This is a genomic window from Nocardia sp. Root136 (assembly GCF_001427185.1).
Lineage (GTDB): Bacteria > Actinomycetota > Actinomycetes > Mycobacteriales > Mycobacteriaceae > Nocardia > Nocardia salmonicida.
Genome location: NZ_LMFE01000001.1, coordinates 2,063,607 through 2,177,051, shown reverse-complemented (window position 1 = coordinate 2,177,051; position 113,445 = coordinate 2,063,607). Strand labels below are relative to the sequence as shown.

Annotated in this window: 108 protein-coding genes (2 of these 108 running past the window's edge); 48 read left to right on the top strand and 60 right to left on the bottom strand. The window is 67.8% G+C overall.

Features of this window, described 5'->3' with window-relative positions; all coding sequences use genetic code 11:
* Positions 1-1,929, top strand: the 3' portion of a protein-coding gene (locus tag ASD42_RS10095) for an ABC transporter permease (protein WP_056815946.1). 591 nt of this gene lie to the left of the window's left edge; the window shows 1,929 of its 2,520 coding nt (coding positions 592-2,520); the start codon falls outside the window, past its left edge; its stop codon occupies positions 1,927-1,929.
* A gap of 138 nt (positions 1,930-2,067) precedes the next feature.
* On the opposite strand, the gene ASD42_RS35610 is transcribed toward ASD42_RS10095, so the two are convergent.
* The 5 genes from ASD42_RS35610 to ASD42_RS10070 form a co-directional block, all read right to left on the bottom strand.
* The gene (locus ASD42_RS35610; RefSeq protein ID WP_056813165.1) at positions 2,068-4,362 is read right to left on the bottom strand and encodes an ADP-ribosylglycohydrolase family protein; all 2,295 of its coding nucleotides are present in this window, start codon (positions 4,360-4,362) and stop codon (positions 2,068-2,070) included.
* Between the two features lie 76 nt (positions 4,363-4,438).
* Positions 4,439-5,602, bottom strand: coding sequence for a VWA domain-containing protein (locus tag ASD42_RS10085; protein WP_056813162.1), 1,164 nt, complete (start codon positions 5,600-5,602; stop codon positions 4,439-4,441).
* A gap of 88 nt (positions 5,603-5,690) precedes the next feature.
* Positions 5,691-8,216, bottom strand: coding sequence for a DUF5682 family protein (locus ASD42_RS10080; RefSeq protein ID WP_235569359.1), 2,526 nt, complete (start codon positions 8,214-8,216; stop codon positions 5,691-5,693).
* A gap of 48 nt (positions 8,217-8,264) precedes the next feature.
* Positions 8,265-9,365, bottom strand: coding sequence for an ATP-binding protein (locus ASD42_RS10075; RefSeq protein ID WP_056813159.1), 1,101 nt, complete (start codon positions 9,363-9,365; stop codon positions 8,265-8,267).
* Positions 9,362-12,280, bottom strand: a complete 2,919-nt coding sequence (locus tag ASD42_RS10070; protein ID WP_056813158.1) for a DUF5691 domain-containing protein — start codon at positions 12,278-12,280, stop codon at positions 9,362-9,364. Before ASD42_RS10070 ends, ASD42_RS10075 begins: the two co-directional genes overlap by 4 nt.
* 392 nt (positions 12,281-12,672) lie before the next feature.
* On the opposite strand from ASD42_RS10070, the gene ASD42_RS10065 reads away from it, so the two are divergent.
* From ASD42_RS10065 to ASD42_RS10050, 4 genes are read left to right on the top strand one after another with little or no spacing between them, the layout of a single operon-like run.
* Positions 12,673-15,192, top strand: a complete 2,520-nt coding sequence (locus tag ASD42_RS10065) for an AAA family ATPase (RefSeq protein WP_056813155.1) — start codon at positions 12,673-12,675, stop codon at positions 15,190-15,192.
* A gap of 49 nt (positions 15,193-15,241) precedes the next feature.
* Positions 15,242-15,667 (top strand): hypothetical protein, encoded by a 426-nt coding sequence (locus ASD42_RS10060; RefSeq protein WP_056813152.1) that lies wholly within the window; start codon positions 15,242-15,244, stop codon positions 15,665-15,667.
* A gap of 60 nt (positions 15,668-15,727) precedes the next feature.
* Positions 15,728-16,123 carry a YchJ family protein gene (locus tag ASD42_RS10055; RefSeq protein ID WP_084787127.1) on the top strand — a complete coding sequence of 132 codons (396 nt, stop codon included), beginning with the start codon at positions 15,728-15,730 and terminating at the stop codon, positions 16,121-16,123.
* An 18-nt stretch (positions 16,124-16,141) separates the two neighbouring features.
* Positions 16,142-16,417, top strand: a complete 276-nt coding sequence (locus ASD42_RS10050) for a SelT/SelW/SelH family protein (RefSeq protein WP_056813149.1) — start codon at positions 16,142-16,144, stop codon at positions 16,415-16,417.
* 37 nt (positions 16,418-16,454) lie between these two features.
* On the opposite strand, the gene ASD42_RS10045 is transcribed toward ASD42_RS10050, so the two are convergent.
* Positions 16,455-16,676, bottom strand: coding sequence for an FmdB family zinc ribbon protein (locus ASD42_RS10045; protein WP_056813146.1), 222 nt, complete (start codon positions 16,674-16,676; stop codon positions 16,455-16,457).
* 105 nt (positions 16,677-16,781) lie between these two features.
* Between ASD42_RS10045 and ASD42_RS10040 the strand changes: the two genes are divergently transcribed.
* From ASD42_RS10040 to ASD42_RS10010, 7 genes are all read left to right on the top strand, one after another.
* On the top strand, positions 16,782-17,909 hold the full coding sequence (locus ASD42_RS10040; protein WP_056813143.1) for an ROK family transcriptional regulator: 1,128 nt from the start codon (positions 16,782-16,784) through the stop codon (positions 17,907-17,909).
* Positions 17,910-18,081: 172 nt separating this feature from the next.
* Positions 18,082-19,125 carry an ABC transporter substrate-binding protein gene (locus tag ASD42_RS10035; protein WP_235569358.1) on the top strand — a complete coding sequence of 348 codons (1,044 nt, stop codon included), beginning with the start codon at positions 18,082-18,084 and terminating at the stop codon, positions 19,123-19,125.
* Positions 19,122-19,973 (top strand): ABC transporter permease, encoded by an 852-nt coding sequence (locus tag ASD42_RS10030; RefSeq protein WP_056813137.1) that lies wholly within the window; start codon positions 19,122-19,124, stop codon positions 19,971-19,973. Before ASD42_RS10035 ends, ASD42_RS10030 begins: the two co-directional genes overlap by 4 nt.
* A complete protein-coding gene (locus ASD42_RS10025) occupies positions 19,949-20,689 on the top strand; it encodes an ABC transporter ATP-binding protein (protein ID WP_056813135.1) in 741 nt (246 codons plus the stop codon). The genes ASD42_RS10030 and ASD42_RS10025 overlap by 25 nt, the downstream gene beginning before the upstream one ends.
* Before the next feature lie 12 nt (positions 20,690-20,701).
* Entirely contained in the window at positions 20,702-22,045 is a 1,344-nt protein-coding gene (locus ASD42_RS10020; RefSeq protein ID WP_056813132.1) for an LLM class flavin-dependent oxidoreductase, read from the top strand.
* On the top strand, positions 22,042-25,797 hold the full coding sequence (locus ASD42_RS10015) for an ABC transporter ATP-binding protein (protein ID WP_056813129.1): 3,756 nt from the start codon (positions 22,042-22,044) through the stop codon (positions 25,795-25,797). Before ASD42_RS10020 ends, ASD42_RS10015 begins: the two co-directional genes overlap by 4 nt.
* 297 nt (positions 25,798-26,094) lie before the next feature.
* Positions 26,095-27,672 (top strand): carboxylesterase/lipase family protein, encoded by a 1,578-nt coding sequence (locus ASD42_RS10010; protein WP_056813126.1) that lies wholly within the window; start codon positions 26,095-26,097, stop codon positions 27,670-27,672.
* Here ASD42_RS10010 and ASD42_RS10005 read toward each other — a convergent pair.
* On the bottom strand, positions 27,665-28,039 hold the full coding sequence (locus tag ASD42_RS10005) for a winged helix-turn-helix transcriptional regulator (RefSeq protein WP_056815937.1): 375 nt from the start codon (positions 28,037-28,039) through the stop codon (positions 27,665-27,667). The genes ASD42_RS10010 and ASD42_RS10005 overlap by 8 nt on opposite strands.
* 68 nt (positions 28,040-28,107) lie before the next feature.
* On the opposite strand from ASD42_RS10005, the gene ASD42_RS10000 reads away from it, so the two are divergent.
* Positions 28,108-28,758: a nitroreductase family protein gene (locus ASD42_RS10000; RefSeq protein ID WP_056813124.1), complete on the top strand. Its 651-nt coding sequence runs from the start codon at positions 28,108-28,110 to the stop codon at positions 28,756-28,758.
* 58 nt (positions 28,759-28,816) lie between these two features.
* Here the strand turns inward: ASD42_RS10000 and ASD42_RS09995 are convergent, their stop codons facing one another.
* Genes ASD42_RS09995 through rfbD form a run of 3 tightly spaced genes read right to left on the bottom strand, consistent with a single transcriptional unit; the run spans position 28,817 to position 31,700 of the window.
* Positions 28,817-29,896, bottom strand: coding sequence for a sugar phosphate nucleotidyltransferase (locus ASD42_RS09995; RefSeq protein ID WP_056813121.1), 1,080 nt, complete (start codon positions 29,894-29,896; stop codon positions 28,817-28,819).
* 35 nt (positions 29,897-29,931) lie between these two features.
* Positions 29,932-30,795, bottom strand: coding sequence for a glycosyltransferase family 2 protein (locus ASD42_RS09990; RefSeq protein WP_174552025.1), 864 nt, complete (start codon positions 30,793-30,795; stop codon positions 29,932-29,934).
* Positions 30,796-30,848: 53 nt separating this feature from the next.
* The gene (rfbD, locus tag ASD42_RS09985) at positions 30,849-31,700 is read right to left on the bottom strand and encodes a dTDP-4-dehydrorhamnose reductase (RefSeq protein WP_084787055.1); all 852 of its coding nucleotides are present in this window, start codon (positions 31,698-31,700) and stop codon (positions 30,849-30,851) included.
* Positions 31,701-31,925: 225 nt separating this feature from the next.
* On the opposite strand from rfbD, the gene ASD42_RS09980 reads away from it, so the two are divergent.
* From ASD42_RS09980 to ASD42_RS09970, 3 genes are all read left to right on the top strand, one after another.
* Positions 31,926-33,341 (top strand): LCP family protein, encoded by a 1,416-nt coding sequence (locus tag ASD42_RS09980; protein ID WP_200950440.1) that lies wholly within the window; start codon positions 31,926-31,928, stop codon positions 33,339-33,341.
* Between the two features lie 3 nt (positions 33,342-33,344).
* Entirely contained in the window at positions 33,345-34,058 is a 714-nt protein-coding gene (locus ASD42_RS09975; RefSeq protein WP_056813115.1) for a TIGR03089 family protein, read from the top strand.
* A gap of 103 nt (positions 34,059-34,161) precedes the next feature.
* A complete protein-coding gene (locus ASD42_RS09970; protein ID WP_056815927.1) occupies positions 34,162-35,490 on the top strand; it encodes a cytochrome P450 in 1,329 nt (442 codons plus the stop codon).
* Positions 35,491-35,511: 21 nt separating this feature from the next.
* Here the strand turns inward: ASD42_RS09970 and ASD42_RS09965 are convergent, their stop codons facing one another.
* Together ASD42_RS09965 and ASD42_RS09960 are read right to left on the bottom strand one after the other, a co-directional pair.
* Complete coding sequence (locus tag ASD42_RS09965; RefSeq protein ID WP_056813112.1) at positions 35,512-36,210, bottom strand: response regulator; 699 nt, start codon at positions 36,208-36,210, stop codon at positions 35,512-35,514.
* On the bottom strand, positions 36,207-37,760 hold the full coding sequence (locus ASD42_RS09960; protein WP_235569356.1) for an ATP-binding protein: 1,554 nt from the start codon (positions 37,758-37,760) through the stop codon (positions 36,207-36,209). Before ASD42_RS09960 ends, ASD42_RS09965 begins: the two co-directional genes overlap by 4 nt.
* Before the next feature lie 98 nt (positions 37,761-37,858).
* On the opposite strand from ASD42_RS09960, the gene ASD42_RS09955 reads away from it, so the two are divergent.
* Complete coding sequence (locus ASD42_RS09955) at positions 37,859-39,223, top strand: cation:dicarboxylate symporter family transporter (RefSeq protein ID WP_056815922.1); 1,365 nt, start codon at positions 37,859-37,861, stop codon at positions 39,221-39,223.
* Positions 39,224-39,277: 54 nt separating this feature from the next.
* On the opposite strand, the gene ASD42_RS09950 is transcribed toward ASD42_RS09955, so the two are convergent.
* Both ASD42_RS09950 and ASD42_RS09945 read right to left on the bottom strand, forming a co-directional pair.
* The gene (locus ASD42_RS09950; protein ID WP_056813109.1) at positions 39,278-39,496 is read right to left on the bottom strand and encodes a DUF4287 domain-containing protein; all 219 of its coding nucleotides are present in this window, start codon (positions 39,494-39,496) and stop codon (positions 39,278-39,280) included.
* A 73-nt stretch (positions 39,497-39,569) separates the two neighbouring features.
* Complete coding sequence (locus tag ASD42_RS09945) at positions 39,570-39,986, bottom strand: DUF4267 domain-containing protein (RefSeq protein WP_056813105.1); 417 nt, start codon at positions 39,984-39,986, stop codon at positions 39,570-39,572.
* Positions 39,987-40,095: 109 nt separating this feature from the next.
* On the opposite strand from ASD42_RS09945, the gene ASD42_RS09940 reads away from it, so the two are divergent.
* Both ASD42_RS09940 and ASD42_RS09935 read left to right on the top strand, forming a co-directional pair.
* Positions 40,096-40,683: a TetR/AcrR family transcriptional regulator gene (locus ASD42_RS09940; protein ID WP_056813102.1), complete on the top strand. Its 588-nt coding sequence runs from the start codon at positions 40,096-40,098 to the stop codon at positions 40,681-40,683.
* A gap of 185 nt (positions 40,684-40,868) precedes the next feature.
* Entirely contained in the window at positions 40,869-42,338 is a 1,470-nt protein-coding gene (locus ASD42_RS09935) for a phytoene desaturase family protein (RefSeq protein WP_056813099.1), read from the top strand.
* Between the two features lie 4 nt (positions 42,339-42,342).
* Here ASD42_RS09935 and ASD42_RS09930 read toward each other — a convergent pair whose 3' ends face one another.
* The 8 genes from ASD42_RS09930 to ASD42_RS09895 all read right to left on the bottom strand — a co-directional run bounded on the left by ASD42_RS09930 (position 42,343) and on the right by ASD42_RS09895 (position 49,739).
* Entirely contained in the window at positions 42,343-43,293 is a 951-nt protein-coding gene (locus ASD42_RS09930) for a cation diffusion facilitator family transporter (RefSeq protein ID WP_056813096.1), read from the bottom strand.
* A 79-nt stretch (positions 43,294-43,372) separates the two neighbouring features.
* Entirely contained in the window at positions 43,373-44,287 is a 915-nt protein-coding gene (locus ASD42_RS09925) for a cation diffusion facilitator family transporter (RefSeq protein WP_056813093.1), read from the bottom strand.
* 116 nt (positions 44,288-44,403) lie between these two features.
* Positions 44,404-45,624: a mannose-6-phosphate isomerase, class I gene (manA, locus tag ASD42_RS09920; protein ID WP_056813089.1), complete on the bottom strand. Its 1,221-nt coding sequence runs from the start codon at positions 45,622-45,624 to the stop codon at positions 44,404-44,406.
* Positions 45,624-46,844 carry a hypothetical protein gene (locus ASD42_RS09915; RefSeq protein ID WP_056815919.1) on the bottom strand — a complete coding sequence of 407 codons (1,221 nt, stop codon included), beginning with the start codon at positions 46,842-46,844 and terminating at the stop codon, positions 45,624-45,626. The genes manA and ASD42_RS09915 overlap by 1 nt, the downstream gene beginning before the upstream one ends.
* Positions 46,845-46,980: 136 nt before the next feature.
* Positions 46,981-48,360 (bottom strand): phosphomannomutase/phosphoglucomutase, encoded by a 1,380-nt coding sequence (locus ASD42_RS09910; RefSeq protein WP_056813086.1) that lies wholly within the window; start codon positions 48,358-48,360, stop codon positions 46,981-46,983.
* A 52-nt stretch (positions 48,361-48,412) separates the two neighbouring features.
* The gene (locus ASD42_RS09905) at positions 48,413-48,790 is read right to left on the bottom strand and encodes a DUF3499 domain-containing protein (protein WP_056813084.1); all 378 of its coding nucleotides are present in this window, start codon (positions 48,788-48,790) and stop codon (positions 48,413-48,415) included.
* A 108-nt stretch (positions 48,791-48,898) separates the two neighbouring features.
* Positions 48,899-49,381 carry a metallopeptidase family protein gene (locus ASD42_RS09900; RefSeq protein WP_194826429.1) on the bottom strand — a complete coding sequence of 161 codons (483 nt, stop codon included), beginning with the start codon at positions 49,379-49,381 and terminating at the stop codon, positions 48,899-48,901.
* Positions 49,382-49,505: 124 nt separating this feature from the next.
* On the bottom strand, positions 49,506-49,739 hold the full coding sequence (locus ASD42_RS09895; protein ID WP_133733920.1) for a WhiB family transcriptional regulator: 234 nt from the start codon (positions 49,737-49,739) through the stop codon (positions 49,506-49,508).
* Between the two features lie 562 nt (positions 49,740-50,301).
* On the opposite strand from ASD42_RS09895, the gene cofD reads away from it, so the two are divergent.
* The 9 genes from cofD to ahcY all read left to right on the top strand — a co-directional run bounded on the left by cofD (position 50,302) and on the right by ahcY (position 58,510).
* A complete protein-coding gene (cofD, locus tag ASD42_RS09890; RefSeq protein ID WP_235569355.1) occupies positions 50,302-51,288 on the top strand; it encodes a 2-phospho-L-lactate transferase in 987 nt (328 codons plus the stop codon).
* Entirely contained in the window at positions 51,285-52,679 is a 1,395-nt protein-coding gene (locus tag ASD42_RS09885) for a coenzyme F420-0:L-glutamate ligase (protein ID WP_056813075.1), read from the top strand. The genes cofD and ASD42_RS09885 overlap by 4 nt, the downstream gene beginning before the upstream one ends.
* A 28-nt stretch (positions 52,680-52,707) precedes the next feature.
* Positions 52,708-53,235, top strand: coding sequence for an NUDIX hydrolase (locus ASD42_RS09880; RefSeq protein WP_056813072.1), 528 nt, complete (start codon positions 52,708-52,710; stop codon positions 53,233-53,235).
* 204 nt (positions 53,236-53,439) lie between these two features.
* Entirely contained in the window at positions 53,440-54,675 is a 1,236-nt protein-coding gene (locus ASD42_RS09875) for an alkane 1-monooxygenase (protein ID WP_435831624.1), read from the top strand.
* Positions 54,672-54,845 carry a rubredoxin gene (locus ASD42_RS33730; RefSeq protein WP_082844102.1) on the top strand — a complete coding sequence of 58 codons (174 nt, stop codon included), beginning with the start codon at positions 54,672-54,674 and terminating at the stop codon, positions 54,843-54,845. Before ASD42_RS09875 ends, ASD42_RS33730 begins: the two co-directional genes overlap by 4 nt.
* On the top strand, positions 54,842-55,024 hold the full coding sequence (locus ASD42_RS09870) for a rubredoxin (RefSeq protein WP_056813067.1): 183 nt from the start codon (positions 54,842-54,844) through the stop codon (positions 55,022-55,024). The genes ASD42_RS33730 and ASD42_RS09870 overlap by 4 nt, the downstream gene beginning before the upstream one ends.
* Entirely contained in the window at positions 55,021-55,680 is a 660-nt protein-coding gene (locus ASD42_RS09865) for a TetR/AcrR family transcriptional regulator (protein ID WP_056813065.1), read from the top strand. Before ASD42_RS09870 ends, ASD42_RS09865 begins: the two co-directional genes overlap by 4 nt.
* A gap of 130 nt (positions 55,681-55,810) precedes the next feature.
* Positions 55,811-56,968 carry an alkane 1-monooxygenase gene (locus tag ASD42_RS09860; protein ID WP_056813062.1) on the top strand — a complete coding sequence of 386 codons (1,158 nt, stop codon included), beginning with the start codon at positions 55,811-55,813 and terminating at the stop codon, positions 56,966-56,968.
* A gap of 57 nt (positions 56,969-57,025) precedes the next feature.
* On the top strand, positions 57,026-58,510 hold the full coding sequence (gene ahcY, locus ASD42_RS09855) for an adenosylhomocysteinase (RefSeq protein ID WP_056813059.1): 1,485 nt from the start codon (positions 57,026-57,028) through the stop codon (positions 58,508-58,510).
* 56 nt (positions 58,511-58,566) lie between these two features.
* Here ahcY and ASD42_RS09850 read toward each other — a convergent pair whose 3' ends face one another.
* Entirely contained in the window at positions 58,567-58,986 is a 420-nt protein-coding gene (locus tag ASD42_RS09850; RefSeq protein ID WP_056813054.1) for a hypothetical protein, read from the bottom strand.
* A gap of 116 nt (positions 58,987-59,102) precedes the next feature.
* On the opposite strand from ASD42_RS09850, the gene ASD42_RS09845 reads away from it, so the two are divergent.
* The 6 genes from ASD42_RS09845 to hpf all read left to right on the top strand — a co-directional run bounded on the left by ASD42_RS09845 (position 59,103) and on the right by hpf (position 65,833).
* Positions 59,103-59,750 (top strand): dTMP kinase, encoded by a 648-nt coding sequence (locus ASD42_RS09845; protein ID WP_056813052.1) that lies wholly within the window; start codon positions 59,103-59,105, stop codon positions 59,748-59,750.
* 77 nt (positions 59,751-59,827) lie between these two features.
* Positions 59,828-60,505 carry an MtrAB system response regulator MtrA gene (gene mtrA / locus ASD42_RS09840; RefSeq protein ID WP_056813049.1) on the top strand — a complete coding sequence of 226 codons (678 nt, stop codon included), beginning with the start codon at positions 59,828-59,830 and terminating at the stop codon, positions 60,503-60,505.
* 70 nt (positions 60,506-60,575) lie between these two features.
* The gene (gene mtrB / locus ASD42_RS09835) at positions 60,576-62,459 is read left to right on the top strand and encodes an MtrAB system histidine kinase MtrB (RefSeq protein ID WP_056815913.1); all 1,884 of its coding nucleotides are present in this window, start codon (positions 60,576-60,578) and stop codon (positions 62,457-62,459) included.
* Positions 62,456-64,270, top strand: coding sequence for an MtrAB system accessory lipoprotein LpqB (lpqB, locus tag ASD42_RS09830; RefSeq protein ID WP_056813046.1), 1,815 nt, complete (start codon positions 62,456-62,458; stop codon positions 64,268-64,270). Before mtrB ends, lpqB begins: the two co-directional genes overlap by 4 nt.
* 33 nt (positions 64,271-64,303) lie before the next feature.
* On the top strand, positions 64,304-64,948 hold the full coding sequence (locus ASD42_RS09825; protein WP_056813043.1) for a ComF family protein: 645 nt from the start codon (positions 64,304-64,306) through the stop codon (positions 64,946-64,948).
* 255 nt (positions 64,949-65,203) lie between these two features.
* The gene (hpf, locus tag ASD42_RS09820; protein WP_131816861.1) at positions 65,204-65,833 is read left to right on the top strand and encodes a ribosome hibernation-promoting factor, HPF/YfiA family; all 630 of its coding nucleotides are present in this window, start codon (positions 65,204-65,206) and stop codon (positions 65,831-65,833) included.
* A 49-nt stretch (positions 65,834-65,882) separates the two neighbouring features.
* Here the strand turns inward: hpf and bluB are convergent, their stop codons facing one another.
* From bluB to ASD42_RS09790, 6 genes are all read right to left on the bottom strand, one after another.
* On the bottom strand, positions 65,883-66,527 hold the full coding sequence (bluB, locus tag ASD42_RS09815; RefSeq protein ID WP_156677414.1) for a 5,6-dimethylbenzimidazole synthase: 645 nt from the start codon (positions 66,525-66,527) through the stop codon (positions 65,883-65,885).
* A gap of 14 nt (positions 66,528-66,541) precedes the next feature.
* Positions 66,542-67,786: a fatty acid desaturase family protein gene (locus ASD42_RS09810; protein ID WP_056813037.1), complete on the bottom strand. Its 1,245-nt coding sequence runs from the start codon at positions 67,784-67,786 to the stop codon at positions 66,542-66,544.
* A 97-nt stretch (positions 67,787-67,883) separates the two neighbouring features.
* Positions 67,884-69,284, bottom strand: coding sequence for a fatty acid desaturase family protein (locus tag ASD42_RS09805; protein ID WP_056813034.1), 1,401 nt, complete (start codon positions 69,282-69,284; stop codon positions 67,884-67,886).
* 300 nt (positions 69,285-69,584) lie between these two features.
* Complete coding sequence (locus ASD42_RS09800; protein WP_056813031.1) at positions 69,585-70,715, bottom strand: ferredoxin reductase; 1,131 nt, start codon at positions 70,713-70,715, stop codon at positions 69,585-69,587.
* Between the two features lie 126 nt (positions 70,716-70,841).
* A complete protein-coding gene (locus ASD42_RS09795) occupies positions 70,842-71,393 on the bottom strand; it encodes a DUF6912 family protein (RefSeq protein WP_056815908.1) in 552 nt (183 codons plus the stop codon).
* A 10-nt stretch (positions 71,394-71,403) separates the two neighbouring features.
* Positions 71,404-72,816, bottom strand: coding sequence for a WS/DGAT/MGAT family O-acyltransferase (locus tag ASD42_RS09790; protein WP_056813027.1), 1,413 nt, complete (start codon positions 72,814-72,816; stop codon positions 71,404-71,406).
* Between the two features lie 227 nt (positions 72,817-73,043).
* Between ASD42_RS09790 and secA the strand changes: the two genes are divergently transcribed.
* Positions 73,044-75,842 (top strand): preprotein translocase subunit SecA, encoded by a 2,799-nt coding sequence (gene secA, locus ASD42_RS09785; RefSeq protein ID WP_082843906.1) that lies wholly within the window; start codon positions 73,044-73,046, stop codon positions 75,840-75,842.
* 87 nt (positions 75,843-75,929) lie between these two features.
* Here the strand turns inward: secA and ASD42_RS09780 are convergent, their stop codons facing one another.
* Both ASD42_RS09780 and ASD42_RS09775 read right to left on the bottom strand, forming a co-directional pair.
* Positions 75,930-76,253: a hypothetical protein gene (locus tag ASD42_RS09780; protein WP_056813020.1), complete on the bottom strand. Its 324-nt coding sequence runs from the start codon at positions 76,251-76,253 to the stop codon at positions 75,930-75,932.
* The gene (locus ASD42_RS09775; protein ID WP_056813016.1) at positions 76,250-76,528 is read right to left on the bottom strand and encodes a hypothetical protein; all 279 of its coding nucleotides are present in this window, start codon (positions 76,526-76,528) and stop codon (positions 76,250-76,252) included. The genes ASD42_RS09780 and ASD42_RS09775 overlap by 4 nt, the downstream gene beginning before the upstream one ends.
* A gap of 110 nt (positions 76,529-76,638) precedes the next feature.
* Here ASD42_RS09775 and ASD42_RS09770 point away from each other — a divergent pair, with 110 nt between their 5' ends.
* Positions 76,639-77,922 (top strand): phthiocerol/phthiodiolone dimycocerosyl transferase family protein, encoded by a 1,284-nt coding sequence (locus ASD42_RS09770; protein WP_156677413.1) that lies wholly within the window; start codon positions 76,639-76,641, stop codon positions 77,920-77,922.
* Here ASD42_RS09770 and ASD42_RS09765 read toward each other — a convergent pair.
* The 6 genes from ASD42_RS09765 to ASD42_RS09740 form a co-directional block, all read right to left on the bottom strand.
* Positions 77,912-79,429: a class I adenylate-forming enzyme family protein gene (locus tag ASD42_RS09765; protein ID WP_056813011.1), complete on the bottom strand. Its 1,518-nt coding sequence runs from the start codon at positions 79,427-79,429 to the stop codon at positions 77,912-77,914. The genes ASD42_RS09770 and ASD42_RS09765 overlap by 11 nt on opposite strands.
* A 54-nt stretch (positions 79,430-79,483) precedes the next feature.
* Positions 79,484-80,251, bottom strand: a complete 768-nt coding sequence (locus ASD42_RS09760; RefSeq protein ID WP_056813008.1) for a glycosyltransferase — start codon at positions 80,249-80,251, stop codon at positions 79,484-79,486.
* On the bottom strand, positions 80,248-81,267 hold the full coding sequence (locus ASD42_RS09755; protein WP_056813005.1) for an NAD-dependent epimerase/dehydratase family protein: 1,020 nt from the start codon (positions 81,265-81,267) through the stop codon (positions 80,248-80,250). The genes ASD42_RS09760 and ASD42_RS09755 overlap by 4 nt, the downstream gene beginning before the upstream one ends.
* Positions 81,268-81,361: 94 nt before the next feature.
* Positions 81,362-81,682 (bottom strand): hypothetical protein, encoded by a 321-nt coding sequence (locus tag ASD42_RS09750; RefSeq protein ID WP_235569354.1) that lies wholly within the window; start codon positions 81,680-81,682, stop codon positions 81,362-81,364.
* A 35-nt stretch (positions 81,683-81,717) separates the two neighbouring features.
* Complete coding sequence (locus tag ASD42_RS09745; protein WP_063005901.1) at positions 81,718-82,584, bottom strand: hypothetical protein; 867 nt, start codon at positions 82,582-82,584, stop codon at positions 81,718-81,720.
* A gap of 6 nt (positions 82,585-82,590) precedes the next feature.
* Complete coding sequence (locus ASD42_RS09740; protein WP_056812994.1) at positions 82,591-83,619, bottom strand: 3-oxoacyl-ACP synthase III family protein; 1,029 nt, start codon at positions 83,617-83,619, stop codon at positions 82,591-82,593.
* A gap of 167 nt (positions 83,620-83,786) precedes the next feature.
* On the opposite strand from ASD42_RS09740, the gene ASD42_RS09735 reads away from it, so the two are divergent.
* Positions 83,787-84,941, top strand: coding sequence for a cytochrome P450 (locus ASD42_RS09735; RefSeq protein ID WP_082843905.1), 1,155 nt, complete (start codon positions 83,787-83,789; stop codon positions 84,939-84,941).
* A gap of 46 nt (positions 84,942-84,987) precedes the next feature.
* Here the strand turns inward: ASD42_RS09735 and ASD42_RS09730 are convergent, their stop codons facing one another.
* The 7 genes from ASD42_RS09730 to ASD42_RS09700 form a co-directional block, all read right to left on the bottom strand.
* The gene (locus tag ASD42_RS09730; RefSeq protein WP_056812989.1) at positions 84,988-85,701 is read right to left on the bottom strand and encodes a hypothetical protein; all 714 of its coding nucleotides are present in this window, start codon (positions 85,699-85,701) and stop codon (positions 84,988-84,990) included.
* A 188-nt stretch (positions 85,702-85,889) separates the two neighbouring features.
* Positions 85,890-87,311: an FAD-binding oxidoreductase gene (locus ASD42_RS09725; protein WP_056812986.1), complete on the bottom strand. Its 1,422-nt coding sequence runs from the start codon at positions 87,309-87,311 to the stop codon at positions 85,890-85,892.
* Between the two features lie 52 nt (positions 87,312-87,363).
* Positions 87,364-88,005, bottom strand: a complete 642-nt coding sequence (locus tag ASD42_RS09720; protein WP_056812984.1) for an ABC transporter ATP-binding protein — start codon at positions 88,003-88,005, stop codon at positions 87,364-87,366.
* Positions 87,999-88,973 carry an ATP-binding cassette domain-containing protein gene (locus ASD42_RS09715; RefSeq protein ID WP_084787054.1) on the bottom strand — a complete coding sequence of 325 codons (975 nt, stop codon included), beginning with the start codon at positions 88,971-88,973 and terminating at the stop codon, positions 87,999-88,001. The genes ASD42_RS09720 and ASD42_RS09715 overlap by 7 nt, the downstream gene beginning before the upstream one ends.
* Positions 88,970-89,824, bottom strand: coding sequence for an ABC transporter permease (locus tag ASD42_RS09710; RefSeq protein WP_056812981.1), 855 nt, complete (start codon positions 89,822-89,824; stop codon positions 88,970-88,972). Before ASD42_RS09710 ends, ASD42_RS09715 begins: the two co-directional genes overlap by 4 nt.
* Positions 89,817-90,809 (bottom strand): ABC transporter permease, encoded by a 993-nt coding sequence (locus ASD42_RS09705; protein WP_156677459.1) that lies wholly within the window; start codon positions 90,807-90,809, stop codon positions 89,817-89,819. Before ASD42_RS09705 ends, ASD42_RS09710 begins: the two co-directional genes overlap by 8 nt.
* Complete coding sequence (locus tag ASD42_RS09700; protein WP_056812976.1) at positions 90,809-92,392, bottom strand: ABC transporter substrate-binding protein; 1,584 nt, start codon at positions 92,390-92,392, stop codon at positions 90,809-90,811. Before ASD42_RS09700 ends, ASD42_RS09705 begins: the two co-directional genes overlap by 1 nt.
* 100 nt (positions 92,393-92,492) lie before the next feature.
* On the opposite strand from ASD42_RS09700, the gene ASD42_RS09695 reads away from it, so the two are divergent.
* Complete coding sequence (locus tag ASD42_RS09695; protein WP_056812972.1) at positions 92,493-92,825, top strand: ArsR/SmtB family transcription factor; 333 nt, start codon at positions 92,493-92,495, stop codon at positions 92,823-92,825.
* A 29-nt stretch (positions 92,826-92,854) separates the two neighbouring features.
* Positions 92,855-93,544, top strand: coding sequence for a type 1 glutamine amidotransferase domain-containing protein (locus tag ASD42_RS09690; RefSeq protein ID WP_056815903.1), 690 nt, complete (start codon positions 92,855-92,857; stop codon positions 93,542-93,544).
* 61 nt (positions 93,545-93,605) lie between these two features.
* On the opposite strand, the gene ASD42_RS09685 is transcribed toward ASD42_RS09690, so the two are convergent.
* The 3 genes from ASD42_RS09685 to ASD42_RS09675 all read right to left on the bottom strand — a co-directional run bounded on the left by ASD42_RS09685 (position 93,606) and on the right by ASD42_RS09675 (position 95,011).
* On the bottom strand, positions 93,606-94,052 hold the full coding sequence (locus ASD42_RS09685; RefSeq protein WP_056812970.1) for a hypothetical protein: 447 nt from the start codon (positions 94,050-94,052) through the stop codon (positions 93,606-93,608).
* A 73-nt stretch (positions 94,053-94,125) separates the two neighbouring features.
* Positions 94,126-94,584, bottom strand: a complete 459-nt coding sequence (locus ASD42_RS09680) for a MarR family winged helix-turn-helix transcriptional regulator (RefSeq protein WP_056815901.1) — start codon at positions 94,582-94,584, stop codon at positions 94,126-94,128.
* 109 nt (positions 94,585-94,693) lie between these two features.
* Positions 94,694-95,011, bottom strand: a complete 318-nt coding sequence (locus ASD42_RS09675) for a hypothetical protein (RefSeq protein ID WP_056812967.1) — start codon at positions 95,009-95,011, stop codon at positions 94,694-94,696.
* A gap of 214 nt (positions 95,012-95,225) precedes the next feature.
* Between ASD42_RS09675 and ASD42_RS09670 the strand changes: the two genes are divergently transcribed.
* A complete protein-coding gene (locus ASD42_RS09670; RefSeq protein ID WP_235569353.1) occupies positions 95,226-96,059 on the top strand; it encodes an Ig-like domain-containing protein in 834 nt (277 codons plus the stop codon).
* Between the two features lie 27 nt (positions 96,060-96,086).
* Here ASD42_RS09670 and rsgA read toward each other — a convergent pair whose 3' ends face one another.
* On the bottom strand, positions 96,087-97,091 hold the full coding sequence (gene rsgA / locus ASD42_RS09665; RefSeq protein WP_056815898.1) for a ribosome small subunit-dependent GTPase A: 1,005 nt from the start codon (positions 97,089-97,091) through the stop codon (positions 96,087-96,089).
* Complete coding sequence (gene aroA / locus ASD42_RS09660) at positions 97,088-98,380, bottom strand: 3-phosphoshikimate 1-carboxyvinyltransferase (protein ID WP_156677412.1); 1,293 nt, start codon at positions 98,378-98,380, stop codon at positions 97,088-97,090. Before aroA ends, rsgA begins: the two co-directional genes overlap by 4 nt.
* Positions 98,381-98,491: 111 nt before the next feature.
* Here aroA and ASD42_RS09655 point away from each other — a divergent pair, with 111 nt between their 5' ends.
* Positions 98,492-99,259: an SOS response-associated peptidase gene (locus tag ASD42_RS09655; protein ID WP_056815892.1), complete on the top strand. Its 768-nt coding sequence runs from the start codon at positions 98,492-98,494 to the stop codon at positions 99,257-99,259.
* A gap of 76 nt (positions 99,260-99,335) precedes the next feature.
* Here the strand turns inward: ASD42_RS09655 and ASD42_RS09650 are convergent, their stop codons facing one another.
* Positions 99,336-99,647, bottom strand: a complete 312-nt coding sequence (locus ASD42_RS09650; protein ID WP_056812962.1) for a hypothetical protein — start codon at positions 99,645-99,647, stop codon at positions 99,336-99,338.
* A gap of 88 nt (positions 99,648-99,735) precedes the next feature.
* A complete protein-coding gene (gene ybaK, locus ASD42_RS09645; protein ID WP_056812959.1) occupies positions 99,736-100,212 on the bottom strand; it encodes a Cys-tRNA(Pro) deacylase in 477 nt (158 codons plus the stop codon).
* Positions 100,213-100,452: 240 nt separating this feature from the next.
* On the opposite strand from ybaK, the gene ASD42_RS09640 reads away from it, so the two are divergent.
* Entirely contained in the window at positions 100,453-101,088 is a 636-nt protein-coding gene (locus ASD42_RS09640; RefSeq protein WP_174552018.1) for a sigma-70 family RNA polymerase sigma factor, read from the top strand.
* Positions 101,089-101,108: 20 nt separating this feature from the next.
* Positions 101,109-101,366, top strand: coding sequence for a mycothiol system anti-sigma-R factor (gene rsrA, locus ASD42_RS09635; RefSeq protein ID WP_082843924.1), 258 nt, complete (start codon positions 101,109-101,111; stop codon positions 101,364-101,366).
* 72 nt (positions 101,367-101,438) lie between these two features.
* On the opposite strand, the gene ASD42_RS35830 is transcribed toward rsrA, so the two are convergent.
* Entirely contained in the window at positions 101,439-101,513 is a 75-nt protein-coding gene (locus ASD42_RS35830) for a 50S ribosomal protein bL37 (RefSeq protein WP_022597109.1), read from the bottom strand.
* Positions 101,514-101,631: 118 nt separating this feature from the next.
* On the opposite strand from ASD42_RS35830, the gene ASD42_RS09630 reads away from it, so the two are divergent.
* The gene (locus ASD42_RS09630; RefSeq protein ID WP_056812952.1) at positions 101,632-101,847 is read left to right on the top strand and encodes a biotin/lipoyl-binding carrier protein; all 216 of its coding nucleotides are present in this window, start codon (positions 101,632-101,634) and stop codon (positions 101,845-101,847) included.
* 30 nt (positions 101,848-101,877) lie between these two features.
* Positions 101,878-103,392: a sensor histidine kinase gene (locus ASD42_RS09625; RefSeq protein WP_056812950.1), complete on the top strand. Its 1,515-nt coding sequence runs from the start codon at positions 101,878-101,880 to the stop codon at positions 103,390-103,392.
* A gap of 116 nt (positions 103,393-103,508) precedes the next feature.
* Here the strand turns inward: ASD42_RS09625 and ASD42_RS09620 are convergent, their stop codons facing one another.
* On the bottom strand, positions 103,509-103,763 hold the full coding sequence (locus ASD42_RS09620; RefSeq protein ID WP_022567051.1) for a WhiB family transcriptional regulator: 255 nt from the start codon (positions 103,761-103,763) through the stop codon (positions 103,509-103,511).
* Positions 103,764-104,014: 251 nt separating this feature from the next.
* Positions 104,015-104,959 carry a diacylglycerol/lipid kinase family protein gene (locus tag ASD42_RS09615; RefSeq protein ID WP_056812947.1) on the bottom strand — a complete coding sequence of 315 codons (945 nt, stop codon included), beginning with the start codon at positions 104,957-104,959 and terminating at the stop codon, positions 104,015-104,017.
* 146 nt (positions 104,960-105,105) lie between these two features.
* Between ASD42_RS09615 and ASD42_RS09610 the strand changes: the two genes are divergently transcribed.
* Positions 105,106-105,498, top strand: coding sequence for a hypothetical protein (locus ASD42_RS09610; RefSeq protein WP_056815885.1), 393 nt, complete (start codon positions 105,106-105,108; stop codon positions 105,496-105,498).
* A gap of 55 nt (positions 105,499-105,553) precedes the next feature.
* Here ASD42_RS09610 and ASD42_RS09605 read toward each other — a convergent pair whose 3' ends face one another.
* From ASD42_RS09605 to ASD42_RS09585, 5 genes are read right to left on the bottom strand one after another with little or no spacing between them, the layout of a single operon-like run.
* Entirely contained in the window at positions 105,554-106,231 is a 678-nt protein-coding gene (locus ASD42_RS09605) for an endonuclease V (protein ID WP_056812945.1), read from the bottom strand.
* A 5-nt stretch (positions 106,232-106,236) separates the two neighbouring features.
* A complete protein-coding gene (locus ASD42_RS09600; RefSeq protein ID WP_056812942.1) occupies positions 106,237-106,722 on the bottom strand; it encodes a GNAT family N-acetyltransferase in 486 nt (161 codons plus the stop codon).
* Positions 106,719-107,336 carry an acid phosphatase gene (locus ASD42_RS09595; RefSeq protein WP_056812939.1) on the bottom strand — a complete coding sequence of 206 codons (618 nt, stop codon included), beginning with the start codon at positions 107,334-107,336 and terminating at the stop codon, positions 106,719-106,721. The genes ASD42_RS09600 and ASD42_RS09595 overlap by 4 nt, the downstream gene beginning before the upstream one ends.
* Before the next feature lie 23 nt (positions 107,337-107,359).
* On the bottom strand, positions 107,360-108,595 hold the full coding sequence (locus tag ASD42_RS09590) for an Rv3212 family protein (RefSeq protein WP_056812936.1): 1,236 nt from the start codon (positions 108,593-108,595) through the stop codon (positions 107,360-107,362).
* 23 nt (positions 108,596-108,618) lie between these two features.
* Positions 108,619-110,316, bottom strand: a complete 1,698-nt coding sequence (locus ASD42_RS09585) for a DEAD/DEAH box helicase (RefSeq protein WP_056812932.1) — start codon at positions 110,314-110,316, stop codon at positions 108,619-108,621.
* Between the two features lie 482 nt (positions 110,317-110,798).
* Between ASD42_RS09585 and ASD42_RS09580 the strand changes: the two genes are divergently transcribed.
* Positions 110,799-111,851, top strand: a complete 1,053-nt coding sequence (locus ASD42_RS09580) for an alpha/beta fold hydrolase (protein ID WP_056812929.1) — start codon at positions 110,799-110,801, stop codon at positions 111,849-111,851.
* A gap of 630 nt (positions 111,852-112,481) precedes the next feature.
* On the top strand, positions 112,482-113,171 hold the full coding sequence (locus tag ASD42_RS09575; protein ID WP_056812926.1) for a ferritin-like fold-containing protein: 690 nt from the start codon (positions 112,482-112,484) through the stop codon (positions 113,169-113,171).
* 1 nt (position 113,172) lies between these two features.
* On the opposite strand, the gene ASD42_RS09570 is transcribed toward ASD42_RS09575, so the two are convergent.
* On the bottom strand, positions 113,173-113,445 hold the 3' portion of the coding sequence (locus tag ASD42_RS09570; RefSeq protein WP_056812923.1) for a helix-turn-helix transcriptional regulator. The gene runs 600 nt beyond the window's last position; only the last 273 of its 873 coding nucleotides appear in the window; the start codon falls outside the window, past its right edge — the gene reads right to left on this strand; the stop codon is at positions 113,173-113,175.

Below are 113,445 nucleotides of genomic sequence, written 5' to 3'. Positions count from 1 at the left end.
CAGGGCCGCAAACTGTTCACCGACGGCTCACACGTCGCCTACGCCGATATCGCCGCGGCTCCCGGCGTTTCGGCCGACGATCTGCGTGACCAGCTCGCCGCCGGTCTGCCCAACTACAAGGTGCAGAACTCCGACGAGGTCCGCGAGGACATGAAGAAGGAGATCTCCGAGGCGCTCACCTTCATCAACTACTTCCTGCTCGCCTTCGGCGCGATCGCGCTGATCGTCGGCACGTTCATCATCTACAACACCTTCTCGATGATCGTGGCCCAGCGTCTGCGTGAACTCGCGTTGCTGCGCGCGATCGGGGCGAGCCGTCAGCAGGTCGGGCGGTCGGTGGTCGGTGAGGCCATCGTGATCGGGTTGATCGGTAGCGCGCTCGGGCTGGCCGCCGGTATCGGGTTGGCGTACGGGTTGTCGGCGTTGCTCAACGCCTTCGATCTCGGACTGCCCACCGGTTCGCTGACGGTGCTGCCGCGTACCGCGATCGTCGCGCTGCTCGTCGGCCTGCTCGTCACCGTGGCCAGCGCCTACGCCCCCGCTCGACGGGCCGCGAAGGTGCCGCCGGTGGAGGCGATGCGTTCTGAATTCGCCAGTGCCGGTGACTCTTTGCGGCTGCGGACGATTATCGGCGCGGTCATGGCCGTTGTCGGTGGGGTGCTCGTCTATGTCGGTGCGCAGGGCACCGGCAAGGGCTCGGCGGTGACCGTCGGCGTCGGCGCGCTCGGGTTGATTCTGGCGGTGCTGTTGGCGGCGCCGGCGTTGTCGCGGCCGATGGTGCTCGTGCTCGGGGTGCTCACCAGGCCGTTCGGCGCGATCGGGCAGATGGCGCGCAACAACGCCACGCGCAACCCGCGTCGCACGGCGGCCACCGCGTTCGCGCTCACACTCGGCCTGATGCTGGTATCGGCGATCGGCATTCTCGGCGCTTCGGCGAAGACCAGTGTCGGCGTGCTCATCGACAAGGGCGTGGAGGCCGAATACGTGCTCGCCGGTCCGCAGATGATCGGTGTGCCGATCGGTGCGGTCGACGCCGTGCGCACCCAGGTGCCCGGGGTCAGCGATGTCACCGGGATCCGGATCGTCGCGTTCGAGATCGGCGGCGATCAGATCGGCGCCACCTCACCGGACGGTCCGATCGATCCGGTGATGGACATCGACGTGACCAGCGGCACGAGCACGATCCCCGCCGGTGGCGCGCTCATCGATGAGACCGAGGCGGGCGAACGCGGGTGGAAGGTCGGCGACAAGGTCGCCATCACCAGCCTCGACAAGAAGCAGATAGAGCTCACGATCGCGGGCGTCTACGCCGACTCACCGCTGCTCGGCCCCATGGTGGTCGATCCTGGCATCTACGAGCAGTTGATGCCGCAGAGCCTGCGCACCAATGTCTTCGTTCTGGTCAAGGCAGCGCCGGGCACCGACCTGACCGCGATGCGGACGAATCTGGAGAAGGCCACCGAACCGTTCGTGGTGGTGCAGGTGCAGGACCACGAACAGTTCAAGGGGGCACAGGGCCAGCAGATCAACACCCTGCTCGCCATCCTCTACGGGCTGCTCGCGCTGGCCGTGGTGATCGCGGTGCTCGGCATCATCAACACCCTGGCGCTGTCGGTGGTGGAGCGTCGACGCGAGATCGGCATGCTGCGTGCGGTGGGCACCCAGCGTGCGCAGGTGCGGCGCACCATCTACCTGGAGTCCATGCTGATCGCCATCTTCGGCGCGATCGTCGGGCTGGTACTCGGCATCGCGCTCGGCGTCGGATTCCTGCGCACGCTGCGCGACATGGGCATCGACCAGATCACCATTCCCTGGTCGCAGTTGGTGATCGTGCTGGTCGCGTCCGCTGTGGTCGGCGTGCTGGCCGCGGTGTGGCCGGGTGTGCGGGCCGCGCGGACGCCGCCGTTGGCGGCTATCGCGGATCTGTAAGAGTCGCAACCACTCTCGGCCCTCGGTGGATATTCCATCGGGGGCCGATTGCGTTCCGAGTCGAGGATCTCCCTTCGAGCCGAGATCGTGTGCGTAGACGGCGGTCGGCCATAGGCAAGCGCCAGGCCACGGCCGCGTTCAGACGATGGGGTAGCGGTCGATCCAGGCTTGTGTCGGATGCCCGTGGTCGTCTTGTGGTGGGGTGAGGCCGAATTCGGTGCAGTAGTCGGTGGCTAGGCGTTCGAGGACGGCACGGGCGTCGACGGTGTCGAGCCAGCGGCGGGGTAAGGCGTTGTGGCCGTAGCGGGCGCCGAGCAGGCTGCCCGCGATCGAGCCGGTAGCGTCGCTGTCACCGGAGTGGTTGACCGACAGCAGAAGTCCGGTGCGGACGATGTCGTGGGGTGTACCGCCGAGACCTTCGGCGGCGAGGACGGCGAAAACAGCGATCGACAGGGCTTCGGGGCCGATCCAGCCCTGGCCGAGGGTTTCGACGTCTTCCGGTGTGGGATAGCGCCTTTCGCGTTCGATGCGCGCGGCCAGCCGGTGTGCGGCATTGAGCGCGGCCGAGGTTTCCTCGTGCTCGGGGTAGCTCGCGAGCTCGACTCGCCCGCGGGAGAGTGCGGTGGAGAGGTCGGCGCCGCGCGCGAGCTGATAGATCAGCGCGGACAGAGTGCCCGCGGGCAGCCAGCCGCTGGGATGGCCGTGGGTGAGTGCGGCAGCGTCGCAACCCAGTTCGAAGACGGCGTCGGTCGCCGCACCGGAACGGTCTGCGGCGTAACCGAATCCGCACGGTGCGGCGCGCATCACCGCGCCGCTGCCCTTGGAGTGATTGATCGGCTGGTCGCGGGTGCCGAGTGGGTTGGTCGGCGCGCGCCGTTGCGCCGCGTGGCGTAGCGCGGTGTAGACCGAATTGGCCACGCCGCGTTGCTCGATCAGCTCGGGGTGGTCGCTGAGCGAGCTGTGCATCGCCGACGGCTGGTCGGGCATTTCGGCGACCTGTCCGCGTAACCACACGAGCAGGCCCTGCTGGAGCAGACCCATCGTCGCCCCGCCGATGCCCTTCGCCCTCGCCCGTACCGAGCCTCGGATCAGCGCTTCGACGGTGAACGCCGTCAGCTGGGTCTCTTCGGAGATGCGCAGCGGGTCGATGTCGGTCACACCGGCGGGACCGTACTCGGCACGGATCTGTTGCAGCGAAAGGGTTTCCACGGGGGCGCCGAGGGCATCGCCGATCGCGCCTCCGAGAAGACAACCGTTGAGGCGCTGCACCCACATCGACGCGCCCATCGCTGTGCGCCCGGTGTTCCCTGGCTCGCCGCTTCCCACCGCGGAGCGCCGTTGATCTCGCGATACGGTGCCCGTCGGGGGGCGCGCAGCGGCCGAGTGACCAGTCGCACGGGGCGAGCGGCTTTCGGGCTCGGCTGAGGTGTGGCGAACAATCGTCGGGTCGTGCCGGCGGGCAGCGCTCAGCTGACTCGCCCCTTCACGCGGTGCGGCCTCGGCGGTGGAGGTCTGCGGGCGTGCAGCGGATAGCGTCGACTCGAGCGCTGATGCGGTGCCTGTGGGATGGGCAGTGGTTCGCGTGGGTGCGGGGTGACGGAGTGCCTGCGCGAGGGCGGTAGCGAAGGCCGTGCAGGTGGGGAAGCGGTGGGCGGGGTCCTTGGCCATGGCCTTGGACAGGACCGCGTCCACCGCGGTGGGGAGGGTGGCGCGGCGGGTGCTGGCCGCGGGTGGCGGGGCGTTGAGGTGGCCGAGCATGACGGTGGCGGGGTTGGGCGCGTCGAAGGGGCCGGTGCCGGTGAGGAGGCGGAATACCGTGCAGGCCAAGGAGTATTGGTCGCCGCGGCCGTCGAGCGGGGCGCTGCTGAGTTGTTCGGGGGAGGCGTAGGCGATGGTGGCGGTGAACTGGCCGGTGCGGGTGAGCCCGCCGGTGTCGTCGAGGAGTTTCGCGATGCCGAAGTCGGTCAACACGACTCGTTCGTCGAAGCCTGCGCCGACACCCGCGGTTCGCGACAACAGGATGTTGGCGGGCTTCACGTCTCGGTGCAGAACGCCCTGGCGGTGGGCGTAATCGAGGGCGCTCGCGGTCTGGGTGACGATCTGGGCGATGCGCTCGCTGCCGAACTGCTGCACCGGAACCGCCGACGCGTCGACACCGTCCACGAACTGCATCGATATCCAGAGACGTTCCTCGTCGACGCCACGGTCGTAGACGGTGATGATATTCGGGTGATCGAGCTGGGCCACGAGGTCGGCTTCGCGTTCGAACCTGGCTCGGATCTCGAAGTCGGCGAACAGGTCACGGTGCATCAGTTTCAACGCGGTCAGCCGTGGCAGCCTGCGGTCCCTGGCCGCGTACACCGCGCCCATCCCGCCGCGTCCCAGCTCACGCTCGATGACGAAACCGGCGAACACCGCCCCGCGCCGCAACATCGCCTCACCCCGTTCACCGAACCCGATCGTTCGCAGCCTAGTTGGCTCGGACGCGATGCGCTTCTGGGTTCCCGCGTTACACCGCCGGGGCGTTGGTGTCGGCCCAACGGGTGATGTCGCCGCGGTCGAGGGCGGTGGCGAGCAGGTCGGGGAATTTGTCGGGGGTGCAGGCAAAAGCGGGGATGCCGAGGGCTGCCAGTGCTGCCGCGTTGTCGTGGTCGTAGGCGGGTGCGCCTTCGTCGGAGAGGGCGAGCAGCACTACCACCTGGACGCCCGCTTCCTTCATCGCGTTGCAGCGGCGCAGCATCTCGTTGCGCACGCCGCCCTCGTAGAGGTCGGAGATGAGCACGAACAGGCTGTCGGTGGGGCGGGTGATCAGCGTTTGCGAGTAGGCGATGGCGCGATTGATATCGGTGCCGCCGCCGAGCTGGGTGCCGAACAGGACGTCGACCGGGTCGCTCAGCTGATCGGTGAGGTCGACGATCTCGGTGTCGAAAACCACCAGCGAGGTCTTCAGCGACCGCATGGAGGCGAGGACCGCACCGAAGACCGAGGCGTAGACGACACTGGCCGCCATCGAACCGGATTGGTCGATGGCCAGGACCACATCGCGCTGGATCGACTGCGACTTGCGGCCGTAACCGACGAGCCGTTCGGGCACGATGGTGCGGTGTTCGGGCAGGTAGTTGGCGAGATTCTTGCGGATCGTCCGATTGAAATCGATATCGCGCAGCTTCGGGCGATGGGTACGGGCAGCCCGGTTGATCGCTCCCGAAACGGCGGCCACGGTCTTGGCGGCGATGCGCTGCTCGATCTCGCGCACCACCTTCTCCACGACCATTCGCGCGGTGGCCTTCGTGGTTTCGGGCATCACCCGGTTGAGGCCGAGCAGGGTGCCGACCAGGTGAACATCGGGCTCGACCGATTCCAGCAGCTCGGGCTCCAGCAGCAGCTGGGTGAGGTTGAGTCGGTCCACGGCATCGCGCTGCATCACCTCCACCACGGTCGCGGGGAAGTAGGTGCGGATATCGCCGAGCCAGCGCGCAACTCGGGGCGCCGAACCGCCGAGTCCACCAGACCTTTTCGTCGACCCGCCGGCTTCACCGGTGTTGTAGAGGGCCGACAGTGCCTGGTCCATCGCCTGATCGGTACCGGAGCTCAAGCCGCCGAGCTGTTCTTCGGCAGCGGTTCCCAGCACGAGACGCCAACGGCGCGACTGGGTTTCGTCGGGATCGGTCATCGGTGCTCCTCGTGATCGAGCGAGTGATCGGGTTGCTGTGTCGCGGGACCCGCCGGGCACGAGGCGGCCGCCCAACTGCCAGGGGCGGTCATCCGGCGGCGCCGAGGATCGCGGTGGCGGCGCGCAGTGCGAGTTGACCGCGGACCGGGTCGACCTCGGTGGTGCCCCGGGCGGTTGTCGGCGCTGATCCGGTGTCTCGTAGGGCCTGACTGATGGCTCGGCGTTCACCGGATTCGAAGGAGCCGAAGGTGCGGCGCAGCAGCGGCAGGGTGGCGACGAACTGATCTTCGTTGAGGTCGCGCAGCCATTCATCGATGCGGCGCAACAGCTCTCGGTCGTGGACCAGGAGCAGGCCGCGCCCGCCCAGGAAGCCGTCGACCCAGGCGGCTTTGGCGGCAGGGGTGTTGCCGATGGACAACGCGGCGGCGAGTCGACGGGCGGAGTCGGCGTCGTCGATGCGTTCGGCGTCGCACAGCAGGCGCACGGCGCGACCGCCGATCGCACCGTGCACGTCGTCGCGGTCGGCGATGCGTTGCAGGGTGGCCAGCCATTCGGTGGTGGAGTGCTCGTCGTCGCGGGTGCTGATGGCGGTGTGCGCGGCGTCGATCTGGGCGCGCAGGGCCTCGGCGGCATCGGTATCGAGGCCGGTGACGGCGCCGGGCAGCCCCGCGCAGATCCGCACCAGCAGGCCGTCGGCGACGTGGGCGAGGGCCTTGGTGTCGGTGCCGCGGACATCGCCATAGCGCAGTGTGCGGGTCAGGCCGGGGAGGGCGCCGAGCAGGTGGGTGACGTCATGGTCGAGGGCGGCTGCCGCTTCGAGCCTGGTGATCAGCCCTTCGGTGGCGCCACCCAGGTCGGCGAGCAGGGCCGTTTCCAGTGCGTGGGCGAGGGCGGTGACGGTGACGTCGTCGCGGCTCGCGGTGTCGAGGATTTTGGTCTCGGCGGCGGTGCGCAGAGTCGTTCCCCACACGGCCGCTTCGACGATGCGGACTTCGAACTCCGGTTCCCAGCGCAGCGTCCACGTCTCACGGAAGGTGCCCGTGCTGCGAACCTCACCGGTGGTCGGAGTGCCCCAACCGATACCGAGCAGGCGCAGGCGGTGCAGCAGATGCGAACGCTCGACGTCGCGTTCCTTCCGCAGGTCGAGATCGATATTTCGGGCGAGCGCTTCCTGCTTGAGCCGCAGCGTTTTACAGCGCGCCCGCAGATCGGCGGCCAAGGGGACCGTCGGGGTGTCCTCGGGGACACCGCCGAGCGTCTCGCCGACGACGAGTTCTTCGATGACAAGACGCAGCATGGTCTCGTCGCCACCGCACATCACCGACCGCACAGCCTCGGTGACCTCCGACAAACCCGGCAGCGGCCTGCCGCGCAACGCGGCGAGTGTGTCCGCCAGCCGTACCGCCTCGATGATGTGCGCGCTCGACACCGGCAGATCGTGCGAGCGCAGCACCCCGGCGACCTTGGTCAGCCAGCGTGCCACCGGCCGCTCGGTCTCGGTGAAGAGGTGGTGGTACCAACCCGGCGAGGTGACGCCTGCGCCGTAACCCGATCCTGCCGCCAGCCGCGAATGCGTCCACGGCACCCAGGTCAACGCGGCCTTCGCCTTCGGCAAACCCTTGAGCAGTCGCGTATCCGGTGCGGCGGGCCCGAGCGGTTCGACCAGCGCGGGCGCGTGCCAAGCGCCACACACCACCGCCAATCGTTTCGCGCCGCCCTTGAGTACCTGCCGCATCACCTGCCGCATATGCGCCTCGCGGACCAGCGTGTGATGGTCGACGATCAGTGGCGCGAGCGCGGCATCCTGCCGATCAGCGGCTGCCGGGGACACGAATCCGGTTGCCGCCGAGGGGTTCTCCGACAGCTCCGGAGCGTCGGGTAGCGACACCGGGTCGGTGTCGCTCGGCGTAGTCGCGCCGAGCTGTGGCGGAGCGTCCGCTCCGGGCGGCGTGATCCCTGTCGCGGAGTGCGAGGCGTCCTCACGCAGAGCGGTCATCGCTTCGGTGATGGCGTCGAAAGCCGCGCTGTCGGGAACGGATTCGACGACGGCGTCCCACCAGCGTTCGGCGTCGTCGTAGCCCGCGGCCGAGGCAAGGGCGGCCAGCGGGTCGGAGCCGCCGCCACGGGCGTCGTCGTCTGCGGCGAGGACGTGCGTGGCGGGGAGGTCGCAGAAGCGGACCGGTACGGCGTGGTCGACGCCATAGCGCATGGCCTGCCATTCGGGAGAGAACACGGCGAACGGCCAGAACGCGGCGCGGGCAGGTGAGTCCGGGACGTAGGCGAGCAACGCGACCGGTGGGCTCATCGTGTCGGCGGCGACGAAACCGACGAGTGGATCCGCGTCGGCGGGACCTTCGATGAGAATGGCATCGGGCCGGAACTCCTCGAGCGCGTGGCGCAGCGAGCGTGCCGATCCGGGCCCGTGGTGACGGATGCCGAATACCCGCGTTATCGCCGCAGCGCTCGAATTCGTGTCGGCCACCGAACCGATACCGGCCTCCGCCTTGGTGGTGTCACGTGTCTCGGAGCTCTCGCGAAGACCGGCATGGTTCGCCGGATCGCCCGGTGTGGCGTCACCGGTGGTCGGGTCGGTCGCCTTGTTGCGTTGACTCATCGAAAACCCCATGTGTGGTGTTGTTCCGTCCTCCCCTTCGGTCTGTTCTCAGCCGGCGATTTCGCGGCACGCGCGATAGAAGTCGGCCCAGTCGGGGCGCTCCCGGACGACGGCCTCGAGGTATTCGGTCCAGATCACGGTGTCGGCCACCGGGTCCTTGATCACCGATCCGAGCACGGCGCCCGCGATGTCGGAGGCGCGCAGGACGCCGTCGCCGAAGTGGGCGGACAGGGCGAGGCCGTTGGTGATCACCGAGATCGCCTCGGCGGTGGACAGAGTGCCAGAGGGGGATTTGAGTTTGGTGCGGCCGTCGGCGGTGATGCCGGAGCGCAGTTCACGGAAGACCCGCACCACGCGGCGGACTTCCTCGGCGGCGGCGGGCACGGTCGGCAATTCCAGTGCGGCGCCGAGCTGTTCGACGCGACGGCTGACGATGGCGACCTCGGAATCCTCGTCGGCCGGCAGCGGCAACACCACGGTGTTGAAGCGGCGGCGCAGCGCGGAGGAAAGATCGTTCACGCCGCGGTCGCGGTCGTTGGCGGTGGCGATGACGTTGAAACCCTTGGCCGCCTGCACTTCTCCGCCGAGCTCGGGAACGGGCAGGGTCTTCTCGGACAGGATGGTGATCAGCGCGTCCTGCACATCCGAGGGAATGCGGGTGAGCTCTTCGATGCGGGCGATGGCGCCGGTGCGCATGGCGGTCATCACCGGCGACGCGACCAGAGCGGCATCGCTGGGTCCCTCGGCGAGCAGGCGGGCGTAGTTCCAGCCGTAGCGGATCGCTTCTTCCGCGGTGCCGGAGGTGCCCTGCACGAGCAGCGTCGACTCTCCGCTGATCGCGGCCGCGAGATGTTCCGATACCCAGGTTTTGGCGGTGCCGGGTACGCCGAGCAGCAGCAGCGCGCGGTCGGTGGCGAGGGTGGCGACCGCCACCTCCATCAGCCTGCGCGGGCCGACGTACTTGGGCGTGATCACGGTGCCGTCGTCCAGGGTGCCACCGAGGACATAGGTGACCACCGCCCACGGCGACAGTTTCCAGGACGGCGGACGCACGCGGTCGTCGACGCGGCTCAGGGCGGCCAACTCGTCGGCGAAGGCCTGTTCGGCGTGGGGACGCAGCAGGGTGGTCGACGGTTCGGTGGTGGTCATCGCAGCTCCTCGAGCATGGTGGCGCGATCGGTGAGATCGTGCGCGAGTCGGTGGAATGCCTGTTGCCAGGCGGGGTCTTCGGTGGTGTCGGCGAGCGCGGTGACACGCGAGGCGAGCTCGACAGGTAGGTGGACGCTCGCCGCGGTGAGCAGCGCCCTGTCGGTGTACACGCCCGCGCTGGCATGCGGCTGACGCGCGGTGGTGCGGGCGCGCTCGCCGAACAGACGCAGCACATGGTCGGCCACGGGTTGCGGCCACGGGTGATCGAGGCCGGGCAGGATCGCGTGCAGCTCGTTGAGCTGGTGCGCGTCGAGATCGAGTACGTGCTCGATCCGGTCGGCGGCATCGAGCAGGGTGAACAGTTCGCGACGCCGCAGCACCGCCTGCTCGGTCGGCGTCGCGTGGGCGAACAGCGCACGCGCCCACGCGGTATCGCGCTGGGCGAGCGTGGCATCGACCCAGCCGTCCACGATCGCCTTGGCATAGCGAGGCGGCAGTGCCAGGGTCAACGCTGCGGCGGCGGTGTTCTCCCCGGTGGAGCGCACGATCGGAGCCCACGCGGTGAGCGGAGTGGCGGCGATCGCCTGGTGCAGGGTCGTGATCGTCGAATCAGGGGTGTCCCAGCGCAGTTTCGCCTGATCGGTCGCGTCAGTGATCCCGTCGCGCCGTGCCCGCGCGTCGAGCTCCGCGGGCACCGTCACTTCGACGGTGCCGTCGTTGTCCACCCGAATCCACGACGCCACCAGGGCTGCCATCCGTCGCCCGAAAGCGGCGTCCGGGAGCTTGTTCAGCAGCGTCGTCGCGGCACGCCGGACATCGCCGCGACGATCGTCGAGGGCCCGCTCGAGCAGTGCTTCGTCGGCCGAACTCAGCCCGTCCTCGAGCAACGCCAGCAGTTCCGCCTTGACCGGCCCCGACTCCTTCGACCACGCCGCGGTCAGCACGGTCAGCGCGGCGGCGCGATCCGCCCGGCGAGTACGCGCGAACCAGTCCTTTCGTTCGCCGGAGGTGCCGAACAACCAGACGTCGTGGGCAGCGGGCGCTTCCGGCTCGGCAATGGTGCTCGGGTCGGTGTGGGTGGCGCCCGAAAGAGATGTGGACGCGTCGACAGGGAATTCGTCGACCAGCTTCGCCCAGGCCGGGTTGCGGGCGGCGAGCCAGCGTCCGCGGCGGCCTGCCAGTCGCAGCAGCGGTGCGCGCAGCGTGGTGTCGGAGGCAGCGGAGAGCGCTTGGACGCACAGCACATCGGGGAGCCGGAAGTCGAAAGGTGCTGCCGAGGCGAACCATTCGGTAAGGAACGGGGACTTGTCCGCGAGCAGGCGGCTGAGACGGTCGGCGGCGGGTCGGGGGAGCAGCGGGCGTGGATCATCCACGGCGGGTTCGGGTTTCGCCGCGGTGCGGGGGAGCTGTCCACCGCGCAGGTAGAGGTCTTGCAGGGCGGCGGTGTGGAGCAGCCGGGTGGCTGGTTCGCCCGCGTGCTGCGGTACCGCGGTGGCGACCGCGGAGTCGAGTTGGACGCCGTCGGCACTGCGGCGGGCGGTGCCGAGCAGAGCCACCGAGACGAGTTCGGTCAGCGCGGGGGTGGGACTCGTCTCCGTGGGGAATTCGGTTTCCAGGTCGTGTACCTCGCCCGCGCTGAGAACCGAGATCGGGTCGAAGCCGTCGGCTCGCCACTCGCCGCACACCGTCACCGGGTGACCACCCGCGACGGCGATCAGCCGCCACGGGCGGACGCCGGCCTGCAGTGGCAGCGCGGTGCCGTCGGTAGCGACGAGCTGCCAACCGTTCTCGTCGAGCACCGGCACGACATCGGTGAGCAGCGCGGGCCAGGAGCGCAGCCACGGATCGTCGCTCAACGCGCCTGCGTAGGCGTCCAACGCGTCGTCGATCGTGGTGCCCCCGACAGCGGGCACGGTCGTGAAGGGCTCGGGTACGCCGTGGCGGGTGCCCCACTGCACGCGCAAGGATGCCGCGCCGGGGTAATAGTGCAGTTCGGCGTCCACCTCGCTGCCGGGCGCGGGCACCTCGCCGGTGAAATTCGGTGTGGCGAAGGAATGTTCGATGAGCAGGGCCCATCGTCCGCTACCGCGACCGCGCAGCCAGGTACGACGGGTGTGCAGTCGTTCTTCCTCGCTGGTCCGCATGCCGAGTACCAGCCAGCGATCCCGGACGGCCGGCTCGGTCAGGACCGCCTCGGCCGACGTCGGGTAGCCGACATGGGTGCGAATGCCCGCTTGCAGCGGCTCGGGTAGGGCATCGATCCTGCGATGGGCCAGAACCAGCAGGTGCAGGCGGGCGTACTCGCGCAACAGCAGTTCGGGCCAGTGCTCGGTGGTGACGACCGCGGTGGGCAACCTGCGCAGGGTCTCGGCGATCCGAGGCGCCTGGGCATCGACCATCCGGGCCGCGATCGACTCGTACGCGGCGAACGAACGGTCGGTCTGCGCCAGTCCGGTCCGGATCTGGTCGGTCAGCCAGACCTCCAGTTCGGTGAGCCCGGCGGTGACGCGGGTCCGTCGCTGCTCGACGGACGCCTGCGACGGCGTGCTCGCGGCCTTGGCCTTGGGTGGCGCGGCCGCCTTCGCGGCCCGCCCCGCCAGCCACTCGGCCGCGAAATCGGCGGGGGCATCCCGCACGGGCGCCTGGCCGCTCGACCACGTGAGCAACAACGACAGCGTGTGCTTACAGGGGAACTTGCGGCTCGGGCACGAACACTTGTACGCGGGCCCGTCCAGGTCGACGATCGCCTGATACGGCTTGGCTCCACTGCCCTGACACAGCCCCCACACCGCGTTGCCGGCGGTGCCGGTCTCACGCCAGCGACCGGCCAGCTTGCGTGCGGCAGCCAGCGAGCTCGCGTCGGGCGCCAGCGCACGGACCTGGTCCTCGGTCCACGGCGTGCGTTGCTCGGTCATCGGATTCCCCCGTTCTCTGTTCGCCGAATATCTACCGCAACCCACCGACAACAAGCGGTGCCGGCGGCGAAGCCGGTGGAAAATGCTGGCGCTGTGGCAATTTCGCGCTCCAGCTCTTGCTATGAACTGAGATGTCTCGTATTCTGATCTGTTCGGCACCGACCGGACCGCCCGCGCTGCTCGACGCAGCGTAACGCGGGTGTGAACACCTCATCGAGCTGCCCGCCGGGGTGGGCGAGGGGTGGACATCGAGGTCCCGCCGTGGCGCCGCGATGGCCATTCCACTCCCGCGGGCAGATTCGCTGAGGGCCTGCGCATCCCCTGGGCGAACTTCCGGCGATCGGGTAGCGTTTCTGTCAGAATCGCGGCGTCGCGCGCCGACGCGAAGGGGGATGTCGCCAGTGTGCTCGGATCGGATCGCCGAGGTGGTCGCGCGCGAGCTCGCCGCCGACCCGGCAGTGGAGGAACGGGTCGCCGAATGCGTGCTTGCCGCGCTCACAACTGTCGACGGTGATTCGGCCGCACAGGATTCCGGTGATACCGGGGTCTTTCTGCGGTCGATCACCGTGCAGGGCTTCCGTGGGATCGGGCCCGCGGCGACGCTGCGATTGAATCCGGGACCGGGTCTGACGCTGGTGGTCGGTCGCAACGGCAGCGGGAAGTCGAGTTTCGCCGAAGCCGCCGAATTCGCGTTGACCGGTGGAAATCGGCGCTGGGACGGACGATCGACCGCATGGCGGGAGGGTTGGCGCAACCTGCACGAACCCGATACGGCCCGGATCGATGTCGAGCTGCTCACCGCGGGCGAGGAGCCGCAGGTCTCCGTCGCCACCCTGTGGGACGAGAGTGCGGAACTGGCCGACGCGCAGTGGACCGAGCGGCGCGGATCCGAACCGGCGACAGCGGTGGACCCGCACGTACAGCGGCAACGGCTCGATCTGTACCGGCCGTTCCTGTCCTACAGCGAGCTCGGCGCGCTCGTCGACGGGAAGCCGAGCGACCTGTTCGACGCGCTGCATCGCCTGCTCGGCCTCGACGAGTTGGCCGCGGCGGCCGAACAGATCAGATTGCGCAAGCTCGAACTCGAACGCGCCGTGAAGGATTCGCGCCAGTCCCACGCCGACCTACTGGTCGAGCTCGCCGAGGCCGATGACGAACGTGCGCACGGTGTGGCCGACCTGCTGCGCACCCCGGACCCCGATCTCGACGCGGTGGCGGGCGCGGTAGCCGACTCAGTCCTCGGCATCGACGGGCCGGAGGGTTTGCGCGCGATCCTGCGGCTGACATTGCCCGATACCGTGCAGGTCGCCGCCACGGCGGATCGGCTCGCCGAAGCGGCCCGGAACGTGGCGCGCCACGCGACCGTCGACTCCGATGCCGATCTGCGAGTTCTCGCCTTGCTCGCGCGGGCACGCGAACACGTCACCGCTTCGGGTACGTGCCCATGCCCGGTCTGCGGGCGCGACGAACTCGACGCCGACTGGATCACCGCCGCGGATTCCGAAATCGCTTACCGGACCGAGGAACTCGCCGCTCTGCAGGCGGCCACGGCGGAGTTCGACGCCGCTCTCGTGGCGGCCCGCAACCTACTGGCAGAGCGGCCGATCGAGCTCGGCTCGGCAACCGCGGGCCGCTCGAATCCGGTGCCGACCTCCGAACCGACAGTGCGCCGAGCGAATCACCCTGCGGGCCCGTCTGTTTCGTACGCTGCCTCGGACTCGTTGCCCGAGCGGCGCGAAATCGTAGGGCAGCTCTGGTCGGAGTGGGCCGAGCTCGCCACCGCCGACGAGGATCAGCTCCCGGATCGGCTGCGCACCATCCACGCCGAGCTCACCGTGGAACTCGGTGCACTGCAACGCGATACGCAGACCGAGCTGGATCGTCTGGACACTGTGTGGTCGCCGCTGGTCCCACGCATTCTCGCCTGGCTCGACCCCGCCCGCGCCGTCGCCGACCACGCGAGTGAACTGCGGGTCGTGAAGAAGGCGGCCGACTGGCTCAAGTCGGCGACAGCGACGATCCGTGAGGAGCGGATGCGGCCGCTGGAGACCACGGCGCGCTGGGTGTGGAGCACCCTGCGCCAGCAGAGCAATGTGGAGCTGGGCGCGATTCGGTTGCAGGGCAGCGCGGGGACGGCGCGGCGGGTGCTGCTCGATGTCACCGTCGACGAAGTGGACGGCGCGGCGCTCGGGGTGATGAGCCAGGGGGAGCTGCACGCGCTCGGACTGTCGCTGTTCCTGCCGCGAGCCACGGTGGAGCACAGCCCTTTCCGGTTCGTGATGATCGACGACCCGGTGCAGGCGATGGATCCGGCGAAGGTCGACGGGTTGGCCAGGGTGCTCGCCGAGGTGGCGGGGACGCGGCAGGTGGTGGTGTTCACCCACGACGAGCGGCTCGCCGAGGCGGTGCGCCGCATGCAGCTCGACGCGACCGTGCTCGAAGTCCAGCGTCGTGAACGGTCGATCGTCGAGGTCAGGGTGACCGGCGACCCGGTCCGCCGCTACCTCGACGACGCCCGATCCCTGCTCCGCACGCCGCAGCTGCCCGCCGCCATCGCCGACGAACTCGTCGCGACCTGTTGCCGTTCGGCGATCGAGGCGGCCGGGCTGGCGAAGGCCCGCCAGGAACTGCTGGCGGGCGGTCTCGAACACGGCGAGGTGGAGCGGCGCGTGCGCAACGCGCACACCACCCGCGCCATGATCACCCTCGCGATCATGGGTGTCGGCGCTCGCGTGGACGACCTGAACAAGCATCTGAGCGCGGTCGGCGGACGCTGGCTCGTCGGCGTCCTCCGCGATGCCACCGCGGGAGCGCACGTGCCGATCGATCGGCCGATGCGTGAATTGATCACCGACACCGAACGATTCATCACCTGGCTGCGAGCCCACGAGCCGAACACGGTGCGAACGTGAGCGGCTCGGCCGGACCGCAGCGTGGCCTCGCCGGTGCGGTGAGGTCGTCGTGAATCGCCGTGGCAGGCCGGCTCGCGCGAAGTTCACCCCGAGGCCGTCGGTGGCGCAGCGGCTGGAAGCGGCCGAGAATCTGCTGGACGGGTCGGTGTCGGATGCCGGCGGGGTGTGGTCGCGGGCGGTGGCGTGGATTCTGCGGTTGGCGCTCGAGCAGGCGGTGGATCAGCTGTGGGCGCAGGTGGCGCCGGAGCTGATGCGGTGTCCGATGCGGGCTCAGTTGCTCGCGCTTCGGGTGTACGCGGGGCCCGAGACCGCTGGTCAGGTCGGTGCGCTGTGGGCAGCGCTGTCGCGGGCGGCGCATCATCTCGACTACGAGATGGCGCCGAGCGTCACCGATCTACGGCGTTGGCGGGATCAGACCGCTGAGCTGGCGCGAGCGTTGGAGCTCGCGCCCCTTGCCCACCAGCCGTTCGGGTGATCGGCGAAGGGTAGTCATGGTGGACCTGGGGTGCGCGGGGTGGCCGCCGGGTCCGGCAGGATGTGCGGCATGGGTGAAGTGAAACCGTGTCCGTGCCGCCGTGGCGAGCCGTTCGATGCCTGCTGCGGACCGATCCTGGCCGGCAAGCCCGCGCCGACCGCGGAAACGCTGATGCGCTCGCGCTACACCGCCTACGTCGTGGGCGATGTGGACTATCTGCTGCGCTCCTGGCATCCCAGCACCCGCCCCGCCGACCTCGAACTCGACGCGGACCAGCGCTGGCTGCTCCTCGAGATCGTCGGCACCCAGCGCGGCGGCCCGTTCGACGACAACGGCACCGTCGAATTCATCGCCCACTACAAGCTCGACGGCACGCGCGACGCGATGCACGAGCTGAGCACCTTCGTCCGGGTCGACGGCGCGTGGGTCTATCTCGACGGCACGTTCCAGGCCTGAAACAGGGATACTGCTGTCGTGCCCCGCATCGCGATCGAGTACTGCACCCAATGCCGCTGGCTGCTGCGAGCGAGCTGGATGGCGCAGGAACTGCTCACCACGTTCGCCACCGAGCTCGGCGAGGTGGCGCTGGTTCCCGGCCAGGGCGGCATCTTCCGCATCACCTTGGACGGCGAACAGCTCTGGGAACGCAAGGCCGACGGCGGCTTTCCCGACATCGCCGTCCTCAAGCAGCGGGTTCGCGACCGGATCGCCCCCGAGCGCGACCTCGGCCACTCCGACCGCCGCGACTGACGTCCGGAGCGGTGGCCGCGCACTCCGGTCCACGAGGTCAGCAGCAGCCGCCACCACCGCAGCAACCGCCGCCTGCCGGACGGGGCGCGGGCGCCGGGGCCGGCGCCGACCCACGGCCCACCGCAGCGAAGGTGGTGAGCAGTTTGACGGTGTCGTCGTGGCCCGCGGGGCACGCGGCGGGGTCCGAGGACTGGGCCATCGGCCGGTTGACGTCGAACGTGTCGCCGCAGGAACGACACCGGAAGCTGTAGTTCGGCATCGGCCAAGTGTAAGGCCGAAGCTTGTGATCACGGTGCGCCGAACGCTTCGCCGAGGCCGCCGCACTCCGTACCGTGAGCGAACGGCGGTGATGGCGAGGTGGCGCATGGCGAACAGTAGCGCGGGGGCGGTATTGCGGGCGGTGCTCGACCTCGGGTCGGCACCGCGCAGCGTGGTGGCCAGGCACGCCGGGGTTTCACCGGCCACGGTCACCTGGCAGAGCAGGGCGCTGGTCGAGGCGGGACTGCTCGTCGAACTGCCGGAGTCACCCGGGCCGGGCGGCGTGGGCAGGCCGCACAGTCCGATCGCGTTGGACGCCGCGGGCAATGTGGTGATCGCCGTGCATATCGCGGCGGTGCAGATCACCGTCGCGGTGGTCGACATCGCCGGATCGGTGCTGCACAGCGAGCAGGTGCCCCATCGCACCCATGCCCCCTACGACATCCTCGACACCGTGCTCGAGCGAGTGCGCGCGGTCGGGGCGAACCTGGCAGACCACGTGCGGATCCGCGGGCTCGGGGTGGCGATCGGCGGCCGCGTCGATACCGCCACCGGTTCGGTCGTCGAACACTCCTATCTGCGCTGGCATGCTGTACCGGTGCGCGAATACCTCAGCGCCCGAACAGGTTTACCTGTCACCGTGGACAGTCATACCCGCGCGACCGTGCACGCCGAACAGCTCTACGGACGGCTGCGCGGCTCGGCGAGCTCGATCGTGCTGTTCGTCGGCAATGTCATCGACGCCGCCATCGCTGTGCACGGACGCGTCCACTGCGGGCCGCATTTCGGGGCGGGCTCGATCGCTCGATTACTCGGCACGACCAACAGATTCGCGCTCGACACACTCGGCGACCACGCGTTGCTGGCCCGTGCCGAGACTGTCCGCCGGTTCGACAGCTTCCCCGAGTTGGTGGCGGCGGCCGCGGCGGGCGGCCCGGAACGCGAGTACTTCATCGAGCGTGCCACGGTGATGGGTGAGGTCGCCGCGGCACTGATCGATCTGATCGACCCGGAAGCCCTGGTGCTGATCGACCGTGGCCTGATCACAGTGCCCGGCGTCCGGGAAGCCTACGACGAGGCGGTGCGCGCCCACTCGATGATCGGCGCCGACCCCACCGAGGTGATCTTCGCGTCGACGTTCCCCGGTCAGGTGCTGGTGATGGCGGCCGCCGGGGTGGTCTTGCAGGAAGTGTTCAGTGATCCACTGAGCACGGTTGTCGCGCAGGCAGTTTGATTCGTGGTTATTTTAAGGCAGTCGAATATTGACCGGAAGCGGCGTCGCACGCGACAGTTGACACTATGAACAAAATGCAGTCCGGCGTCGCCCGGGTTACGTCGGATGTGCTGTGTTGTCGCGGTTCGAATTCCGTCGCCGATAATTATTCGATCAAATCCGGGAAATCACCTTGCGTAAAAATATTCGACGAATAGCACTTCTCGCCGCAGCGGCTTCGCTGCTCGCGGTCTCCTGCGCCACCGGCGACCAGGACGGCGCCGCGCTGACGAGCCCGCTGCCCACCGAGGTCCCCGCCGGGGTCTCGCTCGCGGTCGCGGCCAATACCGCCAAAGTGGCGCTGACCGCGTCGGGAGAACTGGGCAAACTGCCGTTCACGGTGTCGTCGTGGCCCGCCGTGCAGGCCGGTCCCGATGTCATCCAGGCCTTCCGCGGCGGTTCGGTCGACCTGGCCACCAATGCCGGCATCCCGCCGATCCACGCGCACGCCAGCGGTCTCGACGCGAAGATCGTCGGAATCAAGGTGCGCTCGACCCCGCTGTACAAGCTGGCCACCGCGCCCGGATCGAAGTTCACCAGCCTCGATGGGCTGCGCGGGAAGAAGATCGGCTTCTCGCCGGGTCAGGCGCAGGGGTTGGTGGTGTTGCGCACGCTGAAGGCGGCCGGCATCCGCACCGACGAGGTGCAACTCGTTGAGCTGCCGAGCACGAAGTTCCTCACCGCCCTGCAGGCCAAGGAAATCGACGTCGCCCCGTTCGGCGAACCGACCCTGACCAAGTATCTCGACAAGTATCGCGTCGACGGCGCCACCGCGATCGACACCCCCGCCGTCGACGCGCTGACCGTCCTGTGGGCGCCGACCTCGGTGTTGCGTGACGACAGCAAAGCCGCTGCCGTCGCCGAATTCGTGAAATTCTGGGCACGCGGAGAAGTCTGGGCCTGGGAGCATCCCACGGAATGGATCGACGCGTATTACGTCAAGGATCAGACGGTGTCGGTCGAGGACGGCAAACGCATTATCGCCACGACGGAAAAGCCGTATTTCCCAGAGAATTGGAACGAGGCGATCACCTGGGAACAGGAGACGATCGATCTGGTGACCGAAGCCGGCTTCTTCGGTAATTCCTTCCCCGCTGAAGAACTGTTCGACCGCCGATTCGAGAAGATCGCGTTCGACGCGGTGTCGGCGACGTATCGCACCAAGGGGCAGCAATGACGATCACACTGTCTCGCACCGCGATTCCGGTTTCCGTACCGTCCGGTGACGGATTCGTCGAGCGGCGCGTCCTGCGCCGACTCGGCCTGCGCAAGGCCGTGCCCGCCGCCCGCCTTTTCGGCGTGATCCTGGTGGTCGCGGCATGGGCCGCGGGCTCACTGCTCGAACTGATCGACCCACGCAAACTGTCGGCGCCGTGGACCGTCCTGCACACCGGTTGGGAGCTGCTGGTCGATGGACCGCTGCTGGCCAACCTGGGGGTGTCGCTGCAACGGGTGTTGATCGGCATGGTCCTCGGTGTGCTCATCGGTACCACTCTCGCCGTGATCGCGGGCCTTTCCCGGTGGGGTGAATCGCTCATCGACGGCCCGGTCCAGATCAAACGGGCCATTCCCACCCTCGGCCTGATTCCGCTGATGATCCTGTGGCTCGGTATCGGCGAGGAATTCAAGCTCGTGCTCATCACCTTGGGTGTGGTCGTGCACATGTACATCCAGACCCACGCCTCGCTCACCACGATCGATCAGAAGCTGGTGGAACTCTCCGAGGTGCAGGGGGTTTCGCGCGCGGAGTTCATTCGCAGCGTGGTGTTGCCCGGGTCGCTGCCCGGCTTCTTCCTCGGTCTGCGGATGTCGGTCACCAGTGCTTGGCTGGTGCTGATCGTGGTCGAGACGGTCAACGCCATCGACGGTCTCGGCAAGATGATGTCGAACGCGCAGAACTACGGACAGGCCGATGTGATCCTGGTCGGCTTGGTCGTCTACGCCATCTTCGGCTTGGCTTCGGATTCGGCGATCCGTCTGGTGGAACGGAGGGTGCTGTCATGGCGACGCACTATCGCGGGGTGAGCGAGACCGAGGTCACCGGGGTCGAGGTTCGTTCGCTGACTCGCAAATTCGGTGACCGCACGGTGCTCGACTCGATCGACCTGACCATCGCGCCCGGCCAGTTCGTCGCTCTGCTCGGACGCAGCGGCTCGGGCAAGAGCACGCTGCTGCGGGCACTGGCCGGACTCGATTACGACGTCGAGGGTGACGGCACGCTGCGGATACCGGCGAAAACCTCGGTGGTGTTCCAGGATTCGCGGCTGCTGCCCTGGCAGCGGGTACTGCCCAATGTGCTCTACGGACAGCCGAGAACGCGCCGCGCCGCGGCCGAGCGGGTACTCGCCGAAGTCGGCCTCGCGGGCCGCGAACGCGCCTGGCCGAGGGAACTCTCCGGTGGTGAGCAACAACGGGTCTCGCTGGCCCGCTCGTTGGTCGGCGAACCCGATCTGCTCTTGGCCGACGAACCCTTCGGTGCGCTCGACGCGCTCACCCGGATCAAGATGCACGCCCTGTTGCGGGACCTGATCAGCAGGCATCGCCCGACCGTCTTGTTGGTCACCCACGATGTCGACGAGGCTGTCGCCTTGGCCGACCGGGTGATCGTGCTCGACGACGGACGCCTCTCGCTCGACATTCCGGTCGAGTTGAGCGGCGAGCGCGATCCGAGCCTGCCCGCGTTCGGGCGTATTCGTCACACTCTGCTCACCGCACTCGGCGTCGCCGACCGTGCGGCCTGAAAGGCGCTTCACATGTCGAAACACCTGCACCTCAACGCTTTCCTGATGTCGGTCGGCCACCACGAAGCGGCCTGGCGGCTGCCCGAGAGCGATCCGCACGCCCACACCGACATCAACTACTACGTCCGCCTCGCCCAGACCGCCGAGCGCGGCAAGCTCGACTCGATCTTCTTCGCCGACAGCCCGGTACTGATGGGTGATCCCGGCCGCAGGCCGAGCGGCAAGCTCGAGCCGACCGTCATCCTGACCGCGGTCGCCGTGCAGACCAGCCGGATCGGTCTCATCGCCACGGCCTCCACCAGCTACAACGACCCGTTCAACCTCGCCCGCCGTTTCGCCTCCGTGGACTGGGCGAGCAACGGCAGGGCGGGCTGGAACATCGTCACCACCGCGGGCGCCGACGCGGCCCGTAACTTCGGTCTCGACGACACCCCCGACCACCGGCTGCGCTACGAGAAGGCCGCCGAATTCGTCGACGTGGCGACGAAACTGTGGGACAGCTGGGACGACGACGCCGTGCTGGCCGACAAGGAACTCGGCATCCACACCGATGCCTCGAAGGTGCGCAAGATCCTGCACCACGGCGAGCACTTCCGGGTGGACGGTCCGCTGAACCTGCCGCGTTCCCCGCAGGGATATCCGCTGCTGGTGCAGGCCGGATCGTCGGAGGACGGCAAGGAGTTCGCCGCCCGCTACGCCGAGGCCGTGTTCACCGCGCAGCAGACCCTCGACGACGCCAAGGCCTTCTACACCGATCTCAAGGCCCGCACCGTCGCCGCGGGCCGCGACCCGGAGTCCATCAAGATCCTGCCCGGCATCGTCCCGATCATCGGCGACACCGAGGAGCAGGCCCGGGAGCTGGACGAGGAACTGGCCCGGCTGATCTCGCCCGAGTACGCGCGCAAGCAGCTCGCCGAGCGTTTCAAGCTGCCCATCGATGAGCTCGATCTGGACAGCGAACTGCCCGAGGACCTGCCCACCGAGGACGACATCGAGGGCGCGAAGAGCCGCTTCACGCTGATCGTGAATCTGGCTCGGCGCGAACGACTCACCCTGCGTGAGCTGATCGCCCGACTCGGCGGCGGCCGTGGGCACCGCACCTTCGCCGGCACCGCGGTCCAGGTGGCCGACGCTATCGAGGACTGGTTCCGCCAGGGCGCCGCCGACGGCTTCAACATCATGCCCGCCGTGCTGCCGTCGGGTCTGGAGCGCTTCGTCGACGAGGTGGTCCCGATCCTGCAGGAGCGCGGCCTGTTCCGCACCGAGTACACCGAGACCACGTTGCGCGGCCACTACGGTCTCGCGCGCCCGGCCAACCAGTTCGACGACGCGGACGCGCTCGTGGCCGCCCGATGAGATCGGATTGGATCCGCTACCTGACCCGACGCTGTCTCGAGCACCGGCGGCTGGTGATCATCAGCTACACCGGTGCGTTGGCGGCGGCGCTGCTCACCGCGGCGCTGCCGCTGGTGGTGCGGCATGTGGTCGACACGCTCAGCGCCACGGCGGCCTCGGTGACGCCGTGGGTGGTGCTGTTGCTGGTGATCGGCGCGGCCAGGTTCGGGTCGTCGTACGCGCGCCGGGTGGCCTCCTCGGAACTGTCGCTGGGGGTGCAACACGACCTGCGCCGTGACCTGTTCGCCGCGCTGCTGCGGCTCAACGGGCGCGAGCAGGCGCAGTTGCGCACCGGGCAGGTGGTGAGCAGGGCGATCACCGATGTCACGTTGATCCAGATGTTCCTGCAGCTCATTCCGATGATCGCGGGCAATGTGGCGCTGCTGTTCGCGGTGCTGGTGCTGATGACGGCGATGTCGCCGACGCTGACGCTGATCGCGCTGGTCGTGCTGCCGGGGCTGTGGATCGTCACCCGGCGCAGTCAGCGGCAGCTGTTCCCCGCGAACTGGGACGCGCAGGCGCGGGCCGCTGAGGTGGCGATGCAGGTCGAGGCCGCGGTGGCCGGTGTGCGGGTGGTGAAGGGCTTCGGGCAGGAGCAGTACGAGCTGGAGCAGTTGAGTGCGCGTGCGCGCGTGCTCTATCGGTCGCGGTTGCGGGTCGCCCGGATCACCAGCCGGTTCACCCCGGTGGTGCAGGCGGTGCCCGCGGCGGGGCAGGCGTTGATCCTGGTCGTCGGCGGTTTGCTCGCGCTGCGCCAATCCATCACGCTCGGCACGTTTCTCGCGTTCATGACCTATCTGAGCGCGTTCGTCGGGCCGGTGCGGCAGTTCTCGATGTTGCTCACCGTGAGTCAGCAGGGAAAGGCGTCACTGGACCGGGTGCGCGAGGTGATCGAATCGCCCGACGACGCGGGCACGGTGCCTGGTGCGGCGGGGACACGAGGCGCCGGCGCGCAGGATGGGGCCGAAGCCGCCGAGCCGCCGTCGATCGACTTCGACGGGGTCGGTTTCGGTTTCGACGACACCCCGATCCTGAACGGCCTCGATCTGCGGATCGGTTCCGGCGAGACCGTCGCCATCGCGGGTGGGGCGGGCAGCGGCAAGACGATCCTGGTGTCGCTGTTGCCCGCGCTGCTCGAACCCGACTCCGGCGCGGTGCTTTTCGACGGCGTCGATCTGCGCGAACTGCCCGACCCGCGCGCTCAGGTGGCGATGGTCTTCGAGGACACGCACCTGATGGCCGACTCGATCCGGGCCAATGTCGCCTACGGCAGACCTGACGCGAGCGACGAACAGGTCTGGCACGCGCTGTATCTCGCCGCCGCTGACGAGTTCGTCACCGCGCTGCCGCAGGGTATCGACACCACCATCGGTGAACGGGGACAACGACTCTCGGGCGGGCAGCGTCAGCGCATCGCGCTGGCTCGCGCCCTGCTCACCGAGGCGCCGGTGCTGGTGCTCGACGACGCGACCTCGGCCATCGACGCCCAGGTGGAGGAGCAGATCTACCAGCGGATCGGCGCCGAGCTGCGCAAGCGCACGACCATCGTTGTCGCGCACCGGATCTCGACACTCTCGCTCGCCGATCGGGTCGCTGTCCTCGACGGCGGACGCGTCGCCGAACTCGGCACGCTGCGTGAACTACAGCAGTCCGGTGAGTTGTTCCGTGCCCTGTTCACCCCGCCGGAGGTCGTCGGCATCGGCACCGATCCACACCGCGACACCACCCGCGTCGCCACCGAGGAGCTGTGGGTGGCGCCGGAAGTCGACTCCGACGACGACCGCACCATGGAGCATTTGGCCAAGGCGTTCGCGCGCAGATCGGCGGGTGCGCCCGCGGGTCCGGCCGGTGGCGTGGGCGGGGGCATGATGGCGAGCGCGCCACCGAGCGGCGATATCGTGGCCCTGCTCGATCGGCTGCCGCCGGTCTCCGGGGAACCCGAGGTCGACCCGTCGTTCTCCCATACTCCCGACACCGCCTTCTCCCTGCCGCGACTGCTGCGCCCGTTCACCTGGCCGCTGCTCGCCGGGCTCGGGCTGGTCGGACTCGATGCCATCGCCCAGGTGCTGATCCCGTTCCTGGTGCGCTACGGCATCGACCACGGGGTGCTGGCCGGTGCGCGCGACGTGGTGATCGGCGCGGCCGCGCTGGCGATCGTGGTCGTGGTGGTGGACTGGGCGATCAGCGTGGCCCAGGTGCGGGTCACGGGGCGGGTCGGCGAGCGACTGCTCTACGGGTTGCGCGTGAAGACCTTCGCCCACCTGCAACGCCTCGGCCTGCAGTACTACGAGCGCGAGCTCGGCGGCCGGATCATGACCAGGATGACCACCGACGTGGACGGGCTGTCGGCGTTCCTGCAGACCGGCCTGGCCACCGCGCTCACCAGTACGGTCACCATCGCGGGCGTGGTCGCCGCGCTGCTGGTGATCGACGCCGGGCTCGCCGTGGTCGTCCTCGTGCTGCTGCCGGTGCTCGGCGTGGCGACCGTGGCCTTCCGGCGCGCGTCGGTGCCCGCGTACAACCTGGCAAGGGAGCGCGTGAGCGCGGTCAACGCCTACCTGCAGGAGAATGTCGACAACATCACCGTCACCCAGGCGTTCCGCCGGGAGTCGGTGAACCAGGCCGAGTTCGAGAGCCGGTCGTGGGCCTACCGCAACGCGCGGCTGCGCTCGCAGGTGCTGATGGCGGTGTTCTTCCCGTGCATCGAACTCATGTCGGTGATCGCCACGGCCGCGGTGCTCGCCGTGGGTGTGCACCAGGTCCGCGACGACGTGCTCACCGCGGGCACGCTGATCGCGTTCCTGCTCTACATCGAATTGCTGTTCGCCCCGATCCAGCAGCTCTCGCAGGTATTCGACAGCTATCAGCAGGCGGTGGTCGGTGTCGACCGCATCGGTGAGCTGCTGCGCACGCCGGTCGATACGCCGGAAGCCGCGGATCCGCTCCCGGTGACCAGCCTCGAGGGGGCGATCGAACTGCGCGCGGTGAGCTTCGGGTACTCGTCGCGGGCGCGCACTGTGCTCGACGGGCTCGACCTGCGGATCGAGCCGGGCCAGAAGGTCGCGCTGGTGGGCGAGACCGGCGCGGGCAAGTCGACCCTGGTCAAGCTGCTCGCCAGGTACTACGACCCGACCGAGGGCGCGGTGCTGGTCGACGGGGTCGACATCCGCCGGTTCCGGCTGCGCGATTTCCGCAAACGCCTCGGCGTCGTCCCGCAGGAGCCGTTCCTGTTCGGCGACACCGTGCGCGAGGCCATCGCCTACGGCAATCCCGAGGCCGCGCCCGCCGAGATCGAGTGGGCCGCTCGCGCTGTCGGGGCGCACGAGATGATCGCGGCGCTCGAACACGGCTACTACCAGCCGATCGGGGCGCACGGGCGCAGTCTGTCGGCCGGGCAGCGTCAGCTGCTCGCGCTGGCCAGAGCGCAGCTGATCGATCCCGACATCCTCATCCTGGACGAGGCCACCGCCTCACTGGATCTGGCCACCGAGGCACGCGTGCGCGCCGCGGTGGACGTGCTGACCGCGGGCCGCACCACGATCGTCGTCGCGCATCGGCTCGCCACCGCCGCCGACGCCGATCTGATCGCGGTGGTCGGCGCGGGCAGGCTGGTGCAGGTCGGCGCCCATGCCGAGCTGGTCGGCGTCGACGGCCCGTATCGGCGACTGTGGGCCGCCTACGTCGGTGACGAAGCGCAGCGCATTTCCAGCTAACCGATGCGAGGTCGGCTGTCATCCGGTGTGGCGAGATCCGGATGGCAGCCGACCCTGGCTTTTCTGGAGGCCGGACCGGGTCCTCATTAGTCGCCGAATTCACCCCGTAACCGCCGTGTGATGCCGCGGAACGGGGCGTTCTGCTGTACCACGGAGTAACTGTTACCTGCGAAAATGGCGCGTAGAGCGCGCGTTCGGGCGGTTCGCACGTACTCTCGTAGGAAGTCACCAGGTGCTGCGACCAGCGGGAGCAAATACACAGGTACCCGTGCGGTCGTGCCGGCTAGGAGGTGTGCGATGAGCATTCAGCCCGATTTCGATCCGGACACGCGGGCCGGCGATGCTGACCCACTGGCACAGACCGACTACGGACTGGTCAGTGGAACCTGGGATGGGCCGGTCGCGGTATGGCGCAGCATTCCCTACGCTGCCGCGCCCGCCGGGCCCGCCCGATTCGCCGTGCCCGAGCCCCCGAAGCCATGGGACGGGGTGCGCGAGTGCGTGGTCTTCGGCGATATCGCACCGCAGGCCATGGGTGCGATGGTGCCGGTGGATTCCGACCTGCAGATGGGCGAGGACTGCCTGTGGGTCAATGTCTGGTCGCCGCGGCCCGAGCCGAGCGACGAGGAACCGCGCCCGGTGCTGGTCTGGTTGCACGGCGGCGCCTACTGTCTCGGCACCGCCGCCCAGACCATCTACGACGGGCGCAAGCTCGCCGAGGCGGGCGACGTGGTGGTCGTCTCGGTGAACTATCGACACGGGGTGCTCGGCTTCCTCGACCTGTCCTCGTTCGGTGAGCAGTTCACCGCGAACCTCGGCCTGCACGATCAGCTCGCCGCGCTGGCGTGGGTGCGCGACAATATCGCCGCGTTCGGCGGCGACCCGGGCAATGTGACCCTCTTCGGGGAGTCCTCGGGCGCGGGATGCGTGACCGCACTACTCACCTCACCCGCCGCGGCGGGACTGTTCCACAAGGCGATCGCCCAGAGTCCGCCCGCCACTACGGTTTTCGGACAGGAGCGGGCCGCGGTCGTCGGGCAGCGCTATCTGGAGCTGCTCGAACTCGGGCCGGGCGAGACGAATCGGCTGCTGGAGTTGCCGATCGAACGGCTGGTCGAGGTCGGGGCGGTGCTGCTGGACGAGGTGCCGATCAAGGAACCCGGCAGGCTCGCCGCGGCGCCGGTGGTCGACGGAAATCTGTTGCCGGGCTACCCGATCGACCGATTCCAGCAGGGACGTTCGCACCGCGTGCCGTTGCTGATCGGCACCAATCGCGATGAGGCGTCGCTGTTCCGGGTGCTGCGCTCGCCGATCATGCCGGTGACGCCCGACGCGGTGAACGCGATGCTGCGCGATGTCGCCGCCTCCCATCCGGAGATGTCGCCCGAGCGGATCGCCGAGATCACCTCGGCCTATCCCGATCTCACCAAAACCCGTGGGGCACTGGCGATGTCTACTGACGCGGCGTTCCGGATGCCCGCGGCCTGGGTCGCCGAGGGGCATGCCCAACATTCGCCGACCTGGATGTATCGCTTCGACTACGCCACCCCGATGTTGAAGGCGGCCAGGGTCGGAGCGGGCCACGCCACCGAATTGCCTTACGTCTTCGGCAATTTCGGCACCCTGAACCACGACCCCACCTTCTGGCTGGGCGGCCGAAAAGCCTCGCTCGCGGTTTCGGGCCGCATGCAGCGCCGCTGGCTGGCCTTCGCCGAACACAGCGTGCCCGCCGCGCTCGACGGCTCCAAACACTGGCCCCACTACCGCCCCGCCGCCCGCACCACCCTGCTCATCGACACCATCGACCGCATCGTGGACAACCCGGACGCCGACCTGCACACCGCATGGGGCGACCAAGCCGTCGGCTTCAGCTAGCGGCGGCGCGGGCACGTTCGATCTCGTTGATGTGGGTTTCGGTCCACTGCCGCAACGCGGTGATCGGTTCGGCGAGGCTGCGACCCAGCGCGGTGAGTTCGTATTCGACCCTGGGCGGAATGGTGGGATACGCGGTGCGCGTGACGAATCCGTCGGCTTCGAGACCGCGCAGCGTCTGGGTGAGCATTTTCTGGGAAACGCCCTCGATACGTCGGCTGAGGTCGGTGTAGCGCTGCGTGCCGTCGAGGAGTGCGTCCACCACCAGGATCGTCCATTTGCCTGCGATGTGATCGAGCACCTGGCGGGTCGGGCACTTCGCCGAGTAGGCGTCGGCGGGCAGGCCGGAGGACTCCACGAAGGTTGTCATCGAGGGATAGTAACGCACTATTTAGTGCCTACTTCCCAATAGAGAGTGACTCTCCGATAGTTGGTTACATGACATCCAGAATCTTGTCGGTCGCCGAAGCGATCCGCACTCGACGCACTGTCCGCCACTACCGTCCGGATCCGGTCTCGGCGGCCGATCTCGAGGCGCTGCTCGATCTCGCCATCGAGGCGCCGACCAGCTGGAACCTGCAGGACCGGGCCATTGTCGCGATCACGAGCGAGGCGGGCCGGGCCGGTCTGGCCTGGGCGACCGGTGGCCAACCCCAAGCACGGGAGGCGCCGCTGATGCTGGTCTTCGTCGCCGAACCGGAGTCCTGGCGCGAGGACCACAGCGACGTGTACGACCAGGCCCGCGGCAACGGCGCGTGGTCGGAGGAGTTCGTCGCGATGTTCGCCACGGCATCTCACGAGTTCCAGGACGATCTCGCCCGGCGGGGGCTGCTGCGTGAATACGCGGTCAAGGACGCGATGATCGCGGCGACCTATGTGATGCTGGCGGCCACCGAGTTGGGCCTTGCCACCGCACCGATGAACGGCTGGGACGAAGCGAAGGTGAAGAAGACGATCGGGATCGGCGATCGTGACGATCTCGCGGTCGCGCTGCTGATGGCGGTCGGTCATCCGGCCGAGCGACGCATTCATCCGGGTCGTCGAGCCAGGGAGCGCACTGTCTTCCGTGAGGCGTACGGGCTCGGGTGAACAGTACGACGCCGGGTCACCGGCCGAGGGAATCGGCGGGGACCCGGCGTCGTACGGATCAGACGTCGGTGGAGAAGCGGATGCCGCCGTCGGGGATGACCACGCCGGGCCACACGCGGGCGCCGCGCAGGAGTTCGCAGCGGGCGCCGACGTTGGCGCCGTCACCGATCACCCCGTCGCGCACCAGCGCGCGGGGACCGATGCGGGCCCCGAAGCCGATGATGGAGCGTTCGACCGTCGCGCCTGCCTCGACCACCGCGCCGTCGAAGATCACCGCGCCGTCCAGTCGCGCACCCGCGCCGATTTCCGCGCCGCGACCGACCACGGTCCCGCCGATGAGCAGCGCGCCCGGCGCCACACCCGCGCCGGGATGGACGAGGGACTCACCACGCTGGCCGGGGAGCGCGGGGGAGGGCGCGATTCCGCGGACCAGGTCCGCGGAGCCGCGCACGAAGTCCTCCGGGGTGCCCATGTCGCGCCAGTAGGAGGCGTCGACGTGGCCCTGCACGCGGGCGCCCTCGGCCAGGAGCGCGGGGAAGACCTCGCGCTCCACCGAGACCGGACGACCGCTGGGGATCTTCTCGATGTATTCGCGGCGGAACACATAGCAACCGGCGTTGATCTGGTCGGTCGGCGGATCCTGGGTCTTCTCCAGGAACGCGGTGACCCGGCCGCTGTCGTCGGTCGGCACGCAGCCGAAGGCGCGCGGATCGCTGACGCGGACCAGGTGCAGGGTGACGTCGGCGTTGGTCGACTCGTGGGTGTCGAGGATCGCGCCCAGGTCGGTGCCGCCGAGGACGTCGCCGTTGAACACCATCACGTTGTCCGCGCGCAGCTTGGGCAGCACATTGCGGATACCGCCGCCGGTGCCCAGCGGTTCGGTCTCGGTCACGTACTCCAGGTCCAGGCCCAGTTCGGAGCCGTCACCGAAGTGCTCTTCGAAGACCTCGGCCTTGAAGGAGGTGCCGAGCACCACGTGGGTGATCCCGGCCTCGGCGATCCTGGCCAGCAGGTGGGTCAGGAACGGCAGCCCGGCCGTCGGCAGCATGGGCTTGGGCGCCGAGAGGGTGAGCGGACGCAGCCGCGTGCCCTGGCCGCCGACGAGGATGACCGCGTCGGTGCCTGCATTGCCTGCCATCGAGTTTCCCCTGTTCACAGTGGACCGGCGCCTACTCAGGCGCCGGTTCGCGCTTTCTCGCGCAGCGCCGATCGAACCGCAATCCGGGAGCGAACCGCAAGTCCGGCCCGCAGCGCGCCCCGCAACGGCGCCTGCCACCAGTGCGGATGCCGGTCCGCCTGGAAGCGGTACGCGCTGGCGTGGTGGGCGGGCAGCATCAGTTCGGGATGCTTGCCCGCGGCGTGCCCCTTGGCGTGGGTCACCTCGGCGTCCGGGACGAATACATTGTGCCAGCCCGCCTTGCCCATGCGGTCGCCGAAGTCCACGTCCTCCATATACATGAAGTAGCGCGAGTCGAAACCGTCGATGGTGTCGAACGCGGCGCGGCGCACCAGCAGGCAGGAGCCGGACAGCCAGCCGACCACCCGCTCGGAGATCTGCTCGTTCTCCTGGCGGTAGCGCATCGACCAGGGGTTCTTCGGCCAGACCGAGCCGAGGATCGCGTGGCCCGCGCCGTCGGCTAGGCCGGGGACGCGGCGCGCGGACGGGTAGATACTGCCGTCGGGCTCACGGACCATCGGCCCGAAAGCGCCCGCGCGCGGCCAGCGCTTCGCCGCCTCGAGCATCTTGTCGATGGAGTCGACGCCCCAGCGGATGTCCGGGTTGGCCAGGATCACGAACTCGATCGACGGATCGATCTCGGCGACGGCGCGGTTGATGGCGCCGCCGTAGCCGATATTGCCGCCGGTGTGCAGCAGGGTTACGTGCGAGTTGGCCTCGGCGACGAGTTCGGGGACGCCGTCGGTCGAGCCGTTGTCGGCCAGGATCACCTGCGGCTTCTCGGTGGTCGCGTCGGCCAGGGTGGTGATGAAGTGCTCGAGGTGCTCACCCGGTGAATAGGTCACCGTGACCACGGCAATGCCGGCGGGGGCTGGAGAATCGGCTGAGTCTGCTGCGTTCACGACTGCGGAGCCTAGTCGGACAACCGGCTCAGTGTGTCGGTGAGTGCGATACGCCAGGAGCGAAGCGGGGTGAGGCCGGCCCCGTCCCAGGCCGCGGGAGAGAGCACCGAATACGCCGGGCGCGGTGCGGGTCTGGGGAACTCGCTGGACGCGCACGGCAGTACCCGGTTCGGATCGGCGCCGAGGTCGGAGAAAACCGCTGCGGCGAGGTCGAACCAGGTGGCGGTGCCGGAATTGGTGGCGTGCAGCACAGCGGGGGCGTCGGGTCGGGTGCTCAGTTCCAGCAGCGCGGCGGCGAGGTCGGCGGCGCTGGTGGGGGAGCCGAGCTGGTCGTTCACCACGGTGACGGTGTCGCGTTCGGCCTCCAACCTGCGCATGGTCGCGACGAAATCCCCCTCGACACCGCCGTACACCCAGGCGGTGCGCACCACGTGGGCGCCCAGTTCGAGCACGGCCCGCTCGCCGGCGAGCTTGGACTGTCCGTAGACCGAGGTCGGTCCGGTCGGGTCGCCGGGTTCATACGGTGTCGTCGCGGTCCCGGGGAAGACGTAGTCGGTGGACACGTGGATCAGCCGCGCGCCCGCCGCGGCGCAGGCGGCGGCGAGTACCGCGGGCCCGGTCGCGTTGGCGGCGAAGGCGGCCTCGACCTCGGTTTCGGCGGCATCCACCGCGGTGTAGGCCGCGCAGTTGATCACCACGGCGCCGGGCGTGAGGACGGCGTCGACGGCGGCGCGGTCGGTGATGTCGAGATCGGCCCGCCCGAGGCCGCGCGCATCGGGTGCCAGGCGCAGGATCTCTCGCCCCAGCAGGCCACGCGCGCCGGTTACGATCAGCGGAGCGGGGGCGCGGAAATCGGCATTCACGCGGCCAGTCTGGCACGCCGGGACACCTGTGGTTGGGCCCGAGTGTGGTAACTGTTGGTTAGCCTGTGCAAGCCGGTGTCCGTGGACGAGCCCGGGCTGATGACTAGGCGGTGTTTGCCGGGGGTGCAGCTGTCCGGGCGCGGAGTTCGTCGAGAGGATGCACGAGTGCGAGAGTCGACAAGACCGGTCAGCGCGCCCGCGGGCGCCTTCGGTCCGGCCAAACTGATGGTGGCGATCTCGGCCGTGCTGGTGCTGGCACTCACCGGATTCGCTTGGCGCAGTGTCGACAACCTGATCGCCAATATCGACCGGATCGGCGGCCTCGGCCTCGGCGGTGAGCGCGACGGCGCGGTCGACATCCTGCTCGTCGGTGTCGACAGCCGCACCGACGCGCACGGCAACCCGCTCACCAACGCCGAACGCGCCATGCTGCACGCGGGCGACGAGGTGGGCACCAATACCGACACCATCGTGCTGATCCGCGTTCCCAACGACGGCCGCTCGGCCACCGCGATCTCCATTCCGCGCGACTCCTACGTCGATATCGGCGGCCAGGGCAAGGCCAAGATCAACTCCGCGTACGGTTCGACCAAGGAGACCGAACGCGCCGAACTGCTCGCCGACGGCAAGTCCGAGGCCGAGGCCGAACGCGCGTCGACCAAGGCGGGCCGACAGGCCCTCATCAAATCGGTGGCCACCCTGACCGGCATCACCGTCGATCACTACGCCGAGGTGAGTCTGCTCGGCTTCGTGCTGCTCACCGACTCGGTCGGCGGGGTCGAGGTGTGCCTGAATCAGGCGGTGGACGAACCGATGTCGGGCGCGGACTTCCCGGCCGGGCGCCAGCGCCTCGACGGTCAGGAGGCCTTGAGCTTCGTGCGTCAGCGCCATGATCTCGAGCGCGGCGACATCGACCGGATCGTGCGTCAGCAGGTGTTCATGGCGCAGCTGGTCGGCCAGCTGCTCAATGCCAAGACCCTCGCCAATCCGAGCAAGCTCAGCGAGATCAGCGAGGCGGTCGGGCGCACCGTCGTGCTCGACGAGGACTGGGACGTGCTGGCCTTTCTGCAGCAGCTCAAGGATCTGTCCGGCGGCAAGGTGGAATTCGAGACCATTCCCGTCTCCGACCTCAACAGCATGACCTCGGCGGGGGAGTCGGTGGTCAAGGTCGACCCGAAGACCGTGCAGAGTTTCGTCGCCGGGCTCGTGGGGGAAGAGGAACAAGAAGCGACCGCGCCGAAGATCGACACCTCGACGGTGACGGTGAGCGTGCTCAACGCGGGTGGCGCCACCGGACTCGCGGGCAAGGTGTCGGCGGCGTTGACGGGCAAGGGATTCAAAGAAGGCACGGTCGGCAACTACACCGGCGGCACCGTGAGCTCGAGTCGCGTGCTGGCCGCCGATGCCGACGACCCGAAGGCGACGGCGGTCGCCGAGGCGCTCGGTGGCCTGACGGTGGTCGCCGATGCGACAGTGTCGGCGGATACGGTGAGCGTGATATTGGCGAGCGACTACTCTGGTCCCGGCTCGGCCGCGGCAGGCATGTTCGATCTCGACGCGACATCCTCGGCGACCGCGACACCGATACCGCCCGCCCCGCCGATCGACGCAGGCCAGAACGGACCGAAATGTGTGAATTGACCCATGCGTGAGCCGAACTCCACCCTGACCGACGCCCTCCTCGACCCGATCCTCGAACGCGACCCCGCCGGACCCCGCGTCACCTGGTACGACGACGCCACCGGCGCGCGGATCGAACTCTCCGGGCTGACGTTGGCCAACTGGGCCGCCAAGACCGCGAACCTGATCCGCGACGAATTCGCGCTCACCCCCGGCGCCAGGGTGGCGGTGCTGTTGCCCGCGCACTGGCAGACCGCCGCGGTGTTGCTCGGATGCTGGTGGGCGGGAACCGAAGTGGTGCTCACCCCCGACCCCGATGCCGACCTCGCGCTGGTCACCCCCGACCGGCTCGACGACGCCGACGGTGTCGGCGAGGTGGCGGTGCTGTCGCTGGACGCGATGGGAACGCCGGTGCGTGAGCTGCCGGTCGGCGTCACCGATTTCGCCACCGCGGTGCGCGTGCACGGTGATCAGTTCCTGCCCGGCGGATTCCGGGCCGCGCTCGACGGCCTCTCGGTGAACGAAGTGCTGACCATGGCCCGCAAATCCGCCGCGCTGCAAGGGTTTTCCACCGGCGACCGGGTGCTGTCGAGTACGCCATGGGAGACGGTGGAGGAAGTGGTCGACGGGTTCGTTTCGGTGTTGTTCGCCGGGGCTTCGCTGGTGCAGGTCGTCAATCCCGATCCGGCCGGTGTCGAACATCGAGTTGTCACCGAGAAGGTGACCGTCCGGCGCTGACTCCTACCCAGGTATAGGTTCGGGTCCACCTCGGGGACGTGTCGCGTGTCACATCCCGCCCGTACTGTGGAAGCAAGACTTCGGCAGAGTGGCAGGGGTGGCGATGATTGCGAAATACTGGGTTCGATGGTCGGCCGAGCACGGCGCGCCGCGAGCGATTCTGCGCTGGCAGGCCCGTCGCGGCGATCCGTTCGCGATCTTGCTCAGCGGTCGGCGGGGTCTGCACGATCCCTATCCGCTGATCGATGAGGTGCGCGGGTCGGGCGGAGTGATCAGGACGCCGTTGTCCCTCGCCGCGTTCGACCACAAGCAGGTCCGAGCGATTCTGCGCGACCCCAGATTCGGGGTGCGGCCCGCCCTCGGCAACGACCTGCCCGCCCCGTGGCGCAAGCTCGCCGAACGGGTCACGGTGCCGCCCAATCCGGTCGAGCCACCGTCGATGCTGGTCATCAATCCGCCCGAGCACACGCGAATGCGCAAGCCGGTGGCTTCGGCGTTCACCCCGCGCGCCGTCGCCAGACTGCGCGATCGCGTAGAGGTGGTCACGGCCGAACTGCTCGACGCGATGCCCGCGAACGGTTCGGTCGACCTGATCACCGATTTCGCCGCCAAGGTGCCGATCGCGATCATCGCCGAGATGCTCGGCTTCCCACCCCCGGACCGGGACCGGTTCCTCGAATGGGGCGACAAGGTCACGCCGCTGCTCGACATCGGCACGTCATGGCGGACCTACCGCGCCGCGATGAGCGCGATCGAGGACATGGACGAATACCTCGCCGACCACATCGCCACCCTGCGCCGCGCGCCGGGTGAGGACATCCTGTCCACCCTGGTCCGTTCGGGCGATCTGAGTCTGACGGAATTGCAGGCGGGCGCGAGTCTGCTGATGGGCGCAGGTTTCGAGACGACGGTCAACCTGATCGGCAACGCGGTGGCCGCGCTGTGGGCCCATCCCGATCAGCTCGCGCTCGCGCAGGACGACCCCGATCGCTGGCCCGATGTGGTGGAGGAGACGCTGCGCTTCGATCCGCCGGTACAGACCACCGCGCGCCAGGCGCTCGAGGATGTCGAGGTCGAGGGCTACCTGGTGCGGGCCGAGACGACGGTCATCCTGTCGCTGGCCGGGGCCAACCGTGACCCGGCGGTCTTCCCCGACCCGCACCGCTTCGACATCGACCGTTCCAATCTCAAAGAGCACGTGGCCTTCAGCAGCGGTATCCACGCCTGCCTCGGCGCGAGCCTGGCCAGGATGGAAGCGGTGCACGCCCTGCGCGCGCTCTACACCCGCTACCCGAACCTGCGGCTGCGCGGCGAGCCGGTGCGCCGAAACCTGTTCACGCTGCACGGTTTCGAACACATGCCGGTCGACCTCGGCCCGGTGGCGCGAACCTCGGCGCCCGAAGACCTGGCGGGTGCGTCCCGTCCGGCCTGAGTCCGGTTGCGTGCGAGCGGGTTACGTGCTCGTGCGCCAGCGGTAGCGGGTCTTCGGGCGACCGGCCCGGCCGTAATCGGCACGGCGTTCGGCCAATCCGTCGTCGGCGAGCTTCTCCAGGTACCGCCACGCCGTGATCCGCGAAACACCCACGGCCGCGGCGGCATCGGTGGCCGTGATGCCCGATTCGACCGAGCGCACCGCCCGCGATACCTCCTCCAGGGTGTGCTGCACAACGCCTTTCGGCGCACCGGCCTTCTGGTCGGCGGTGCGCAGCGCACCGAGCGCGCGGTCGATGTCGTACTGCGACAGCGCCGCCTCGCCCGCGGGCAGCGCGGTGTCGAAGCCGCGGTAGCGTTCCAGCTTCTCCCGGAACGCGGCGAAGGTGAACGGCTTGAGCAGGTACAACACCACGCCGTGCGCCACCGCGCTGCGCACCATGTTCAGCTCGCGAGCCGAGGTGATCGCGATGACATCGGGTCGCGGCTGCAGTCCGTTGAGCGCGGCGGCCACATCGAGCCCGCTGATATCGGGCAGTCCGATGTCCATCAGCACCAGGTGGAACGGATTGCCGTCGGCGATCGCCTCGGCCGCCACCCGCAGTGCGTCGCGTCCGGTGTGGACGACCCCGCCGGTGACGAAACCGTCGAGCCGTTCGAGATAGGCCCGATGTGCCTGGGCGATCAACGGCTCGTCCTCGACGATCAGCACGCGGATCATGGTGTCTCCTTCAGCGGAATGCGAACGATGACCGCGCTGTGTGGTGCGGCCGTGGTGGTGATGGCGCCGCGATGTCGGTCGACGAGGCGGTGCACCAGAGCGAGGCCGAGGCCCGCGTGGTCGGATTTCGTGGTGTAGCCGCGTTCGGCGGCCCGGGAGAACATCTGGGCCGACATACCCGGTCCGCTGTCGGACACCTGGACCCACAGCGCGCCGTCACGATGACACACCGACACCTCGACGCGCTTGTCGACGGTTCCCGCCGCCGCGTCGATCGCGTTGTCGATCAGGTTGCCGACCAGGGTGACGGTCTCGTGCGCCGACAGCGGATCGGTGGAATCCAGCGCGGTGTCCTCGCTGATGGCCAGGCCCACCCCGCGTTCGGCGGCCTGGTCGACCTTGCCGAGCAACAGCGCGGCCAATGCCGCGTCGCCGACGGCGGCCAGCAGACGGTCGATCAGCACCTGCGAGAGCTGCAATTCCGCGGTCGCGAAGGCCACCGCTTCGTCCGGGCGGCCCAGCTCGACCATGGTGACCACGGTGTGCAGCCGGTTGGCCGCCTCGTGTGCCTGGGCGCGCAGCGATTCGGCGAAGCCGCGCACCGAGTCGAGCTCGCCGAGCACCGAGCGCAGTTCGGTCTGATCGCGGATGGTGAGCACGGTGCCGATTTCGCGGCCCTCCCAGCTGACCAGGTCCTGATTGACCAGCAGGATGCGGTCGGTGGTCACGTGCGTCTCGTCGCGCACCACGCCGCCACTCATCTGTTGCAGCGAGACGGGCAGGTCGGTGCGGAAGACCGGACCGTCGGGCAGGTCGAGCAGGGTGCGCGCCTGATCGTTGACCACCTCCGCGGCCTCGGCCTGGGCGCCGAACACCACCAGCCCCTCGTGCACGGAGTGCAGGACCGCGTCGTGGTGTTCGTAGAGCGCGCGCAGTTCGTCGGGCGCCAGACCGTGGGTCTGGCGGCGCAGCCTGCGGCTGATCAGGAACGACGACAGCGCGGCCAGCCCGAGCCCCACCGCGGCCACCCCGAGGATCAGGGGTAGCTGGGAGGCCACCTGGGTGCTGATCTTGGCCCGGGTGACCCCGGCCGAGACCAGCGCCACCACCCGGCCGTTGTCGTAGACCGGGGTGACCGCGCGGATCGAGGGGCCGAGGGTACCGGTGAACGTCTCGGTCAGGGTCTGGCCTGCCAGCGCGCCATCGATGCTGCCGACGAACGGCTTGCCGATCAGGTCGGGGTTGGTGTGGGTGTAGCGGGTGCGGTCGGGCGCCATCACGACGATGAAGTCCATGCCGGTGGCCGCTCTGATCCGCTCGGTGGTCGGCTGCAGCAGCCCGCTCGGGTAGGGCGAGTTGACCGCCGCCAGGGTCGACGGCGACCGCGCCACTGTCACCGCCACGTCTCTGACCTGTATTTCCGCGGCCAGGTCATGATCGCGCCTGGCATCGAGCACGGCCAGGATCGTGCCGACGGCGATCAGCAACGCCAGCACCACCAACTGCCATACGAAGGCCTGTCCCGCGAGCGACAGTCGTCCTCGTCGCACCTCTTGCCTCCGACCTGAATTTCTCGAACGTTATGCGTCGATATGAAACTTATGGACCAAAGTGACGGCCGTCACAATAGTTGCTCATGCTCGTCGACATGAGCTCAACCACCGGACAACGGAAACGCGACCATACCCATTGGCTCTACATCGCGGTGATCATCGCCGTCGTGGCCGGCGTCATTGTCGGCCGGGTGGCCCCGGAATTCGGTCAGTCACTGGCGCCGCTCGGCACCGTGTTCGTGAACCTGATCAAGATGATGATCGCACCTGTCATCTTCTGCACGATCGTGCTGGGCATCGGTTCGGTGCGCGCGGCCGCCACTGTGGGCAAGGTCGGTGGCCTGGCCATCGGGTATTTCCTGCTGATGTCGACGGTCGCGCTCGGCATCGGGCTCGTCGTCGGAAACCTCATCGATCCGGGTGAGGGACTCGATGTCGGCGCCTCGGGAGCGGGGGCGAAATACGCCGATCAGGCGCACAGCGCGGGTGGCACGTGGGACTTCATCCAGAACATCGTGCCGACCACGCTCGTGTCGTCGCTCACCGCGGGCAGCGTGCTGCAGGCCCTGTTCGTCGCGCTGCTGGTCGGGTTCGCCGTGCAGGCGATGGGCGATGCGGGGGCGCCGATCCTGCGCGCGGTCGCGCTGGGTCAGAAGCTGGTGTTCCGCATCCTGTCGATGATCCTGTGGCTGGCTCCGATCGGCGCGTTCGGCGCGATCGCGAACGTGGTCGGGCGCACCGGCTGGTCGGCGGTGGTGCAGTTGGCGACACTGATGATCGCGTTCTATCTGACGTGTCTGGTGTTCGTGTTCGGTGTGCTCGGCGTGATCCTGCGGATGGTCTCGGGCGTCTCGATCCTGAAGCTGTGCCGGTACCTGTCGCGTGAGTACCTGCTAATCGTGGCGACCTCGTCGTCGGAATCGGCGCTGCCGCGACTGATCGCGAAGATGGAACACGCGGGTGTGGAGCGCACCACCGTGGGTGTCGTTGTGCCGACCGGATATTCGTTCAACCTCGACGGCACCGCCATCTACCTGACGATGGCCTCGATCTTCATCGCCGACGCGATGGGCAAGCCGCTCGCGCTCGGCGAACAGATCGGCCTGCTGCTGTTCATGATCATCGCGTCCAAGGGCGCCGCGGGCGTCACCGGCGCCGGCCTGGCCACCCTCGCCGGCGGCCTGCAGAGTCATCGCCCCGACCTGCTCGACGGTGTCGGCCTGATCGTCGGCATCGACCGCTTCATGTCGGAAGCCCGTGCGCTGACCAATTTCTCGGGCAACGCCGTGGCCACGCTGCTCATCGGCACCTGGACCAAGACCGTCGACGCCGACCGGACCCGCCGCGTGCTCGACCGTGAACTGCCGTTCGACGAGGAGACGATGGTCGACGACCACGAAGTGGATCAGCCCGTCGAACTCACGAAACCTGTGCCGGCGCAGCCGGTGGAGGTGTCCTGAGACGGTCGAAGGCCCCGCGATGAGGAATCGCGGGGCCTTCGGGTTCCAGTAGGGCTAGATTCTGGACCACTTGCCGGGGTTGAGGTGGAACTGCACCAGGGCGTTGGCGTGACCGTGGCCGAGGCCGTGTTCGGACTTCAGCCAGGTGACCAGGGCCGTGTGCCCGGTCGGCTCGGCCGCGTCGAGCAGGGTGAACCATTCGTCGACGGTGCGCCCGTACTTGGTCTCGATGGTGGGGAAGTAGGACGCGGGGCCGTGCGGCGCGTTCGCCATGGTGGTTCCTCCTCGATGGGTGTTCGTTATCGGTGAAGACGGTGCGGTGGGACGGAATTCATCGCTGGTGTGGTCACGCCGCGACGAGTCGGCGCTGTGTCGCGCTCTCGCGGCTTTCGCGGATCAGCAGCACGCCGGCGAGCGCGACGAGTACGGCGGTGAAGCCGTGGACGCCCAACGCGGTGGCGGTGGAGCCGTGCCAGCTCAGGACGGTGGCCATGTCCCCGAACGGCGTGAGCGAGGTGGCCAGCATGGCGACGCCGAGCGCGAAGCGCTGCTTGGTGGCCAGCAGGCCGAGGATCACCAGGCCGCTCACCACGTCGCGGACGCCCTTGAGGTTCAGGAAGGCCACCGCGTCGCCCTCGGGCACAGCGGGGAGGCCGAAGCCCGCGGCCGTCATCTCCGGGGCGATGAGGTAGTTGATGCCGACGTAGATGATGAAGATCCCGCCGAGCAGGGAGAGGGCGGTGGCGATGCGCGAGGTGGTCATGGGGTGCTCCTGAATCTTGTTGCTTGCTCTGAAATCTAGCGGCGCTAGGTGTTGAGAGAACTATAACCAGAGCCTCGCTATCTTGTCTAGCGCTGCTAGAATTTCGAGCATGAGCACCCAACAGCGCAAGGAACGCGAACGCGCCGAACGGCATCAGCGGATCATCGACACCGCGCGCGAGATGGCCGAAGCGGAAGGCTGGGACGCGGTCACCATCCGCAAACTGGCCGACCGCATCGAATACAGCCAGCCCGTGCTCTACAGCCACTTCGCGAACAAGGCGGCCATCGTCGGCGCCGTCGCGCTGCAGGGTTGCGTCGAGCTCGCCGAACAACTGAAGCTGGCCCGCGAGGCGGCGACCACCCATGCGGAGGTGATCGCCAATGTCGCGCGCGCCTACCTCGACTTCGCCACCGCCAACCCGGCCCGCTACGACGCCATCTTCCAGCAGAAGACGGACCTGAACTTCGGTCTCGACGCCCCACAACCCCTGCGCGATGCCTTCGCCGGCCTGGAGGCGATGTTCGCCCCCTACTCCGAGGGCGACGACCTCGGCGCCCGCACCGAAGTCGCCTGGGCTTCCCTGCACGGCCTGGCCACCCTCGACCGCAACGGCCGATTGCGCCCCGAACTGCGCGAACGGCGCATCACCCTGCTGGTCGACGGGACAAGCGAAGCGGCGGTCGACCCGAGCTGAGCGGGACGGCGCGGCTGTTCGAAACCCTCTCGCGCCACACCGGTCCGGTGGTGTCGCTCGGTGCGGTGCCGTCGCGGTGTCGAACCTGCCGGGTGACCGAGCGCACGGCGACAGGCTCGCCGCTCCGCGTAGGTTGGAGGTAACGACGCAGGTCGGCAGAGCGGCCGAGGGCGAAGGGACGGCGGATGGCGGAAGTCGTAGTAGTGGGGTCGGGGCCGAACGGTCTTGCCGCGGCGGTGATCGCCGCACGCGCCGGGTTGTCGGTGCGGGTCCTCGAAGCGCAGGAGCAGGCAGGCGGTGGATCGCGCACCGCCGAGCTCACCCTGCCCGGCTTCCATCACGACATCTGTGCCGGTGCGCATCCGATGGCGTTGGCGTCACCGTTCTTTCGCGCGTTCGATCTCGCCGCGCACGGCGTCGACCTGCTCACCCCGACCGTCTCCTACGCTCATCCGCTAGACGGTGGAATCGCCGGATTGGCTTGGCGCAACCTCGAATCCACCGTCGCCGACCTCGGTCGCGACGGCCGGGCATGGTGCGAGCTGTTCGCGCCGCTGGTCGAACACTGGCCCGAGGTGGTCGAGCTGGCCATGTCGGATCTGCGGCATCCACCCCTGCGCGTCGGCACGGGCATCAAGTTCGCGACCCGCCTGCTCGAACAGGCGTCCCCGTTGTCCGACAACCGTTTCAGCGGTGATGTGGCGCCCGCGATGTTCAGCGGTGTGGCCGCCCACGCCATCACCTCACCGCGCGCCTTCCCCGCGGTCGGCGCGGCACTGCTGCTCGGCACCCTCGCGCACGCGGGCGGCTGGGTGATCCCGCGCGGCGGCAGTCAAGCGATCCCGAACGCGATGATCGCCGAAATCGAAAGCCTCGGTGGGGAGGTGCTCACCGGGCACCGGGTCGACGATTTCGCCGAACTCGCCACCGCCCGCGCGGTGCTGTTCGACACCTCGCCCGCCGAACTCCTTCGCATCGCCGGTGACCGTCTGCCGTCGCGATACCGCAACAGCCTCGGACGTTTCCAGTACGGCAACGCCGCCTGCAAGGTCGACTTCGCCCTGTCGGGACCGGTGCCGTGGGCCGCGCCGGGCGCCGACCTGGCGGGCACCCTGCACCTGGTCGGCACCAGAGCCGAAGCCATGCACGCCGAACACCAGGTCGCCACCGGCGCGTTCGCCGATCGGCCGTTCGTGCTGGCCATTCAGCCCGGCGTGGTCGACGCCACCCGAGCACCCGAGGGACAGCACACCTTCTACACCTATGCCCACGTTCCCAACGGGACCGATCGCGATATCAGCGACCAGGTGATCGACCAGGTCGAACGCTTCGCGCCCGGTTTCCGCGATCTGATCCTCGCCAAACATGTGCGACCGGCGGCTTTCATGCCCGCGCACAACGCCAACTACATCGGCGGCGATATCTCGGCGGGCGCGATGTCCACGCGCCAGACCCTGTTCCGTCCGCTCGCTCGCTGGAACCCTTATTCCACCCCGATTCCGGGCACCTACCTGTGCTCGTCGTCGACCCCACCGGGGCCGGGCGTGCACGGGATGTCGGGACTGCACGCGGCACAGCACCTGCTGCGCAACCGTTTCGGTATCGTCACCGACCCGCTCGACCTGTTGCGCGGCGCGGCGCTCGCCTACCGGTAGCCGCTCAGCTCGGCTTCATCGGTAGGTCGTGGACCTTGTCGGGCTTGAACACGTCAGGCTCGAGGTAGACCGTGCAGGTGTTCGGCACGGCGGCGTGAATGCGGTCGTCCGCGGCGTCGATGACCTCGGACACCTGCGTGATGTCCAGGCCCGCGTGCAGCGCGATCTTGGCGTTGATCAACAGGTCCTGTGGACCGAGGTACTGGGTCTGCATCCGGATGACGCGCTCGATCCGTGGATCGGCGAGCAGCGCCGACCGAATCGCGGTGTCGTCCTTGGCCGTCGCGCCCTCACCGATCAGCAGGCTCTTGGTTTCCACGATCAGGATCACCGCGTTCACGCCGAGCAGGACGCCGATGAGTAGCGTGCCGACGCCGTCCCACACCGCATTTCCGGTGAGCACCGACAGACTCACCCCGGTCAGGGCGAACAGCAGGCCGATGATCGCGCCCGCGTCCTCGAGCAGCACCACGGGCAGTTCAGGATTGCGGGTGTGGCGAATGAAATGCCACCACGAATTCTTGCCCTTCAGTGGCGCCGACTGCTTGCGCGCGGTACGGAAACTGGCGCTCTCCAGCACCAGCGATACCCCGAGAATCCCGATCGCGACCCAGGCCGAAACGATCTCCTCCGGGAACCGGATTTTGTGGATCGCCTCGTTGATCGCGAACAGTGACCCCATGACGAACAGGACAAGCGCGACGACGAACGAATAGAAATACCGATTGCGCGAATACCCGAAGGGGTGCAGCGTGTCCGCGGGCTGGTCGGCCCGATTGCGGCCGACCAGCAGCAGCGCCTCGTTGCCGGTGTCGGCCACCGAGTGCACCGCCTCGGCAAGCATCGACGACGACCCGGTGATGAACGCCCCGATGAACTTCGCGACCATGATGCCGGCGTTCGCCCCGAGTGCGGCGAGGATCGCGACCTTGCTGTCTCCACCTTGCTCGGCCATAGACGAACGCTACAACGGTCGCTGACCCACACCCCGACTCCACACCGTGTCGTCGGGCCGAGAACCGCGCCGCCAGCCGCTATTTCACACGGTAGAGGTCGGGTTCCAAGTAGATCAGGCGGGCGGTGGGTACTGCTGCGCGCACGCGCGTTTCGGCCGCGTCGATCGCCTCGGCGACACCGGCGATGTCCAGGTTCGGGGCGAGCGCGACCTTGGCCGCGATCAGCATTTCCTCCGGGCCCAGGTACTGGGTCTTGAGATGGATCACCGAGGTGATCTTGGCGCCGTCGACCAGGTTCTCGCGGATGGCCAGACCCTGTTCGGGGGTGGCGCCTTCACCGATGAGCAGGCTCTTCATCTCCACGATCAGCACGATCGCGATGATGCCGAGCAGGACACCGATGCACAGGGTGCCGATGCCGTCGTAGATCGGGTCGTCGGTGACCATGGTGAGCCCGACGCCGCCGAGCGCGAGTACCAGACCGATCAGTGCGCCGGTGTCCTCGAGCAACACCACCGGCAGCTCGGGGCTGCGCGAGTTGCGGATGAACCGCCACCAGCTCGCATCGCCCTTGAGCGGCCTGGATTCACGCACCGCGGTGAGGAAGCTGAAAGTCTCGAGGCCGATCGCGATCACGAGGATGATGACCGCGACAATCGGCTGACTCAGCTCCTCGGGATGCTGGACCTTGTGGATGCCTTCGTAGACCGCGTACACCGAGCCGAGGGTGAACAGCACCAGCGCCACGACGAACGAGTAGAAGTAGCGGTTACGGCCGTATCCGAACTGGTGCAGCTCGTCGGCGTCCTTGGCGGCGGCGCGCTGCCCGAACAGCAGCAGACCCTGATTCGAGGTGTCGGCGACCGAGTGCACGCCCTCCGCCATCATCGACGCCGACCCCGTGATGAACGCGCCGACGAACTTGGCCACCGCGATCCCCGCGTTGGCTACCAACGCCGCGACGATCGCCTTCTTGCCACCACCAGCCGACATGCCGGCCCGCCCTTCTGTTCACTGAACACGACTCGCCACAGCCTAATAGGACAGCGACGCGGAGCGGTCATCCGTCCTGCGCGGGAGCCGAGGCGGGGGTTCGCCTACGGCACAGATCAGTTGCCGCCGCCGACGCAGGCGCTGAACAGCTGCGCGGGCCCGCGCAACGCGCGCGCCTTGATGTCGGTGTCGGTGGCGGAGATCCAGGCCGCGCTGCCACGTTCGACGACGAGGGTGCGTCCGTTCTCGGAGAGTTCGAGCGTGCCCGCGGTGCACAGCACGATGCCCGGGCCGACGTCGGCGAGCACGACCGGCTCGTCCTCGGCGCCGAGATCGAAGCGGCACAGGGCGAATTCCGGTGCGGGCGTGCGGTACCGGATGCCGCCGTCGTCCCCGGGGGCGGGTTCGATCACCGGCAGGTCGATCGGTTCGAAGTCGAGCACCCGCAGGAGTTCGGGCACGTCGACGTGCTTGGGGGTGAGCCCGCCGCGCAACACATTGTCGGAGTTGGCCATGATCTCCACCCCGACCCCACGCAGGTAGGCGTGCAGATTGCCGGCCGCGAGGAACAGCGCCTGGCCCGGTTCCAGGGTCAGGCGGTTGAGCAGCAATGCGGCGAGGACACCCGCGTCGCCGGGGTAGACCTCGGCCAGTTCGAGCGCGGTGCGCACCTCGGCGGTGAACGCCCGCGCGCCCTTGCTCGACAGGTAGTGCACACAGCCCTCGAGCACCGTGGGCAGCAGCTTCGACAGCGCGGCGGGCGGCAGCGTGATCCAGGTGGTGAACAAGGTCCGCAGGCCGGCCGAATCGGGCTGGGCGGCAAGCAGTTCGGCGTAGATATTGAGGCCGGGCACGTCGAGCGCGCGTAACAACTCGACGGTGCGGAGCGGGTCGCGGAACCCGGCCAGCGCCTCGAAACGCTCCAGCGCGACAACGAGTTCGGGCTTGTGGCTGTCGTCGCGGTAGTTGCGCAGCGGCGAATCGAGCGCGACGCCGGTGCGGTTCTCCCGTTCGAATCCGGCTCGCGCCTGCGCCGAACTCGGGTGGGCCTGCAGCGACAGCGGTTCCTCGGCAGCGAGGATTTTCAGCAGGAACGGCAGGCGGGCGCCGAAAGTGTCGGCCACCGCGCCCAATTCGCCCGCCGGGTCGGCGGTGAGTACCTCGACCAGCGAGCGTGTGCCCGAGTCCGTCTTGACGTGCGCGGGATCGGCCGGGTGCGCGCCGAACCAGAGTTCGGCCTCGGGATGGGCCGATGGCACCGGCCGTCCGCACAGCTGAGCGAGCGCGGTGCGCGACCCCCATGCGTAAGAACGCAGCGCACCAACGAGTTCCTGCACTAGTAGCGTCCCCCGTCGTATCGATCCGGCTCGGGCGCGGCGGCACCCCGTGCGAGGGTCAGCCGAAGATAGGCCGCGGCCATGTCCAGCCGCAGCGCCAGCACCGCGAGCTGTTCGAGTTCGCTGCCGTGTCCGCCCCCTGCGGCGGAGGCGGCAGCGGTGCGCTCGATCGCGGGCGCGGCGGCGGGGTCGGCGAGCTGCGATTGCAGCACGTCGACATCGGCATGGACCAGCTCGGCGTCGACCAGGCCGCCGCCCGCACCTTCGAAGACCGCCAGCTTGCGCCGGGCGGCAGCCTGATCGGGATGCACGCTCAAGGCCAGCACCCGCACCCGCTCGACCGGCGCCGGTCCGTCGAGCTCCTCGTCGTGGAACAGCGGATCGAAGCCGGGTGCGGTGCCGCCGGTTGCCTGGGAGAGTCGGCCGACCGAGGCGACCGCATCGGACAGATCAGCGGCGGAGACGAGCCTGCCCGCCGATTGCAGCAGCACCTCGGCGCCGTGGCCCGCCAGTTCGACGGCAGCGGGCGAGTCCCCCGCGAGCACTACGCCGACTCCGTGCATGCGGGCGGCGAGGGTCTTCGCCGGATTGCGGAAGGCTTCCGTGTGTGGGCCGTCGCGCAGCGCCTCGGCGTCGAGCATGTCGGCCAGCGCGGTGAGATCGGGCGTGGCCGGACCGCTGCGCTGGGCGTCGACACCGCGCAACACCGCGATCCCGACGGCGAGGAAACGCAGCAGCCGATTGTGGTCGAGCACGGGCACCCGAGGTTCGAGCACGATCGCGCGACCGGCGGCGACCGCGCGCAACGGACCCTCGTTGGGGGCGGCGATCACCACTTCCGCACTGCGGCGCAGGGCGCGGTCGACGGCATCGATGAGTCGCGGATCGCCCGCGTCGTCACCGGCCACCAGGACCACGTCCAGCGGACCGACCCACGGTGGCAGCGAGGTGACGTGCACGATCGGCAGCCCGGCCCGGTCACCGAGCGTGGCGACCAGCAGCCCGGCCGCGCGCGCGGCCCGACCCGATCCCGCGACCAGCACCAGGCTGCGCGGGCGCAGATCGGAGAGCCGTTCGATGAGCGAGGTTTCGGCGACCGCCGCGGCCGTGGCCCGCACCTGGGCGCCGCCCGATGCGGCCGAGCGCAGGGCGCCGGCGGTGTCGGCCGCCGCCAGCGACTCGGCATCGTCGAGGTCGAATACCGGTGTTCCAGCGATCATCGCCGAATCCACCTCCCCTCATCGCGCTGTGTCGTCCGTGACTCCACTATTCCAGCCGGACACCGGCAATGCTCGTAATCCGCCGTGGCCGAATACCGGGCCTGTGATTCCACTGCTACTGGTTTCATCTTCCCAGTCAGGCGCGGACGATGCTCAGGATCTCGGTCACGAGTGCGTTTACATCGTCGCGCGATCCGGCCTCGACATTGAGTCGGAGTAGCGGTTCGGTGTTCGAGGCGCGCAGGTTGAACCAGGCATGGCCGCCGAGATCGACCGTGACGCCGTCCATGCGGTCCACCGACTCGGTGCGGTCGGCGAACGCGGCGAGTACCGCGGCGGTGCGCTCGGCGGCGTCGGCGACGGTCGAGTTGATCTCGCCGGAGGCGGCGTACACGTCGTAGGCGGCCATCAGGTCCGAGACCGGACGCGTGCCCTCACCGAGCGCGGCCAGCACGTGCAGCGCGGCCAGCATGCCCGAGTCGGCACCCCAGAAATCGCGGAAATAGTAGTGCGCCGAGTGCTCGCCACCGAATACCGCGCCGGTCGAGGCCATCTCCTGCTTGATGAACGAGTGCCCGACCCTGGTGCGCACCGGCTTGCCGCCCAGCTCCTCGACCAGCTCGGGCACCGCGCGCGAGGTGATCAGGTTGTGGATCACGGTGGCGCCCGGCTCCTTGGCCAGCTCACGCTGGGCCACGATGGCCGTGATCGCCGAGGGGGACACCGGCTCGCCGCGTTCGTCGACGACGAAGCAGCGGTCGGCGTCGCCGTCGAAGGCGAGGCCGATGTCGGCGCCGCTGGAACGGACCAGCGCCTGCAGATCGACGAGGTTCTTCGGATCCAGCGGATTGGCCTCGTGGTTGGGGAACGAGCCGTCGAGTTCGAAGTACAGCGGCACGATGGTGATCGGTCCGAGGGTGCCGAGGACGGCGGGCACGGTGTGCCCGCCCATGCCGTTGCCCGCGTCGACCGCGACGGTGAGCGGGCGGATCTCGTCGAGGTTCACCAGCGCGCGCAGGTAGTCCGCGTAGTCGGCGAGCAGATCGGTGCTGGTGGCGGTGCCGGGCGTGCCGTCGTAGGCGGGCACACCCTCGATCACCTCGGCGGCGATGGTCGCCAGCCCGGTGTCCTGGCCGACGGGCAGCGCGTTCGCGCGGCACAGCTTGATGCCGTTGTACTTCGCCGGATTGTGGCTGGCGGTGAACATCGCCCCCGGACAGCCGAGCTTGCCCGAGGCGAAGTAGAGCTGGTCGGTGGAGGCGAGGCCGATGTGCACCACATCCAGACCCTGGGCCCGCACGCCCTGCGCGAATGCCTCGGACAGCGCGGGGGAGGATTCGCGCATGTCGTGGCCGATCACCACGCGCTGGGCGCCCTCGGCGCGCATGAGTCGGGCGAAGGAAGCGCCGACATCGCTGACGAACGCCTCGTCGATCTGTTCGCCCACCACCCCGCGGACGTCATAAGCCTTGATCACGGCATTCACGAGTTCGCCAGAGCGCGCGAGGGTCGTCATGTGGCTAACCCTAGCGGGCTGCACCGACTCCTCGGGATCCTGGCCGGACTAGCTACGGATCCGGCAGAACCCGAAGATGGCCCCGGCGGCCGGTCCGCGCGGTGCGCGGGGCCGAGGGGGCGTTGTCGCGGTAGCCCGGTTGGTCGGCTTCGGCGGCGGGGCGGCGGCGTAGGCCGGCTTCGCGAACGGCTTCGGCCAGTGCGGTGAGGTCGTCGTCGTCCGGGGTGCTCGAGGAGAAACCGCCTTCGTGGCGGACCAGTTCCCAGCCCTTGGGCGCGGTGATGCGGCAGGCGTGCGTTTCGCAGAGATCCCAGGAATGTGGTTCGGCGACGGTGGCCAGGGGTCCGACGACGGCGGTCGAGTCGGAGTACACATAAGTCAGCGTCGCTACAGCCGGGTTCTTGCAGCCGGGTCGGCAGCAACGACGCATAGGGATCACGACGTCGAGATTAGCCCTCCGCGCACCGAAAGTGGATACGGACACGCCCTAAACGGGCGTAGTCGCGCATGCGTTCGACAGTCTCAGGCGGAGGTACGCCTACTCGGGTTCGGGATCGATGAGATCGGGATCGACGCCGAGGTAGGTCGCGATCTGCTGGACGAGTACCTCGCGCAGCAACTCCACCAGATCGTCGGGATCGGCCGCCCGCAATTCCAGCGGCTTGCGGAACAACACCACCCTGGCGCGGGTGGCCGCACCGTGGCGGTCGACGCCCGCCGGGATGAGACGCGACAGCGGGACGGGTCCGTCGGCGACCACCTCGTCCGGCCAGGTGACCGAATCAGGATGCAGCGGACGGATTTTCGGTACATCGTCGACGGCGATATCGAGCTTGGTGAGGCGATCGTGCCAGCGGGTGTCCAGTGGGGCGAACGCCTCGAGCACGAGCCGATCGAATTTCTGGCCCCTTGTGCGCCACGCGGGCACCGTCGGCGGAAGCATGGGGCCTCGGACTCCGCGGCCGCGGCGGGTCACCGAACGAGCGGTGGGTGCCGGAGAATGACGCCGGGAACGTGCCATGGGTCTTTCACCTCTCTCGCCTGCACCGTGAAGATCAACAAGGGCGTTCGCCCGGAGACACCGACGTACTGCGCCTGCGTGGCTCCGGGCCAGGCCTGGAGAGAGTCTACTTTCGAACAGTCACTTAACCGATTCCGCGCTTCAGCCTGCGACGCTCTCGTTCCGAGAGACCGCCCCAGATGCCGAAGCGTTCATCATGTGCCAGTGCGTATTCCAGGCACTGGTCACGTACTTCACAGCCCAAGCAGATCCGCTTGGCCTCACGCGTCGAGCCGCCCTTCTCGGGGAAGAACGCCTCGGGGTCGGTCTGAGCGCAGAGGGCGCGTTCCTGCCACTGCTCTTCGATCGATTCGAACATTTCGTCGAAGCCCGTGACGACCAGACTCAGCCGGGGAGCCGCGACTTCGCTTACCACGTCCGGTTCCTGCCAGCTCATGTCAGCGCAGACAGCGTGAGCTGCGCCTGCTGTGGAATCGGTCGGCGAGACCAGATCTTCGGTCATCGTTCCGCCTCCTCACTATGTGTTAGCGCAGAATGATTCTTTCCGTCGGATCAGATGCAACCCCGACGGCCCAACACCGCGACGTAGTCTCGCGGGCTTCCCCGAGCCTGCCTTCCGGCGAGTTGGAACCCTCTCGCAAACGCGCCCTGCGCTAACTCCTAGCGCAGTAGCCTTTTCAGGCGAGTTGGAACCTTCTCGCAAACGCCCCCGCGCTATGCCTTCTCGCGGTGACCGGAATGACATGTCTGTGATTAGACACGCCGCACTTGCCGGTGGTCAACCCGCCGTCACCCTTCCGTTACACTCCACACCCGCCTTTCGTGTTGATCTTGTTATGTGCCGTGGCAAATGACCAGCAACTTCACTGTCATTCGGCGCGAAAGCAACGGGCAACCGTCACTCACTAGGCTGTGACCCTGTGACTGCACAACACGCGGTGCGCGAGCCCAAGATCGCCGTTCTCGTCGGCGGTGTCGGCGGTGCCCGGTTCCTCCAAGGCGTCCGGCAGCTGCTGCCCGAAGCCGACATCTCCGCCATCGTCAACGTCGGCGACGACGTCTGGATGCATGGCCTTCGCATCTGTCCCGACCTCGACACCTGCATGTACACCCTCGGCGGTGGCATCGATACCGAGCGTGGCTGGGGCCACGCCGACGAAACCTGGCACGCGAAAGAGGAGCTGGCGAAATACAACGCTCAGCCCGATTGGTTCGGCCTCGGCGATCGCGATATCGCCACTCATCTCATTCGCACCGAAATGCTGCGCGCCGGATATCCGCTGTCCGCGGTCACCGAAGCGCTGTGCAATCGGTGGCAACCGGGCGTGAAGCTGATCCCGGCTACCGACGATCGCTGCGAAACTCACGTCGTGGTCAGCGATCCCGACAATGCTGGCGAACGTCGCGCGATCCACTTCCAGGAATGGTGGGTGCGGTACCGCGCGGCGCTTCCGACACACGGATTCGCCTCGATCGGCGCCGAGCAAGCCACTCCGGCACCAAATGTGACAGAAATCATAGCCACTGCCGACGCCGTGTTGTTGGCCCCGTCGAACCCCGTGGTGAGCATCGGCGCGATCCTCGCCGTGCCCGGGATCAGAGGCGCGTTGCGCACCAGCGAGGCCAAGGTGATCGGCCTGTCGCCGGTGATCGATGGAAAGCCGTTGCGCGGCATGGCAGATGAGTGCCTCACGGCGATCGGCGTCGAGTCCACCGCCGAAGCGATCGGCCGCCGCTACGGCGCCCGCTCGGCCACCGGCATCCTCGACGGATGGCTGGTGCACTCCACCGATACCGCCGATGTCGCGGGCGTCGAGGTGCGCAGCGTGCCGCTGTTGATGAGCGACCCCGAGGCGACCGCTGAAATGGCGCGCGCCGCACTGGAATTGGCGGGAGTGAAGATATGAGCGCGCAGGAGGCTGCCGACTCGATCCGGCCGGAGAACGGCCAGGTCGACGTGTTGCCCGACCATGCCGCCGACGAGCTGCGGATCCTTCCGGTGACCGGTCTGCCGGAGTTCCGGCCGGGTGACGATCTCGCCGAACACCTTGCGGCACAAGCGCCCTGGCTTGCCGACGGTGACATCCTCGTGGTCACCAGCAAGATCGTGTCGAAGGCCGAGGGGCGCATCGTCGCCGCACCCCTCGACCCCGAGGAGCGCGACACCGCCCGTCGCAAGCTCGTCGAGGACGAAGCCGTTCGGGTGCTCGCGCGCAAGGGCCGCACCCTCATCACCGAGAACCGGCTCGGCATCGTGCAGGCGGCCTCCGGCGTCGACGGCTCCAATGTGGCCGAGGGCGAATTGGTGCTGCTGCCTGTCGATCCCGACGGCAGCGCGAAAGCCCTGCGCACCGCGCTCGCCCAGCGGCTCGGCGTCGACGTGGCCGTGGTCGTCACCGACACGATGGGCCGGGCCTGGCGCAACGGGCAGATCGACGCGGCGATCGGGTCGGCCGGCCTGCGGGTGCTGCACGACTACGACGGCGCCGTCGACAAACAGGGCAACGAACTGCACGTCACGCAGGTGGCCATCGCCGATGAGCTCGCCGCGGCCGCCGATCTGGTCAAGGGCAAGCTCGGCGGTGTTCCGGTAGCGGTGGTGCGCGGGCTGAACACCGAGGACGACGGTTCGACCGCGGCGGCGCTGCTGCGCGGTGGCATCGACGACCTGTTCTGGCTCGGCACTGCCGAGGCGCTCGAGCAGGGCCGCAAAGAGGCTGTGCCGCTGCGTCGTTCGGTCCGCGCGTTCACCGGCGAACCCGTCGACCCGGAACGGATCCGTGCCGCCGTCGCGGTCGGACTCACCGCGCCCGCACCGCACCACACCCGTCCGGTGCGCTTCGTCTGGCTGCGCGAGGCGGCCCTGCGGGCGCGGTTGCTCGAGGCCATGACCGAGAAGTGGCGCGCCGACCTCACCGCCGACGGGCTCGCCCCCGACCGCGTGGAGCGTCGAATCGCGCGCGGTCGCATCCTTTTCGACGCGCCGGAGGTGATCATCCCGTTCTGCGTGCCCGACGGCGCCCATGACTACCCCGACGCTCGTCGCCAGGCCGCCGAGCAGACGATGTTCACGGTGGCCGTCGGCGCTGCCGTGCAGGGCCTGCTCGTCGCGTTGGCCGCCGACGGTCTCGGCAGCTGCTGGATCGGCTCGACCATCTTCGCGCCCGAGATCGTCCGCGAGGTCCTCGATCTGGACGAGGACTGGATGCCGTTGGGCGCCATCGCGATCGGGTATCCACTGGAGGAGCCCACACCACGTGCCGTCAGCTCGGCCGGTGCGGGATTGGTGGAGCTGTGAACCCGACAGCGATCGCGGAGTCGGCCCGATGAGCGCGGAATCGCTGCACGCCTCGGCAACCGAGTTGCTCACCCAGTGGGAGCCCGGCACCGGCGCGGATCACTCACTGCGCGAAGCGATTCTGGCGTTCCTCGGCTCGGCGCCGCGTGGCTGCCTGCGTGAACACGCCCCCGGCCACATCACCGCGTCGGCCATCGTGCTGTCCCACGATCGTCGCGACATCCTGCTCACCCTGCACCCACGCGTGGGCCGCTGGATTCAGCTCGGCGGTCACTGCGAACCCGATGACAAGACCGTGCAGGACGCGGCGCTGCGGGAAGCGGTGGAGGAATCCGGCATCGCCGACCTGATCCTCACGCCGGGTCTCTACGGCGCGCAGGCCCACCCGATCACCTGCTCGCTCGGAGTGCCGACGCGACATCTCGACCTGCTCTTCGAGGTCGTGGCGCCCCCGGGCGCGGTACCGGTTCGCAGCTCCGAATCGACCGATCTGCGGTGGTGGCCGGTCGACGGGCTACCTGCCGGCGCCGACGTTCGGTTTCGGTCAGAGGGGTGATGTAAAGGCCCCTGAAAAGGTCTCTGACCTGTAACGACGACGGCCGTGCCCAGTTGGGCACGGCCGTCGTTTTCGTTGCTCGACCGGGTCTTCTTTACAAATGGCGAAATTTGTCTAGACATCCGACATATCCGCACCTATCGTCTGTAACAGAGAGTTACGCACATCACAGATGTGAGATGTGCCTCGGAACTGGAGACGATGATGTCGACTGATGCCAACGCGTCCGAGCAGCGGGTCGCGCCGCCGCAATGGCGAGATTCCAAACGATATTTGTGGCTGTGGGGCCTGTTCGCCCCGACCGGCCTGTTCACGATCGCGATCCCGCTGATCTGGGGTCTCAACCAGCTCGGCTGGCACCGCATCGCCGAGATCCCGTTCTGGCTGGGGCCGGTGCTGGTCTACATCGTGATCCCGCTGGCCGACCTGTTCTTCGGGCCGGACGGCGACAACCCGCCCGACGAGGTGATGGAGTACCTGGAGAACGACAAGTACTACCGCTACCTCACCTACCTGTACCTGCCGTTCCAGTACGCCTCGCTGATCTTCGCCTGCTACATCATCACCGCGCCGAACCTGCACTGGCTCGGCTTCCCCGGCGGCGCCAATGTGGTCGACAAGGTCGGTATCGCGATCAGCGTCGGGATGATCGGCGGCATCGGCATCAACACCGCGCACGAGCTCGGTCACAAGAAGGTCGAACTGGAGCGCTGGCTCGCGCGCATCGCGCTGGCCCAGTCGTTCTACGGGCACTTCTACATCGAGCACAATCGTGGTCACCACGTGCGGGTCGCCACCCCGGAGGACCCCGCGAGTTCGCGTATCGGTGAGTCCTTCTGGGCCTTCTGGCCGCGCACGGTCTGGGGCAGCCTGCGCTCGGCCTGGCACCTCGAGAAGGAACGTCTCGGCCGACTCGACAAGAGCCCGTGGACGCTGCGCAACGATGTGCTCAACGCCTGGGCCATGTCGGTGGTGTTGTGGCTCGGTTTGATCGCAGTCTTCGGCGTCGAGGTGCTGCCGTATCTGATCCTGCAGGCCGTGGTCGGTTTCAGTCTGCTCGAGTCGGTGAACTACCTCGAGCACTACGGCCTGGTCCGGCAGAAGACCGCGAGCGGACGCTATGAACGACCGGCGCCCGAGCACAGCTGGAACAGCGACCACATCGTCACCAACATCTTCCTGTACCACCTGCAGCGTCACAGCGACCATCACGCCTATCCGACCCGGCGCTATCAGACGCTGCGCAGTTGGGACGGAGCGCCGAACCTGCCCAGCGGCTACGCCAGCATGATCCTGATCGGCTACTTCCCGCCGATCTGGCGCAAGGTGATGGACAAGCGCGTGCTCGCGCACTACGGCGGGGACGTCAGCCTCGCCAATATCGAACCCAAGCGCCGCGAGCAGGTGCTGGAAAAGTACGGAACCGAGGTCGAGTCGTGAGTGCCTACAAATGTCCGGTCTGTGATTTCGTCTTCGATGAAGCCAAAGGCGCGCCACGCGAAGGATTTCCGCCTGGCACACTGTGGACTGCCGTTCCCGACGACTGGTGCTGTCCGGACTGTGGGGTGCGGGAGAAGATCGACTTCGAAGCGGTAGGAGTATCGCAGTGACCGAGTACAAGCTCTACCAGTGTGTCCAGTGCGGTTTCGAGTACGACGAGGCCGAGGGCTGGCCCGACGACGGCATCGCGCCCGGCACCCGCTGGGACGACATCGCCGACGACTGGACCTGCCCGGACTGTGGAGCCCGCAAGTCCGACTTCTTCATGGTCGAGATCGAACGTTCGTGAGCGTCGCGGGTACCCCGCGCACCGGTTCGCGCATCCCGTATCAGGAGGCCGCGCGCGAGCTGCTGCGCACCTCGGTCCTCGACGGGATGCGCGAACTGCTCACCGAGCGTGACTGGTCCAAGGTCACGCTCGGTGACGTCGCGGCCAGAGCCGGGGTGAGCAGGCAGACGCTCTACAACGAGTTCGGTTCGCGCTCGGGGCTCTCGCAGGCCTACGCGCTGCGCCTGGCCGATGATCTCGTCGACCATGTGCGCGAGGCGCTCGACGCCAATGTCGGTGACGCGCGCGCGGCGATCCGGGTCGGGATGTCCGGGTTCTTCCTCTCCGCCGCGGGCGACCCGCTGGTCCGTTCGCTGTTGAGCGGGGAGATGAAGCCGGATCTGCTGCGGCTCATCACGCTCGACGCGGCCCCACTGCTCGGGCACGCCACCGCGCGCCTGACCGAGGTCTTCATGCACAGCTGGGTGGACGCGACGCGCGCCGAGGCCGATGTGCTCGCGCACGCGCTGGTCCGCATCGCGCTGAGCTACATCCCGAATCCGCCCGTGCCCGAGCGCGACGCCCCCGCCGAGATGAGTGCCCTGCTCGGTCCGTATGTCGAGGCAATCGTGCAGGTGCGAGGGATGCGCGTCCCATCGGATGACGTAGATCACTGAGAGAAGTCATGAGCTCTGATTCGCTCTTGTGTAACCATCACCACGTTTGAGGATCTGGCGGTGTGTAACGCGCCTAGGGTCTGTCAGTATTCACATCGGTCGGCGATGGTCTTTTTGTAGCGGAGCGGGTGTGCAAACGGTTGGCAAACCGGGGGGTCTTCGTGATCCCAAACGGTATCTCTGGGCTCTAGGGCTGATCGCCCCGGCGTGCGCGCTGTTGCCCTCCCAGCTGGTGTTCCATACCAAGGCTGAAGTGTTCTGGTGGATCGGACCAGTCATCGTGCTGATCGCCATCCCCGTGCTGGACTGGATCGTCGGTGAAGACGGCAACAATCCCCGTGACGAGGACTACGCCGCGCTCTCCGCCGATCGGTACTACCGGTGGTGCACCTACCTGTTCCTGCCGATCCAGTTGGTCAGCCTCGGCGTGGCCTGTTTCATGTGGACGAGCCCCGAGCTGGCCCTCGTCGACAAGCTCGGCTTGGCCGCCACGGTCGGCTTCGTCAGCGGCATCGGCATCAACGCCGCCCACGAATTGGGCCACCGGGTGGAGCGTGCTGAAAAATTGCTGTCGAAGGTCGCGCTGGCCCAATCGGGCTACGGCCACTTCTTCGTCGAGCACAATCGCGGACACCACGCCCGTGTGGCCACCCCCGAGGATCCGGCCAGCGCCCGCATGGGTGAATCGCTGTGGGAGTTCTTGCCGCGCAGCGTGATCGGTGGTTTCCGGTCGGCCCTGCAACTCGAGCGCGCGCGCCTGTACCGGAAGGGTCGCGGCTGGTGGAGCGTCGAGAACAACATCCTGCAAGCCTGGGCGATGACGGCGGTGCTGTTCGGTTCGCTGACGCTGGTCTTCGGCCCGGCGATCGTGCCGTGGCTGATCATCCAGGCCGTGATCGGCTTCGGGCTGCTCGAGACCGTCAACTACGTCGAGCACTACGGGCTGCTGCGTGCGCGCAAGCCCAACGGGCGCTACGAGCGGTGCTCCCCGCGCGACAGCTGGAACTCCGATCGCCTGGTCACCAACATCTTCCTGTTCCATCTGCAGCGCCACAGCGACCACCACGCCAACCCCGGTCGCCGCTATCAGACCCTGCGCAGCACCGAAGAGGCGCCTCAGCTGCCCGCCGGCTACGCCACCATGATCGTGTTGGCCGCCGTCCCGCCGCTGTGGCGTGCGGTGATGGACCACCGGGTCGCGGCGCACTACGGCGGCGACCTGCGCTTGGCCAACGTCGCGCCCGAGAAGCCGCGACGGTTGCTGGCCCGATACCGCGCCGCGGCCTGAGACCCCACCTCGACGGACCCGGGAACGCGCGCGGCCCCAGACGGTAACCTAACCAACGTGACGACCTCAGAACTCCCCGCGCGCACCGAGCTCACCCCCGACGTCCGCAACGGCATCGACTACAAGGTGGCAGACCTCTCGCTGGCCGAATTCGGCCGCAAGGAGATCCGCCTCGCCGAGCACGAGATGCCGGGCCTGATGGCGCTGCGTCGTGAATACCACGACGTCCAGCCGCTGAAGGGCGCGCGAATCTCCGGATCGCTGCATATGACGGTCCAAACCGCCGTCCTGATCGAAACCCTCGTTGCCCTCGGCGCCGATGTGCGCTGGGCCTCGTGCAACATCTTCTCCACCCAGGACCACGCCGCCGCCGCCATCGTGATCGGCCCGAACGGCACCGTCGACGAGCCCGCCGGCATCCCCGTGTTCGCCTGGAAGGGCGAGACGCTGGAGGAGTACTGGTGGGCCGCCGAGCAGATGCTCACCTGGCCCGGCGAACCGGCCAACATGATCCTCGACGACGGTGGCGACGCGACCATGCTCGTGCTGCGCGGTGCGCAGTTCGAGAAGGCCGGTGTGGTTCCGCCCGCCGACGCTGACCACTCCGCCGAGTACACGGTGTTCCTCGACCTGCTGCGCGGGAGCCTCGAGGCCGACAAGACCAAGTGGAGCGTCATCGCCGACTCGGTCAAGGGCGTCACCGAGGAGACCACCACCGGCGTGCTGCGCCTGTACCAGTTCGCCGCCGCGGGTGAGCTGGTGTTCCCGGCGATCAACGTCAACGACTCGGTCACCAAGTCCAAGTTCGACAACAAGTACGGCACCCGCCACTCGCTGATCGACGGCATCAACCGCGGCACCGACGTGCTCATCGGCGGCAAGAAGGTGCTGATCTGCGGTTACGGCGATGTCGGCAAGGGCTGCGCGGAGTCGCTGGCCGGCCAGGGCGCGCGCGTGCAGGTCACCGAGATCGACCCGATCAACGCGCTGCAGGCGCTGATGGACGGCTACGACGTGGTCACCGTCGAGCAGGCGATCGGCGATGCCGACATCGTCATCACCTCGACCGGCAACAAGGACATCATCACCCTCGACCACATGAAGGCGATGAAGGATCACTCGATCCTGGGCAACATCGGCCACTTCGACAACGAGATCGATATCGCGGCGCTGGAGCGTTCGGGCGCGACCCGGATCAACATCAAGCCGCAGGTCGACGAGTGGACCTTCAAGGAGTCCGGCAAGGCGATCATCCTGCTGTCGGAGGGTCGTCTGCTCAACCTCGGCAACGCGACCGGTCACCCGTCGTTCGTGATGTCGAACAGCTTCTCCAACCAGGTCATCGCGCAGGTCGAGCTGTGGACCAAGCCGGAAGAGTACGACAACGAGGTCTACCGCCTGCCCAAGCACCTCGATGAGAAGGTCGCCAAGATCCACGTCGAGGCCCTCGGCGGCACCCTGACCAAGCTCACCAAGGATCAGGCCGAGTACATCAACGTGGACGTGGAAGGCCCGTACAAGCCGGACCACTACCGCTACTGAGTTCTGTACGCCACGGTGGCCCGTCGACCCTCGGTCGGCGGGCCACCGTCGTCACCTCACCCGACCGGCCCGGTGGCGCAGATCGAGGGGCGACCGTTGCTGCTCACGCTGAGCAGTCCACAGATCAGGGCGCCGGCGAGGTCGCTGGAGCCGGTAGAGGTGGCGGCTTCGTTGCTCCCTGTCATCACGGCGGGGCCCGAGCCGGTCGTCACCACGCTGGTGAGCAGCCTATTCAATGAATCCATGACCTCGGCGGATCCGACCACTTCTTGTGCTGCGGCGGTCGGGTCGGCGCCACAGCGCGAGCCGCACTGGCCCGCTTGGAGGAGGCCGGCCAGAAAGCTCAACGGAGCCAGTAGCGCGCTTCCGGAATCCGGCGCCACAGAATGGTCGCCGGTCTCCGCGGCGGCGGTGCCGCAGGTCAGCGCGGCGGTGATGGCGAGGGTGGCGGCAGTGGTGCGAAGGATCATCTTCATTGGTGCTCCGATTCCGGGCGCCCGGCTACTTCCGGTGCGGTGGGGACCACTCTGTTCGGCGGCGTCGGCGATGACCAGCCCGGAGTTCTGGGGGCTGTGCGGGTAATCTGCTGCGCATGGGCGTATTGATTGCGGTCGAGGGGCTCGATGGTGCCGGTAAACGGACTTTGATCGATGGGCTGATCGCCGAATTGTCCGCGAAGGGCTTGCGGGCGGACAGTCTGGCCTTTCCGCAGTACGGGCATTCGATCCATGCCGATCTCGCGGCGGAAGCGCTGCGTGGCGGCAATGGCGACCTGGCCGGGTCGATCAACGGCATGGCGATCATGTTCGCGCTCGATCGGTCGGCCGCGCAGGCGGAATTGTCGGACCTGCTGGGCGGCAACGACATCGTGATCCTGGACCGGTGGGTGGCCTCCAACGCCGCCTACTCGGCCGCGCGGGCGCACCAGGACGCCGACGGCGAAATCGTGTCGTGGGTGGGCGATCTGGAGTTCGGCAGGCTCGCATTGCCCGCGCCGGATCTCACCGTCCTGCTCGACGTGCCCACCGAGGTGGCGGTCGAACGGGCCCGGCTGCGTGGCGAACTCGACGACACGCGCGCCCTCGATGCCTATGAACGGGACGGCGGTCTGCAGCAGCGCACCGGCGAGGTCTATCGTGAACTCGCCGACCGCGACTGGTTCGGCCGGTGGTGGACATACCGATCCGATGACGATAGGCCTGCGTTACTCACCCTCTGTTCGGAAATCTTTTCCGGATGAGGTTGGATACGCGACGGGTTCGCACCATTAATGGCGTGGCGGCCCGATCCTGGCCTGGGAGATGACAACATAGGACTATGAAGCCCAAGATTCTGGTCGTCGACGACGATATGGCACTCGCTGAGATGCTGACCATCGTCTTGCGCGGGGAAGGGTTCGACCCGCATGTGGTGGGCGACGGCACACAGGCCCTGTCAGCGGTGCGGGAAATCCGCCCCGATCTGGTTCTGCTCGACCTGATGCTGCCCGGCATGAACGGCATCGATGTATGCCGGGTGCTGCGGGCCGATTCCGGCGTTCCGATCGTCATGCTCACCGCCAAGACCGATACGGTCGATGTGGTCCTCGGCCTGGAGTCCGGCGCCGACGACTACATCGTCAAACCCTTCAAGCCGAAGGAACTCGTCGCCCGCGTACGAGCGCGCCTGCGCCGCACCGAGGACGAGCCCGCCGAGCTGCTCTCGATCGCCGATATCGTCATCGACGTGCCCGCGCACAAGGTGACTCGCGGCCCGGGGCAGATCTCGCTCACCCCGCTGGAGTTCGACCTGCTGGTCGCGCTCGCGCGCAAGCCTCGTCAGGTGTTCACCCGCGAGGTACTGCTCGAGCAGGTGTGGGGTTACCGGCACGCCGCCGACACCCGTCTGGTGAACGTGCACGTACAGCGGTTGCGCGCCAAGGTCGAGAAGGATCCGGAGAACCCGGAGATCGTGTTGACCGTGCGCGGTGTCGGTTACAAGGCCGGACCGCCGTGATCGGTCACTGCGAGGCGCCGCTGTGACCACTGGTCCAGTGGCGCAGCTGCGGCGGTGGGCGAGCCCGATCATGGCCTGGTTCCAGGCCGTCGGGACCGCACTCGGCCACCTGTGGCGCCGGTCGTTGCAGCTGCGAGTCATCGTTTCGACGTTGACCCTTTCGCTCATCGTGATCACGATCCTCGGGGTCGTGCTGACCGGTCAGATCACCGACCGGCTCCTCGAAGCCAAGATCAACGCGGCTGTCGAGGAAATGGATCGTGCCCGCAGCACGATCGAGAACAAGATGTCGGGCGTCCAATCCGGCAGCAGCCAGGAGCAGCAACTCGACGACGCGCGTGCCGCGCTGTCCAGCCGTGGCGGCACCGGTCAGTCCAGCGGCGCCGCGGGGAGTTTCGACTCGGCGTTGGCGATGGTCGGCGGGACACCGCCGCACGAGATCGCCACCAGTTCGATCTCGGAGGTCCCGCAGGAACTGCGCCGATTCGTCCAGCGCAACCAGGTCTCCTACCAGTTCACCACCGTCGCCGACCCCGACGGTTACCGCGGGCGTGCGCTGGTCATCGGCAGCCCGAGCGCCGAGGTCGCGACGTTGGAGATCTACCTGATCTTCCCGCTGGCGAGTGAGGAATCGAGCCTGTCGCTGATGCGCGGCACGATGCTCATCGGTGGGGTGGTCCTGCTGGTGTTGCTCGCCGCGATCACCGCGCTGGTCACCCGGCAGGTGGTGCTGCCGATCCGGTCGGCGGCGCGAATCGCGGGCCGATTCGCCGACGGCAGGCTCAAAGAACGCATGCTGGTGCGCGGCGAGGACGACATGGCGCGGCTGGCGCAGGCGTTCAACGAGATGGCCGAGAGCCTGTCGAACCAGATCACCCAGCTCGAGGAATTCGGCAATCTGCAGCGCCGCTTCACCTCCGACGTCAGCCACGAACTGCGCACCCCGCTCACCACGGTGCGCATGGCCGCCGACCTCATCCACGGCTCCAGCGACGATCTCGATCCCGCCCTCGCGCGCAGCTCCGAACTGCTCGTCAACGAGCTCGACCGGTTCGAGGGCCTGCTCAACGACCTGCTCGAGATCTCCCGCCATGACGCGGGCGTGGCCGAACTGCAGGTCGAATCGCTGGATGTGCGGATGTGCGCGCGGGCCGCGATCTCCACGGTGCGCCACCTGGCCCGCGACGCCGAGATCGAGGTGGTGATCGACCTGCCGGAGGAGCCGGTGATCGCCGAGGTCGATCCGCGCCGCGTCGAGCGCGTGCTGCGCAACCTGCTCGCCAACGCGATCGACCACTCCGAGGGCAAGCCGGTGCTGATCCGCATGCGCGGCGACGCCGAGGCCAATGCCGTCGCGACGGTGGTGCGCGATCAGGGCGTCGGGCTGCGGCCGGGCGAGGAGAAGCTGGTGTTCAACCGGTTCTGGCGCTCGGACCCGTCGCGGGTGCGTCGCTCGGGTGGCACCGGGCTCGGCCTGTCGATCAGTGTCGAGGACGCGAATCTGCACGAGGGCAGGCTCGAGGCGTGGGGCGATCCGGGTGTCGGTGCGAGCTTCCGGCTGCTGCTGCCGATGGTGCGCGGCCGCAAACTCGGTCAGAGCCCGCTCGCGCTGGAACCGATGCTGCGCAAGGTCCCCGCGCTGCCGGAAGTCGAACCCGAGCCGAATGTCGTCGAAGCCGAACCTGCCGAGCCGACCTCGGTCGCTCCGACAGAGTCCGGCTCGACTGTTGCCGAGCCGGCGGGAACCGAGCCGACGGCTATCGATCCGACTGTCGACGACTCGACCGTCGCGGAGCCGGGAGCGGTCGAACCGCAAGACACCGACCTATCGGCGGAGGACCCCGGCATCGACCGGCCCGCCACGGATGCGCACCCGACGACCAACGGTCGCGGCGCTGCCCCAGCCGACCTCGACGAGCCGATGTCTACCGAGACCAGAGACGGGAAGTCATGACCAGCGCGCGTGGTGATCGTCGGGATCGGCACGGCGCCGCACTGGTCGCGGCGGTTCTGACCGGGCTGATGGTGCTCACCGGCTGTGCGAGCCTGCCGGAGTCCTCCGCACCCCAGGCACTCGGCACGATCAACCCCGCCCCCACGTCGGAGGGGCCGACCCCGCCGATCTCCGGCCGCGACCCCGACCTGCTGCTCGGCGACTTCCTCACCGCCAGCGCCGATCCCACCAACAAGCACGCCGCGGCCCGCCAGTACATGGCGCCGGAGACAGCGGGCAGCTGGAACGACGAGGCGAGCACCACCATCGTCGACGATCGCCCCGACACCCTGCGCGAGTCGCGTTCGGGCGACAGGGCCAGCTACGTGCTGCGCGCCCGTAAGGTCGGTGAGCTCGCCCGCGACGGCGGCTATCGCGCCACCGAGGGCACCCTCGAGAACAAGATCGAGATGAGCAAGATCGACGGCGAGTGGCGGATCACCGAGCTGCCGCCGGGCGTCGTGATGGACAACGACGCCTTCGTCAACTCCTATCATCGCTATGTCCTGCACTACATCGACCCGGGCAATTCGCTGCTCGTCCCGGATCCGCGCTGGATCTCGGTGCCGCGCGCCCAGCTCACCGAGCGATTGATCGGCATGCTCGCCGAGGGCCCGCAGTCCACGATCGCCCCGGTGGTGCGTAATCAGTTGGCGCAGCCGGTCGCGCTGCGGGGTCCGATCACCAAGGCCAACAACGAGCCGGGTGATGTCGGGGTCGGCATCGGGGGAGTGCGTATCGACTTCGCCGGGATCAGCGGGCTCGGACAGCGCGACCGCGAGCTCCTCGCCGCGCAGGTGGTGCTCACCCTGGCCGGCGCCGATATCCTCGGCCCCTACGTGCTGCTCGCCGACGGCAAGCCGCTCGACGACCGGTACGTCAACGGCTGGTCGGTCGCCGATGTCGACCAGTACAGCGCCTCGGCGCCCGGCCAGAACCGGATCGGCCTGCACGCGCTGCGCAACGGCACCCTGGTGCAGGTCACCCCGGACGGGATCGTCACGCCGAGCGGTTCCTTCGGCGAGGCGACCAATCTACAGTCGGTCGGCATCTCGGCCGACGGCCAGTTCGTCGCCGCGGTCGCCGCCTCGGGCAAGCCGATGCCAGAGCCCGCCCACACTCTGCTCATCGGAAACTACGGTGCCAAGGCGTTCGCGGTCGCCGAGGGCAGCAGCATCGCCCGCCCGTCCTGGACCAGCGACGGCGGCGCCGCGTGGACGGTGATCGACGGTGAACGGGTCATCCGGGCGGTCACCGATCGCGCCACCGGCAATGTGTCCACCGAGGACGTCGACATCACGGCCCTGTACGAAGGCGCCGGCGCCCCACGACCGCCGATCAGCGAGGTGGTGATCTCGCGCACCGGCGTGCGCGCGGCGCTGATCGCCGACGGCAAGGTCTACGTCGCGGTGGTCCAACGTCGTCCCGACGGCAAGTACGCGCTCACCTCCCCGCTGCCGCTGGCGCTGGGTCTGAGCTCGCGCGCGGTCTCACTGAGCTGGGTCACCGGCGACACCGTCATGGTCGCCCGCGAAGGCAATGTCGACCCGGTCTTCACCGTCTCCATCGACGGCTCCCAATTCAGCTCGGTGACCTCGCAGAATCTCACCCCGCCGGTTCGGGTGGTGACAGCGGCCCCGGCCACGCAGTACGTGGCCGATTCCCGGGCCGTGTTGCAGCTGCAGACCGCCGATCCGACCCGCAATGACCGTTTCTGGCGCGAGGTACCAGGTTTGACCGGAGAAGAGGTTGTACCGGTCCTACCGAGCTGAGCCTGTCGGTACCCACTGCCATACTCGCTCGCTATGAAGGCGCTGCTGGATCTGATCCTGCCCGACCGGTGCGGTGGCTGCGGATCGCTGGGCGAGAATTGGTGCGCGGAGTGCGCCGCAGAACTCGGCCGCGCTCCCATCCGGGTGCGGCCGCGCGCCGACCCCGGTATTCCGTGTTGGGCGCTCGGCCCCTACGCCGGAGTGGGCAGGCGGGCGGTGCTGGCGGCCAAGGAGCAGGGCCGGCGCGACCTTGCCGCCCCGCTCGGGCTGGCGCTCGCCCACGCGTTGGCCCGCTTACGCGCCCCTGACCGCCCACTGCTGCTCGTGCCCGCGCCGACCAGAACCGGGGCAGCGCGTCGTCGCGGTGGTGACCCGGTGGCCCGCTCGGCCGTGGTCGCCGCACGGTGGCTGATCGATTGCCGAACCGCGCCCCTGCTGCGGATGGGTCGCGGTGTACGGGATTCGGTGGGCTTGACGACGCATGAGCGTAGACACAATCTGCGCGGCAAGATCATGACCGTCGCCGATCCGGCCGAGTGGGTCGCCATCGGTGCGAAAGCCCAGGTAGTACTGGTCGACGATGTGCTGACCACCGGCGCCACCGTCTGCGAATCGACACGTGTTCTTAGCCGGATCGGCATAGTTCCGCGCGCGGTTTTGGTTACCTGCGCGGCTTGACGGAGGAAAGTTCGCGTGAACAGTGGCGCACTTGCCGATGGCGGACTAGCGTCGCGAGCACACACCGAACCACAAGTTTGGGAGGTGGTGCCGCGGATACAGGTGCCGGGCGATTCCCGATCGGCACAGCTCAATCCCGCCGCCCTACGTTCGTAGTTGTGCGGCCATATCCGGGAGGTACGCGTGACGACTTCTTCACGGGCATCAGTGCAAGATGCTGAACCCACGGCACTACAGAACGGTGCCACCGAGACGATCGATTCCGAGAGCCCGAACGCCGAAGTGGTGGTCTCCGGTCGAAATGTCGAAATCCCTGACCACTATCGAATCTACGTGGCGGAGAAGCTGTCTCGGTTAGAGCGCTTCGACCCGTCGATCTTCCTCTTCGATGTGGAACTGTTCCACGAACGCAATCGTCGTCAACGCAAGGCTTGCCAGCGTGTGGAGATCACCGCGCGGGGCCGTGGACCGATCGTGCGCGCCGAAGCGTGCGCCGACAGTTTCTATGCCGCGCTCGAATCGGCCACCCAGAAGATCGAGAGCAGACTGCGCCGGACCAAGGACAAGCGGCGCGTCGTGCACTACGGCGACAAGACGCCGGTCTCGGTCGCGCAAGCCACCGCGACACTGGTCGACGACTCGCTGTTCGCCCCGCCGGACGGTTCCGCTGCCCACGACCACGACGAGACCGTCGACGAGGCAGGCCCCGGCCACATCGTGCGTACCAAGGTGCACACCGCGACACCGATGTCGGTAGATGACGCCCTCTATCAGATGGAATTGGTCGGCCACGACTTCTTCCTATTCCACGACAGCGAGACCGACCGCCCGTCGGTGGTCTACCGCAGACACGCCTTCGACTACGGCCTGATCAAGCTGGCCTAGAACCACGACCGATCCGGGCATCCGCGCTCCGCGGGTGTCCGGATCTTGTTCAATTGCCGAAGGTTTCGTGATGCACGGCCTCGGTCAGCGACCGTCCCGACCGCCATCCGAAACGTTCCAGATCCGGCACCTGCTGAAATGCGCTGACCGGTCCCACGCACAGCCAGGCCACCGGCTTGATCTGTGCGGGTAGACCGACGAGTTCGCGCAGGAATTCCGGCTCGTAGAACGACACCCAGCCCACCCCAACCTGCTCCGCGGTCGCCGCGAGCCACAGGTTCTGGATGGCCAGCACGGTCGAGTACACGCCTGTCTCCGGCACGCTCGCCCGGCCGAGTACCTGCGGCCCGCCCCGCGAATCATCGTGCGTGACAACAACACCCGTGCCGCTCTCGACGATCCCGTCGATCTTGATCGGCGCGAACGTCGTCGCTCGGTCGGCGGGCAGCGACGCACCGAACTCCACGCGCTTGTCCGCCACGTGCTCGGCGAAACGGCGCAGCGTCTCGGCTCGACGCACCACGACGAAATCCCACGGCTGTGAGTTCCCGACGCTGGGCGCGCGATGCGCGGCGTCGAGAATTCGCAACAGGGTGTCGTCGTCGACGGGCTCGCCGGTGAATTCGGCGCGCACGTCACGACGCAGACGGATCGCGTCGTAGACGCCGAGCTGGTCGGTACTCACGCCGACCATACAACCGCAGCCGGTCAGCCCACCGTCCGGCGGGCCAGCTTGCGACCGGCGGCCAGCGCGGTGCGCAAGCCCTGACGACGCCCGGTCACGGGGTCGATCGAGGGGGTGGTGTTGCCGGCGAACAGGCGCTCGGACTTGGTCTCGGGCGCGTCGTCGGCGGTGTGGCGCAGGTACTTGTTCGGCAGCGAGAGCTTGAGGATGGTGCGCCACGACTTGAAGTACTGCACCGGCAGCGAGCCGGTGGTGTAAGGCAGGTCGTACTTCTCGGCCAGCTCACGCACCCGCACCGCGATGGCGGCGTAGCGGTTGCTCGGCAGGTCGGGGAACAGATGGTGCTCGATCTGGTGGCTGAGGTTGCCGCTCATGAAGTGCAGCAGCGGTCCACCGCTGATGTTGGCGCTGCCCAGCATCTGGCGCAGGTACCACTCGCCCTTGGTCTCGCCCTCGATGTCGGCCTTGGTGAACTTCTCGGCGCCGTCGGGGAAGTGCCCGCAGAAGATGATCGCGTTGGTCCACACATTGCGCACCACGTTGGCGGCGATATTGGCGGTGAGCGTGGTGAGGAACGACGGTCCGGTGAGCAGCGGGAAGACCACGTAGTCCTTGGCGGCCTGCTTGCCGATCTTCTTCAGCACCAGCGTGCGGTCGGCCTCGAACTGCTTCCACTCGGGCGAGTCCTTGTCCCACTTCTTCTTGGCGACCTTGCCCAGCTCGAGGTGCTGGATCGCCACGCCGTACTCGAACAGCGCCTGCAGCAGGAAGTTGTAGATGGGGTTGCCGAGGTAGAACGGCATCCAGCGCTGGTCACGGGTGACGCGGAGCAGGCCGTAGCCGATGTCGTCGTCCATGCCGAGCACGTTGGTGTACTTGTGGTGCAGGAAGTTGTGGGTGATCTTCCAGTGCGCCGACGGGCCCGCGTTGTCCCATTCCCACGAGGTGGAGTGGACTTCCGGATCGTTCATCCAGTCCCACTGCCCGTGCATGACGTTGTGCCCGATCTCCATGTTCTCGATGATCTTGGCGGAGCCGAGCAGGGCGACACCGGCCAACCAGGCCGGGGGCAGGAAGCTGGCGAACAGGACCGTGCGGCCGCTGATCTCGAGTGCGCGCTGTAGCCGGATGACATTGCGGATATAGCGCGCGTCCGCCGCTCCGCGCGAGGATTCGATTTCCCGGCGGATCGCATCGAACTCCGCGCCTAGAGCTTCGACATCCGCTGCGGTGAGGTGCGCGTATTCCTTGACATCCGAGATCGCCATGGCGGCTACAGTACCGTAAGTTACGAGAGCGTAGGTTGGCGATTTCGGCGACGAAATGTGTGATAAGTCCTATTGCGCCATCGAGATGGAAATGTTATCAGGCGTGTCGGGCCATGCGGCGAGCTGCCTTGTCGCGCAACACACCCCGCTCGTGCACAGCGCGTTCGCCCAGTGCGCGCTTGGCCTCGCGCAACGCCAGCTTCTCCTGCCGTGCTCGCGCCTTGAGCGCCACCTTCGCCTCGCGCAGCACTTCCTTCTCGTGCCGTGCCTTGATCTCGAGGGCGACCTTCGCATCGTGCAGCGCCGAACGCAGACCGAAGCGCTTTCCGGTCTCCGGGTCGACCCGCAGGCTCTCGGGCAGTGAGATACCGGCGAACTTGCGCTCCGACGACGTCTCGGGCGCGTCGTCGGCGGTGCGCTTGAGGAAACGATCCGGCAGCGCCAGCTTGTGGATGGTGCGGAAGGCCAGCAGGTACTGCTTGCCCAGCGAGCCGGTGGTGTAGGGCAGGTCGTACTTGTCGCACAGTTCGCGCACGTGCACCGCGACCTCGGAGTACCGATTGCTCGGCAGATCGGGGAACAGGTGATGTTCGATCTGGTAGCAGAGGTTGCCGCTCATGAACGCCATCACCGGGCCGGCCTTGAAGTTGGCGCTGCCCAGCATCTGGCGCAGGTACCACTCGCCCTGGGTTTCCCCGTCGAGCTGTTCGGCGGTGAACTTCTGCGCGCCGTCGGGGAAGTGGCCGCAGAAGATGACGGCATAGGACCACAGGTTGCGCACCAGATTCGCGGTGGCGTTGGCCTTCAGCGTCGACTTCCACGCCGGTCCGGTCAGCGCCGGATACAGCACGAAATCCTTGGCGACCTGACGGCCCGCCTTGCGGTAGAACTCGATGTCGGGCGCCGAGGTGTGCGCGCTCATCGGAATCCCGGCCAGCTCCTTCTCGATGCCGAGATCGTGGAGTGCGATACCCCACTCGAAGGTCGCGGCCAGCAGCAGGTTGGCGGCGGGCTGAGCCAAATGCAGTGGGCGCCACTGCTCGTCGCGCGTCATCCGCAGGATGCCGAAACCGAGATCCTCGTCCTTGCCGAGGACGTTGGTGTAGGTGTGGTGCGAGTAGTTGTGCGCGCGCCGCCACTGCGACGAGGTGCCCGTCATGTCCCACTCCCAACTGGTGGAGTGGATCTCGGGATCGTTCATCCAATCCCACTGGCCGTGGCTCACATTGTGGCCCAGCTCCATGTTCTCGATGATCTTGGCCACCGAGAGCATCGCGGTACCGCCGAGCCAGGCCCAGCGGTTGCGGCTGCCGAACAGCACCGCGCGTCCGGCTACCTCGAGGGCGCGCTGGGCCGCGATGGTGCGACGGATGTACTTGGCGTCGCGTTCGCCGCGGGAGGTCTCCACCGAGCGGCGGATCGAATCGAGTTCTTTCCCCAGGGTCTCGATGTCGGCCGCCGTCAGATGGGCGAAGGCCTGGATATCGGTGATGGCCACCGGGGGTCCTCCTGTTGTTTATCAGCGGCAGGTGCCGCGGGTTCTCGGCCTGGGAACCTCGATCTTCCCTCGCCGAGGGCGCTCCGTAGTCGCACCCGTTCGGCGAGTCCAGATCGAGGCGGCCGAGAACCGGGCGCTGCACGCCTCGGGTCCTCGCCCTCGATGCTGTTCGGCCTGTGAGTGATCCTAAGTCGCGCCCTCGGGCATGGATCGAAGTGAGGGGCCTAAGCGATTGTCGTCGGTCACGGGTTATGACCGACGCATACCCCGAGGGTACCCGCTCGGCGGTCCGGTAACCGGCTAGATGTCCAGCGTGCAGTCGCCCGCGGCGGCGGAAATGCAGGTTTGTACCTTGTCGCCGGGTTGACGTTCGTCGCCGTTGCGCAGATCACGGGCGTGTCCGGCGGACAGGGTCACCACGCAGGTCTGGCAGATACCCATCCGGCAGCCGAAGGGCAACTGCACGCCCACGGATTCCCCGGCTTCGAGCAGGCTGGTCGCGCCGTCGACGGTGAGGGTGCGCCCGGTGGTGCCGAAGGTCACGGTGCCGCCCTCGCCGATCGCTGAGCGTTCCACCTCGAAGCGTTCGATGTGCAGCTGCTCGGCCACACCCGCGTTCTTCCAATGGGTTTCGATCGCGTCGAGCATCGGGGCAGGTCCACAGGCCCAGGTCTCGCGTTCGCGCCAGTCGGGGTAGAGCTCGTCGAGCCGGGCCAGGGAGAACAGGCCCTGCTCGTCGGTGAGTTGCAGGTGGGAGACGAAGCTGGGGTGCTTGTCGTGCAGGGCGCGCAGCTCGGCGCCGAACATCACGTCGGCGTCGGTGGGCGCGGAGTGCACGTGCACCACGTCGTTGACCCCGTCGCGGCGGTCCATCGTGCGCAACATCGACATCACCGGGGTGATACCGCTGCCCGCGGTGATGAACAGCACCTTCGCCGGCGGCGGCTCCGGCAGCACGAACCCGCCCTGCGGCGCGGCCAGCCGCACGATGGTGCCCGCGGCCACCCCGTTGACAAGGTGGCTGGACAACTTGCCCTCCGGCATCGCCTTCACCGCGATGGAGATGAGTCGTTTGCCGCCCTCGCCGGTCCAGTCCGGGGGACAGGTCAGCGAGTAGGAACGCCAGTTCCACCGGCCGTCGATCAGGATGCCGATGCCGATGTACTGCCCGGGGCGGTACTTGAAATCGAAGCCCCAGCCCGGCTTGATCACCAGGGTCGCCGAGTCGGCGGTCTCCTTCTGCACCTCCACGATGCGGCCGCGCAGCTCGCGCGCCGACCACAGCGGGTTGGCCAGGTGTAGATAGTCGTCGGGCAGTAGGGGAGTGGTCACCCGGGCGACCGCGCCACGCAACACGTTCAGCTTGCCGCCCCGATCGGCGACCTGCGCCGCCGGTGCTTCGAGCCATTCCCGGAACTTGTTCAGGACCATCTGTGCCGTTACTCCCTGTCATACATCCGCGCCACCGTGGGGTGACTCGCTCGCAGCAAGGTTACGGCATCGTAGGTTGAGCGCTAGTTGTGAACATTCGGCAACCGGGGCGCCGGCCGCCGAAAACTACAACAGTTCGAGCAGGAACGGCAGCTCCTGGGGCGCGTACCAGGCAAGCTGATGGTCCTCGGCGTCGCCGAGCACGAATTCCGCGTCGGTATCACCGAGGTCGGCCGCGTCGATGACGTCCACGGCCTTGGCGACCTGCGGCTCGGCCTCGGCCAGGTCGACATGCACGGCGGCGACCTGCTTGAAGCTGATCGGCCCCGACAGCTTCACCACAGCATCGTCGAGATCGGGCCGCAGCTTGGCCCCCGGCACATCCGCCGCGATCACCGCGCGCCGATACACCGGGCCACCCGGGGCGGCCGTCGTCGCTTCGGCGCCCGCGTCGTCGTCCGGATCGTCGAGTCCGTCGCGCTCGGCGCCGATCAACCGCATGGAGGCCCGTGCGGCTTCCTGCATCGCCACCTCGGCGAGTTCCTCGTCGTCGCCCGCGGCGTACGCCTCGCGCAGGGCGGGCGTCACGGCGAACGCGGTCGCGCCGAGCGGGAGCAACTGCTGCTCGTCGACGAGTTGGCGCAGGATCGGAATCGTCGCCGGGATGTAGACGCGCATCGTGTCGTTCTCAGAGACAGGCACCGAGCAACTCCTCCATCGATTCGTGCACCGAGGCCGCGAGGACATCGATGTCGGCCATGGCGTCGCGGTCGGCGTTGAGTCCGTAGAAGACCTGACCGTCGTACGAGGTGAGTCCGAAACTCAATGTCTGATTGCGCAGCAGCGGCGACACCGGATACATCTCCAGCATGCGTGCCCCGCCGATGTACATCGCGGTCTGTGGTCCCGGCGCGTTGGTGATCACCAGATTGAAACTGTTGTCGGCGAAGGTACTCGCCGCCCGCACACTCATCGCGTGCAGGCTCGCGGGCGCGAACCCGGCCAGGTGCACGAGCGTGCGCGCCCGCACCCCGCGACGCTGCCTGCCCGTGGCCTCGGTGGCATGGGAGATGTGCGACAGGCGCATCGTCGGATTCGGTTCGCCCACAGGCAGATCGATGAGGAACGAGGACACCTCGCTGGCCGGGGTCAGCTGATTGTCGCCGTCGACGTAGACCGACATCGGCACCACCGCGCGCAGATTGGTCGACTCGATCAGCGCCTCGTTGCGCGAGAGCAACCAGTTGCGCAGCGCCCCGGTGACCACCGCGAGCACCGCGTCGTTGATCGAGCAGTCGAAATGTCTGCGGATGGTGCGGTAGTCGTCGAGGTCTGTGCGCACCACATCGAAGCGGCGGCTGCGCGAGGTGCGGGCGTTGAGCGGGCTGTCCGGCGCCGCGCTCGCGGTCGCCGCGCGCACCACGTTGGCCGCGGCCTTCACCGCCATCCGCGTGCCGCGCACCACCCCGAACGCGTTCGATCCCGCGTCGCGCATCACGCTGTAGGCCTCGCGCGGCTGGGCGGCCAGCTGCGACAGCGCCCCGGCCAGCAATTCCACATCGGTGGGTTCGCGTGGCGCGCGCCACGCGTCGTCGGCCAGTTCGCGCGGCAGGGGGGAGTTGTCGAGGATCACGTGACCGATCTCGAGGGCGGTATCACCGTCGACGAGCGCCGAGTGCGACTTGGTGAACACCGCGGCGCGCCCGTCGGCGAGCCCCTCGATGAGATACATCTCCCACAGCGGTCGCCCCTGATCCAGCGGACGCGAGGCGAGCCGGGCGACGAGATCGTAGAGCTGGGAGTCGCTGCCCGGCCCCGGCAGCGCGGAGCGGCGGATGTGATAGCTGATGTCGAAACGGCTGTCCTCGACCCAGACCGGCCGACCCATGGCCAGGGGGATCTCGCGCACCTTGCGGCGGTAGCGCGGCACCATCGGCAGCCGGGATTCGACCAGGTCGACGAGGCGTTCGTAGTCGAGTACCTGGCCCTCGGTGTCCGGGGAGGAGTTGTTCAGGATCGCGAGAGAGCCGATATGGATCGGGTTACTGCTCGACTCGAGCCGATAGAACGACGCGTCCTGCGGCGTCAATCTCGTGATCACGCGCTCCGAAGCTCCTTCCGGTGCCGTATGGCGCTGATCGGGCACGCGGTACATCCTACGTCACGGTAGGTGAATAACAGTGCCGGGCAACGAGGCTCGCCGGGCGTCGTGACCTGGGGTAATGACTGCGCCGGTACATCGGGCACGGGTCCGCGCCGCCGGGTACGGTGGTCTGCGGACTACCATCGCCGTTGAACACAACTCCGACCAGAGGACTGACGAGACCCGTGCCTGCGCTGACACTGACGAGGTTGCTACGGATTGGTGAAGGTCGCATGGTCAAGCGGCTCTCGAACCTCGCCGATGAGGTCATCGCGTACGGCGACGAGATCGAAGCGTTGACCGACGACGAGCTGCGCGCCAAGACCGACGAATTCCGCCAGCGCTACGCCGACGGGGAAACCCTCGACGACCTGCTGCTCGAGGCTTTCGCCGTGGCGCGTGAGGCGTCGTGGCGGGTACTGAACCAGAAGCACTACAAGGTTCAGATCATGGGCGGCGCCTCGCTGCACCTCGGCAATATCTCGGAGATGAAGACCGGTGAGGGCAAGACCCTGACCTGTGTGCTCCCCGCGTACCTCAACGCCATCTCCGGCGACGGCGTGCACGTGGTCACGGTCAACGACTACCTGGCCAAGCGTGACGCCGAGTGGATGGGCCGTGTGCACCGTTTCCTCGGCTTCGAGGTCGGCGTGATCCTGGGCGGGATGACCCCCGCCGAGCGTCGGGTGGCCTACGCCGCCGACATCACCTACGGCACGAACAACGAGTTCGGCTTCGATTACCTGCGCGACAACATGACTCACTCCCTGGACGATCTCGTCCAGCGTGGTCACAACTTCGCCGTGGTCGACGAGGTCGACTCGATCCTCATCGACGAGGCCCGCACCCCGCTGATCATCTCGGGCCCGGCCGACGCGTCGTCGAAGTGGTACGCCGAATTCGCGCGCATCGCGCCGCTGCTGAAGAAGGATGTCCACTACGAAGTCGACATCAAGAAGCGCACCATCGGCGTGCACGAGCAGGGCGTGGAGTTCGTCGAGGATCAGCTCGGCATCGACAACCTCTACGAGGCCGCGAACTCGCCCCTGGTGAGCTACTTGAACAACGCCATCAAGGCCAAGGAGCTCTACCAGCGCGACAAGGACTACATCGTCCGCGACGGCGAAGTGATCATCGTCGACGAGTTCACCGGCCGTATCCTGGTCGGCCGCCGCTACAACGAGGGCATGCACCAGGCGATCGAGGCCAAGGAGAAGGTCGAGATCCAGCCGGAGAACCAGACCCTGGCCACGATCACCCTGCAGAACTACTTCCGCCTCTACAGCAGGCTGTCGGGCATGACCGGTACCGCCGAGACCGAGGCCGCCGAGCTGCACTCGATCTACAACCTCGGCGTGGTCCCGATCCCGACGAACAAGCCGATGGTCCGCAAGGACCAGGCCGACCTGATCTACAAGTCGGAAGAGGCCAAGTTCGCCGCCGTCGTCGACGACGTGACCGAGCGGCACGAGAAGGGCCAGCCGGTCCTGATCGGTACCACCAGCGTGGAGCGCTCGGAGTACCTGTCCAAGCAGTTCACCAAGCGTGGTGTGGCGCACTCGGTGCTGAACGCGAAGTTCCACGAGCAGGAAGCCCAGATCATCGCCGAGGCCGGTCGCCCCGGCGCGGTCACCGTGGCCACCAACATGGCCGGTCGTGGTACCGACATCGTGCTCGGCGGCAACGCCGACATCATCGCCGACATCCTGCTGCGCAAGCAGGGCCTCGACCCGGTGAACACCCCCGACGAGTACGAGGCCGCTTGGCACTCCGCGCTCGAGCAGGTCAAGAAGCAGACCGAGGACGACGCCGAGACGGTCCGCGAGGCCGGCGGTCTCTACGTCCTCGGCACCGAGCGCCACGAGTCGCGCCGTATCGACAACCAGCTGCGTGGTCGTTCCGGCCGTCAGGGCGACCCGGGCGAGTCCCGCTTCTACCTCTCGCTGGGTGACGAGCTGATGCGCCGCTTCAACGGCGCCGCGCTCGAGTCGATCATGACCCGGCTGAACCTGCCCGACGATGTGCCGATCGAGGCGAAGATGGTCTCCAAGGCCATCAAGAGCGCACAGACCCAGGTCGAGCAGCAGAACTTCGAGATCCGCAAGAACGTTCTGAAGTACGACGAGGTCATGAACCAGCAGCGCACCGTGATCTACGGCGAGCGCAACCAGATCCTGCGTGGCGAGGACATGGAGGGTCAGGTTCAGAACATGATCACCGACGTGACCACCGCCTACGTCGACGGCGCCACCGCCGAGGGTTACGTCGAGGACTGGGATCTGGACAAGCTCTGGACCGCGCTCAAGACGCTGTACCCGGTGAGCCTGGATCACAAGGAACTCACCGGCGAGACCGCCACCGGCGACGCGGGCGAACTCACCCGCGACGAACTCCGTGAGGTCCTCCTCGAAGACGCCCACACCGCCTACGAGAAGCGCGAGCAGGAGATCGACGGCCTCGCGGGCGAAGGCGCGATGCGCAACCTGGAACGTCAGGTCCTGCTCTCGGTCCTCGACCGCAAGTGGCGCGAACACCTCTACGAGATGGACTACCTCAAGGAGGGCATCGGTCTGCGCGCCATGGCCCAGCGCGACCCGCTGGTCGAATACCAGCGTGAGGGCTTCGACATGTTCGCCGCCATGCTGGAAGGCCTGAAGGAGGAGTCCGTCGGCTTCCTCTTCAATCTGCAGGTCGAGGTCCAGCAGCCCCAGCCCGAAGGCGTCTCGATCGACAAGGGCCTGCGCTCCCCGGTCGGTGCCCGTCCCCAGGACACCCCCGCGGAAAACCAAGCCCCACCGGCCCTGCGTGCCAAGGGAATCACCGATCAGGCCCCTCGGGCCATGAACTACTCGGGCCCCGCCGAAGACGGCCACGCCGAATCCCATTCCGATGCCCAGGAATACGGCGGCCAGCAGCAGTCCGGCACCCGCCGCGAACGCCGCGTCGCGGCTCGCACCGACTCGAAGGGCAAGCGCCGCCGCTGAGGCAGAGCTAGCAGATCAGTACGACCGAGGCCCCTGCTTTTGCGCGGGGGCTTCTGTCGTATTCCCGCCTACCGGTCGATCCGCGATTCAGCTCGCGCGATGGATCGGGTGGACTCGGGAGAGGGCGCGTTTGGCTTCGGCCAGGGAGATCATCTGGTCTTCGTCGTCGATGTCGGCGACGGCTGCTTCGGCCCATTCTCGGAGCAGGGTCGACACGCCTACGCGGCGTTCGTCGGCGAGGGATTTCAGGCGGCTGTGTAGGCCGAGGGGGAGGCGGATCGACGTGGTCACCATGATGTCTTCGTTGACGGGAAGACGTGGTGGGGCGTCGGTGGGCTCGTCGGAGAAACTCAGCCGATCCATGAAGTCGGCGAGTTCTTCTTTGCTGGACGGAAGTCCCTGCTCGCTCATGATCGGGTCTCACTTTCCCACTGCTCGAATTGCGCCAGTTCCTCGGCGCGCATCGTGCGTGCGCCGATGATCACCCACGTCCAGTCCTCCCGCTGTCGCATCACCACGATCAGCGGGCGGCCGGCTGTGGTGCGCCCCCACACCGTCAACACGGTCACCTGGCCGTCGAAGGCCGGGCGTGGCCACCGTCGTGACGCTGCGAGGACCTGCCGAACCTCGCTGGGTTCGATGCCGATCAGGTGAGCGATCGCCCAATCAGGCCACTCGAAACCCATAAGTCCATAATACGCATGTAGTAACGCCATGTGAAAGCGCTGAGTATCGAGCGAGCATCGGTTCGCTACGCTCACGATGACCGGGTTCGTCGATGAAGGAGGCCGCGCGGGTGCGCAACGATGAGGTGATGCGCCCGCTGTCGGCCTCGGAACGGTGGTTCTGGCTCGTCGATCAGTTGTCGCCGGCGAATTGCGTCGTCCGCTTGCGGGTGCGCGGCCCGATCGGCGCCTACCGCCTCGAAGAAGCCACCGACGCACTGCTGGCGGAATTCCCGTTGCTGCGAACAACGGTTGTCGACGGCCCTTGTTTCGCCCCGTCCGTCGACCCGCACCTACCGGTGCTGCACCGCGTGGTCGAAGACCCCGACGAGTGGCGCACGATCTTCGACGAACAACTGGCCGAGCCCATCGACCTCGCGACCTCGCCCGGCCGCCTCGTCGATATGGCTTGGCGCCCCGGCACTTCCGAGGAACACCACGACCTGATTCTCGTCCTGTCCCACGTCCTGCTCGACGGCCGCTCGATGACGTCACTGGGCTGGCGAATCCTCGCCTACGCCTTCGGAGCCCCCATACCCATCGTCTCCCGCCCGCCGATTCCGGCCCCGGACGATCTCATCCCACCCGCGCACACCCGCCTCCTGCGCTGCCTGCGCACCAACATCACCGGCCAACTCACCGCTATGGCCCGCCGCCCGAGCAGCCTCCCCGGCATCGCGCCACCGCTGCCGATTCGCCGCACCCGCACCGTGATCCGCACCATCGAGGGGGATGCCCTCACCGACCTGCGTGCTCGCTGCCACCAGCACGACGTCACCGTCAATGCCGCATTGACCGCCGCCCTGGCCGACGCACTCGGCGAACTCGCCCCCCGACCGTCCGGCGTCGCCGGCATCGGCATCCCGGTAGACGTCCGCTCCCGCCTCGACCCACCTCCGGCCGACGACGAGCCGGGCATGTTCACCGCGGTAGTTCCCACCTTCGTCCCCTACGGCCCGACGCACTCCCTCTGGGAAGCGGCCCGCGCGGCGAAATCCCAACTCGACCGACGACTGGCGAACAACAGCGACCTCACCGCCCTGGCCGCCATCCGCTACGGCTGCCCCCGGTCACTCGAATCCGGCAGGCGCACCATCGAACTCATCGACCGCCGAGCCCCCTGGAACGTCACCCTCAGCAACCTGGGCAGACTGTATCCCCCCGAAACCCCTGAGCCGCTGCACATCACCGACCTGACAGTGGCGGGCACGAACTCCTGCGCCAGCGCACTGACAGTCGCCGTAGCCACCCTCGGCCCCACGATGTCGATCACCTTCTGCTACGTCGACACCATGCTCGAGCGCACAACCATCGAAGCCATGGCCGACCGCACCATCCGCTCGGTCACTCGCTGAGCAGTCCGCGCACCATCTCCCGCAGTGCTGCCCGGTCCGGTTTGTTCGTCCGTCCGCTGACCGGAATTCTGTCCACCACCACGATGTCGTCGGGGACGGCTGTGGTGTCGATGACCTGGGGTAGTCGTTCGCGAAGGAGCGCCGCGATGTCCTCGGATTCCGGATCGGCGACCACGGCGAGCACGATGCGCTCGTCGCCGATCTCGTCCGGTAGGCCGACCATGATCGCTTCCCGCACGCCGCTGATCGCGGTGATCACCGGCTCGTACAACCCCGGGTAGATGTTGGTCTTGCCCCGGATCATCATGTCCTTCTTGCGTCCGGTGAGGACCAGTTCCTTGTCGTCCCAGCGGGCGAGGTCGCCGGTCGCGATTTCGGTGAGGGGCTCCGCGCCCAGATATCCACGACACAGGTTCGGCCCGGACAACACCAGTTCGCCGTCGTCGGCGATCCGCGCCTCCACACCCCGCACCGGTGCCCCGAGCAGGTCCCCGTCGTGTGCGAGCTTGGCGGCGCCGGTCGCGACCGCCACCGGCAAGATCTCGGTCATCCCGTAGATCGCGAGAAACTCGGTGTCGGGCAACGACTTCTGCGCCCGACGAAGAAGCGCGGAGGTGACCGGCGCGCCGCCGAGAGCCACCTGACGCAGATGTGGCGGTGCCATTAGGTCGCCGGCTTCCACCGCGTCGAGAGCGACAGCGAGGTCGGCCGGGGTATAGAACGCGTGCGTCGCGCTGCGCAGATTCCGGGTGAACCGGACCGGGTCGATGTGCGTACCGAACCGCGGATACCGCGGCATCGCCCATCGTGCCCCCGCCATCAACGCGGGCAGCCCCATCATGAGCTGCTCGGTGTGCAGGAAGGCGCCGGGCGCGAGGCTGGTCTTCCCACCCATCGCGGCGAGACCGGCGCTCAGCGAAGCGCGAGTGTGCACCACGGCTTTGGGGTCATCGGTGGTCCCGGAGGTGAACACGATCAACGCCGCCGCTTCGGGATCGGCGGCGGGCACGGTGGTCCGGCGCGCGTCACCGGTGAAGCGCCGCAACGGAGTCGACCCGAACGGTGTTCCCGGCACCCACACCCCACTGTGGATATGTCGAACATCGAGCGCGCCGAACCGCGGCAGCTCCAAGCCCTTCTTGCGCCCGAACCCGGCCAGCGGACCGCTCACGGCATACAGCAGCGATTCTGTTGCCGCCCAAGTGGGTTCGACCATGCCGACTCGCCTGGCGAACAGTTCCGGACCGACGCCGGGGTCGACGAACACGATCGTCCCGCCCGTCGCGATCACCCCGAAGATCAACAGCACCGACGACACACTCGGCCGGATCGAGAACAGCATCCGATCACCCGCCGAGAACCCCGCCTCGCCGAGGTTGTTCGACACCCGGCCGATGGTGTCCACCAGTTCCCGGTAGGTGAACGCGCGCTTGCCGACCGTCCCGAGCGCCGAGGCGTCCGGAATCCGTTCAGCCTGCGTAGCAAGCCGTTCGAGAAAGTCGGTCATCGGTGGTCCCCCTCGGTAGTGGTGCACGGCGTGCGGGCATGGCGGGCGCGACGCTCACCGAATATCGACCACTTCGGGCCGATACCGATGGTCGGCGTACCAGGCGAGCGTCTTACGGATTCCCCAGGCACGCACCCGCCGATTCGAGCCGAACACCCGCACATCCCGACGCAACCCGTAGTCGGTGGTGATCGTGCGCACCGCGTTGACCAACGCCCGATCCTCGTGCAGATCCTCGATCGCGGTCCGCGGGAACCCTCCTGCGGCAACATACAATTCGGCGGTTATCGCCATATTGCATCCCGGTGTCATCACGTAGGGTCCGAGATATTTCGAGTCCCGGTTGCCCGAGCGCACCTTGCCGAAGGTCGACGCCACTTCCAGGGCCACCCGAATGATCGTGCGGTCGATCCAGGAAACGCCCTCATCGGTGCGCGGAATCAGCTGACCGCTGACCAGGCGCAGCCCCGAGTCGAACCCGGCTTTGACCCGCGCTGTCCAGTCGGGCGCGGGCAGGCAGTCGGCATCGGTGCGCGCGAGGTAGGTCGCGCCGTGCGAAATCGCGTAACGCATCCCGGTATCGGCGGCAGCTCCGGTCCCCTTCTGCTGCTCGTGGATCACCACGATGCGCGGCGCCGGATGCGCCGAAGCGAACGCGCGGACCAGCTCGACGGTGCCATCGGTCGAATTGTTGTCGACCACGACCACCGTGAAGTCCGTGTCCTGTTGCGCGGCAATGGCATCCAGGGTCTTGCCGATGCCTCGTTCCTCGTCGAAGGCGGGAATCACCACCCAGAGCGCGCCCGGTTCACCAGTACTCACAGGTCCTCCAACAGCCGATCGAGCCCGCCGACCTGGGCGATCCAGCGGTGGAAGTTGTCCAGTCCCGTCGCGAACGGTACGTCCGGCCGGTAGCCCAGTTCACGCTCGGCTCGCGAGAGGTCGTAGGTCGCGGATCGGGTGACGAGCGCGACCGCGTACCGCGACAGCGGGGGAGTCCACCGTTGCGCGACCGCCGGTATCCGCCACAGCGTTTCGATCGCCGCCAGCGCTGCGCTGAGTACGGGCGCGGGCACCGTGAGACTCGGCCCGGTCAAGGCGAACCGTTCGGCCACGGCATCCAGGGTCGGCCACACCGACACCGGTTCCGCGTCGGCGACGAAATACGCTCGCCCGCCGACATTCTCGGCCTCGAGAGCGAGACCCGCGGCGTCGACGAGATGGTCGATGTAGCACAGCGAGGCCCGAACATCGCGCCCGCCGGACAGATCCGGCAACCGGCCCGCATGCAACTTCGCCAGAATCTGCACGATCGGTCCGCGCCGATCCCCTGGTCCCCACACCGCCCGGGGCCGCAGAGAACACGTCGTGAACCCCGGCGCGTTCGCCGCGAGCACCAATTGCTCGGCGACAGCCTTGGTTTCGCAATAGCTGTTCAGAAACCGCTCGGGATAGGGCACCGTCTCGTCGATCCCCACCTGATCCCCACCGGCGGGCGCCATCAACGCACTCGGACTCCCGATGAACACGAACCGCCGCACCCCGGCCGCCGCGGCTTCCCGCACCAGCCGATCGGTCCCCGCCACATTCACCGCGAAGTACTCCGCGGGTCGACCGAATTCACCGAGCAGGGCAGCCGCGTGCACCACCGCCCGCACCCCGGTCACCGCACGCGCCAGCGCGTCGCTGTCTCCGAGATCGGCAACCGCTACCTCGACACCCTCCGGTGCCGCCGCCGCATCCCGGACCATCGCCCGAACCGGCACTCCTCGCGCCACCAACCCGCGCACGATCGCCCCGCCGACGAACCCTGTCGCGCCCGTCACCAGCACAGTCATCGCGCCACGCTATACCGTCGACGCGAGTCGCAGCAGGCCAGAGCCACAGTGCCGTACCGCCGCCGCCCGATCGTATGCGGGCCCGGCGCATCGATCACTGCTCGCCCTCGCCCAACGTCTTCCACCAGGTAGCCCCGAACAGCATGGTCATCGCCGCGGCCCGGCCGGACGAGATCCCCCGCTCGGCGGCTACTTTCCGCGCCGCCGGAATCTGCGCGGCGTGCACCCCGACGCTCAGGACCACATCGATCCAGAAGGCGACGCGCAACAGCCGACTACGGAACGGCCGCACCAGCCCGACGATCAGAAATGCCCAGCCGAGCACCGGAATCGACCGCAGCGCCAGCACCGCTTCCCGGCTCGGTCCCGATGCCGCGACTGTCGGCGCCCGGTGTCGACCGCCTGGCTCGCTCACCGGATCCGGAACAACATGCAACGAACGCGACCGCGTCACCGCACACCAACCCCTCGATAGGTCACCGCTGCCGCGGTGGGTCCGCCATCGGCGGCAACGAACAACAACGGCCGATCGGCCAACCCCGCGTCACGGGCCACCACGAACGCGGCGGTCAGCGCGGAAGTGTGCACGTCCCCGCCGAATTCATCGGTCACCACCGCGGCCACGCCGAGTTCGGCGGCCAATCCGCCGGCGAAGTCGGGCGTCGGCTTGCCACACAGCAGCACCACCTGTCCCGCGTCGATACCGTCGGCCGCCAACGCTTCTCGCGCCGCGGCGGCGGCCTGCTCGACGAGTTCCGCTGTCCCGGTCAGTAATTCCACCGTCAACGAGGACCGCCCCTCGGCCCCCATCGCCGAGAGCTTCACGTATCCCTGCGGATCGGGCAACACGTCACCCGCGCTCACGTGAACCCCACCGAAACCGACAGCGTCCTGGTCGTTCTCGAGCACGAACGCCGCCCCCACCGGCTCGAACGCGAAATCGGCGTCGGCTCGTTGCGACGGATGCGCGTCCCCGGACACCACGACCACATGCCCGGCGGGCAGATCGGCCAGCAGCGACGCGGCCACCCCGACCGCGTTCACCACCCCGCAAGCCCCGTTCATCAGATCGAACGACAGGCACGGCACGTCACCGCGCCGATAGTCCAACCCGATCCCCGCCGCCTGCTGGATCAGCGCCGCGACCGCCGGTTCCACGAGGTTCGCATCGCGATAGACCCCCACGTTGATCAGCGCGTCGACCTGTTCGGGCTGACAACCGGCCCCCGCCAACGCCTCGCGCGCGGCCTCGGCCGCCTGTCCCACCGAGCTGACGCCGCCGCTGCGCGTCACTGCCGAAGAAATGATGATTCCCATACTGTCCTATACCCGCAGATCGCCTATTGTCACCGACAAGAATCCGGCGACCACCCCGGAAGCCGCCGGTACCAGTAGTACTTTCGATCCCGGCGCGATCAGCCCCTGCCGCAACGCGTCGTGCAACACCACGAAATGCGAGGTCGACGCGGTGTTGCCGTATCGGTCTAGCACGGCGAGTCCGGGCGGCATCGCCGCGTCGAATTCGCGCTCGGCGATCTTGTTGATCAATTCCACGGCAGGGCCGCTGAATTGGTGATGGATCAGGTAGTCGTAACCCTCCTCGGCGAAGCTGGATCCGCGGGCGGCGAGGAACTCCAGCTGCCGCGAGGTCCACAGCAGATACCGGGACTCGTTGTGCATCGAGCGATTGTCGGTGTAGAGCGCGACGCCCGGCCCCTGATCGCTGGGCATCCCCAGGCACAGCTTCGCGAACGCGGCGCTGGTGTTGAGCTCCACGTAGTCGAGCCCGGGCCCCTCGGTGCCGTCGAGCACCACGGCCGCTCCGGCGTCACCGACGGTGAGCGAGGCGAACTGTGGGTCGTACTTCTGCGAGATCTCACGCACCGCGGTATCGGAGATCGGCGTGATGCATTCCCCCGAGACCACCATGCCGCGACGCACCGCGCCGGATCGAATCATCCTGTCCAGCAACAGAACACCGGTCATCATCCCGGCACACGCATTGGACACGTCGAAGTGGATCGCCCTGTTCGCCCCGAGCGCGGTGCGCAGCATCAGCGCGAACGACGGCTCGAGGCAGAAGTCCTCGCCGCGGGTCCGGGTGATCGAGCAGGAGATGATCACGTCCAGATCGGCGGCGGCGTAGCGGGAATTGTCCAGTGCGCTGCGGGCGGCGGCGAGGGCGATGGTGAAGGAGTCCTCGGATTCGCCGCGTACTCTTCGTGCCTTGACCCCGCTGACCTTCTCCAGATCCAGCGGCGCGTCGACAGCCAGCTGCGTCAGCAACTCCGCCGTGGTCACTTCCCTGGCCGGCAGATACGCGCCGACGGCTTCGATTGTCGATCTCACCATGCTTGTTCACTTCCAGATATCGCGTGATGCACAGTTCACCACCAGCGCATCTCGCCGATCCTAGCCACACATCTTCACTAATCGGGCCGGCTCGATTAGATTCTGCCGGGGTGTGGAGCTCCGCCCGACGCCATGAACTAACCCTACTCGCCGCAGGTCAACCCTGGTTGCCTGGATTATTGCTGCTGGGGCGGTTCGCGCGGCCGATCCGCAAGGTCCCCGAACTCGGCTGGTTCGTCGCCGATCCGCTGGTGGCCCGGCAGATCTACAACGACAGCACACATTTCAGCATCGTGTCCGAGGGTGCGGCCGGGCACTGGTGGGCGCAGGTCATCGGCGACTGGGTCGAGGATCTGTTCGAAGGGCCGGGCCACACCGACCTGCGGACCAAGGTTCGCGACCTGTTCACCCTCACCCATACCGATGCCCTGGTCGAACGGGTGATCGGCCCCGACCTGCGTGACCTGCGCGAACGGCTCGCGGCGGGGGAGACCGTCGACATCGCCGCCCGGGCGCAGATCCTGGTCGGACGCAGCGTCTCCGACCTGGTCGGCATGCGCCCCGAAGACATCGCCGCGGCCATCGGCGGCGATTACACCGACGACCAGGACGCCCTGTTCCTGCGCCTGTTCCATCATGTCGAAGAGCTGGTCAACCTGGGTTTCGGCACCATGGCTTCGACCACACTCGATCCCGTGGCACTCGACCGCGCCCGTGAGCTGGCCACCCAGCTCGCAGTGAATGTCCCCGACGCCTATGCCCGCGCCGACCCCGACACCACCCTCGGCCGCTGCCGCGAACTGGGATTGGACGTGGAGCACGCGGGCGGCCTGGCGATCCTGATGGCCGTGGCAGGCACCGACACCCTCGCCAGCGCCATGACGAGAATGGTCGCGATCATGCACGACACCGGCGAGCATCGCGCCCTGCTCGCCGCGCCCGACCGACTCCCCGACGCGGTCCGCGAGACCTTGCGCGTCACCAGCCCGGCCTATCTCGTCGGCCGTTCGGTGACGGCGGATGTCCGCATCGCCGACCGCGACCTACGCGCGGGCGAACACGTCAAAATCCTCACCTGGACCATCAACAACGCCGCGGGCGAGTTCCGCGTCGACCGCGGCTACAACCCCGAGACCCGCCAGCTCTGGTTCGGCGGCGGCCGCCATCTCTGCCTGGGCGCCCAACTCGTCCACTCCGAACTCACCGCGCTACTCGAAGCGCTCACTGCCGCCGGTCGCCCCTGGGAGATCGTCGAACGTCGTTACCGCAGAAAGGTTTTCATTCCCACCTACGAAAAGCTGCGCATCCGCCTCGCGCGCTGAACAGCACAGAAGCCCCGTCGGGTGGACGGGGCTTCTGCGACGAGTACTACTGGTTTTCCGGCGCGTTGATCCGGTTGTTGAAGCCGATGCCGACGGCGATCGCGGCGGGGACGCCGGTCAGCACCAGGCCCGCGGCCGCACCCAGCGGGATGCCGACGGCGGCACCGGCGAGGCAGCCCGCGACGCCGGTGGCGCCACCGAGGGCGAGCACCGGGATGCCGAGGAGGATGCCGCCTGCGCCGCCGATGGCGCAGCCCGCGACGCCGCCGGTGAGGGTGCCGACGAGGGTGCCGATGGCGGTGATGATGCCGAACTGGGTGGCAGCGGCGCTGACGGCGTCATCGAAGGCGTCCTGACGAACGACGTCCTTCAGCAGGGTCGACGGGCGGGCCGAGGCCGCGTCGGTACGCGGGGTCAGGGTGGCGCGGGTGCCGTCGACGATGGCGTCGATCGGGTACTCCAGGTCGTCGATCGTGTAGGCGAGCGGCAGGGCGGCGACGATGTTGCCCTGGTTGTCGCGCACCTGGAACTGATTGTTCGCGGTGGTGAGCGAGCCCGCGTCGGTCTCGACGACCACGGCGTCGCCCTCGATGCCGGTCTTCCAGTTGATGCCGGGCAGCACCTGGTTCACGCCCTGGTTCACGCCGTCGAGGAAGGCCGGGACGGGAGCAGGCGCCGGAGCGGCGTGCGACGTGCCGGTGGCAACGCCGAGCGCGGCAATGACGAGTGCGGAGGTTGCGGCAACCTTGCTGATGTTCATGAATGCAGTCTTTCCCTCAATGGCGATGCTCCCTGGGGAGCGCAGGCCCTCGATCGAGCACCCATGATCAAGTGTCCAACTGTTTGTTGCTGAAATGTAACTTAAAAAGTCGTAAGAGTTCAAAACGGACAGTGACGTGCGTCATCCTGGGTGAATTCGATGTGCTGTTAACGACTTTCATTCATTATTCATCGGTCGTGATCTGGAGCACAGTTGTGTCGAAGTCCTGTGACCAGTCGCAACCGCCTCGAGAGGTCGGAGGCGAACACTCGTTCCGGGTCGACTCGATCCCGGATCCGGCGCCATTCGTCGAGCCTCGGGTACATCGTCGCGATCATCTCGGGCGTGGTCCGTGATTCCTTCGCGAGGTACAGGCGTCCGCCCGCTGCCAGCACCCGTTCGTCGAGGTCGACGCAGAACCGGTCGAGCCCGCTCGTCAGCCCGAAGTCCAAGCTCAGCATGTATCCGGGATGTGGCCACGACAGCGGCGCCGGGTTGCTCGTCCCCATCCGCTTGAACACATTGAGGAACGAGTGGTGCCCCGACTCGGCGATGGCTCGCACCGTGTCGGCCAACTGCTGCTCGGCCCCGAACGGCATCGAGAACTGATACTGCAGGAACCCCCGCTTGCCATAGGCGCGATTCCATTCACCGAGCAGATCGAGGGGGTGATAGAACTGCGTCAGATTCTGGATACGCCCGCGTGCCCGGCGGGGAAACAGCCGATGAGCGGCCTCGGCCGCAATGCGGGTTGTCACCGAATTGACCATGCCGTTCGGAAAGATATCGGGCACCGTGAACAATTGTGGCGCATCGAAGTTCAAGGGTTTGCTGCGCAACCTCACCGGCAACTGGTCGACAGTGGCCAGCGACCCCCGACTGAATCCGGCCCGACCGAGTTTCGCCCCGGTGGAAATGGTGTCCGGCACCGCCATCGAGTAGTCGTACCCGTCATCGGAACCGCCGGTCAGCAATTCCATCGTCTCGTCGAGATCGCGTGTGCGGTCGTTGTCGACGAGGAAGTACGCGGTCTCGGTGTGCTTCAACCGGACTCGTGCGCCGACGATGATGCCGGTGAGTCCCATCCCGCCCACCGTCGCCCAGAACAGCTCCGAGTCGGCCCCCTCCGGCGTCAACGTGCGCACCGACCCGTCGGCGGTCAGCAGGTCCATCGACACCACGTGATTGCCGAAGCTGCCCTGCGAATGATGGTTCTTCCCATGGATGTCCGCACCGATCGCCCCACCGACCGTCACCTGCCTCGTCCCCGGCAGCACCGGAATCCACAGCCCGAACGGCAGCGCGGCCCGCATGAGCGCGTCCAGGCTGACGCCCGCCTCGACCTCGACGATCCCGCTGTCGGGATCGATGCTGTGGATGCGGTCCAGCGCGGTCATGTCGACGACCAGCCCACCCGCGTTCTGCGCCGGATCGCCGTAGCTGCGCCCGAGTCCACGCGCGATCACTCCGCGCGAGCCCGCGGTCCGTACCCGTTCGGCGATCACCGCGATGTCGGGCGTGCGCAGCACTTCGGCGACGGTCGGTGCGGTGCGCGCCCAACCACTGAGACTGCGGCACGCGCTGACTGGTTTACCCTGCGTGAATGTCACAGGGGCTCACGCTAAAACGGGTTCCTGTGGGCAACCTGAGGTAATCGTGCGTTTATTGCGGAGATGCCCGCGCAGTGGTGAGCGTGCCTTCGTGCATCGTCGCGATGCGGGTGCAGGCGGCCCCGAGCAGGGCTTCGTCGTGGCTGATCACGAGGACGCCGAAGTTGTCGGCGGCTCGAGTCATGACCAGGCGGATGATAGTGGCGGTGGTGGCCGCGTCGAGCATGGCGGTGGCTTCGTCGAGGATGAGGTAGCGGGGGTTCTGGGCGAGAGAGCGGGCCAGACAGGCGCGTTGGAGTTGGCCGTCGCTGAGAGCATGCGGGCGGCGGTCGAGCAGGTCGTGGGTGAGGCCGACGGCGGTGGCCAGTGCCGTGAGATCGGGGACCGTAGCGCGGCGGATGCGGGCGGGCTCGGCGATGATCTGGGCGAGGGTGAAGTGGGGATTGGTTGCGGCACGGGGGGATTGGAAGACCATGGCGACGGTGCCGCGAGCCTGTCGGGGTGTCTGTCCGTCGATGGTGACCGTGCCGGAGGTGGGCGTCAGTAGCCCGGCCATTGTCCGGGCGAGCGTGGTCTTCCCTGATCCCGAATCGCCGGTGATCCCGACGATCTCTCCCGGGCCGATCCGCAGGTCGACCTCGCGGATGACAGGGTGTGGGCCGTAACCCGCGGTGATGGAGTCGGCGATCAGCATCGGGACCTCGGTCGGCGAATCATGCGCTGCTGCTGGGGAATCAACTGTGTCGGGCCGCCCGCGTAGGGGCAGATCTCGGACAGGTTCGTCAGCGCTCGCGGGGGATGAGGCAGCGGGTGCAGGCCGCGTTCGGGCAGGGCGGCGAGCAGGTCGCGCGTGTAGTCGTGCCACGGATCGTCGAGCACGTGCGCGCCGGGGCCGACTTCCATCAGGCGTGACGCGTACATCACCGCGACGGTGTCGGCGATGCCGGCGCGGATCAGGTGCCCGAGATCGTGCGTGATCAGCAGGACCGCGGCGCCGTCATCGGCGCACTCACGCAACAGTTTTCCGATCTGATCGGTGCGTGCGCGATCGAGCCCGGACGTGGGTTCGTCGGCGATGATCACCTCGGGATCGCCTGCCAGCGCGGCCGCCACGGCCGCCCGCTGGGCCATCCCGCCGGAGAGTTCGTGCGGATACAGGTCGAGCGCCGTGCGGGCGAGCCCCGCGCGATCGACGAGGTCAGCGGGGGTGTGTGCGGTGCCGAGGGCGACGATCGCCTCCTGGAGTTGAGAGCCGACCGTCCGCACGGGAGTGAAAGAGGTGCCAGGGGATTGGGGCACCAGCGCGATATGGCGGCCGCGATAGGAGTGCTCGCCGACGAGGATGTCGACCGGTCCGGCGGTGGAGTTCGCCGGATCGTCCACCTGCAGGTGGATGGACCCGGTGGTGACGGCAGCGTGGGGTAGTACGCCCATCACCGCACCGCCGACAATCGACTTTCCGCACCCGGATTCGCCGACGAGCGCGGTGATGCTGCCCGCTTCGACGTCGAGCGACAGCTCGGTCACCGCATGCACCACAGCACCACGGCCGACCGGAATTCGCACGGTCAGCGCATCGATCGACAAGCCGGTGCCCCGACGTCCACGGTCGATGTCGATCAGAGCGCCCGCTGTCTCCTGGGGAAGGGAGGGTCCTGTCATCGCGGCATCCTCGACGGTTTCGGTGGGGCGAGAAGTCCGCGCAGCGACGACCCCGCGACAGCGACCGCCACCGTCGTCAGCACCAGGAATCCGGCGGGGAACGCCAGCGTCCACCACCCGCCCAGCAGCAGCGAAGTGCGCGCTTCCTCCAGCAGAGTGCCCAGGCTCGGTTCGTGCGGCGGCAGTCCGAACCCGAGGAACGACAAGGTCGATTCGTGCCAAATCGCATGGGGGAGAAGCAGAACCACCGCGATCAACGCCTGCGGGGCGATGGCGGGCAGCAGATGCCTGAACAGCAGGTGAGCGCGACTCGCACCCGCGAGCACCGCCGCGGATACGTACTCGCGCTCGCGCAGACTCAAGCTCTCCGCCCGCACGATCCGCGCCACCTGCACCCAGTGCGTGAGTCCGATCGACAACACCACCGCAGCCGCGTTCCCCCGGAACAGTGCCACGATCACGATCCCCAGCAGCAGATGCGGCAGCGCGTTGGCGGTGTCGGCGATCCGCATCACCACCCGGTCCACCCACCCGCCTGCCAGCGCCGACACCGCACCGACCAGCACGCCGATCACCGTCGACACCGCCGCCGCGCACGCCGCGACGATCAGCGAGGTTCGCAGCGCCGCCGCGATCCGCACGAACAGCGATCGCCCGGCCGAGTCGGTCCCGAACCACCACTGCCCCGACGGCGCCTGCCGCGCACTGGCGAAATCGGTCAGCCGATCGTCGACTCCGCCCACCCATGGCACGGTCACCGCATACAGCACGACCACGACCAGGACCGATAGCGCGACGTACAACCGTCGCTCAGCAGCCCCGTGCGTGCGCCCACGCCACCTCTCACCCATCGGCGCGCACCCGCGGATCGAGCAGCACCACCGCGATATCGGCGAGCAGCGACCCGAGCAGCACCGCACAGGTCGTGCCTACCGTGAGCACGGCCAACAGTGCCATATCCAGGTCCTTCGCCGACTGGACGAACGCACCCGCGATCCCCGGCCACGAGAAGATCTCCTCCACCAGCACCGCGCCGACCACGACCTCCGGCAGTCGGGCGCCGAGGATCGTCACGAACGGGGCCAGCGAGGTCGGCAGGATGTGCCCACGGGTGATCGTCGCGGTATCGATGCCGCGCGTGGCCGCCCCGACCACGAAGTCCTCGCCGCGATTGCCCGACACGGATTCCCGCACGGCCAGGAGCAGCCACGGCACCTGCGAGACAGCCAACGCGGCGGCGGGCAGCACGAGATGTCGCACCACCTGACCGAATCCGACCTCGGCCCCGGCATCGGTGAGCCCCGCGGGCGGCAACCAGCCGAGCCCGACCGCGAACAAGGCGATCGCGGCAAGCGACACCACGAACGGCGGCAGCCCCTGCATCACCACGCACGACGCGGTGACCAGCCGGTCGATCAACCCGCCGCGATGCATCCCCGCCCAGACTCCCGCGCCGAGCGCCACCGCGATCGCCACACTCATCGCGACGACAACCAGCAGCACTGTCCACGGAATCCGTTGGGCGAGAAGGGTGCTCACCGGCTGCGCGAAACCGCGCGAAATGCCCAGATCGCCGCTGAACAGGTCACCGAGCCAGCGTCCGTACAGCTGGTACCACGACGCGTCGAGCCCGAGCCGATTCGTGAGCAGCTCCCGATCCGACGCGCTCGTCGTCTCGTAGCGTGCGCCGAGATACCCGACCAGCGGGTCGAACGGCGACACCGCCGCCGCGGCGAACAGCGCGGCCGACACGGCGGCGAGCACCGGTATCAACGTCACCAATCGCCATCCGACCATCGCCCGGAGGCCGCGTCCACGAACGCGACTGCGCCCCATCAGCGGGTCCAGGTCTGTAGCGACCACCACGGTCCCCAGGTGACGCCGTGCGCGTGTGGCTCGAGAATCGGCCCCGACATCTTCCAGGACGACTCCTTCACCACATAGGTGTGGTCGAGGTGCACCAGGAACACGTGGCTCGGATCCCGGGCGTACCGGCTCTGCACCTCCCGATACGCGGCGGCGCGCACGGCGGGATCGGTGCTGCGCCTGGCGGTGTCGAGTCGCGCGTCGATCGCTGGGTCCGAGTGACGGCTCGCGTTGTCGTACGGGCTGCCCGCGCTCGGGTCGAGTGGCGGCGAGTGCAGGGTGTTGTAGGCCTGGGTGTCGGGGTCGTAGGGTTCGCTACCGCCGCCGAGCAGGATCGCGGCCTGCGCGATGCGTGGTTCGATCCGATCCCAGGAGAGCGCTTCGAGATCGACCTCGATGCCCACGCGCCGAGCATCGGAGGTGAAAGCCAGTGCGAGATCGCGCCGCAGCGTGTCGGTAGAGTTGTACATCACGGTGAAACGCGCGCGCACGCCATCTTTCGCGCGCACACCATCGGTGCCCGTCCGCCAGCCCGCACCGTCGAGGATCTGCTCGGCGCGGGCGCGGTCGAAGGCGAAAGAAACGGCCGGGTTATGGGATTCGCCGTAGACATCGGCGAAGGGTGTGTAGGCCGGACGGCCGTAACCGCCGAGGATGTTGTCGATCATCGCCTGGCGATCCACCGCGAAGTTCAGAGCCAGGCGGACGCCCGGGTCCCCGGCTACCGGATCGCTCTCGGGCATCGATACGCCGCGCCAATCGGCGGAAGTATTGGCCTGCACAGACATCCGCTGCTCGAAGGTGGCGGCCAACAACGGCGGCAGCGAGGTTCCGTCGAGCTCGCCGCTGGACATCCGTTGCGCACGGGTGTTGTCGTCCGGCACATGGAGCACTGTCAGTCGCTTGACCGAAGGTGCCCCACCCCAATAGCTTTCGTTCGCCTCGAAGACCGCCCGAGTCGGCTCCAGCGCGGTGAGTCGATAGGGCCCGGTGCCGATCGGGGCGGAATTGAGCGGCGATGCGGTCGCGGGTCCGGGCGTCGCGACGGCCTCCGACGGAACGATCCCGATCAGCAGCTTGGTCGGGAACGCGGCATAGGGATGACGCAGGGTGAACCGCACCGACAGCGGATCGACGGCGTCGACCCGCTCGATCATCGAAAACGACGACCGCACCTCCGAGGCCGACGCCGGATCCAGAATCGCCCGATAGGTCGCCACCACATCGGCGGCGTCGAACGCCGACCCGTCACTGAACCGCACCCCGGGCCGCAGCGGTACCGTCCACACGGTCGCGTCGGCGTCGGGGATCGGCAGCCGAGTCGCCAGGGCCGGGGCGAAGTCGGGGACACCGGTGCCGCCGGTCAGCCGCAGCAATCCGTCATAGACCTTGGCCTCGCCTGCCGCGCCGTAACCGGCGACGGGGTTGTATCCGCCCAGTTCATACGCATCGGCGAGGACGAGCGAGTCGGGGGAGCCGCTCTCGGGCGCACCGCAGGATGTCAGCGCGACCGCCAGCGCGGCCCCCACAGCGAACAGCGGCCGAGCGCGCATCGATCATCCCTACACTTCTCATGTTTATCTGAACAGATGGACAGATAATAGTCGTGGACGGTGCCGTCCTGTCCACTCGGCGATTAAGCTGGGCATCGCCATGGGAGAGCCACGCACACTGCACGGGTCGCCGGTCGAACTCGGTCGGCGCGCGATCGGCGACGTCGAGATCCGGGAATGGGCTCAGCGCTTCGATCTGCTGTCGGATCCGGGTCGTCTCGAGATTCTGCTGTGCCTGCACCGCTCGCCGGGCATCAGCGTCGGCGAGCTGGCCGCCGCGATCGGCCGCAACGAGAACGCGATCTCGCAGGCCCTGCGCGTCTTGCGCCACGAGGGTTGCGTCACCTCGAGCCGCGAAGGTCGTTCGGTCACCAACCGGCTCACCGACCCGATCATCCACGAAATTCTCCACACCATCGGCGCCAAGCACTGACGTCGACAGTCCACTCCTCGGAGGCGATGATGGCGAAGATCCTGTTCGTAATGACCGGTGCCGATCAGTGGACGTTGTCCCGCAATGTCAAACGCCACACCGGGTACTGGGCCGACGAATTCGCCACGCCCTACCGGGCATTCACCGAGGCCGGGCAGGAAGTCGTCGTAGCCACGCCCGGCGGCGTGAAGCCACCGGTGGATCTGGGGAGCCTGGCGCCGGTGCCCAACGGTGGCGAGGAGGGTGCGCGCAAGGTCGCCGAGATCATCAAAAGTGCGGCGCCGCTGGATGATCCGGTGTCACTGGGCGATGTCCGTCTGAACGGCTACGACGCGGTGTTCTATCCGGGCGGGCACGGGCCGATGGAAGACCTGGCGGTGAACAAGGATTCGGCGGCGCTGCTGGTGGAAACCCTGCGTTCCGGCAAGCCGCTCGCGCTCGTCTGCCACGGCCCCGCGGCGATCCTGGCCACCGCCGCCGACGGGCCCTCGCCCTTCGCGGGCTATCGCCTCACCGCCTTCAGCGATGCGGAAGAGCGTCTGAGCGGGCTCGCCGACCAGGCCAAATGGCTGCTCGAAGACCGGCTGATCGAACTCGGCGCGCAGTATCACAGCGGCGAACCGTTCGCGCCCTTCCTGCAAGCCGACCGCAATCTGCACACGGGGCAGAACCCCGCCTCGGCCGGCCCGCTGGCCGCGGCGGTGCTCGACGCTCTGTGAACACCTGCCGCTCAACAGAATTCGGCGGCAACCTGGTCGGATATGTGGAGCTCCTGTTCGTTCAGGTGGCAGATCCGGGACGGACGATCATGAGAACGACCACGGCCGTCCACAGCAGGTTGTAGATCCCCGCGAGCATCGACAGCACGCGCAGGCGCTTGCCGTCGTCGGGCCGGTCGAGAGCTTCGCGTTGCATCGGCACGATCTGCACGGCGAGCAGCCCGCCCGCCACAGCGGTGGTCACCATCGCGGTGGTGATCCAGATTTCGTTCATCCGGCCCTGGATCGTGGCCAGCACGATGCCGATCACCGGCACGATGATCGCGAGTTTCGCGTAGTTGCCGGTGATCCGGTGCATGGCGGCCGCGACCGACCTGCTGCGGACCGACTCGGGATCAGGCCCACCCGCTACCGGTGCGTACCTGGGGAAAAGACTGGTGGCGACCGCCGAGCCGCCGACGAAGACAATGCCCGCGAGCACATGCACGGACAACAGGATGTGTTCCAACTACCGACTCCCTCCGACCTTCAATACGCTTGAAGCCTAGCTCGAGCTTCAGTCATATTGAAGGTTGGATGCGTCACGCCTGGGGGCGAGGTGGGACTTCCCCAGTGAACGCGTCGACGATCGCCGCGCCGACGCGCCGCAGAATCGGATCCGCTTCGGCCCCGAACAGCGCAGTGTCCACCCGCGCCACCGCCTCTCGCGCCTGCGCGAGCAGTCCCGCCCCCGCCTCGGTCAACTCGATCGCCGACGCCGACCCCGCCCGCGCCGTCCGATCCTGCACCAGCCCCGCCCCGACCAGCCCCTTCACCGCGGTGTGCACACTCTGCACACTCGTCCCCGACATCCGCGCCAACTCACTGAACGAGGCCCCCGGCACCCCATTGATGTGCCCGAGCAACCCCAACCGGGCCACCGTCAGATCCAACACCCCCAACTCCACCCCCAACGCTGCCTCGACCCGCCGCGACATCGTGATCACCAAGATGCTCGGGCTCATAGTCGGCGGTCCAGGGCGTTCGTTCTCGGAGGTCACCACCCCATTTTCCCGCACGAGACCCCAACCGTCGTGTTCCGGGAGGTATCTCCGCCGTGTCCCGCCGAAAGAGATTCGGGCCCAGCGAGTTCGCGGACCCCGCGCTGGCCTAGGCAGGGAGGGCGGGGAGGGTTCTCGTGTGGGTGACCTCGGGGGAGACCGTGATGATGTCGCAGGCGGCGACGATGCGGTGGGGCAGGTCGGAGCCGAGGTGGGTGAGGCTGGGAGTGACGATCGCGGCGGCTTCGGTGGTGGTGACCACGTCGAGCAGGCGGCCGATCGGGTCGGCGGTGCGGTCGCTGAAGACGACGGTCTTGGTGAAGCGGTAGCCCAGACGTTCGGCTAGGGAACGGATCTGCGTTTCGTCCCAGGACTGGGCGACACCTGAGATGTCGCGGCGCAGGTAACCGATCGCCGGTGGCTTCATGGGCATGACGGTACCGGCGGCCAGTGTCGAGGTTGTGAACGCGAGCCGACGCGAGTCGAATTCGAAATCTGAACGAGATCTATTTCGGATTTGGATCCGCCGGGCACCATGGCGTGATCTACTGCTCGCCACTCGGGCGAATCAGCGCCTCGACGACGTCGAGGGCGTCCGGTGTACTTGGAGACAGATGATGGTGGACAGAAGAGTGCAGCGCGTGGCCACGTTCGCGGCCGCGGCGGGGCTGGCGATGACGGCGTTTCCGGGATCGGCGGCGGCCGCTCCGGCGAGCATCGCGTGGGATGACGGCAACAGTCACTTCACCCGGACGGTGTCGAACACCAACCCGGTGGTCGGCGACACCGTCACCGTGACGACGAAGTTCGAGCGCACCGGCATTCCGGTGGAATACATCTACTCGGTCAAGGACCTGCACCCGGCGTGCCTGACCCCGGTCGCGGGCTCGGCGAAGATGTCGGGTGACGCCGTGTCGATCGACACGTCCTCCTCGGACTGGGTCCGTGCCGAGTTCGGCATCACCAAATACCCGGTGTACCCGAATATCTCGCCGAAGTCGCAGACCTTCGAGATCCAGTACAAGGTCGGCGTGAACTGCGCCCGCGATACCCCGCTGCCGACGTCGATGCACTACGGCGGGTCGCTCGGCGACGGCATCTATCAGGGCAAGGGTCCGGCCATCACGGTGTCCGGCGACGCCGTGTCCAGCACGACGATCACCGAGGTGTCGGGTGCGCAGGTCGGCAAGGCCGTCACGCTGGAGGCGAGCGTGACCCCGGCGGCTGCGGGCGGCACGATCCAGTTCAAGGCGGGCGACAACGTGCTCGGCGACATTCCGGTGGGTGCGAACGGCAAGGCGAGCATCGTCTGGACGCCGGGTGCCGCGGGCTCCTACAACATCGGCGCGGCCTTCTCCGGGCGCAGCGGTGTGGCGAGTTCGTCGACCACCAAGACGGTCACCGTGGCCGAGTTGCCGACCGACGGTGGCGGTGGCGATGGCGGCGGCGTGAATACCGGGTCGTTCAGCTTCTGAGAGTCGGCCCGGCACGGAATCCGGTTGCTACCAAGCGTCGTTGGCGATCAGGGCCGTCAGCAGCGTGCGAATCGCGGCAACCCGCCGTTCCGTGCCGGGCAGCTGATCGAGCGCGCATTCCGGATCGGCGGGCGGCCCGAGATGGGTGCAGCCGCGCGGGCAGTCCTCGATGGCACCGGCGAGATCGGTGAACGAGGCGATCACATCGTCGGGCGTGATGTGGGCGAGGCCGAACGAGCGCACGCCGGGAGTGTCGATCACCCAGCCGCCCTCTGGCAGCGGCAAGGCCACCGACTGGGTGGAGGTGTGCTTGCCCTTGCCGACACCCGACACCACGCCGACGGCCCGATAGGCATCGGGCACAAGACGATTCACCATCGTCGACTTGCCGACGCCGGAGTGTCCGATCAGCGCGGTGAGCCGGTCGTTCGCGATCTCGAGCACCGGCTCCATCGGGTCGTCGATGCCGGCGTAGAGGATCTTGAGATCGAGACCGTCGAAGGCGGAAGCGAATTCGGATTCCGCGACGAGGTCGCGCTTGGTGAGAACCAGAATCGGTTCCAGCCCACCGGCATACGCGGCCACCATCGCCCGCTCGACGAAACCGGTGCGCGGCGGCGGATCGGCCAGCGCGACAACGATGAACAGCTGCTGGGCATTGGCGACGACGATCCGTTCGAACGGATCGGTGTCGTCGGCGGTGCGGCGCAGCACCGTGCTGCGCGCGCTCACCCGCACGATCCGGGCCAGGCTGTCGGGCCTGCCGGTGAGGTCGCCCACCACGTCGACCTGATCGCCCACGACGATCGGGGTGCGGCCGAGCTCGCGGGCGCGCATGGCGACGATGCGCCGGTCGGCGTCACCGTCGAGCACGCACCCCCAGCGGCCGCGGTCGACGGCCACCACCATGGCGGCCTCGGCGTCGGCGTGCTGCGGACGGGTCTTGGTGCGGGGACGCGACGAGGCCTTACCCGGGCGTACCCGGACATCGGATTCGTCGTAGCTGGCTGAGGATCGCCCCTGGCGGCTCAGCGCGCCACCCCCTCGCCGGATAACGCCGGTGCCAGCATCTGTTCCCACAGCGCGACGAAGGTCGGCAGGGTCTTGGCGGTGGTCCCGATGTCCTCGATCTCCACACCGGGCACCCGCAGGCCGAGAATCGCGCCCGCGGTGGCCATTCGGTGATCGGCGTAGGAATGCCACTGACCGCCGTGCAGGGGGGTGGGCACGATCTCGAGGCCGTCCTCGGTCTCGGTGACGTTGCCGCCGAGGCGATTGATCTCGGCGGAAAGTGCTGCGAGACGGTCGGTTTCGTGTCCGCGCAGGTGCGCGATGCCACGCAGTCGCGAGGGCGAATCCGCGAGGGCGGCCAGTGCGGCGACGGTGGGGGTGAGTTCGCCGACGTCGTGCAGGTCGATGTCGATGCCGGCCAGGCGCTCCGGGCCGTGCACGGTGAGAACGCCGTCGAAGATGCGCGCCTCGGCGCCCATCCGGACGAGGATCTCGCGGATCACGTCACCGGGCTGGGTGGTGCCGCGCGGCCACATCGGGATGCTCACCTCGCCGCCGGTGACCGCGGCCGCCGCCAGGAACGACGTGGCGTTGGACAGATCGGGCTCGATGTCCCAGTCCACCGCGCGGATCGGGCCGGGCGCGACGGTCCAGGTCTGGGCGTTGCCGGACTCGGCGGGGGTCTGCACGGCCACGTCGGCGCGACGCAGCATTTCGATGGTCATCTCGATGTGCGGCATCGACGGTAGGGCCTTGCCGTCGTGGTGGACGGTGATGCCCTCGTCGAAGCGGGCGGCCGAGAGCAGCAGCCCCGATACGAACTGCGAGGAACCCGAGGCATCGATGGTGACGGTGCCGCCGCGCAGCGCGCCGGTGCCGTGCACGACGAACGGCAGCGCGTCACCGTCGACATCGAGACCGAGCTTGCGCAGGGCGTCGAGAATGGTGGACAGCGGGCGCAGCTTCGCCTGCTCGTCGCCGAAGAACGCGACGTCGCCGGTGGCCAGTGCGGCGGCGGGCGGCAGGAATCGCATGATGGTGCCGGCGAGGCCGCAGTCGACCGCGGCGCTGCGCAGAGGAGCCGGGGTGACCTCGAGCGTCTCGGCGTCGCCGACGATCTCGGTGCCGAGGGCGCGCAGGGCACCGATCATGAGGTCGGTGTCGCGGCTGCGCAGGGCACCGGTGAGCGTAGACGGCCCATCGGCCAGTGCGGCCAGGATGAGCGCACGGTTGGTGATGGACTTCGAACCGGGCAGGGTCACGGTCGCGTGGACGGGGACCTCGATATGGGGCGCAGGCCAGAAACTCACGTCTCCATCTTGGCTTATGTGCGGTTCGGACGCATCGGTGGTGCGCTTTTCGGCGTGGGGTGGTGTCGTCGGCGGGGCCTGATGTCGGTCCCCGCGCGTATCTTGACCTTTATGTGTGGACGATATGCGACGACCACGAATCCGGGCCGGTTGGCGGCCGAACTGGACGCTGTCGACGAAACGGGGCTCGACGAGCCGGATGCCGCCGTCAGCTACAACGTCGCGCCGACCACCCAGGTGCTCACCGTCGTGGAGCGGCACGAACACGGCGACCCCGACGACGATCCGCGCCTGCGGATCCGGCGGATGCGCTGGGGCCTGATCCCGCACTGGACCAAAGCGGCCGAGCCCGGTGTCCCGGCCAAGGGCAAACCGCTGTTCAACGCGCGGGCCGACAAGGCCGCCACCGCGCCGTCGTTCCGCGACGCGGTCAAACACAAGCGCTGTCTGGTGCCGATGGACGGCTGGTACGAATGGCTGGTCGAGCCCGCGCCGACCGGCAAGGGCAAGGCGGTGAAGCGGCCCTTCTATATGTCACACAGCGACGGTTCCCTGCTCTACATGGCCGGACTGTGGTCGGTGTGGCGTGATCGCAGCCAGCCCGATGCCGAACCGCTCATGTCGTGCACGATCCTCACCACCGACGCGAGCGGCGAACTGGCCGATATCCACGACCGGATGCCGTTGCCGATGCCGCGCGAGCACTGGGACGCGTGGTTGGACCCGGATCACCCGGCACCCGCCGAACTGTTGCGCCCACCCTCGCAGGCGGAGTTGGCGACGATCGTGACGCGTCCGGTCTCGACCCTGGTCAACAACGTGCGCAACAACGGGCCGGAACTACTGGTGCCCGACGGGACCAGCGACATCACGCACTGAGCGCGGCGGTGGTCGCGAACGACAACGCGGCCGAGCGGAGCGTGGTGTACGCCTCCGTCCGGCCGCGCGTGAGTCGTCAGAGCGAGCAGGGCACCGAATCGGTGGCGATGTTCAGCCCGCACTTGATGATTCCGGTGATCAGATCGATCACCTCGGTAGCGACCCCACCGCCGAGCTTCTCCGACTTCTCGGCTCTCTCGTCGGTTTCCGGTGCGGTCTTCGGCGAATTCTTCGGTGTGGTGCCCTGGCCGTTGAGCGGATAGTCGCCGGGTTCGGCCTGCGACGGTGGAACCACCTGCGGAGCCGCGATGGCGGGGGCTACCGCGGCAGCGCCGAAAGTGATTACCAGGGCACCGGATAGGGCGGCGATCGTCGAACGTGCGGACATTTTCGCATCACATCCTCGGGTCGAATCGGTCGTACCGGGCGCAGAATGCGTCGAAGTGAATTCGGAACGAGGCGCCGACCGGATTGCCTCAGCTGGTGATCGGGGCGGTGACGGCCGCGCACGCCCGCACCAGATCGGCGGGCGCCAGCTCGATTTCGAGCCCGCGTTTGCCCGCGCTGCACAGCACCCGATCCCAGTCGAGCGCGGAAGCGTCGACAACAGTGGGCAACTTCTTGCGCTGGCCGAGCGGCGAAACCCCGCCGAGGACATAGCCGGTGGTGCGCTCGGCCTTGGTTTTGTCGGCCATGCTCGCCTTCGACGCGCCGAGCGCGGCGGCCGCCGCCTTCAACGACAACCGCGCGGGCACCGGCACGACAGCGACCGCCAGCGCACCGGATGAGAGTTCGATCACCAGCGTCTTGAAGATCTGCGCGGCCTGCACTCCCAGCTCCTCGCCAAGTGCGTCGACGGCCTCGTCGCCATAGGACTCCGCCCGCGGATCGTGGGAATAGGAGTGCACCCGATGCGCGATACCGCCGAGGGCCTTGATCGCGGGAGTCGACATAGGCGATCACCCTAATCGGCACCACACCCAGCTCGGCAACCACATTTCCCGCGGTGTGGGAACACGAATGCCGGAGTGCATGTTGCACACAAGTGACAAGCCACCCAGCCGAGACGACGTGAAGGAGAGATAGTGACAGTGCTGCTCGAGGAGCGTCCTCTCCTGCCACGGGGTGCGCGAGTGCCAGTCGATTCCGTCGTGCCGGTAGATTCGGCTACTACGGCGATCGAAGGGATTGGTGTGACGAGCGACGACGACGTGGTCTCCGACGGTGCGTCCGGCACAGAAGTCGACGAAGCCGAGCTGGCGGCCCGGTTCGAGCGCGATGCGCTCCCGATGATCGATCAGCTCTACGGCGCAGCCCTGCGCATGACCAGGAATCCGGCCGATGCCGAGGACCTGGTGCAGGAGACGTTCGTCAAGGCGTTCCAGGGGTTCAAGTCCTTCCGGGAGGGCACCAATCTGCGTGCCTGGCTGTACCGGATCCTGACCAACACCTATATCAACTCCTACCGCAAGAAGCAGCGTCAGCCCGCGCAGTACCCGACCGACGAGATCACCGACTGGCAGCTGGCGGCCACCGCCGAGCACTCCTCGGTGGGCCTGCGCTCGGCCGAGGTGGAGGCGCTGGACGCGCTGCCCGACGACCAGATCAAGTCCGCGCTACAGCAGCTACCGGAGGAATTCCGGATGGCGGTGTACTACGCCGACGTCGAGGGCTTCCCGTACAAGGAAATCGCCGACATCATGGGCACCCCCATCGGTACCGTGATGTCTCGGCTGCACCGTGGACGCAAGCAGCTCAAGGGCCTGCTCGCCGACGTGGCGCGCGAACGTGGATTCGACCGTGGGGAACGCCAGGAGGTAGTCAAGTGAGTGACGATCCCGATCTCGATATGGACTGCACCGCGGTCCTCGCGGATGTGTGGCTCATGCTCGACAACGAGTGCGACAACGCCACTCGGCAGCGCCTGCAGGAGCACATGGATCACTGCAGTCCCTGCATCGAGGCCTATGGCATCGAGGAGAAGATCAAGGGTCTGCTCAGTCGCAAATGCGGTGGTGAGCACGCCCCCGAAGGTCTGCGCGAGCGACTCAAGCTCGAGATCCACCGGACGATCACGGTCACCAGGATCGAGACCACCGAGGGCTGATCACCCCTCGAAACGACAACAGCACGCTCTCATCGAGAGCGTGCTGTTGTCGTCTGTGCGCAGCGGCACGACTCAAGCGTTAGGACGCTTGCCGTGGTTTGCGGCGTTGCCCTTGCGGCTGCGCTTCTTACGTCCACGCTTACCCATGGGAGCTCCCTTCTATGTCTGGTCGACAGCCATTGTTTCATGTGTGATTGGCTGTAGCTTCGGCGGATACCGGCCACCGTCGCATCGCGGGGGCCACACGACTATTGAACGGGGTGCCATGCCTGAAGAAGTGCGCGCGGAGATGGTCTCGACCGTGCTCGCTGTCGAGGTCACCGTGGGCGAACACGTCCGGGTCGACCAGACACTGGTGCTGCTCGAATCGATGAAGATGGAGATCCCGGTTCTCACCGAGGTCGAGGGCGACGTCACCACGGTCGACGTCACGCCGGGGCAGGTTCTACAGGCGGGCGACCTCATCGCCACCATCGCGTAGGTCCAACGAAAACGAAGCGGTAGATCCAGCGTGGCAACACTGAGCGAGCTCCTGGCCGAACACACCGACCTCCCCGGCATCGCCGTGGACCATCTGCAACGGGTGGTGGGCGATTGGCAGTTGCTCGCCGATCTCTCGTTCTCCGATCTGCTGCTGTGGGTGGGCGCGGGCCCGGTCGTCGACGGTTCCGATGTGGTGTGTGTGGCCCAGATCCGGCCGACGACCGCACCCACCGTGCATCTCGAGGACAAGGTCGACACCACCGCCTCACGCACCGATTTCCCGCAGGTCTTCGACGCCCTGCTGAGCGGGAACACCGTGCGCACCGACGCCGAGGTCGAGGTGAGTGGGGTCTATCACCCGAGTCCGGTACACGCGGTGCGCGAAGCGATTCCGGTGCGCTGCGGCGACGACGTGATCGCCGTGCTCAGCCGTGATTCCGACCTGGCGCGTTCGCGGGTTCGCAGCACCCTCGAAACGGCCTATGTGTCCTGCGCCGACGATCTGTGCCAGATGATCGCCGACGGCAGCTTTCCGGTGCCGGAGGACCGGGCGGCCACGCACTCCAGCCCCCGAGCGGGCGATGGCTTCATCCGCCTCGACACCGAGGGACTCGTCGTCTACGCGAGCCCGAACGCGCTGTCGGCCTATCACCGGATGGGGATGCAGGCCGATCTCGTCGGTCAGGATCTCGCGGTGACCACGCGTTCGTTGATCACCGATCCGTTCGACGCGCAGGAAGTGGTGGCCGATATCCAGGCCGCGCTCGCCGGTCGCACCGGGCGCCGGATGGAGGTCGAGGCTCGCGGGGCGACGGTGTTGTTGCGCACGCTGGTGCTGCGTCCGGGTGGGGAACTGGCCGGGCCCGCGGTGCTGGTGCGCGATGTCACCGAGGTGAAGCGGCGCGACCGCGCGTTGCTGAGCAAGGACGCCACGATCCGCGAGATCCACCACCGGGTGAAGAACAACCTGCAGACCGTGGCGGCGCTGCTGCGGCTGCAAGCCCGCCGCACGGAGAACCCGGAAGCCCAAGTGGCGCTGACGGAATCAGTGCGCCGGGTCACATCCATCGCCTCGGTGCACGAGATGCTGTCGATGTCGGTGGACGAGGAAGTCGACCTCGACGAGGTCATCGACCGGCTGCTGCCGATCATGGCGGATGTGGCGACGGTGCACACCGCGCGGATCAAGGTGCGCCGGGCGGGCTCACTCGGGGTGTTCTCCGCGGAGCGGGCGACACCGCTGGTGATGGTGTTGACGGAACTTGTGCAGAACGCGATCGAGCACGCCTTCGACGCGGGCGAGAACGGTACCGTGACAATTCGCTCGGAACGGTCGGCGCGCTGGCTCGACGTGATCATCTCCGACGACGGCCGTGGCCTGCCGTCAGGGTTCAGTCTGGAAGGTTCCGACCGGTTGGGTCTGCAGATCGTGCGCACCCTGGTGACGTCGGAATTGGGCGGCTCGATCGGTTTGCATCCTGGCGCCGATGTGGGCACCGACGCGGTGTTGCGGGTTCCGCTCGGACGTCGTTCCGGGCGCTGAAACTACGGAAAACAGCTGGTGGGCAACAATAAACCCGGCACCGTAAGGTGCCGGGTTCTCACACATGCGTTACCGGGCCGGGGGGCTGATGGCCCGGCAACGCCAGGTCCGTCGACTTAGACGGAGGTACGCGTACGGGTGCGTGCGTTGCGCCGCTTGAGCGCGCGCCGCTCGTCTTCGCTCATTCCACCCCACACGCCGGCATCCTGTCCGGACTTCAGGGCCCATGACAGGCAATCGGCAGTGACGGGGCAGCGGGCGCAGACCAGCTTGGCATCGGCAATCTGCGCGAGCGCAGGACCACTGTTACCCACCGGGAAGAACAGTTCGGGGTCCTCATCGCGACAGATGGCCTTGTGGCGCCAGTCCATTCCTCTGCTCCTTTGCGAGGGCGCCACAAAGGGCGCCTGTAGTTAGTGGATCGTTCACTTGTGCGACTCGAATGTTTCCGCACGGTTGCTTGTGAATGCTTTCACGATCACCGTAGATGTCAATAGGTCTCCGGCGCACCGTGGGGGAGATCACGCTCTGGGCCCCCACAAGGGGAACCTGCCCGGTCCTTTGTACTCGCGTCTCCGGGTTTTCGCAGCGCAACCAGGAGATTTTTCTTGACGGTCGAGTGTCAGGACGGCTTGGGGGCCACCACGTCCAGCACGCTGGGGATAGATGTGAAATGCACCATCTTGCGTTTTTCGATGAAGTCGCCATCGATTTGCAGGCCGATCTCCGTGTCCGTCTCGATTCGCACGGACGGCACATCATCGGCGCGGAAAAGCATGGGCGACTTGGGGTTTCCATTCTCGGCCAGCAACTGCCGCGCAAGCAACAGGGTTCGGGTCACACTCATCGACTTGACCGCGAACACACCGAGACCCGATTCGAAGGTGGTGGTGGGATTCGTGCGAATCGGACGGTCCTCGAGATAGGTCCACGGACTCGAATTCGTGACGAAGGCGTAATAGACCTCCTCCAGTGGATCCCTTCCCGTGACCTCGACGGTGACGCTCGGATGCTGACGCCGAGCCCGGAAGAACTGATGCACCGTGGTTCGCAGATATCGCGCTGGCGTCGCCTTGCGGCCCTTGGCGCGGGCGGTGTCGATCGCCTCGCACACATCGGCGTCGAGGCCGACGCCGGCGCTGAAGGTGAACCACCGGTCGTCGGCGAGGCCGAGCCCGATCCGGCGGTCGGCGTCGCGCGCGAGCAGATCGATGAGCTGGTTGGTAGCTGTCACGGGATCGGGGGAGATGCCGAGCGCGCGGGCGAAGACGTTCGCCGAGCCGCCGGGGATGATCCCGAGGCGCGGGCGCCACACCTGGTCGTCGCCGACCTGGGGCACCGGAAGGAAGCCGTTGATGGTCTCGTTGACCGTCCCATCGCCACCGTGCACGACGATCAGGTCCATTTCCTGCGTCGATGCCCACTGGGCCAGTTCGGCCGCGTGGCCGCGATGCTGGGTGTGCGCAACGGTCAGCTGCGTTCGGCTCTCCAAGGCGTGAGCGAGCAGATCCCGGGTGGCCGGGGTCGTCGAGGTGGCATTGGGATTGACAATGAGCAGCGTCCGCACAGTGCCGAGGGTAGTGCGCGCGGGCGAACAGCCGACGCGCGCCGGGCGCCACGACGCGTCGTCGTAGGCTGGGGCACGTGGCAGAGCAGGACGTGACAGACGGTGACCAGCGCGAGGGCGGCGAACAGGTGTCGACCGGCATCCCGATGACGGTGCGGCTGGCCGGTGGGCTGGTTTCGCTGGAGGGCCTGGCCGGGGTGGCGACCGCGATCGTGCTGATCGTGCGGGCGCTGACCGGGCACGATCAGTCGGCGGCGAGCGGGGTGGGCACCGCGATCTGGTTCGGGGTGCTGTTCGGCGGGGTGCTCGCGGCGGGCATCGGGCTGCTGCGCGGCAAACGCTGGGGACGGGCCATCGCGGTCATCGCGAACGTGTTGCTGGTGCCGGTGGCTTGGTCGTTGCTGACGGACTCGCATCAGCCGTTGTGGGGGAGTCTGCTGGGGCTGGTGGCGGTCGCCGGATTGGTCACGCTGTTCGCGCCGGCCACCAGTCGCTTCATGGCTCAGGACTACGGCGAAATCCCCGAAGACGATTCGTAGTCTGACCTTTGTCGGGCAGGACTACGGCGAAATCCCCGGGGAAGATCGCCTCTAGTCAGGCCGTTGCCGCGCGCAGCGCCTCTCGGCACAGGTGGTCGGCGCGGCGGGTGGTCTCGGGTTGCCGGAATCCCTGGGTGAGGGCGAGCACCTGTGCGCACGCGGTATCGAGGTCGATGAGATGGCCGACCGAGACGAAGAGCGGTTTCACATCGTCGCGGGTGCGCAGTGCCCGGCCGACGACTTCGCCGTCGATGGTCACATCACTGACATCACCGCGACGTGGGCCGGGCGCGCGGTATTCGCCCCACACCGATTTGGCGACACCGATGGTCGGAATGCCGGTGAGCAACCCGACATGGCACGCCAATCCGAACCGTCGCGGATGCGCCGATCCTTGTGCATCACACACGAGTAGATCCGGTGTGGTGGTGAGTTTTTCCAATGCGGCGACCGTCGCGGGCAGTTCCCGGAACGCGAGTAGTCCCGGCACATAAGGGAATTTCGAAATCCCGTGTGCGACTGCCGTTTCCACCGTTTCCATGGTGGCGATGTCGATAATTACCGCAGCCGTCGCGACGGTGCCGTCTTCGGTATAGGCCGAATCGATTCCGGCCGCCGTCGAAAATTGTGGCGGCGCAACGTTTTCCGTCGACACCAGGGGACGGAGTTCGTCCTGGAGTGCGATCGCCTCCTCGGGTGTGCGCGGCCAATCGTGGGGTAACGCGATACGCATACGGCTCAGCTCACGGTCGCGGCCAGCGCCGTCAGTTCCGCACCGGCGAGGCGGTAGCCGATCCATTCGTCCTGCGGTGCGGCACCGAGGGATCGGTAGAACTCGATCGACGGTGTGTTCCAGGTGAGCACCGACCACGACACCCTGCTGTAGCCGTGCTCGACCGCCTCGGCGGCCAGTGCCGCCACCAGCGCGCGGCCGAGCCCCGTGCCGCGGGTCTCGGGGCGCACGTACAGGTCCTCGAGGTAGATGCCGTGCACGCCGTCCCAGGTGGAGTAGTTCAGGAACCAGATCGCACAGCCGTTGACCTCGCCGTCGTTCTCGGAGACGTGAGCGAAGAGCGCGGGCGTCGGCCCGAACAGCGCGGACCGCAACTGCTCCGCAGTGAGCGTGCACTCGGCGGGCGCCTTCTCGTACTCGGCCAGATCGTGGACGAGCCCGACCATCGCGGGCACATCGGCGGGGGTGGCCCGGCGGACCAGTGCGCTCATCGCGAGACTCCTTCGATCGGTTCGGTGCGGGTCGTCAGGTTGTGGCCCCAGATGGAGCGGGCGTCGTGGTCGAAGCCGAGCACGCTCACCGCCCCGGTGGACATCGCGAACCGGCGGCCCTCGCGCACCGCGAACTCCGCCCAGCGCGCGATCAGCACCCGCGAGAAATGTCCGTGACCGACCAGGACCACGTCGCGCTGTGGCAGCTCCGGCTCGACCCGGGCGAGCACCCGGTCGGCCCGCTCACCCACTTGCTCGGCCGTCTCGCCGCCGGGGACCGGCGCGGTCCACACGGTCCAGCCGGGCACGGTTTCGCGGATCGTCGCGGTCGTGATGCCCTCGTACTCGCCGTAGTTCCACTCGACCAGGTCCTCGTCGAGCTGGATCGGGGACAGTCCGGCCAGTTCGGCGGTCCGGCGCGCACGCAGGCGCGGACTGGTGAAGCAGAGCGGATCGCGCAGGTCGAGCGACTTCACCACCAGCCCGGCCGCGACGGCCTGGGCCTCGCCCTGCTCGGTCAGCGGCAGGTCGGTGAAGCTGGTGTGCTTTCGTTGACTCGACCACTCGGTTTCGCCGTGGCGTAGCAGGACCAGGCGGGCATCGGGTGTGGACATGAGTCCATCATGGCAGTGCGGGTTCAGCCGAGCGCGTACAGCTGTCCGCCGCGGTGTTCGAACACGGTGTTGCCCAGGACGGCGGTGGCGATGGTGTCGCCGCGGTAGTCGGTGCGCTCGACCGGGATCTGCGCGACGGTCGCGCCGTTGCCGCTGTCCACCGCGAGTTGCCCGTCGGCGACCGGGACCAGCAGCCTGCCCGCCATCAGCGCGGGCGTGCCGAGAGCGTCGCGAACCGTCCAGACCGGCTGTAATGTGCTCGAGCTCAAGGCGATGAGGCTGTTGCCGGTGAAGACGTAGATGGCCGAGCCGAGGCGGGTCACCGTGGCGCGCGCGTCCCACGGGGCGGCGAGCTGATGGGTCGCGATCTCGTTGCCGGTGCCGTCGTGCACCACGATCCTGGCGGGCAGTCCGAGGCCGGTGGCGGTGGGCGGGGTCGGGGGGTAGTAGACGGCGATCTTGTTGTCCGACACCGCGATTACCCGCATCTCGGGGGAGTCCGCGCCCGGTGCGGTGAGTACCCGCGAGCCGTATTCCTCGGGGGCGGTCGATTCCTTCGGCGCCGGGTTGAGCACTGTCAGCCGGTCGGTCGTGTCGCCCGGGCAGCGTTCGAGCACCGCGAGTCGCGAGGAACTCGACGCGGCCGAGCGCAGCGCACATCCGTTGCGCGGCTGGGTATTCGGATTAACCGGCGCGTCGACGTAGCCGTACTCGAGGGTGCGCACCAGGTCCGAGCGCCACATCTCCAGCCGGTTCGCGCCGAGCGCCAGCAGGTAGGTGCCGTCACCGGTGACGCGAATCTCGTCGTCCATGTAGCTGCTGCGCGCGACCCGGCGCTCACCGGTATCGGCCTCCAGCATCACCGACTGACTGCACCCACGCTGATCGCGATAGGTGGCGATCACGGTCCCGAACTGCGACTCGACCCCGCACAGCGGCATATCCCGGCGATACCACCACAGCTGCGTGCCGGTGATCGGATCGCGCCCGCTCACGGTGCCGTGGTCGCCGGTCACCACCACATTGCCCGACGTGAGCGCCCGCCTGCTCGACTCGTCGGCGGCATGCCACTGCTCACGCAAGGTGGTGGGCAGTTGGGTCGCCGCGGTCACGGTGGGAGCGGGGGACGACGCGGTGACCGAATCGGTCCCGGTGGCATCGGCACGCGCCCAGACGACGAACGCCGCCACTACGAGAGTGACGGCGATCGCGATTGCTACGAAGATGTCGGCGCGCGTCCGCCGTTCGGGTGCGAGCACGACAGCGACACTAGCAGTGCCGACTAAGCGTCTACGGTTTCCGTTGCGTCGGACGCGGTGGCTTCCGCGGGCTTGCGGCGGCGCCTGCGTCGGGCGGGCTTGGCTGCGTCGTCGCCCTCGGCCGGAGCCGATTCGGGCGCTTCGGTGGCCTCGCCGGTGGTTGACTCGGCGGTTTCCGCTTCGCCTGCCTCGGCGGGCTTGCGGCGGCGGCGCCTGCGACGGGCGGGCTTGTCGCCGTCGGTGGTGTCGTCCGCGGAATCGGTGCTCGACTCGGTGGTCGTGCCCGATTCGCTGCCCTCGACGATGGGGGTGCCACCGCGGGTGCGGCGACGGCTGCGCGAGGACTTGGGGCGCTCGGTGCGTTCCTCGACCACGGCGTCGTCGTCACGGGTGGAGGCCGCGGGCTTGCGGATCACACCGGTGATGCCCTCGGGGATGCCGAGATCGCTGTAGAGGTGCGGCGAACGGGAGTAGGTCTCGGCCGGATCGGCCATGTTCAGGCCGAGCGCCTTGTTGATCGACTCCCAGCGGTGTAGCTCGTCCCAGTCGATGAGGGTGATCGCGACACCGGTGCGGCCGGCGCGGCCGGTGCGGCCGATCCGGTGCACGTAGGTCTTCTCGTCCTCGGGGCACTGGTAGTTGATGACGTGGGTGACGTCGTCGATGTCGATACCGCGCGCGGCGACATCGGTGGCGACGAGCACGTCGATGGTGCCCTTGCGGAACTTGGTCAGCGCCTTCTCGCGGGCGATCTGACCGAGGTCGCCGTGCACGGCGCCGACATTGAAGCCGCGCTCGGCGAGATCGTCGGCCACCTTCTGCGCGGTGCGCTTGGTGCGGGTGAAGATCATCGTCGCGCCGCGGGACTCCGCCTGCAGCACGCGCGCGACCAGTTCGGCCTTGTCCATCGCGTGGGCCCGGTAGACGAACTGCGCGGTGCGGTCGTGCACCGCCGAATCGTTGGCCAGTTCGGCGCGGATGTGCGTCGGCTTTGTCAGGAAGGTGCGGGCCAGGGTGATGATCGGGCCCGGCATGGTGGCCGAGAACAGCATCGTCTGCCGCTTGTCGGGCACCATCGACAGGATGCGCTCGATATCGGGCAGGAAGCCCAGGTCGAGCATCTCGTCGGCCTCGTCGAGGACGAGCACGCCGATCTTGCCGAGGATCAGGTGGTTCTGGTTCGCCAGATCCAGCAGACGACCCGGGGTGCCGACGACCACGTCGACGCCGTCGCGCAGTGCGGCGATCTGGGTGTCGTAGGGGCGCCCACCGTAGATGGCGGCGACCTTCAGCGAACCCTGGTGGTTGGTGAGGTACTTGCTCGCGTTCTCCAGGTCCTTGGTGACCTGGATGCACAGCTCGCGCGTCGGCACGATCACCAGCGCGCGCGGGGTGCCGTCGAGCGGGGTGGTGCCGGTGTCGGCGGTCGCGATGCGGTGCAGCAGCGGCACACCGAAACCGAAGGTCTTGCCCATCCCGGTGCGGGCCTGGCCGATGAGATCATCGCCGGCCAGCGCCAGCGGCAGGGTCAGTTCCTGAATCGCGAAGGTGCGCTCGATCCCGATCTCACCGAGTGCGCGCACGATTTCTTCGCGCACGCCCAATTCGGCGAAACTCGGCGGGATGTGAGTGTTGTCCAGCTCGGCCGTCAGGAGTGTGTCGGCCACACCGGGTTCCTCTTCGACAGTGATCTTGCTCAGTGTTCGCGCCTTCCTCGTCATTGCATCTCGCACGCACGAGGTGGGGCGGGCCGGTCGGCCCGCGACGACCACTTACCCGCCTGTGATACTCACCGGGCCGGCGCCGGATAACCATCGCCGACCAGGCGTTATGCGTGGCCGTCGAGACGGTGTCATCGGCGCGGCGCTGCGGTGATGCGGATTCGTTGCGCGCACATTTTCTCGACATTGCTGTCTGTGGACATCGCCGCTGTCCGCCCGCGCTGTGCGCCGGTGGAGTGCCAGGCCGCGGAGTATGTCCGGGCGCCGAAATTAGCGTTGTCCACGGAGATTGTAGCGTGATAATCTGCGCAATCCGAAATTCGACGTCGGTGAATGCCGCGCGAATACAGGCTCGCCACCGGATATCCTCAGCGCGGGTGGTGTGTCGCAGCGCAATTCATGAGCGCCGGATTTCGCGCGTGTCCGCGGGTGTAATCGAGCTCACTGGTACCGGTGGTACCACCTGTGAGACATTTCTAGTCGTGAGTATCACCGACACCGTCACCACCGCCGCGCGCCACGCGTGGGCCCTGAGCTTCGGCGCGGGTATCGAGCCCGTCGACCCGGCGCCCTCGACCGTGCTGTGGGACGAGCCGCACCGCCTGCTGCGTCGCTACGATACCGAATTCCATTCTGCGGCAAGCGATTCCGCGGTGTTGCTGGTGCCGCCGCTGGCCGCGCCCGCCACCTGCTTCGACCTGCGTCGCGATCAGAGCCTGGCGCGGTATCTGGTGGAGACCGGCCGCGCGCCCTACCTGGTCGACTACGGCGAGATCTCCTTCGCCGATCGCCGAATGGGCTTCGAGGACTGGGTCACCGACATCCTGCCCGAGGCGATCCTGCGCGTGAGCGCCGATCGCGGCGGTGCGCCGGTCGATCTCATCGGCTGGTCCGTCGGCGGCATGTTCTCGCTGCTCACCGCCGCCGCGAATCCGGAGCTGCCGATCCGCTCGGTCACCGGGGTCGGCCCACCGCTCGACTACGACAAGATGCTCGGCATTCCGCAGCTGCGCGCCGTGGCGAACCTCACCGGCGGCTGGGGCGCCACCGCGCTCGTGCGGGCCGCGGGCGGCATTCCGGCGCCGCTCACCAAGCTCGCCTACCGCCTCGCCGCGTACGACCGTGAACTGGCGCGCCCTCGGTTCATCGCCAGGAATATCACCGATGCCGCGACCCTGGCCAAAATGGAATCGATCGACCGTTTCCAGGCCGCCATGCCCGGCTACCCCGGCCGCTTCTACAACCAGCTGTGGGGTCGGATGATGCTGGCCAACGACATCGGCAACGGCAGGCTCGAACTGGCCGACCGGACCATCGAACTCGCCGATGTGCGAGTGCCCGTGCTGCTGATCGGCGGCGAGTCCGACGTGATCACGCCCAAGGCCGCTGTCGAGGCCGGTTTGCGCACGCTGTCGGGCTCGTCATCGGTCACCTACGAGGTCGTGCCTGGCAGCCACCTCGGCATTCTCACCGGACCCGAGGCCCGCGAAACCACCTGGGCGCACCTGGACAAATTCCTGGCCGAACGCGATTGATCGATCGGACCGAGCTCAGGGGACCGAAGCCGCCGGACGAGTGATCGCTGTCGATCCGGATGGAACAGCCGAGGTGGTGGTGACCGGGCTGGCGTGGCGGACCGAGGCGAACGAAGATCCGAGTCGGTGACAACGACAGTCCCCAGTCGGTGACATTGTCCGGGATCGGTGCGGTCCGGGTGCGGGCAGATACTCGCCGGTTGCGGCGTCTGCTTACCAAGGACCGCACGAGAATTCTGTATGCCACCGTTTCGTACCTGGCGCAGTCGGTGTCACGCAAACAGAAAGGTTCACATAATCACCGGCAAGCCACCGCCAGGCTGGCCCGCCACCATCACGGGGTTGCCGGTTTCGCGGCGACCGTGATCACAACGCGGCGGTAGACCTCGCGCAATGGCCGATGATCCACCAAGACTTCTCACGGTCCCCGGACCCCCGATCAGGGGGCCGGGTCACCGAAGTCCGCCGACAGATCGGCTCTGACCGACACTCTGTGAGTGTTGGTGAAACCGGTCTGGTTGACGCGGAAACCGAAGCCCGAACCACGTAGTGGCATGGGCTGAGGACGCCCGAGAAGGGCGGTGTCTGGATGCGGTCAGAGTATTCAGACGCGCTGTATTGTTGACGGTCATGGGAGCCCAGATCTCTGCCGCGCCGGAATTCTTCTCGACCGAGCCGCTCGCCGCGGACCACGCGGGGGTGACGGAGCTGTTCGCGCTCCTCGCCTACGGCGAACTGTCCGCGTTCTATCGGCTCGCCGAGGAGGCGAAGCAGGCGCCGTCGCTACGGGGCCGGATCGGTGTCGCCAAGATGGCGGCCGACGAGCTCGCGCACTTCGAGACTCTGGAAGCTGCACTCACTGATCGCGGTGCCGACGCCGAGGCCGCGATGGCGCAGTACCAGGGGGTGCTGGACTCCTATCACGCCTCCACCGACCCGTCGACCTGGCTCGAATCGATGGTGAAGTTCTACGTCGCCGACGGCCTTGCCGCCGACTTCTACACCGAGATCGCGGGCGCGCTGCCCACCGAGGTCTCCGATGTGGTGCGCGACGTACTCGCCGAGACCGGGCGCTCGCAGTTCGTGGTCGACGAGGTCCGCAGCGCGGTAGCGGCCAGCCGCTCCGAGCGCGACCGCCTCACGCTGTGGGGGCGCAGGCTGCTCGGCGAGGCGATCACGCAGGCGCAGTTCGTGATGGCTCAGCGCGACGAACTGGCCGAACTGGTCCTCGCCGCCACCGGCGACCTCAACGGCATCGCGACCCTGTTCGACCGGATGCAGGAGCGTCACGCGGCCCGCATGGCCGAACTGGGCTTGTAGGTTATCCGCCTACTACCCGTTGCTGAACCAAGCGGAGTTCCGGTGCGCGGGTAGCCGTTTCGCGTGGTAGCCAGATGACGACCTGCTGGTCTTTGTCGGCGGACAGTGTTTGCACCGTGTAGGTGAGGGTGCCCCGGCTGGGATGTTCGAAGCCGAGGAGGGTGGGGATGTCCTCGGCCAGACGGTGAGGCTGCCAACGGCGGGCGAATTCGGGTTCTTCGCGCAGGGCGGTGATGACGCCCGCGATGCGTTCGTCGTCGGGGCGGCGCAGGCG

Coding starts and splice junctions, on each gene's coding strand:
- ASD42_RS09715 (WP_084787054.1), bottom strand. CDS start 88,973: ATGACAGGACCCTCCCTTCCCCAGGAGACAGCGGGCGCTCTGATCGAC.
- ASD42_RS09945 (WP_056813105.1), bottom strand. CDS start 39,986: ATGACCACCTCGCGCATCGCCACCGCCCTCTCCCTGCTCGGCGGGATC.
- ASD42_RS09850 (WP_056813054.1), bottom strand. CDS start 58,986: ATGAAGATGATCCTTCGCACCACTGCCGCCACCCTCGCCATCACCGCC.
- ASD42_RS09650 (WP_056812962.1), bottom strand. CDS start 99,647: ATGTCCGCACGTTCGACGATCGCCGCCCTATCCGGTGCCCTGGTAATC.
- ASD42_RS09610 (WP_056815885.1), top strand. CDS start 105,106: ATGACGGTGCGGCTGGCCGGTGGGCTGGTTTCGCTGGAGGGCCTGGCC.
- ASD42_RS09825 (WP_056813043.1), top strand. CDS start 64,304: ATGAAGGCGCTGCTGGATCTGATCCTGCCCGACCGGTGCGGTGGCTGC.
- ASD42_RS09740 (WP_056812994.1), bottom strand. CDS start 83,619: ATGGTGAGATCGACAATCGAAGCCGTCGGCGCGTATCTGCCGGCCAGG.
- ASD42_RS09885 (WP_056813075.1), top strand. CDS start 51,285: ATGAGCGCGCAGGAGGCTGCCGACTCGATCCGGCCGGAGAACGGCCAG.
- ASD42_RS09800 (WP_056813031.1), bottom strand. CDS start 70,715: ATGGTCCTGAACAAGTTCCGGGAATGGCTCGAAGCACCGGCGGCGCAG.
- ASD42_RS09755 (WP_056813005.1), bottom strand. CDS start 81,267: ATGACTGTGCTGGTGACGGGCGCGACAGGGTTCGTCGGCGGGGCGATC.
- ASD42_RS09745 (WP_063005901.1), bottom strand. CDS start 82,584: ATGGGAATCATCATTTCTTCGGCAGTGACGCGCAGCGGCGGCGTCAGC.
- ASD42_RS09970 (WP_056815927.1), top strand. CDS start 34,162: ATGATTGCGAAATACTGGGTTCGATGGTCGGCCGAGCACGGCGCGCCG.
- mtrB (WP_056815913.1), top strand. CDS start 60,576: ATGGCCTGGTTCCAGGCCGTCGGGACCGCACTCGGCCACCTGTGGCGC.
- ASD42_RS09620 (WP_022567051.1), bottom strand. CDS start 103,763: ATGGACTGGCGCCACAAGGCCATCTGTCGCGATGAGGACCCCGAACTG.
- ASD42_RS09895 (WP_133733920.1), bottom strand. CDS start 49,739: ATGTTCGAATCGATCGAAGAGCAGTGGCAGGAACGCGCCCTCTGCGCT.
- ASD42_RS09975 (WP_056813115.1), top strand. CDS start 33,345: ATGCGTGAGCCGAACTCCACCCTGACCGACGCCCTCCTCGACCCGATC.
- mtrA (WP_056813049.1), top strand. CDS start 59,828: ATGAAGCCCAAGATTCTGGTCGTCGACGACGATATGGCACTCGCTGAG.
- ASD42_RS09875 (WP_435831624.1), top strand. CDS start 53,440: ATGTCGACTGATGCCAACGCGTCCGAGCAGCGGGTCGCGCCGCCGCAA.
- ASD42_RS09925 (WP_056813093.1), bottom strand. CDS start 44,287: ATGTCGGCTGGTGGTGGCAAGAAGGCGATCGTCGCGGCGTTGGTAGCC.
- ASD42_RS09730 (WP_056812989.1), bottom strand. CDS start 85,701: ATGAACATCAGCAAGGTTGCCGCAACCTCCGCACTCGTCATTGCCGCG.
- ASD42_RS09965 (WP_056813112.1), bottom strand. CDS start 36,210: ATGATCCGCGTGCTGATCGTCGAGGACGAGCCGTTGATCGCCCAGGCA.
- ASD42_RS09940 (WP_056813102.1), top strand. CDS start 40,096: ATGAGCACCCAACAGCGCAAGGAACGCGAACGCGCCGAACGGCATCAG.
- ybaK (WP_056812959.1), bottom strand. CDS start 100,212: ATGTCGACTCCCGCGATCAAGGCCCTCGGCGGTATCGCGCATCGGGTG.
- ASD42_RS09600 (WP_056812942.1), bottom strand. CDS start 106,722: ATGAGCGCACTGGTCCGCCGGGCCACCCCCGCCGATGTGCCCGCGATG.
- ASD42_RS09605 (WP_056812945.1), bottom strand. CDS start 106,231: ATGCGTATCGCGTTACCCCACGATTGGCCGCGCACACCCGAGGAGGCG.
- ASD42_RS09695 (WP_056812972.1), top strand. CDS start 92,493: ATGGGAGAGCCACGCACACTGCACGGGTCGCCGGTCGAACTCGGTCGG.
- ASD42_RS09700 (WP_056812976.1), bottom strand. CDS start 92,392: ATGCGCGCTCGGCCGCTGTTCGCTGTGGGGGCCGCGCTGGCGGTCGCG.
- ASD42_RS09775 (WP_056813016.1), bottom strand. CDS start 76,528: ATGGGTTTCGAGTGGCCTGATTGGGCGATCGCTCACCTGATCGGCATC.
- ASD42_RS09905 (WP_056813084.1), bottom strand. CDS start 48,790: ATGCGTCGTTGCTGCCGACCCGGCTGCAAGAACCCGGCTGTAGCGACG.
- ASD42_RS09995 (WP_056813121.1), bottom strand. CDS start 29,896: ATGGCAGGCAATGCAGGCACCGACGCGGTCATCCTCGTCGGCGGCCAG.
- ASD42_RS10065 (WP_056813155.1), top strand. CDS start 12,673: ATGTCGCCAGTGTGCTCGGATCGGATCGCCGAGGTGGTCGCGCGCGAG.
- ASD42_RS09910 (WP_056813086.1), bottom strand. CDS start 48,360: ATGACGACCCTCGCGCGCTCTGGCGAACTCGTGAATGCCGTGATCAAG.
- ASD42_RS09980 (WP_200950440.1), top strand. CDS start 31,926: ATGGTGGCGATCTCGGCCGTGCTGGTGCTGGCACTCACCGGATTCGCT.
- lpqB (WP_056813046.1), top strand. CDS start 62,456: ATGACCAGCGCGCGTGGTGATCGTCGGGATCGGCACGGCGCCGCACTG.
- ASD42_RS10000 (WP_056813124.1), top strand. CDS start 28,108: ATGACATCCAGAATCTTGTCGGTCGCCGAAGCGATCCGCACTCGACGC.
- ASD42_RS10070 (WP_056813158.1), bottom strand. CDS start 12,280: ATGACCGAGCAACGCACGCCGTGGACCGAGGACCAGGTCCGTGCGCTG.
- ASD42_RS09880 (WP_056813072.1), top strand. CDS start 52,708: ATGAGCGCGGAATCGCTGCACGCCTCGGCAACCGAGTTGCTCACCCAG.
- ASD42_RS10085 (WP_056813162.1), bottom strand. CDS start 5,602: ATGACCGATCCCGACGAAACCCAGTCGCGCCGTTGGCGTCTCGTGCTG.
- ASD42_RS10030 (WP_056813137.1), top strand. CDS start 19,122: ATGACGATCACACTGTCTCGCACCGCGATTCCGGTTTCCGTACCGTCC.
- ASD42_RS09655 (WP_056815892.1), top strand. CDS start 98,492: ATGTGTGGACGATATGCGACGACCACGAATCCGGGCCGGTTGGCGGCC.
- ASD42_RS09675 (WP_056812967.1), bottom strand. CDS start 95,011: ATGAAGCCACCGGCGATCGGTTACCTGCGCCGCGACATCTCAGGTGTC.
- ASD42_RS10015 (WP_056813129.1), top strand. CDS start 22,042: ATGAGATCGGATTGGATCCGCTACCTGACCCGACGCTGTCTCGAGCAC.
- ASD42_RS09930 (WP_056813096.1), bottom strand. CDS start 43,293: ATGGCCGAGCAAGGTGGAGACAGCAAGGTCGCGATCCTCGCCGCACTC.
- ASD42_RS09690 (WP_056815903.1), top strand. CDS start 92,855: ATGGCGAAGATCCTGTTCGTAATGACCGGTGCCGATCAGTGGACGTTG.
- ASD42_RS09900 (WP_194826429.1), bottom strand. CDS start 49,381: ATGGCACGTTCCCGGCGTCATTCTCCGGCACCCACCGCTCGTTCGGTG.
- ASD42_RS09585 (WP_056812932.1), bottom strand. CDS start 110,316: ATGACGAGGAAGGCGCGAACACTGAGCAAGATCACTGTCGAAGAGGAA.
- ASD42_RS10005 (WP_056815937.1), bottom strand. CDS start 28,039: ATGACAACCTTCGTGGAGTCCTCCGGCCTGCCCGCCGACGCCTACTCG.
- ASD42_RS10020 (WP_056813132.1), top strand. CDS start 20,702: ATGTCGAAACACCTGCACCTCAACGCTTTCCTGATGTCGGTCGGCCAC.
- ASD42_RS09795 (WP_056815908.1), bottom strand. CDS start 71,393: ATGCGCGTCTACATCCCGGCGACGATTCCGATCCTGCGCCAACTCGTC.
- ASD42_RS10025 (WP_056813135.1), top strand. CDS start 19,949: ATGGCGACGCACTATCGCGGGGTGAGCGAGACCGAGGTCACCGGGGTC.
- ASD42_RS09765 (WP_056813011.1), bottom strand. CDS start 79,429: ATGACCGACTTTCTCGAACGGCTTGCTACGCAGGCTGAACGGATTCCG.
- ASD42_RS09780 (WP_056813020.1), bottom strand. CDS start 76,253: ATGAGCGAGCAGGGACTTCCGTCCAGCAAAGAAGAACTCGCCGACTTC.
- ASD42_RS10010 (WP_056813126.1), top strand. CDS start 26,095: ATGAGCATTCAGCCCGATTTCGATCCGGACACGCGGGCCGGCGATGCT.
- ASD42_RS09950 (WP_056813109.1), bottom strand. CDS start 39,496: ATGGCGAACGCGCCGCACGGCCCCGCGTCCTACTTCCCCACCATCGAG.
- ASD42_RS09710 (WP_056812981.1), bottom strand. CDS start 89,824: ATGGGTGAGAGGTGGCGTGGGCGCACGCACGGGGCTGCTGAGCGACGG.
- ASD42_RS09720 (WP_056812984.1), bottom strand. CDS start 88,005: ATGCTGATCGCCGACTCCATCACCGCGGGTTACGGCCCACACCCTGTC.
- ASD42_RS10075 (WP_056813159.1), bottom strand. CDS start 9,365: ATGACCACCACCGAACCGTCGACCACCCTGCTGCGTCCCCACGCCGAA.
- ASD42_RS09575 (WP_056812926.1), top strand. CDS start 112,482: ATGGGAGCCCAGATCTCTGCCGCGCCGGAATTCTTCTCGACCGAGCCG.
- ASD42_RS09810 (WP_056813037.1), bottom strand. CDS start 67,786: ATGGCGATCTCGGATGTCAAGGAATACGCGCACCTCACCGCAGCGGAT.
- ASD42_RS10055 (WP_084787127.1), top strand. CDS start 15,728: ATGTGCGGCATGGGTGAAGTGAAACCGTGTCCGTGCCGCCGTGGCGAG.
- ASD42_RS09955 (WP_056815922.1), top strand. CDS start 37,859: ATGAGCTCAACCACCGGACAACGGAAACGCGACCATACCCATTGGCTC.
- ASD42_RS09595 (WP_056812939.1), bottom strand. CDS start 107,336: ATGTCCACACCCGATGCCCGCCTGGTCCTGCTACGCCACGGCGAAACC.
- ASD42_RS09705 (WP_156677459.1), bottom strand. CDS start 90,809: ATGGGGCGCAGTCGCGTTCGTGGACGCGGCCTCCGGGCGATGGTCGGA.
- bluB (WP_156677414.1), bottom strand. CDS start 66,527: ATGGTCGGCGTGAGTACCGACCAGCTCGGCGTCTACGACGCGATCCGT.
- ASD42_RS10045 (WP_056813146.1), bottom strand. CDS start 16,676: ATGCCGAACTACAGCTTCCGGTGTCGTTCCTGCGGCGACACGTTCGAC.
- ASD42_RS09915 (WP_056815919.1), bottom strand. CDS start 46,844: ATGATCGCTGGAACACCGGTATTCGACCTCGACGATGCCGAGTCGCTG.
- ASD42_RS09935 (WP_056813099.1), top strand. CDS start 40,869: ATGGCGGAAGTCGTAGTAGTGGGGTCGGGGCCGAACGGTCTTGCCGCG.
- ASD42_RS10080 (WP_235569359.1), bottom strand. CDS start 8,216: ATGAGTCAACGCAACAAGGCGACCGACCCGACCACCGGTGACGCCACA.
- ASD42_RS10040 (WP_056813143.1), top strand. CDS start 16,782: ATGGCGAACAGTAGCGCGGGGGCGGTATTGCGGGCGGTGCTCGACCTC.
- rsrA (WP_082843924.1), top strand. CDS start 101,109: ATGGACTGCACCGCGGTCCTCGCGGATGTGTGGCTCATGCTCGACAAC.
- ASD42_RS35610 (WP_056813165.1), bottom strand. CDS start 4,362: ATGTTGCGGCGCGGGGCGGTGTTCGCCGGTTTCGTCATCGAGCGTGAG.
- ASD42_RS09845 (WP_056813052.1), top strand. CDS start 59,103: ATGGGCGTATTGATTGCGGTCGAGGGGCTCGATGGTGCCGGTAAACGG.
- ASD42_RS09630 (WP_056812952.1), top strand. CDS start 101,632: ATGCCTGAAGAAGTGCGCGCGGAGATGGTCTCGACCGTGCTCGCTGTC.